We start from the raw sequence: 111197 nt of genomic DNA on the forward strand, positions 1-111197 counted from the left end.
GCGGGGCGGGGACTGTCCTTTGGACAAAGCGTCATAGGGGTCGTGTTGCATTAGCAACATGTCCACCACCTGTCGTAACAGGGCGCGTCGCCCCCGGGCAGAGTAGAAGCCGCCGGGCACCTGGCTTGTTTCCAGCAGGAAATGCCGAAACAGGCGATAGGCGCGACTGTCGGGGCGTGCGGGGTTGGCAAAGAACTCGATCAGGCTCTGATCCGAGACGAATTCCGGCTTGGAATAGATCGCCTGTCCAAGCGCCTTGAGCGGCAGGCCACGCCACAACACCTGCTGCGCGGCGGTCGAATTCACGGTCACGGCGCTGCGCGCCTGGTTCAAGAGCCGCGCCAGTTTGCCGCCACGCACGAAATGCACCCGGCCCTGCAGACCGTGCAGGCGGGCGAGGCGGCGGATCTCGGCGGCGACGGGCGCGCGGCCATCTTCAAGCGGATGGGCCTTGAAGACCAGATGGTGATGGCCGGGCGCGCCCTTGGCGAAGGCATCGGTCACGCAATCGAGGAATTCGGTCATCGTGGCAAAAGGCGAATGCGCCTGAAAGCTGGAGTCGTGTTCCAGTTGCAAAAGCACCAGATGGTATGGAAACCCGCCGCGGGCAATGCGGTGGCTGGCAATCATCCGGTCGATCGCGTGGAAGGGAAGGGTCGCAAGGCGGCGCAGATAAAGCCGGAACTCTTGCCGGACGGTCAATGCGCGATGCGGGCGGAAGTTCGGATAGCGCCAGCCGCCTGTCAGCACCAGCCAGTGATAGAGCGCGCCATAGAAGATATGCTGCCGCGTGTCACCCCAGCGTGCGGGCGCATCGGGCAGATCGGTGTCGGACCGCTCCAGCGCACGTGCCATTTCGTCAACGCCCAGATCCATCAGGCGGGAATGGCCGTTCGAGCCGCCGCGCTCATATGTAATCCAGTGGGGACGCAGGTAGCCCTCTTCAAAGACGTGCACCGTCAGGCCGCGCTCGCGCGCAATCTGCACCGCCGCTGCATGCACCGGGCGCGTGTCTCCGTAGATCACAAGGTCAGTGATCTGCTTTTCGTCGATGATATGCGACAGCGTCGCGGGCCAGGCCTCGGGCTGCGCGCGAAACGGGATGTAGGTTGCCCGGTCCCGCCAGAACGCCTCATCCCCTGCATTGAAGCCCACGCGCCAGACCTGACAACTTGCCCGGCGCAGCATCTGCGCCAGTTGGAAAAACCATGGGCCGTGCGGGCCTTGAAGGAACAGAAAGCGCCTTTCGGTGCCTCGGGGCAGCATTCTTCTTATCCGTCTCATGACGCGAGCTTGTGTGTATCTAGCATCTTCTGGTCGACGAAGTGGACGAAAACGTGATCAAACGGGGGTAAGGCTGGCGGATTTTCCACGATGTGTGCCATTTTTTTCAGTCACAAGTCAGATGTGCGCCCACGGCTTTGGCGCACCGGGCTTGCAGGCGCGTCAGGGTCGGCTTAGGTCTTGGCGAAATGGCCGGAGGAAACAGGATGTTCACGGGGATCGTCACCGACATCGGTGAAGTGCTGGAACTTGAACAGCGGGGCGACCTGCGCGCCCGCATCGGCACTGCCTATGACGTTGCAGGCATAGACCTTGGCGCCTCGATCGCCTGCGACGGCGTCTGCCTGACGGTGGTGGCGCTTGGCCAGGCGCCACGCAACTGGTTTGACGTCGAGATCAGCGCCGAAAGCGTCAGCAAGACGAATATCGGTGGCTGGTCGGTCGGCAAGCGGCTGAACCTCGAACGCGCGCTGAAGGTCGGCGACGAACTGGGCGGGCATATCGTCTCGGGCCATGTCGATGGCGTGGCCGAGGTCGTGGGCCTGCGGCCCGAGGGGGACAGCCTGCGGGTGACCTTTCGCGCGCCCGAGCCGCTGGCACGGTTCATCGCGCCCAAGGGATCGGTCGCGCTGAACGGCACCTCGTTGACGGTGAACGAGGTTGACGGGCGTGACTTTGGCATCAACTTCATTCCGCATACCCAGCATGTCACCACCTGGGGCGACGTGGCGCTTGGCCAGCTGGTCAACCTCGAGGTTGATACCATGGCACGCTATGTGGCGCGCCTGAGGGAATGGGGATGACGGCCGGCATCGGCCATAACGGCGGGCCCGAGTTGCAGGGGACTGGCTGGCGCCGCCACTGCTGGCAGGCAGCGCGCGAGGCGTTGTTGCCGACCCTTCCTATCGAAGTGCTGCGCAACCGCGTCAGGCGGGCGCAGGAGTTGGGTCTTGACTACAAGACCTATGCCAGTGTGCGTGCGGCGTCGGGCCATGATGTCGTGGCATTCCTGTTTTCATCCAATGCCTTGCGGGCGACACCTAAGGTAGCCGAACTTCCCGCTGATCGCCTTGACCGCCTGCGCGCGATGGCGAATTGCGGTCGTCTGGCCATTGCTGTCGCCCCGCTTGCCCCATCGGATCTGCTGCAGGCGGGGGGCGGGCTGATCGATGCAGCCCATCCCGCGCCGCGCCCGTTCGGGTCTTTCTCCGAAGCGCGCGAGGCGATGGGTACCGCGCGCGGCGACTACCACCGGGATGGCGTGGTCCTTGTCGGTGCCGCACCATTCGAGGCCGAATGGTGTGCTGCGGGCAGGCTGGCCTATTACCTTCCGGCAGAGCGGCTGTTCACCGCCTGATCTTGCTGCGAGGGCCGCAACGGGCCATATCCAACGGGCGAACAGGAAGGTGCGTTGATGGATTGGCGCTTTGACAACAGCTATGCACGGGACCTGGCGGGCAGCTATGTGCCGCAGACCCCGGCCAAGGCGCCGGCGCCCCGTATGTTGAAGCTGAACGAAGGGCTTGCGACAGAACTGGGGCTTGATCCCGAAGGTCTGCGTCCCCTCGCGCCGGCGATCTTTTCCGGCAATCTGGTGCCCGACGGGGCGGAGCCCATCGCGCAGGCCTATGCGGGCCATCAGTTTGGCGGGTTCTCGCCGCAACTGGGTGACGGTCGGGCGCTGCTTCTGGGTGAGGTGATCGACAGGAACGGCCATCGCCGCGATATCGCGCTGAAAGGATCGGGTCGAACGCCATTCTCGCGTCAGGGGGACGGGCTCGCCGCAGTCGGCCCCGTGCTGCGCGAATATCTGATCGGCGAGGCGATGCATGCGCTTGGTGTGCCCACCAGCCGGGCCTTGGCGGCCGTCACCACGGGCGCGCAGGTTCTGCGCGAACGGGTTCTGCCCGGCGCGGTGCTGACGCGTGTCGCAGCAAGCCACCTGCGGATCGGCACGTTCGAGTTCTTTTCGGCGCGCGGGCAGGCCGACATGGTCAGGCGGCTGGCCGACTACGCCATCGCGCGCCATCACCCACAGGCAGCGGGTGCGCCGAATCCCTATCTCGGCCTTTTTGATGCGGTGATCGCCGCGCAGGCCCGGCTGATCGCAAAATGGATGGGGCTCGGCTTCATCCATGGCGTCATGAATACCGACAACATGACGATCTCGGGCGAAACCATCGACTACGGCCCTTGCGCCTTTATGGAGGCGTATAGCCCCGGCACCGTCTTTTCCTCGATCGACCATCAGGGGCGCTATGCCTATGGAAATCAGCCGCTGATCCTTGGCTGGAACCTTGCGCGGTTTGCCGAGACGCTGGTTGCCTTCTTCGACAAGGATGAGGCGCGGGCGGTCGAGATTGCCAATGAACGGCTGGGTGGCATTGCTGCCGTCTACAAGGCTGAATGGTTGGCCGTGATGCGCGCCAAGCTGGGCCTGCAAGGCGAAGATCCGGGTGACGCCGCGCTGGCCGAGGAGTTTCTGGCGGCACTTGTCGGCACCGACTGGACGCTGGCCTTCCGTCGGCTGGCCGACGCGGTCGATGATGCCGGAACGCTGCGACCTCTTTTCGAGGAGACCTCCCGCCTTGACGCCTGGCTGCCTCGCTGGCGGGCGCGTCTTGCCCCTGACGCGGCGGCGCGGATGCGGGCCGTGAATCCGATTTACGTTCCGCGCAACCTGAAGGTCGAAGAGGCGCTGGCGGCGGCCGAGGCCGGGGACATGTCACTGTTCGAGGCGCTGCTCGCGGTGATTTCCGACCCGTTCACCGAACGGCCGGGGCTTGACGCCTATGCCTTGCCGGCGCCGCAGGAATTTGTTGGGCAGTTCCGCACCTTCTGCGGCACCTGATTGACCGGGGCGTGGCAGAAGGCAATGATGCGCCATGAACATCCGATCCGACATCCATGACCGTCTGGCCAGCAGCCTGCGCGAAGCCCGCCGCGCAAGGGGGCTGAGCCTTGATGCGGTGGCCAAGCTATCGGGTGTGAGCCGGTCAATGGTCAGCCAGATCGAGCGGGGCGAAAGCTCGCCTACCGTGGCCACGCTGTGGAACCTGACGCAGGCGCTGCAGGTCGATTTCGCAGGTCTTCTGGAGGGGAAGCCCAAGGGTGGGATCGAGGTGATCCGCGCCGAAGCCGCCCCTGTGATCGCTGGGCGCGGAACGGGCGTCACGATCCGCATCCTCTCTGCCCCTGAGGCTGTCGGAGAGCATGAGGTTTATGAGCTGATGTTTGCTCCCGGCGGCGCGCTGCTGTCAGACCCCCACCGGCCCGGATGCCGCGAGCATCTGGCGGTGATCGAGGGCAGGCTGCGCGTCGAAAGCGGGGATGAGGCCGAGGATCTGGCCGCAGGGGATACGGCGCGCTACGCCGCCGACCGGACCCACGCCATCCGGGCGGATGCGGCGGCGCGCGCCATTCTGATCGTGCAGGACAGTTGAGACGGCCGGGGGCGCTTCGCCTCCCGGTCCCCCCGAAGGTATTTGTGCCAGAATGACGAGAATCCGTTTTGACGGATTGCAATCCGTTATCTTGACTTCGGCTGAATCTTGCGGCAAAAGTTCCGCTATAACGGATGGAGGGGTGGTATGGCGGAAAGTGGGCGGTCGGCGTTCCTGACGCATTTGGGAACCGTGCTTGAGGGGATCGAGGCCGAAGGGCTGATGAAGCGAGAGCGGCTGATCCACGGGCCGCAGGGCGCGCATGTCGAGGTGGCGGGGCGAAAGCTTCTGAACCTCTGCGCCAACAACTATCTGGGTCTGGCCGATGATCCCCGTCTGATTGCTGCCGCGCAATCGGCGATGCAGGCCGATGGGTACGGCATGGCCTCGGTCCGGTTCATTTGCGGGACGCAAGACATCCATCGCGCGCTTGAGGCGCGGCTCGCCCGGTTTCTTGGGCATGACGACTCGATCCTGTTTGCGGCCTGCTTTGACGCGAATGGCGGGCTGTTCGAGCCCTTGTTGGGCCCTGAGGACGCGGTCATCTCTGACAGCCTCAATCACGCCAGCATCATCGACGGCATCCGGCTCTGCAAGGCGCGGCGCTATCGCTATGCCAATTCCGACATGGCAGACCTTGAAGCGCAGCTGAAACAGGCCCGCGCCGATGGGGCACGGTTCATCCTCATTGCGACGGATGGCGTCTTCTCGATGGACGGCTATCTGGCGAAGCTGGCCGAGATCAGGGTGCTGGCCGATCGCCACGGGGCGATGGTCATGGTCGATGACTGCCATGCGACAGGCTTCATGGGGCCGCAGGGCAGGGGCACGCCGGCCCATGCCGGGGTTGAGGTCGATATCCTGACCGGAACGCTGGGCAAGGCGCTTGGCGGGGCGCTTGGCGGCTATATCGCTGGTCCGCAGGCGGTGATTGACCTGCTGCGCCAGCGCGCGCGGCCCTACCTCTTTTCCAATGCCCTGCCCCCCGCCGTGGTGGGGGCGGCTCTGGTGGCGCTGGATATCGTCGAGGCGGCGGATGACCTGCGCGCCCAGCTTTTCGAGAATGCGCGCTACTGGCGGGCCGGGCTTGAAGCCGCCGGGTTCCGCCTGCTGCCGGGCGAGCACCCCATCGTGCCGGTCATGCTGGGGGATGCGGTTCTCGCGCAGCGCATGGCGGCCGAGCTTTACGACCGTGGCGTCTATGTTGCCGGTTTCTTCTTCCCGGTGGTGCCCAAGGGGCAGGCGCGCATCCGCACGCAGATGAATGCACGGCTGACGAGGGAAGATCTGGATTTTGCGCTTGATGCGTTCCGCGCGGCAGGCAAGGCGGTGGGGGCGATCTGATGACGAACGAAATGAAGGCCTTGGTGAAATCGAAGCCCGAGGTGGGGCTGTGGCAAGAAGCCCGACCGGTGCCCGAGATCGGACCGGACGACGTCTTGATCCGGATCCGCAAGACCGGGATCTGCGGCACGGATATCCATATCTGGAACTGGGACGAATGGGCCGCGCGCACGGTTCCGCTTGGCCTGATTACCGGGCATGAGTTCGCGGGCGAGATTGTGGAGCTTGGGCGCAATGTGACCGACCTGAAGATCGGGCAGCGCTGTTCGGGCGAGGGGCACCTGATCGGGCGTCATTCCCGCCAGTCGCGGGCCGGCAAATTCCACCTCGACCCCGAAACCCGTGGCATCGGCGTGAACGAGAACGGCGCCTTTGCGACCTATCTGAAACTGCCCGCCTTTAACGTCGTGCCGCTGCCCGATGCGATTGACGACGAAATCGGCGCCATTCTCGATCCCTTGGGCAATGCCGTCCACACGGCGCTGTCCTTCGATCTGGTGGGCGAGGATGTGCTGATCACCGGCGCCGGGCCGATTGGCATTATGGCGGCGGCTGTCGCCCGTCATGTCGGCGCCCGCCACGTGGTGATCACCGATGTGAACCCCGCGCGGCTGGAACTGGCGGCGCAGGTCGCTGATGTGGTGCCGGTAAATGTGGCCAGCGAAGACCTCAAGGACGTTCAGGCGCGCCTGAAGATGTCTCAGGGCTTTGACGTGGGCATGGAGATGAGCGGCAACCAGCGCGCGCTGGATCAGATGGTCGAGGCGCTCGTCATGGGGGGACGCATTGCCATGCTGGGCATCCCGCCGGGCAAAAGCCCTGTCGACTGGAGCCGGATCGTCTTCAAGGCCATCACGATCAAGGGCGTCTACGGTCGCGAGATCTTTGAGACCTGGTACAAGATGATCGCGATGCTCGAGAACGGGCTCGACGTCCGCCGCGTCATCACCCATCGCTTCAAGGTGGATGATTTCGAGCAGGGGTTCGAGACGATGCGGTCGGGCCTGTCCGGCAAGGTCGTGCTGGACTGGGGCTGATTGCCGCCCCAGACAGGGCGCCCCTGACACGGCGTTGCCCGCCGTCTTTGCGCGCAGCGTCACTGCACAGGACCTGCGCGCACAGGCACTGGCCTTCGACGGCGGGGAAGGGTAATGCAGTGTAAATGCCCATTCGAGAGACCAGCCAGATGTCGAGCGACTATTCGGACGCGATTTCCTCGGTCGAGGAGATCATTGAGGATGCCCGCAACGGGAAGATGTTCATTCTTGTCGATCACGAGGATCGCGAGAATGAGGGCGATCTGGTGATCCCGGCCGAGAAATGCGATGCGGCGGCCATCAACTTCATGGCGACGCATGGCCGGGGACTGATCTGCCTCACGCTGACCGGCGAGCGGATCGACCAGTTGGGCCTGCCCCTGATGGCCTCGAAGAACTCGTCGCGGCACGAGACCGCCTTCACCGTTTCGATCGAGGCGCGCGAAGGGGTCGAGACCGGCATTTCCGCCCGCGACCGCGCGCTGACCGTGGCCGTTGCGATTGACGAGACAAAAGGCGCCGCAGATCTGGCGACGCCGGGCCACATCTTTCCGCTGCGGACCCGCGACGGGGGCGTTCTGGTGCGCGCAGGCCATACCGAGGCCGCGACCGATGTGGCGCGGCTGGCGGGGCTCAAGCCTGCGGGCGTCATCTGCGAGGTTATGAACGATGACGGCACGATGGCGCGTCTGCCCGATCTGGTGCAGTTCGCGCAGCGCCATGGCCTGAAGATCGGTACGATCTCGGACCTGATCGCCTACCGCCGTCGCCACGACAATCTGGTCAAGGAGCAAGCGGTCAAGCGTGTCACCTCGGTCCATGGCGGCGAGTGGATCATGCGGATCTTCTCGGACGTGGCCCAGGGATCAGAACATGTCGTGCTGACCAAGGGGGACATCGGCGCGGGTGGGCCGGTGCTGGTGCGGATGCATGCGCTTGACCCGCTGGCCGATGTGCTGGGCGTGGGCGATGCCAATGCGGTGGGGGAACTCGCCGGGGCCATGCGCGTGATTGCTGCCGCCGGGCGCGGCGTTGTCGTCCTGCTGCGCGACACCTCCATGAAGATTGCGCAAACCGACGAGGTCTCGCCTCAAACGCTTCGGCAATATGGGCTCGGCGCACAGATTCTTGCCGCCCTCGGCCTGCATGAGATCACGCTGGTGACGAACCACAAGGCGCCGAAGGTCGTGGGGCTTGATGCCTATGGCCTGTCGATCGTCGGCACCCATCCGATTGCGGAGTGAATGATGGCTGCGAATGAACAGCACTACGTCCTGCCGCTGCCGGTGTTTCACAAACCGGTCAAGCTCCTGATTGTCGTGGCCCCTTATTACAAGGACATCACCGACAATCTGGTGGCGGGTGCGCGTGCGGTGGCTGCATCCTGCGGCGCCGAGGTCGATCTGGTCGAGGTGCCCGGTGCGCTGGAAGTGCCGACCGCGATCGCGCTGGCCGAACGCATGTCGAACTATGACGGCTATGTCGCACTGGGCTGCGTGATCCGGGGCGAGACGACGCATTACGACACGGTCTGCAACGATTCCAGCCGGGCGATCTCGCTTCTGGGGCTGCAGGGCGCCTGCATCGGAAACGGCATCCTGACGGTTGAAAACCGCGAGCAGGCGGTGGTGCGTGCAGAGCCAGAAGGGCAGAACAAGGGCGGCGGCGCGGCTGCCGCGGCGCTTCACCTGATCGCGCTGGCCCGCCAATGGTCGGGCGCCCGTACCGGTATCGGCTTTCGTGCCGAAGGGGGGCATCAGGCATGAGCGTGAAGCCCGACAAGAAGCAGATGCGCTCGGCCGCGCGGCTCTTTGCCGTGCAGGCGCTGTTCCAGATGGAATCCTCGGGGCAAACGGTTGAACGCGTTGTGCGCGAGTTCGAGAGCCATCGCTTTGGCGAGGTGTTCGAGGACGGCACCGAGATGGCCGAAGGTGACGTCGTGCATTTCCGCGCCCTGGTGGATGCGGCGGTGAACTGGCAGGCAAAGATCGACCAGATGACAGACCGGGCGCTGGTCGCGGCATGGCCGATTGACCGGATCGACCCGGTGCTGCGCGCGCTCTTCCGCACGGCCGGGGGCGAGCTGGTGGGCATGGACACGCCCCCCAAGGTCGTCATCACGGAATTCGTCGATGTGGCCAAGGCCTTCTTCCCCGATGGGAAAGAGCCGAAGTTCGTCAATGCCGTGCTCGACCACATGGCGCGCGAGGCGCGGCCCGAGGCCTTCAAGGCCTGATCCGGATGGTGCAGGCGGCCCCAAGGGGCCGCCTTGCTTTTGCAAGGAAGGGTATTGGCATGAAACGGATACTGATCGCCGGGATGTTTCTTGCGGCCTGTCAGGGGGATGCGCCGGGGATCTCGGCCGAAACCATCGGGCGTGACTGGGCACTGGTGCGCATGAATGGCGCCGACGCCCCGGCCAATGTGACGATGGATCTCTCAGAGGCCGGCCGCGCCGCAGGTCAGGCGCCCTGCAATCGCTGGTTCAGCGGCGTAGAGGGCACCTTGCCCGAATTTCGTCTGACAGGAGTCGGCGCGACCAAAATGGCCTGTCCGGACATGCAGGCCGAGTCCGACTTCTTTGCCGCGTTGGAAGGCGTTCGCGAGGCAAGGATGGAGGGCGACCGGCTGATTCTTGCCGGTGAGGGCAGCGTTCAGCTGGAATTTGCCCCGGCAAAGCCCTGATCGCGGGGAATTGTATCGGGGATGCGACGCATTGGCACTGGCGTCTGCCGACGCGGGTGCTAGCATCACATTCAAACAGGAGGACCCCGATGCCCAAGCTCATCCGCCTTTACATTGTCAACGTGGCCATCGGTTATGGTCTGTCTGCGGTGTTTCTTGCCATGATGGTCTGGTTCAACGTGGCCAACCTCGGGCATCTGATCCTCGAAACCGAAAACGGCTGGATCGGTGGGTTGATGATGTTCGTCAGCAACGGGGTGATCTTCGCAGGCGCCCAGTTCGCGATCGCAGTAATGCGTCAGGCCAGCGACGACGATGAGCCGCGCGGTGGTACCCGCGCGCCGACGCTGGTCCCGGTTCCGGTGCGGGTTGAGGCGCGCAACCAGTCTGCGATGCGCACCCGCCGCTGACAGCCCCCAGTGGTTTGACGCGAAGGTCCGGCAATGCCGGGCCTTTTGCGTTTCGGGGATGAAGTGGCGGGCCCGCAGCAACCGTGGGTGACGGTGTTTTCCCGAGAGCCAGAGGTCTCAGGTGGGCGCCGGGTAGCAGGACCAGGATCCTGCCAGAGCCAGCCCCCGTTCGCTTGCTTATCGGCCACTGGAAAAGTGTCCCACACGCGAGGAGCAGCACCCGCCGTCTTCACAGATAGGCCCGGATGCGCTGCACGGCAAGGGCTGCGTCAGCCCAGAAGCCGGTTCACCTGCCAGGCCAGCCGAAAAGCAATCGGCCCGACTCCCAGCGACAGCACAAAGGCGATCGGCCAGGCGACGATGAAGCTGTGGCCCCAAAGGGAGAGAAATTCTGGCGTCAGGCCGGATTTCAGCGCGCCGAAGATACCGGTCATCAGGCCGGCCATCATGCATGAAATAAAGACCTGTGCGATCAACACGGTGCGGGTGGTTTGGGTCATCTGTTCTGCCTTTGAACGCAAGCGCGGACAAGATCGCCTTGCCCTTGCAGGATGTGGGGGGTCAATTTTCGCCGCGGGATCACACATCCAGGTGCGTCAACGCCTGCGATGGGCGCAGGGGCCGGGATAACCAACCGGCCAGACATTTTCCGGCGCAGCAGACATATGCAGCCACTCATTACCTGTCAATCTGCGGGCAGTGGCTTGACCGATGTTCCCATTTCGTTCAGTTTTGCCTTATGTCCGCAGATGTGCCGCAAATAACCGAACCCGTCCTTCTTGCCCCCGGTCAGCGCCTTGCCCGCGGGGTGTGCCGCCATCTTTTGGGCCATGGCTTTGCGACGGTCGAGGAACTGGTGCCCGCGCCGGGGTTGCGCGTTGATGTGATGGCGCTCGGCCCCAAGGGCGAGGTCTGGGTGATCGAGTGCAAGTCGAGCCGCACCGACTTTGCTTCCGACCGGAAGTGGCAGAACTATCTGCAATGGTGCGACCGCTACTTCTGGGCAGTGGATACGGCGTTCCCGGCGGAAATACTGCCGCCCGAAACCGGGTTGATCGTCGCAGATGACTATGACGCCGCGATCCTGCGCATGGGGCCATTAACCCCGCTGGCCGGGGCGCGGCGCAAGGTGATGGTGCAGAAATTCGCCCGCCACGCGGCGCTGCGCCTTCAGGCGCTGCGCGATCCGGTGGCGGTGGGCGCGATCAGCGCTTTTTCCCCTTAGGCCCGTCGCTCATCGCGCGGGCGGCCTCGGCGGCGGCGCGCAACTCCTCGGCGATCTCTTCGGCCTCATCGGGGTCGAAATCCAGCGGCAGTTCGATCCCGCCTTCTGCCTCGACGTAGATTCGCACCATGCCCGCGTCGGTCGGGCCGATCTGCAGATTGGCGGCGATCTCGCTTTGCTTGTTGATGCTCATGTCAGTCTCCGCTTTTTCATTCGGGGTAGCGCCGAAAAACCGTGTTGGCAAGCGCGTGAGGGGGCTTGCAATCGCCGACGTGCAGGGCTACATCGCCCGCAAGTGCCGACTTAGCTCAGTTGGTTAGAGCACCAGATTGTGGATCTGGGGGTCCCCCGTTCGAGCCGGGGAGTCGGTACCATCCTTCAAAAGGCCCCGCGTTTCGCGGGGCCTTTTGCATTTCCGGGGCTTTTGCAGGGGCGCCACGGCGCTTGCGTTCCGGTGGCGGGGCACTATGGTCGCGCTCCCACCTTCTGACGGAGCCGCCATGATTCAGGACGCCACCCGCCGCATTCCCCTTGTCATTGCACGCGAGATCAACGCCCAGCCCACACAGGTTGGCGCGGCGATAGAGCTGCTGGATGGCGGTGCCACGGTGCCTTTCATCGCGCGCTACCGCAAGGAAGTGACGGGCGGCCTTGACGATTCGCAGCTGCGCATGCTGGCCGACCGGCTGACCTACCTGCGCGAGATGGAGGCACGCCGCGCTGCGATCTTCGGCTCCATCACCGAACAGGGCAAGATGACCGACGATCTGGCGGCCTCGATTGCCAAGGCCGATACCAAGGCCGAGCTTGAGGACATCTATCTGCCCTACAAGCCCAAGCGTCGCACCCGCGCGATGATTGCGCGCGAGAATGGTCTGGGTCCGCTGGCCGAGGCGATTCTCGCCGACCGCAAGGCCGACCCGTCCGCGCTGGCCGCCGGGTACATCACCGAGGCCGTGCCGGATGCCAAGGCCGCGCTGGAAGGTGCGCGCGACATCATCGCCGAAGGGCTGTCGGAAAACGCCGATCTGCTGGGCCGGTTGCGCGGGCATATGAAGGGCGCATCCGAACTGGTCGCAACCGTGATTGCGGGCAAAGAGGTCGAAGGCGCCAAGTTTTCGGATTACTTTGCCCATCGCGAAAAATGGGAAACCGCACCCTCGCACCGTGTGCTCGCCATGTTGCGCGGGCGGAACGAGGGAGTCCTCAACCTCGATCTTGAGGTGGATGCCGATGCCCCGCGTGGCCAGTCGCCTGCCGAGCGGATGTGCGGCGCGGCGCTTGAGGCCGGTGGCACGGGCGCTGGCGATCAATGGCTGCGCGAGGCTGCAAGCTGGGCATGGCGGGTCAAGCTGAAAACCTCGCTGACGCTGGATCTGATGTCCGAACTGCGCGAACGGTCCGAAGAAGAGGCGATCCGCGTCTTTGCCCGCAACCTCAAGGACCTGTTGCTGGCGGCACCTGCGGGCGGCAAGTCCACCATGGGGCTTGATCCGGGCATCCGCACCGGGGTCAAGGTCGCGGTCGTCGATGCGACGGGCAAGGTGCTCGCCACCTCGACCGTCTATCCGTTCCAGCCGAAGAATGATCTGCGCGGGGCACAGGCAGAGCTTGCCTCGCTGATCCTGAAGCACAAGGTTGAGCTGATCGCCATCGGCAACGGCACAGCCAGCCGTGAGACAGAGCGGATGGTGGCCGATCTTCTGGCGCATCTGCCGGGGCAGGGGCCAAAGCCCGTCAAGGTCGTGGTCAGCGAGGCCGGCGCCTCGGTCTATTCGGCCTCGGAACTGGCAGCGAAAGAGTTTCCGCAACTGGACGTCAGCCTGCGCGGGGCAGTGTCTATCGCCCGCCGCCTGCAAGACCCGTTGGCCGAACTGGTGAAGATCGAGCCAAAGTCGATCGGCGTGGGGCAGTATCAGCATGACGTTGACCAGCACCGGCTGGCGCGGCAGCTGGATGCCGTTGTGGAAGATGCGGTGAACGCGGTCGGGGTGGATCTGAACACCGCCTCTGGTCCGCTTCTGGCGCGCGTCTCGGGGCTTGGCCCCAGCTTGGCCGAAAGCATCGTGGCGCACCGCGACGCCAATGGCCCCTTTGCCACCCGCAAGGATCTGCTGAAGGTCGCCCGTCTTGGCCCCAAGGCGTTCGAGCAGGCGGCGGGCTTCCTGCGCATCACGGATGGCAAAGAGCCGCTCGATGCCTCAAGCGTGCACCCCGAGGCCTATGATCTGGCCCGCAAGATCGTGGCCGCCTGTGGTCGCGACATCCGCGCGCTGATGGGTGACAGTGCTGCGCTGCAACGGCTTGATCCGCGCAGCTTCATCGACGCGCGCTTTGGTCTGCCCACCGTCAAGGACATTCTGGCAGAGCTGGAAAAGCCCGGTCGCGACCCGCGCCCCAGCTTCAAGACCGCGTCCTTTGCCGACGGGGTCGAGGACATCAAGGACCTGAAGGTTGGCATGATGCTGGAAGGGACCGTGACCAACGTCGCGGCCTTTGGGGCCTTCGTCGATATCGGCGTGCATCAGGATGGGCTGGTGCATGTCAGCCAGCTTGCCGACCGGTTCGTAAAGGACCCGCATGAGGTGGTGAAGGCAGGTGATGTGGTGAAGGTGCGGGTGGTCGAGGTTGATGTGCCCCGCAAGCGCATCGGTCTGACCATGCGCAAGGACAGTGCCGATGCGCGCGATGCAGCCCGCGACCGCGCCGCCGAGCGTGGTCCGCAGCCGCCGCGCGGGGGCGGCAAGCCCGGTCCGCGCAGCGCCAGCCCGCAGCAGCCATCGGGCAGCGGTAACGCCTTTGCGGACGCGCTAAAAGGCAAGTTCGGGCGATAAGCTTTGCACAGGGGCGGCTTGCACCCGGTTGGCAGGCCCCCTAACACGCAAAGGTCAGCATCGGCAGGGGACGGCAGGCGTGGGCGATATCGCACGGATTGCGTTGGCAATCGCGGTGGGTGCGGCAGGGGGCACGCTGTTCTATGCGTTGTCCTTGCCGCTGCCCTGGATGCTCGGCGCCTTGACCGCGACGATGATGGCAAGCCTCGCCGGTCTGCGGATGCAGGGACCGGTGCGTATCCGCGCCGCTGTCGTCGCGGTCATCGGTGTGCTTCTGGGCGCGAACTTCACCCCTGATCTGATATCTCAGGCGCTGGACTGGGCGGTCTCGCTGGTGTTGCTTGCCGTCTATCTGCTGGCCTCGATCCTGCTGGTGATGCCCTGGTATCAGCGCATTGGCGGGTTCGATGCGGTGACGGCCTATTTCGCCGGCATGCCGGGTGGGCTGTCCGAGATGATCGAACTGGGCGAGGCCGCTGGTGCCGACGTGCCCCGCATCATCCTTGCGCAAAGCCTGCGGATCGTCACGACAATTGCCCTGATCGCGATCTGGTTTCGCTGGGTTCAGGGGTATGACGTCGGGCGCAACGCGGTTCAGGGTGGATTTGCAGACATCAGCTGGACTGACCTTGGCCTTCTGGCACTTGCAGCGTTGCTGGGCAGTTGGCTGGGACTGCGCCTGCGCCTGCCCGCACCGACGCTGCTTGGGCCGATGATCGTTTCCGCAGCACTCCACCTGACTGACCTGACACGCAGCGCCCCGCCGGTTGAAATCGTCATTGCGGCGCAGATCATCCTTGGAACCGTCCTTGGCTGCCGGTTTCAGGGGCTGCGTGCCCGCGCACTCGTGCCGGCGGTTGGCCTGAGCCTTGGGGCTACGGTCATCATGCTGGCACTGGCCCTTTGTTTTGCCCTGGTGATCGAGGCGGCTACTGGGCAGAGCGCCGAGCAGGTTCTGCTGGCCTACGCGCCGGGTGGCCTGACGGAGATGAGCCTTATTGCCATTGCGCTGCACGCCGAGGTTGCTTTCGTCGCGCTGCACCATGTGGTGCGGATCCTGCTGGTGATCCTTGCGGCCCCCCTGGCTTTCCGGCGCTGGAAGGGCTGAGGAGGGCGGCGGGGGGCTGTCTGCCCCCCAATGTCCCGTGCCGGGACATTCGTCGCTGAAAACCATCCCCCGGATGGTTTTCCGGGCGCGCCTCATCCCCGAGGATACTTTTGAAAAGAAGAACAGGGGCCGGCCTCAGGCAGCCGAACCGCCGATGGTCAGCCCCCCGATCAGCAGCGTGGGCTGCCCCACGCCGACCGGCACCCATTGGCCCGACTTGCCACAATTGCCGATGCCGGGGTCGAGCTTCATGTCATTGCCGATTGCGCGGATGTTCCGTAGCGCAGTCGCGCCATCGCCGATCAGCGTAGCGCCCTTGACCGGGGCCACGATCATGCCGTTTTGCACGCGGTAAGCCTCGGTGCAGGAAAACACGAATTTGCCGTTGGTGATATCAACCTGCCCGCCGCCGAAGCCCACGGCCCAGATCCCGTCCTTGAGATCGGCCAGAATCGCAGACGGGTCGTCTTTGCCGCCCAGCATGTAGGTGTTGGTCATGCGTGGCATCGGAATATGGGCAAAGCTTTCGCGGCGTCCGTTACCGGTACTGGCGGTTCCCATCAGGCGGGCGTTCTGGCGATCCTGCATGTAGCCCACCAGAACGCCGTCCTCGATCAGCACGGTGCGGTTGGATGGCGTTCCTTCATCGTCGAACGAGATCGAGCCTCGGCGGTCGGGGAGGGTGCCATCGTCGAGCACGGTCACCCCGGGTGCGGCGATGCGCTGACCCATCAACCCGGCAAAGGCCGAGGTGCCCTTGCGGTTGAAATCACCTTCAAGCCCGTGGCCGATCGCCTCATGCAGCAGGATGCCCGGCCAGCCGGGGCCAAGAACGATATCCATGACGCCGGCAGGGGCGGGGACTGCGTCCAGGTTCACCAGCGCGATGCGCAGTGCCTCACGTGCGACAGGTTGCCAGTGGCCGGGGTCGAGCAGGGCGGCAAGGCCGAAGCGACCGCCGCCGCCCATGCCGCCACTTTCGCGCCGGCCCGCCTGCTCGACGATGACCGAGATGTTGAGCCGCGCCATCGGGCGCACGTCGCTGAGGCGCAACCCTTCGGGGCGCAGGATCTCTACCTCCTGCAGGCCCGCGCTGATGGTGGCCGAAACCTGAACGACGCGGGGATCGAGGCCACGGGTGAAGGCGTCGATCTCTTTCAGCACGTCGATCTTGCCTGCGAAACTTGCATCAAGCATCGGATCGGCGTCGGTATAGAGCCGCCGGTTGGTGCCTTGCGGCGCGTCTGCCAGCGTGCCGCCCCCATCACCCACCGCCAGTCGCGCGGTCTCTACGGCGCGGGTCAGGGCCTTTTCCGAAATCTCGGTTGAATGGGCATAGCCCGCAACTTCGCCACGCACGGCGCGCAGTCCGAAACCCTCGGACGCATCATAAGAGGCGGTCTTGATCCGGCCGTCATCAAGAACCAGGGCTTCGGACCGGCGACGTTCGAGGAACAATTCCCCATCATCCGCCCCTGCGACAGCCTGTCGCAGGTTGGCCAGTGCCCGGCCCTCGTCCAGTGCGGTCTCGAACGGGCGGAAGGCGTTATCGGTCATGTCGGTGTCCTTGATCTCGATCAAATGGCGGCGGATTGTCGCACGGTTTTGCTTGTCGCGGCCCGCCTAATATGGTTTCAAAGCAAGCAGAAACAACGGGATTCTGCCCGCCTTTCGGGCATGGCCCGGCAAGCGGACATAAAGCCGCGGATGACAAGCGGTCGCAAGCCGCACACGAACGGGATGAGACATATGCGATTCATCAAACCCCTTGCCGGGCTCTCGCTCGGTTTCGCCGCCGCTCCGGCCATGGCGCAGGAGCTGGAGGTGATCGGCCGTCCGGTTGACCGCCTGATGGGATTCCAGCCCGCCGCAACAGAGCTTGCGCGCGATATCCACTGGCTGGACAACATGCTGCTCTACATCATCACGGTGATCGTGCTGTTCGTGACGGCGCTGATGGTCTACAGCTTTGTCCGCTTCAATCGCCGCGCCAATCCGACGCCCGCGAAATTCACCCACAATACCCCGATCGAGATCCTTTGGACGCTGGTCCCGATCCTGATCCTGGTGGTCATCGGCGCCTACTCGCTGCCGGTTCTGTTCAAGCAGCAGACGATCCCCGAGGCCGATATCACCGTGAAAGTCACCGGCTACCAGTGGTACTGGGGGTATGAATATGTGCAGGACGGCGTCACCCCTGCCGGCGAAGAGGCGACGCCCGTTGCCTTTGAAAGCTTCAAACTGGAGCGCGAGCAGCTGGCTGAGTTCGGTTATGACGAAGGCGACTACCTGCTGGCTACGGACACGGCCGTTGTCCTGCCCATCGGCAAGACTGTCGTGATGCAGATCACCGCCGCCGACGTGATCCATTCCTGGACCATCCCGGCCTTTGGTGTGAAGCAGGATGCCGTGCCGGGCCGTATCGCCCAGCTGTGGTTCAAGCCCGAGGTTGAGGGCATTTTCTTCGGTCAGTGCTCGGAGCTGTGCGGCAAGGATCACGCCTATATGCCGATCACTGTGAAGGTCGTGTCCGAGGCCAAATATGCCGAATGGCTGGCCAAGGCCAAGACTGGCGATGTGCAGCTTTCGTCGATCGCGGCGCCGGCGCCGGTTCAGGTCGCTGCAAACAACTGATCGGTTGAGAATTCAGCGGCTTATCCGCTGACAAGGCAGGCAAGGGCGGCGCGTCTGGAAAGACGGGCCGCCCGGTCCGACCAAGGGAACGGGAATGAGCGATATCAACGCAAATGGCGAGGTGAACGGCACCCTGACGGGTGAGGCGGGCTTTGGCGACTATGTCTCGCTGCTGAAGCCGCGCGTCATGTCTTTGGTCGTCTTTACCGCGCTGGTGGGCCTTCTGGTCGCGCCAGTCCCCGTTCATCCGTTTGTCGCATTTACCTGTGTGCTGTTCATTGCCCTTGGCGGCGGCGCATCCGGCGCGCTGAACATGTGGTGGGATGCCGACATTGACCGCGTGATGCGCCGTACCCGCAACCGACCGATCCCGTCGGGCCGCGTGCAACCGGGTGAGGCGCTTGGCCTTGGCATCGCGCTTTCCGGCCTGTCGGTGATGATGCTGTCGCTGGCCGCGAACGTGCTGGCGGGGGCGCTTCTGGCCTTTACCATCTTCTTCTACGTCGTCATCTACTCGATGTGGCTGAAACGCTCGACGCCGCAGAACATCGTCATCGGTGGTGCGGCGGGGGCCTTCCCTCCGATGATCGGCTGGGTCTGCGCGACCGGCAGCATCTCGGTCGAGGCGGTGCTGATGTTCATGCTGATCTTCATGTGGACGCCGCCGCACTTTTGGGCGCTCGCGCTGTTCATGAACAGCGACTATGAAAAGGCGGGCGTTCCGATGCTGACCGTGACCCATGGCAAGCGCGTCACCCGCAACCATGTGCTGGTCTATACGATCCTTCTGGTGCCCTTTGCGCTGGCCGCGGGCTTCACGTCGATCGGTGGGCCGACCTATCTGGCTATCTCGCTTGCGTTGAACGCGGGCTTCCTGTGGGGCGCCTGGCGCATCTGGCAGCGGGATGAGGCGACCGCTGAGGCCGATGGTTTTGCGACCGAGAAGGCTGTTTTCAAGTTCTCGCTGCTCTATCTTTTCCTGCACTTCAGCGCCTTCCTGCTTGAGGCCGCATTGAAGGGCTTTGGACTGGGAGGCTGGTAAGCGATGGCATTGCGTACCGAACATGAACTGCACCAACGTCGCCGCGGCCGAAATGTCGGCCTTGGCTTGGTGCTTGCGGCCTTTGTGGTGCTGGTTTTCGGGCTGAGCGTGGTCAAGGTCACGCGCGGCGATCCGATGCAGGGGTTCGACCATGTAGTCCGCCCCGAGATGGCCCCGGCCGATCCTGCGACAGGGGGCAACGGATGAGCGCCCCTGCACATGGCCGCACTGCGCTGAAACTGGTGGGCGTCGCCGTCACGATGGGCGCGCTCAGCTTTGCCGCTGTGCCGTTCTATGACTGGTTCTGCCGCACGACGGGTTTTGCAGGCACCGTAGGCGTTGCCGAAAAGGCGCCCGACGTGGTGCTGGAAGATACCGTGCTGGTGCGGTTTGACGCATCCAAAGCCGCCGGCATGCCGTGGAGCTTCAAGCCGCAGCAATACTCGATGCGGGTCAAGCTCGGCGAAACGGCGCTCGCCTTCTACGAGGCGCATAACCCAGCCGATCGTCCGGTCGCCGGCACCGCCAGCTTCAACGTGCAGCCCGATGCCGCCGGTGGCTATTTCACCAAGATCGAATGCTTCTGCTTTACCGAGCAGGTGCTCGCCCCCGGAGAGACGGCCATCATGCCCGTCACGTTCTTCGTCGATCCCGAATTGTTGAAGGATCCCGAGGGGCAGTTCGTGAAAGAGATCACGCTCTCTTACACATTCCATGAAACTCCGCTTCCTGAAACCGCGAGCAACGCGGATCAGGCGGCGCTGGCTGTCCCGGCTTCCGGGGCGGTCAACTGACAAGTCAACGAGGGATACTATAATGGCCCACGCCAAGAACCACGACTACCACGTCCTTCCTCCGTCGATCTGGCCCTTCCTGGGCTCGGTCGGCGCTTTCATCATGCTGTTCGGCGCGGTGCTGTGGATGCATGGCTCGGGCCCCTGGATGGGGCTGATCGGCTTTGCAGCCGTGCTTTATGTCATGTTCGGCTGGTGGGCTGACGTGATCGCCGAGGCACAGGTTGGCGACCATACGCCGGTCGTGCGGATCGGCCTGCGCTACGGCTTTATCCTGTTCATCATGTCGGAAGTGATGTTCTTCTCGGCCTGGTTCTGGTCGTTCTTCAAGCACGCGCTTTATCCGATGGGGCCGATGTCGCCGCTGGTTGATGGCGTCTTCCCGCCGGAAGGCATCCAGACCTTTGACCCCTGGCACCTGCCGCTGATCAACACGCTGATCCTGCTGTGCTCGGGCTGTGCTGCGACCTGGGCGCACCACGCGCTGGTGCATGAGAACAACCGCAAGGATCTGATCAACGGTCTGGCACTGGCGATCATCCTCGGCGTGTTCTTCACCATCCTGCAAGCCTATGAATACAGCCACGCGGCCTTTGGCTTTGCCGGAAACATCTATGGCGCGAACTTCTTCATGGCGACGGGCTTCCACGGCTTCCACGTGGTTGTCGGTACGATCTTCCTGTTTGTCTGCATGATCCGCGCGATCAAGGGCCACTTCACGCCTGAGCAGCACATCGGGCTTGAGGCTGCCGCATGGTACTGGCACTTCGTTGACGTGGTCTGGCTGTTCCTGTTTGCGGCCATCTACGTCTGGGGTCAGGGCTGATCGATCCGTCGGGGCGACACGCTCGCCCCGTCCTTCGCTGGAGCCGTCTTCCCTCGGAAGCGCGAGCCTTGTAGAAGGCGCGCGCTTTTCCTTTTTCAGCCGGAGCCCCAATGTCGCGCCGCATAATCCTTCCCCTTTTGTTCGGGCTGGTCGGGGCCGCCATCCTGATCGGACTTGGCACATGGCAGGTGCAGCGCCTGCAATGGAAAGAGGGCCTGATTGCCACCGCCGAGGCAAAGATTGCCATGCCCGCGGTCGCGCTGCCGGCCCAACCGGACCCGGTTGCCGACCGATATCTGTCCGTCACGGTGCAGGGGCGCTTTCTCGGGCCCGAGGCGCATGTCCTGACTTCCATTCAGGGGCAGGGGCCGGGCTTTCTGGTGATCGCCGCCTATCAGACCGATGACGGGCGCCGCATTCTGGTGGATCGGGGCTTCGTGCCGGAAACCGCCAAAACCGCGCCGCGCCCGCCCCGTGAGGTGGCGGTGACCGGTAACCTGAACTGGCCCGACGATGTGAACAGCGCAACCCCGCCACCCGATAAAGGGCGTGGCATCTGGTTTGGCCGCGACGTGGCCGCCATGGCCAGCGCACTGGGCACCGAACCCCTTATGCTGATCGCGCGCAGTGACACCGGTGACGGCGTGCAGGCGCAACCAGTCTCGGCCACCTTTCGCAACGATCATCTGGGCTATGCGATCACCTGGTTTTCGCTGGCGGTTGTCTGGTTGGGGATGACAGTTTCGTATCTCTGGCGTATCAGACGGCGGAACGTATGAGGGCAGCAATGCAATACATCTCGACCCGCGGGCAGGCGCCCGTCCTTTCCTTTGGCGAAGCGATGATGACCGGGCTCGCGCGTGATGGCGGGCTTTATGTTCCGGCCAGCGTTCCGACCTTCACCAAGGAAGAGATCGCGGCTCTCGCCGGTCTGCCCTACGAAGAGATCGCCTATCGCGTGATGTCGCCCTTCATGGGCGACACCTTTGCCGAGCCCGAGTTCCGCGCCCTGATCGCACGTGCCTATGCCGGTTTCGGCCACGCCGCGCGCGCGCCGCTGGTCCAGCTTGGCCCGAACCATTTCCTGCTGGAGCTGTTCCACGGGCCGACGCTGGCTTTCAAGGACTTTGCCATGCAGCTTATCGGCCAGATGATGCAGGCCGCACTCGCCAAGACTGGGGAGCGGATCACCATCGTCGGCGCAACCAGCGGCGATACCGGATCGGCTGCGATCGAGGCGTTCAAGGGGCTGGCAAATGTGGATGTGTTCATCCTCTTCCCGCATGGCCGCGTGTCCGAGGTGCAGCGCCGTCAAATGACGACCCCGCCCGACAGCAATGTTCATGCGCTGGCCATGGATGGCGACTTTGACGACTGTCAGGCCCGCGTGAAGGACATGTTCAACGATTTCGCCTTCCGCGACGGGGTGCGTCTGGCCGGGGTGAACAGCATCAACTGGGCGCGCGTGCTGGCGCAGGTGGTCTATTACTTCTCCTCGGCAGTCAGCCTCGGCGCGCCGCATCGCGCCGTCAGTTTCACCGTGCCAACCGGCAACTTCGGCGATATCTTCGCGGGCTACATTGCCCGCGAGATGGGCCTGCCGATCGACAAGCTGGTGATTGCGACCAACCAGAACGACATTCTGGATCGCGCGATGAAGTCCGGCTCTTATGTGACGGATGGGGTCAAGCCTTCGATCAGCCCGTCGATGGACATCCAGGTCTCGTCGAACTTTGAGCGCGCACTCTTCGACGCCTATGGCCGCGACGGGGCGGCCGTCGCCGCGCTCATGGCCGAGCTGAAGGCAGGCGGCTTTGCCATCAGCCAGGGCGCGCTGGAAATGTTGCGCGCCACCTTCGCCTCGGGGCGCTGCTCCGAGGATGAGACGCGCGCCACGATCAAGACGACGCTTGCCGCCACGGGTGAGCTTCTTTGCCCGCATTCGGCGGTGGGCGTGAAGGTCGCCGAAGAGAACATCGGCACCGCACCGATGATCACGCTTGCGACCGCCCATCCCGCCAAATTCCCGGATGCGGTGGAAGCTGCCAGCGGTATCCGTCCCGGATTGCCCCCCCGCATGGCCGACCTCTTTGACCGCGCCGAACGCGTAACCCGCGTGCCCAATGACCTGGCCGCCCTGCAAGCCCTTGTCCGCGAAAGGATCGCGCGTTGACCCTGCGTATTGCCACCCTGCCCAATGGTTTCCGCATCGTGACCGAGGATATGCCGGGGCTGAAATCGGCTTCGGTGGGGATCTGGGTCACTGCGGGCGGGCGGCACGAACGGGCCGAGCAGAACGGGATTGCGCATTTCCTCGAGCACATGGCCTTCAAGGGCACGGCGCGGCGCACATCGCTGCAGATCGCCGAAGAGATCGAGGATGTGGGCGGCTATATCAACGCCTATACCTCGAAAGAGATGACGGCCTACTATGCCCGTGTCCTGTCGGGCGATGTTGCGCTGGCGCTGGATGTGATTTCGGACATCGTGCTGAACCCGGTCTTTGACCCCAAGGAGATCGAGGTCGAGCGCCACGTGATCCTACAAGAGATCGGGCAGGCGCTGGATACGCCCGACGACATCATCTTCGACTGGCTGCAAGAGGTAAGTTATCCGGATCAGGCTTTTGGCCGCACGATCCTGGGCCCGACCGAGCTGGTCTCAAGTTTCACACGCGATGATCTGGTCCGCTTTGTGCACGAACATTACGGGCCTGACCAGATGATCCTGGCTGCGGCCGGCGGCATCGACCACGATGCCATCGTGGCTCAGGCGACCGAGATTTTTGGCGGGCTGACACCCGTAGGTAACTCCACACTGGAAGGCGCGCGTTTCGGCGGTGGCGAGCGGCGTGAGGTCAAGGGGCTGGAGCAGGTGCATTTCGCACTGGCGTTCGAGGCCCCCGGCTATCGCCACCCAGATGTCTATACCGCGCAGGTCTATTCGACGGCGATGGGCGGTGGCATGTCCAGCCGTCTGTTCCAGAAGATCCGCGAGGAGCGGGGGCTGTGCTATTCGATCTTCGCGCAATCGGGCGCTTATGAGGATACGGGCAGCATCACCATCTATGCCGGCACATCCGAGGACGAGATCGCCGATCTGACCACGCTGACGCTGGACGAATTGAAGCGCGCCGCCGATGACATGACCGAGGCCGAGGTTGCCCGTGCGCGGGCGCAACTGAAAGCCGGGCTGCTGATGGGGCTCGAAAGCCCGTCATCACGAGCTGAACGCAATGCGCGGCTCTTGTCGATCTGGGGGCGGGTGCCCGATGTGGACGAGGCCGTGGCCAAGATCGACGCTGTCACCACCGCAGATGTCCGGCGCGTGGCGGGCGAGCTTGCGGCCTCCCGCGCGGCGCTTGCGCTCTATGGTCCCGTCGCTGATGCGCCGGGGCTGGAGGCAATCCGGAAACGGCTGGCGGCCTGATGCTCGGCCTGCGCAGACGCGTGCGGATCGAAACAGAGCGGATGACGCTTCGTCTGCCGCAGCACGGCGATTTCCGCGACTGGTCGGCCCTGCGCGACGACAGCGCCGATTTTCTTGCGCCGTGGGAGCCGGTCTGGTCTCATGATCACCTCAGCCGCAAGGCCTTTACCAACCGCATCTATTGGGCGCAGCGCGCACAGGCGCAGGGCACCGCGCTTCCGCTTCTGATGGTCCGGCGCGAGGATCAGTGCCTTCTGGGGGCGATCACGCTCGACAACATCCGGCGCGGGCCGGTGCAGGCGGGTACGCTGGGCTACTGGATCGGTCAGCCCTTTGCCCGGCAGGGCTATATGCGCGAGGCTATCCTTGCCGTGGTGCATCACGCCTTCACGATGATGGACCTGTCGCGGATCGAGGCCGCCTGCCTGCCGGAGAATGCGCCTTCGCGTGGGGTGCTGGAAAAGACCGGGTTCAAGTACGAAGGCGTCGCGCAGGCCTATCTGCAAATCGCGGGCCGCTGGCGCAACCATGTGCTCTACGCAAACCTGCGCGCGGATCGTCGTGGGCGGACCGACGCCGGCTGACGCAAAGGTGAGCTTCCCTTGCAGTCGATTCGTGCTAATGGCAAGATATCGACAGAGCCCCGCAAAGAGGGCCAGGAGCAGTTGAAATGTATTTTGATCTTCTTTCCGCCGTTCTGGGCGGCCTTGCTGCATTGGGCACACAGTTCCTGTTTGACCCCGGTCCTGCCGCGCCCGATGACGATGCCGCGATCGAGCAGTCGCTGTTTGACGACATGCCGCAGGACGCCCGCCGCGATTGAGCTTTGCCTTAGTTTGGCCCGCAGGCTATTTGACCTGCAGAGGTAAACGCCATGCTCAATTCCGCCGATGCCGCCTTTCTGGATAGCCTGCCGCCGCACCTGCTGCGACCCGTCGCGCCCGCTGATGTCGAAGAGCCACGCGGGCGCTGGACGGGGCAGGGCGCGGCGGTTGCCATGCCGCGCACCCCGGAGGACGTTGCCCAGATCCTGCGCGCCTGTGCCTCTGCCCGCGTCGGCGTGGTGCCGCGTGCGGGGGGCACCGGGCTCGTTGGCGGGCAGTTGATGCCGGAGGGACCTGCGCCCCTGCTGTTGTCGATGGAGCGCATGGCGCGCATCCGCGCGGTTCATGCCGATGAGGCCGTGATCGAGGCCGAGGCCGGGGTCATCCTCTCTGATGTCCATGCGGCGGCCGAGGCCGTCGGGCGCATCTTCCCCCTGACGCTGGCCTCGCAGGGCTCTGCCCGGATCGGTGGGCTTCTCGGCACGAATGCCGGCGGGGTGAATGTGCTGCGCTATGGCAATACCCGCGATCTGGTGCTGGGTGTCGAGGCGGTCCTGGCGGATGGTTCGATCCTTCACGGGCTCAAACGGCTGCGCAAGGACAATACGGGCTATGACCTGCGACACCTGCTGATCGGATCTGAGGGGACACTGGGCATCATAACCGCAGCAAGCCTGCGCCTGTTCCCGCGACCAGCAACCGAAGGGGCGGCGCTCCTTGCGGTCGAGGGGCCCGAGGCTGCCCTGAGCCTGCTGGCACTGGCCGAGGCGCGGTTGCCCGGCATGATCTCGGCCTTTGAGCTGATCCATCGCCAGGGGCTGGATTTCCTGCGCGAAACGCTGCCGCAGGTGCGCCAGCCCTTCGATGTGCCGCCCGAATGGAGTGTGCTGATTGATCTGGGCCTGCCGCATGGGATCGATCCGCAAGAAGCACTGGTGGACTTGGTCGAGGCTGCCGGGGCGCTGGTGCAGGACGGGGTCATCGCCCAGTCGGGCAATCAGCGCGCGGAGCTTTGGGCGCTGCGCGAGTCGATCCCGCTTGCCAACCGGCGCATCGGCGCCGTCTCCTCGCATGACATCGCACTGCCGCCCTCGCTGTTTCCGGCCTTCATTGCCGAGGCGAACGCCGCGCTGGCACGGATCGACCGGTTCCGCATCAACTGTTTCGGCCACCTTGGCGACGGGAACCTGCATTACAATGTGTTCCCTTGCCCGGGGAGCAGTCGTGCCGATCACGACCATCAGCGCGAAGCCGTCAAGACCTGCGTCCACGATATCGTGCACCGCATGGGCGGGTCCGTCAGCGCAGAACACGGGATCGGCCGGTTGAAGGTCAAGGATCTGGAGCGCTATGCCGAACCCGCAAAACTTGCGGCGATGCGGGCAATCAAGACGGCACTCGACCCTTCGGGCATCCTCAACCCCGGCGCCGTGCTGCGGTAACCGGCAGAAAGGTGGGTATTTGGGCCAAGAGGAAGCAGGGCGCGTCTCCTTCCTCTTGGTACAAATACCCAAATCTGTCCTGATCAACGAGAAACCCCGCCGGGGTATTGATGCCCGACGGGGTGGGTGGGGTGTGTAGGACACGTTTGCAAGCAGCGCCCACCGGGCTGGGTCGGCCCGGTACCCAAGGTCTAGCGACTCGGGGTTAACGGACGGTTACCGGCTGTACGATCAAGCCTTCAGAGGCCCTCGAACGCGCAAAGCGCATGGACTTCCATTCCCATGGCTTCCAGCTTCTTGCGGCCGCCGAGGTCGGGCAGATCCACGACAAAGGCGCAGCCCACGATCTCGCCTCCAAGACGCTCGATGAGCTTGATCCCGGCCTCGGCGGTGCCACCCGTTGCCAGCAGGTCATCGACAAGCAGAACCTTTTCGCCGGGCTGAATAGCATCGTCATGCACCTCGACCACCGCCTCACCGTATTCCAGCGTGTAGGCTTGCGAGATGGTCTGGCCGGGCAGCTTGCCCTTTTTGCGGATCGGTACGAAACCACAGGACAGCTGATGCGCCACCGCGCCGCCAAGGATGAAACCGCGTGCCTCGAGCCCCACGACCTTGTCGATACGTGTGCCGGCATAGGGGTGCAGAAGCTGGTCGATCGCCATCCGAAATCCGCGCGGATCGGCAAAGAGCGTCGTCACGTCGCGAAAGAGGATCCCCTCATGCGGGAAGTCCACGATGGTGCGGATATAGTCCCTGACCGTCTTGCCCCGTGCGGGGGCGGCCTTGCCCGGTTGTGTCATCTGCATCTCTTCGTTTGATCGGTTTCGAATCGTCAGCCCAGCACCCGCCCGGCAACGGCGTCGAGCCGCGCAAGGGTCGCGCGATCACGCCGGTCAGGGGCCGTCATCACGGCATGATCAAGCGCGCGGTCGCAGCCACAGGGGCAGGGCGCTCGGGTAGCGCCCAGAAGGTCCGGAAGCCCCGCGATCATCGCCTTGGCGGTGCCGGCGTTCCGTGTGAGCACTGCGATCACCTGCGCCACATCCACCGCGCCATGCCCTTCGTGCCAGCAGTCGTAATCGGTGACCATCGCGACCGAGGCGTAGCAAAGCTCAGCCTCGCGCGCGAGGCGTGCCTCGGGCATCGCGGTCATGCCGATCACGTCACAGCCCCAGGAACGGTAAAGGTTCGATTCGGCGCGCGTCGAAAACTGTGGTCCCTCGATAGCCAGATAGGTGCCGCCCCTGTGGACCGTGGCCCCGGTCGGTTGCAGGGCGCGGGCGCAGGCCTCCGACAGCGCGGCGCAGACCGGATCGGCAAGGCTGACATGGGCCACGCATCCTTCCCCGAAAAAGCTCGCAGGCCGCGCGCAGGTGCGGTCGATGAACTGATCCAGCACCACCATGTCGCCGGGCGCAAAATCCTCACGCAGGGAACCCACCGCCGATACGGCGATCAGGTCGGTGCATCCCAATCGTTTCAACGCGTCGATATTGGCCCGGAAAGGCACTTCGGTCGGCAGATGCACATGGCCCCGGCCGTGACGCGGCAGAAAGCACATGGGGACGCCGCCCAGCGTGCCTGTCAGGATCTCGTCCGAAGGCGCCCCCCATGGGGTTTCGACCACCGTCCACGCGGCATCCTGCAGTCCCTCGATCTGATAGACCCCCGATCCGCCGATCACCCCGATCTTGCGCTGCATCCGCACCTCCTGAATTTTGCGCCAGACTAAGGGCGCACGCGGGTTTCGCCAAGGTGCCGCAGTCACGGGACTATGGTCTTTTCCCTGTCGCCTTCGCGTGTTACGCGCGGTCTTGTCCGGGTCGAGCATGGACCCGACAGTGGCCGCAAAGGTCAGGGAGGGGTAATGTATCAGCTGGAAGAGGAAACCGACGCCGACTGGTGGGAAGTAGAGGCGCTTTATGATCTCTGCTTTGCACCCGGGCGCACGGCGCTGTCTTCCTATCGCCTGCGTGACGGCGTGGACAAGGTTGCCCCCCTTTGTCTCGTGCTGCGGGACGAGACCGAGACGCTGGCAGCAGTCATCCGCTATTGGCCGGTTCAGGTGGGGGGCAAGGCGGTCTTGCTGCTCGGTCCCGTTGCCGTGCACCCGACCCGTCAGGGAGAAGGGCTTGGAGGCCTTCTGATCAACGAAAGTCTGGCCGAGGCCAAGCGGCTTGGCTGGGAGCGCGTCATGCTGGTGGGCGACGCGCCCTATTACCAGCGCTTCGGCTTTCGCAAGCTTCAGGGCGTGATCATGCCCCCGCCCACGAACCCCGATCGGGTACTGGGGCTTGATCTGGTGCGCGACGCCTGGGCAGGCGTGACAGGGCAAGTCGAAAAATACACGGGTTCTGCGTGAGCTTGGGCAGTTGCGCGCACGCCCGGCGATGCCTACCTTTGCTGGTATGAGCGACGACGCCACGCCCCAGTCCCCGGCCCAACTTCCGGCGCATCCTTCGGCGCCCTTTCCCGAATTTGAGATCGCAGAGCTTGCGAAGCGCGCCCGCAAGGCGGGTGGGCCGTTGGTCACGCTGCTGCAAAAGTTGGGCAACCGGATCGAGGGGCAACTGCGCCTGCTGCCGGAACCGGCGCGGCGGCAGATCGACGCGATCACCATTGCCAGCCTCGAACGCGCGCTTGGGGTCGCGTCCCTTGGTCGACATGCCCCCGACCTTGGCCCCTCGGCTGCACCGATTGCCGCCGCGATCAGCGGGGCAGCGGGCGGGGCGGGGGGGATTGCGACCTCCATCGCGGAACTGCCACTCACCATCACCCTGATCCTTGGCACCATCCGCGCCGCGGCCGAGGCCGAAGGCTTCGATCCCGACGATCCTGCGATCAAGGCCGAGATCCTGCGTTGCTTTGCCACCGGCACGCCGCTTGGGGGGGATGACGGGGTGAATACCGCCTTTATCGGTGCGCGACTGACCGTGACAGGCCCTGCGCTCAACCGTTTGATCGCAACGCTTGCCCCGCGCATTGCCGCGACGCTTGGTCAAAAGCTTGCCGCGCAGGCCGTTCCTGTTCTGGGGGCGATTTCGGGCGCGGCGGTGAACGCGGCCTTTCTTAGCCACTACCGCGAACTTGCGCGCATCCGCTTTCGCCTGCTGCGACTGGCGCGCGATCACGGCGCCGAAAGGGTGATCGCCCGGTTCTCCGAGGCGGCCAGCGTCAAGCCGCTGCTCGGCTCGGCCTGACGGTGCCCCCTATTCCCCCTGCGCGGCCAGCCAGTCCATGACAATCGGACGCACCGTTTCAACCCCTTGTGCCAGAGCGTCGTCGATCACGCCGCGCGCAGCCTTCAGATCGACCTGCCGCAGAAGCGATTTCACCGGCCCGATTGACGCGGGGCGCATCGACAGCGTGCCATAGCCAAGCGCCGCAAAGACCATGGCCTCGACAGGCCGTCCCGCGTCCTCGCCGCAGAAGGACAGCGTCGTTCCGTTTTCCGCGCAGCGATCCGAGATCAGCCGCAGGAAGCGCAGGAACGAGCTGTTCAACGTGTCATAGCGGCGGCGCACACGTTCGTTTTCGCGGTCGGCGGCAAAGAAGAACTGCTTGAGGTCATTGCCCCCGACCGAGATGAAGTCGGTCAACCGGAAGAACTCATCCGGCGCATAGGCGAGGCTCGGCGTTTCCAGCATGGCGCCGATACGCAACTCGGATGGCACCTGACGACCGAGGGCCGCTTCGCGGTCGCGCTGGTGCAGCACGGCACTGCGCGCTGCGTTGAACTCGGAAAGCTCGGTGATGAAGGGGAACATCACCGTCAGCGGTCGCCCGGCTGCTGCCCGGATCAGCGCCTGCGCCTGCATGTGCAGGACGCCCGGCTTGTCGAGGCCCACCCGGATCGCGCGCCAACCCATCGCCGGGTTCGGCTCGTCCTGCGGCTTCATATAGGGCAGCACCTTGTCCGAGCCGATGTCGAGCGTGCGGAAGGCCACCGGCCTGCCTCTGGCCGCATCCATCACGCGCGCGTAGAGCTTGGCCAGCTCATCCCGCTTTGGCATCTGATTGCGGATCAGGAATTGCAGTTCGGTCCGGAAGAGGCCAACCCCCTCGGCCCCCGAACCGACGATCGAGGGCAGGTCGGCCATCAGCCCCGCGTTCATGTAAAGCCGGGTCACCGTGCCGCATTTCGATTGCGCGGGCAGGTTGCGCAGCGAGGCATAACGCTCTTGCGCCTTGGCCTGCATCGCCATCTTGTCGCGGAAGCTGCGCACGACCATGTCGTCGGGGCGCAGATGGACAATGCCCTGATCGCCATCGACCAGAATGTGGTCGCCGTTCAGCGCCTCGGCGATGATGCGGTCTGCATGGATCACCAGTGGAATGGCCAGCGCGCGGGCGACAATCGCGGCATGGCTGCCGACCGAACCTTCCTCAAGCACCACCCCGCGCAGCTTCTTGCCATAGTCCAGAAGCTCGGCCGGGCCGATGTTGCGGGCGACAAGGATCGGGTCCTCGGGCATCTGCGCGCCAGTGTCCTGTCCCTGACCGGTCAGGATGCGCAGCAGCCGGTTCGACAGATCGTCGAGATCGTTCAGCCGGTCGCGCAGATAGGCATCCTCGACCTGCTCCATTCGGGCACGGGCGGCGGACTGTTCCTTCTCCACCGCCGCCTCAGCCGAAAGGCCGCGCGCGATGTCTTCTTCCATCCGTTTCAGCCACCCGCGCGAGTTGGCGAACATCCGGTAGGCCTCAAGCACCTGACGCTGTTCCTTGTCCAGCGCCTCGGCGTGCAGCAGATCCTCGATCGAGACGCGCAGTTGGCCTACCGCCTCGCGGATGCGCTCTATCTCGGTCAGTGGATCGTCGGCAACGGGGTTCGTCACCACCACGCGGGGTTCGTGCAGCCAGACATGGCCTTCGGCCGCACCTTCCTGCGCCATGCCGCCACGAAAGAGGCGCGGCTGTTTGTGCAGGGCCTTCATGCCGCCTTCATCGCCAAGGAAGGCGCCAAGCTCGGTCATCTCGGCCAGCACCATGGCGACGACTTCCAGTGCGTAGACATCGTCGTCAGAGAACTGCCGGGCGGTGCGCGACTGTACGACCAGCACGCCGAGCCGCTCGCCGACACGTTGGATCGGCACGCCAAGGAAGCTCGAGTAAATCTCTTCGCCTGTCTCGGGCATGTAGCGGAAGCCGCGTTCCGACGGGGCGTCGGCGGTGTTCACGGGGGTTGCGGTGCGCGCCACGCGGCCCACCAGACCTTCACCCACCTTCATCCGCGTCTTGTGGACGGCCTCTTTCTTCAACCCTTCGGTCGCGCAGAGCTCCAGCGTGTCCTCATCGCGGAACAGATAGATCGAGCAGACCTCGGTGTGCATCGAATCGGCAATGAGATGGGTAATGCGGTCGAGCCGGTCCTGCCCCTTGCCGGGGAGCGCCAGACTGTCACGCAGACGCCGAAGCAGTTTGCGGCTGTCACTCTCACTGCGTTCCGGCATGATCCTCCCCACGATCCGATCGTCGCCCCATCCTTAGAACACGGCCCCGGAAAAAGAAACGCCCGTGCGCGGCTGTCTGGCGGGTTTGCCCGGTTGATGCCCAAGAAAGCGGCGCGGCGACCGGTACTTGGACGGGCTGCGTCCGATTGCCGCGTGGGTAATGGCGAAATAGATGAAGAAGGCCCCGCAAACAGTGCGGGGCCTTGAAAGATCTCGTCGGATGGGTGGGCGCTTTGGCTTATGCCTTGTCCAGCCCAAAGGCGTCGTGAAGGGCCTGGACCGCGAGTTCCATGTACTTGCGATCGATCAGGACCGAGATCTTGATCTCGGACGTCGAGATGACCTTGATGTTCACGCCCTCATTGGCCAGCGCCTTGAACATGGTGGCGGCGACGCCCGCATGGCTGCGCATGCCGATGCCCACGACCGAGACCTTGGCCACATCGGTGTCGATGATCAGCTCGTCATACTTGATCAGGCCCGCGTCGCGCGCGTCTTCCATCGCCTTCTTGGCGCGCTCGACCTGGTTGATCGGGCACGAGAAGGTCATGTCGGTGACGGCGCCCGGATGGCTGTCGTCATAGTCCTTTTCGCTGATGTTCTGCACGATCATGTCGACGTTCACGCCGGCATCGGCCAGCGGGCCGAAGATCGCCTGCGCGACGCCGGGCCGATCCTCGATGGTGAACAGCGTGATCTTCGCTTCATCGCGCGAGAAGGCGACGCCCGAGACGACTTTCGATTCCATGATTTCCTCCTCGTCGCAGACCAGGGTTCCAGAGTTCTCATCCGTGTCCTCGAACGAGGACAGCACACGCAGCCGCACCTTGTAGCGCATGGCCAGCTCGACCGACCGGGTCTGCAGCACCTTGGCGCCCAGCGACGCCAGTTCCAGCATTTCCTCGAAGGCGATCTTGTCCAGCTTGCGCGCCTTCGAGCTTACCCGCGGGTCGGTCGTATAGACGCCGTCCACATCGGTGTAGATGTCGCAGCGTTCGGCACCAAAGGCCGCCGCAAAGGCGACCGCGGTTGTGTCCGAGCCGCCGCGGCCCAGCGTTGTGATGCGGCCTTCGGGGCTGATGCCCTGAAATCCTGCGACCACCGCAACCTTGAAGCCTTCCTTGAACTTGGCGTCGATATTGTCACGCGGGATCGACACAAAGCGCGCGGCCGAATGGGCAGCGGTGGTGTTGATCGGCACCTGCCAGCCCTGCCAGCTGCGGGCAGGGATTCCCATTTCCTGAAGGCGCAGCGCCATCAGGCCTGCGGTGACGTTCTCGCCGCTGGCGACGACGGCGTCATATTCGCGGGCGTCATACAGCTTAGAAGTGCCCTCGACCCAGCCAACCAGCTCGTTGGTCTTGCCAGACATGGCCGAGACGATGACGATCACGTCATAGCCGCGCTCGACCTCTTTCTGTACCTTCAGCGCGGCGTTCTCGATCCGCGCAAGATCAGCGACAGAGGTGCCGCCGAATTTCATTACCAGAAGCGGCATGGGCGCCCCCCCGTCAGCCAGTCAAACCGCGTGCTTCCTAGCAGAAGACGGGGGGGATGCAAGCGCCGCTTTTGGCGATAACAGTTGCGCAGGTGGGCTTAACGGAAACTTTCGAAAAACCGCAGGATCTCGGCATTGGCGGAAATGTCGCGCGTGCCGCCGCGCCGACCGGCCCTTGGGCCGCCGGGCCAGTGGTGCCCGCCACCCTCGACGGTCAGCAGACGCAGGGCCGGGCGACCGTTCTTCAACCAGGTTTCCTCAACCACGCGCATTCCGTCATCGGCCGGATCGATGATGCGCTCTGACCGGACAAGGCCCCGGCCAAAGGGCGCGTGAAATGTGGAGATGAGGTCAGCCACGGCGGCGAAATCGGTGTTCGTCAGGCCCGAGGGGCCGACCCCGCCGGTGTAGGGCACATGATCATCCGCCGTGCCGTGGATGTGCAGCAGAGGCACTGCGAAGCGGGGATGCAGATGAGCGACATCGGGGGTGCCCGCCACGCCCGCGACGGCCGTCACCCGGTCTGCGCGCAGGGCGGCATAGGTTTCGGCCAGCATCGATCCGTTCGACATGCCGGTCAGAAACAGCCGATTATCCGACAGGCCGAAGCGGGCACGCGCATCCGCGATCACCGCGTCGAGAAAGGCCAGATCGTCGACCGCGGCCTGTGCGGCGGCTGCGCAGCAGTAACCGGCGTTCCATGTCAGCAGCCGTCCGCGCCCCGATCCCGCAGGCAGGATCACCGCATAGCCGGCCGCCTGCGCCGCCTCGGCCAGACCCGAGGCGCGGGCGAACTGGTCCGGGTTGCCGCCACCGCCATGCAGCGCAACGAGGATCGGCGCGCCCGCAACGGTCGTGGGCAGGTCAATGCGATAGAATCGCCCGCCCAGATCAACCCGCTCGGCCGCAGCCGAAGTGGCATTCAGGATCGCAAGGATCAGCAGGAACGTCAGACGCATCGGCACCTCCATCGAGGGGACGAACGCCGGGCGCGACTGCTTCCGTCGCGTCAGAGCGCGCGCCAGCCGATGTCGGAGCGGCAGAAGCCCTCGGGCCAGCGCAGGTGGTCGACCATCGCATAGGCGCGGTTGCGCGCCTCGGCCAGCGTCTCGCCCCGTGCCGTCACGTTCAGCACGCGCCCGCCGGTGGCAATGATCTGGCCATCCTTCTCGGCGGTGCCTGCGTGAAAGGTCATGTGCCGGCTGTCTTCGGGCAGGCGGGCAAGACCGTGGATCACGCTGCCTTTCTGATAGGCGCCGGGATAGCCCCTGGAGGCCATCACCACCGTCAGGGCATGGTCGTCGGCCCAGTTTACCTGCATCTGGTCAAGCCGTCCCTCGGCGCAGGCTTGCAGCAGATCAAGGGCCTGTGCGCCAAGCCTCATCATCAGCACCTGACATTCCGGGTCGCCAAAGCGGCAGTTGTATTCGACGAGCCGTGCCTTGCCGTCCTTGATCATCAGACCGGCATAGAGAACCCCCTGGTAGGGGGTGCCCCGGCGCGCCATTTCGCGGATGGTGGGCAGGACGATCTCGGCAAGTGCGGCCTCGGCGATGGCGTCGGTCAGCACCGGGGCCGGAGAGTAGGCCCCCATGCCGCCGGTGTTCGGGCCGGTGTCGCCATCGCCCACGCGCTTGTGGTCTTGGGCGGTGCCGATGGGCAGGGCGTTTTCGCCGTCGGTCAGAATGAAGAAGCTGGCCTCCTCACCCTCCATGAACTCTTCGATCACAACCTCGGCCCCGGCCTCGCCAAAGGCGCCGCCGAAGATTTCGTCGATGCCAGCCAGTGCCTCGGCCTCGGTCATGCCCATGATGACGCCCTTGCCTGCGGCGAGGCCATCGGCCTTGACCACCAGCGGGGCGCCGGTGCGACGGATATAGTCCTTGGCGGCGGCGGCATCGGTGAAGCGCGCATAGCCTGCTGTCGGGGCGGCGCAGGCGTCGCAAATCTCTTTGGTAAAGGCTTTCGAGGCTTCAAGCCGCGCGGCCTCGGCACTGGGACCAAAGGTCAGGATGCCTGCCGCGCGCGTCGCATCGGCCACGCCTGCGGCCAGTGGCGCCTCGGGGCCGACGATCACGAAATCAATGGCGTTCTCCTCGCAGAACTGCACGACCTGCGCGCCGGACAGAATGTCGAGGCTCGCGCATTCCGCGATCTGCGCGATTCCGGCATTGCCCGGTGCCACGATCAGCCGGTCGCATTTCGGGTTCTGCTTCACCGCCCAGGCCAGCGCATGTTCGCGCCCGCCGCTGCCGAGGATGAGGATGTTCATGCGCCACTCCGTCCGATGGGGGTCCGATCTGGGATTGCGCGCGTCATAGGGTGGCGGGCGCTGTTTCGCAAGCGTGATGCCGGGCGTTGCACATGCAGGCAGGCTTTGGCACAACGGGGCATGGACCTGTTTGAAGACCCCGCCCCGCAGCCCTCGAACCAGCCCGAATACACCGTGTCGGAACTCTCTGGCGCGGTAAAGCGGGTGATTGAGGGTGAGTTCGGCCTTGTCCGTGTGCGCGGCGAGGTGGGGCGCGTCAGCCGCCCGGCATCGGGGCACCTCTACTTTGACCTCAAGGATGATCGCAGCGTGATCGCCGCGATCAGCTGGAAGGGGCAGGTGGCAAAGATGCAGGTCCGCCCCGAAGAGGGGATGGAGGTCGTGGCCACGGGGCGCATGACCACCTTTCCGGGCCAGTCGAAGTATCAGCTGATCGTGGATGATGTGGCCCCCGCCGGGGCAGGCGCCCTGATGGCGATGCTGGAAAAGCGCCGCGCGGCACTGCAGGCCGAAGGGCTGTTCGATCCGGCGCGCAAGAAGCCCATCCCCTATCTGCCACAGGTGATCGGGGTTGTGACCTCGCCCTCGGGCGCGGTGATCCGCGACATCCTGCACCGGCTGCGCGACCGCTTTCCCCGCCATGTGCTGATCTGGCCGGTGGCGGTGCAGGGGCAGGACTGCGCGGCGCAGGTGGCTGCGGCGATCCGCGGCTTCAACGCGATAGAGCCCGGCGGGCCGATCCCGCGGCCCGATCTGCTGATTGTTGCGCGGGGCGGTGGCAGCCTTGAGGATCTGTGGGGTTTCAACGAAGAGATTGTGGCGCGCGCGGCAGCGGCCAGCCGCATCCCCCTGATCTCGGCCGTCGGGCATGAGACCGATACCACGCTGATCGACCATGCCGCCGACCGGCGGGCACCCACACCCACTGCCGCCGCCGAAATGGCGGTGCCGGTGCGGCTGGAGCTTCTGGCCGCCGTTGATGGCAATGGCGCGCGGCTGTCGCGCGCCATTGCGCAAGGGGCTGACCGGCGCGGGCAACGGCTGCGCGATCTTGCGCGCGCGCTGCCCCGGCTCGATACCCTGCTTGGCGGTCCGCAACAGCGCTTTGATGCCGCGGTGCAACGCCTTGGCGGTGCGCTTGGCCTTGCGGTTGCGAAAAAGCGCAGCGCGTTCGAGATGCGTGCGGCGCGTCTGACGCCTGCCTCTTTGCTGGGGCTGGTCACGCGTCGGCGCGACGCTGTCGAGATGCGCATGTCCGATCTTGAGGCGCGCTTTCTGCGCCGGTCAGACGCGCGCCATGCGGCCTTCGACAAATGGGCGAGCCGCCTGACCCCTGCGCTTCACCGTCTGATCGCGCAGGCCGACCGCCAGCGGTTTGAAGGAACCGCGAAGCTTGTGCAACTCTCGGCCCGGCTGGATGCGGCGTCTGCTGCCCGTCTGGCAGAGATGCAGCGCCGGCTCGATGCGCTGGATCGCACGCGGCAGACGCTCGGCTATACCGAAACCCTGCGGCGCGGCTATGCCGTTGTCCGCGCCGGTGCCGACGTAGTGACCGAGGCTGCCATAGCCGCCAATGCGCCCGCGCTGGAGATCGAGTTCCACGATGGCCGCGTGTCGGTTGTGCCCGAAGCGGGCGGCGCCACCCCGCCGCGCGGCGGGGCAAAGGCGCGTCCGCGCCCAACCCCGGAAGAGGCGCCTGAATCCGGCCCCACGCAAGGGTCGTTGTTCTAACGCTTGGGTTCTAATACTTGGGGCGCGTCAGACGCCTACATCGGGTCCTGCGCAAATCAGCGGCTCATCGCTGTTTTGCACCTCGGTCAGCTCGCGGCCTTCAGGGTCGCCGGCAAAGCGCGCGCGCAGGCCGTTGGTGCCTTGCCAGAACGTCCAGCACTGTGGCGTGGGGTCGTGTTCGTAGACAAAGCAGATCTGGCCATTCTCTTCGTACCAGGTGCCGTACTGGCAGATATCCCCGGTAAAGGCCCAGCGGACACGACGACCGGGAAGATACTCTTCGGTCCCGAAGATCTGGCCGCCCTCGGCATAGGTCAGGGTCTTGCCGGTGACATAGGCATCAAACTCGGCCGCCCCGATCGTTGGCTCGGCCCCGAGCGGCAGCGCCTGCGCAAGGGTCAGCGCAAGGGCAAGATGCACAAGGTGATGTCGCATGCGGAACCTCCGGCCTTCCGTCCCAGATTGGCAGAGGGCGGCGGGCTATTCCAGCCCTGACGACGTGGAGGCGGCTGTCCAGCGCAGCAGGCGATGCCGCATACGTCGACGCCAGAGTGCGGGAAACAGCGCCACGGCCGAGGCGACCGGCAACGACCATGGCAACCAGGGGGCCGCGTCCGCCTCGGGCAGGCGCAGCGCGGGGTAGGGGCGCGTTGGGTGGGCGTGGTGGTCGGAATGGCGCGGCGCATTCAGCATGACACCGGATGTAAACCAGTGCGGCGCATTCCAGCTGTGCCGCGCCGAGACGGGCTCATACCGCCCGTCAGCCAACTGGCGCCGGGCCAGACCATAGTGCTGCACATAGTCTGACAGCATCAATTGCGCCGTGGCATGGGCGGCAAGGGCAAGCCAGACAAAGAGGCCCTCCCATCCCGCAATCAAGAAACCAAGGCCGAGGCTGCCAGCCTGTGCCAACAGATAGGCCGGATAGGGGTGCATTCCCCCTGCGCCACCGCTGCGCCGCGCAGTTTCCGCCTGCCATCCGGCGCGGAAGCTGCCCAGATAGGCGCGCGGCAGAAAGCGATAGAAGCCCATCCCCTCGGGTGCCGAGTTCGGGTCCATCGGCGTTGCCACATGCCGGTGATGCACCAGCCGGTGTGCCGATGCGTGATGCGCGTTCAGCATCGTCGCATAGACCGCGACGCCAAGCCGATAGAGCCAACGGTTGCCCCGATGAATCAGCTCATGCGCGGCGGGGTTTGAGACCTGCCCGAACACAAGCCCGAACCCGGCAAAAAGCCCGATCCGCGCAAGCGGCGACAGACCGCTTTCACCCGCAATTGCCCAGACGGCAACCGGAAATCCGATCAGATGCGCCACCCCGATCGCGATCAGCAGCGCATCGGCTGCAGGAAACTCGGCACCTTCGGGGGCGTCCGGCGCCGTCCAGCGGATCAGGCGGTCAAGCGCGATGGTCAGCACCGCCATGTAGAGAAGCCCCGGCAGAACCCATGCCCCCCCAAGCCAAACGCCCGCGCCCAGCAGGGCAAGCGGCGTCAGCGTGGCCATCGCAAACAGGGTCATCGGCGGAAGAGGCAGGAAACGGCGGAACATGGCGCCACCATAGCACGGGGGGCGCGGCCTTCCAGCGCCCCGCGACGCGACGTCATGCATGACCTTTGCGGCGCGCGCGGCCACGGTGGGCGCGGGGAGAGAGAACCATGACACGCGCGATCATTCTTGCTTCAGCTGCGGCTGCGCTGGCCTACCAACTGCTCTATGTCGGCACGGGTCAGATCCCGATCTCGGGAAGCCTGATCAAGACATTGCCGGTGGCGCTGCTGGCGCTGGCGGCCATGCTGGGCGGGGCGCCGCGCGCGATCACGCTGGGGCTTGCGCTCGGGGCCCTTGGCGACTTTCTCCTCTCGCGCCCGGGCGAGGCCGCCTTCCTTGCCGGAATGGGGGCCTTTGCTGCCGGGCATCTGGCCTATGTCGGCGGCTTTGGTCTGCGGCGCCCGCCGATGTTTGTGGCATTGGCCTTGCTCGCGCTGGCGGCATCGACCGAGATCTGGCTTGCGCCCCAAGCGGGGGCGCTGGTCTGGCCAGTGCGGGGCTATGTGGTCGTCATCTGCCTGATGGCCGCCATGGCCGCCGCCCGGCCCGACCCGCTGCTCTGGGCAGGGGCTGCATCCTTTGTGCTGTCGGACCTGCTGCTTTCGATCGCCCTCTTCCGCGCGCAGGGCACTGCCTATGCCGTGCCGCTTGCCCATATGCTCTGGCCGGCCTACTGGCTTGGGCAATGCCTGATCCTGCTGGCATTCCTGCGCCCGGTGGCAAGCCAGCCCTTCCATCCGGACGCCGAAACGACTAGGTGATGGGGAACGCCCCCAGCCGGTTGCACCCATGTCCTTCTTCAAGAAACTGAAAGACCGGATGTTCCGGTCCTCCGACAAGATCGCCGGATCGCTGGATGCGCTGGTTGAGGATGCCACGCCCGAAACCGAGGCGCCCCCGCAGGCTGACACTGCAAAGCCCGGTCTGATCGGCCGCATCCTTGGGCGTGAGGCGGAAGAGCCGCGCCGCGTCATGGACGACGCGATGCTGGAAAGCCTTGAGGAATTGCTGATCGAGGCCGACATGGGCGTCGATACCGCGACGCGGGTTGCCGCCAACATCGCCGAGGGGCGCATGGGGCGCCGGATCGGGGCGACCGAGTTGAAGCAGGCCTTGGCCGCCGAGGTTTCCCGCATCATGGAGCCTGTGGCGCGCCCGCTTCCCATCTATCCCAAGCGGCCGCAGGTGGTGCTGGTGGTCGGGGTGAACGGATCAGGCAAGACGACCACGATTGGAAAGCTTGCCTCGCAGTTCAAGGCCGCGGGGAAATCGGTGGTGATTGCCGCAGGCGACACCTTCCGTGCCGCAGCGGTCGAGCAGTTGCAGATCTGGGGCCAGCGCGCCGGCGTTCCGGTGCTGACCGCGCCCGAAGGATCGGACCCGGCAAGCCTTGCCTTCGATGCCCTGACCCGCGCGCAGGAAACCGGCGCGGACCTCTTGCTGATCGACACCGCAGGGCGGTTGCAGAACCGCGCCGACCTGATGGAAGAGCTGGCCAAAATCGTCCGCGTGATCCGCAAGAAGGACGAGACCGCCCCGCATAATACGCTCCTGGTGCTGGATGCCACCACCGGGCAGAACGCCGTCGCGCAGGTCGAGATCTTCCGCAAGATCGCCGATGTGTCGGGCCTGGTGATGACCAAGCTGGACGGCACCGCCAAGGGCGGCGTTCTGGTCAGCCTCGCCGACCGGTTCGGTCTGCCGATCCACGCGATCGGCGTGGGTGAACAGATCGACGACCTCGCCCCCTTTGACCCTGATGACTTCGCCCGCGCCCTTGTGGGCCCTGCGGATCAATGACGCCGGAGCCGTCCATGGCAGAAAAGAAGATCAATCCCTTTGTTAAACTAGGGCTGGAGCTTGGCCCGGTCATCCTCTTCTTCGTGATGTTCGGCCGGCTGAAGGACCAGACCTTCACCATCGCAGGCACCGCCTATTCCGGCTTCATCGTCACGACGGCGGCCTTCATCCTGCTGATCATCGTGACCTCGGGTATCCTCTGGAAACTGACCGGACATCTGTCGCGAATGCAGGCCCTGACGCTGGTTCTGGTCATCCTGATGGGCGGGCTGTCGGTCTGGCTGAACGATGAGCGCTTCATAAAGATGAAGCCCACGCTGCTCTATGCAGCCTTCGCCGCCGTCCTGTTTCTGGGTATCGCCCAGGGCAAAAGCTATCTCTCGATGCTGATGGACGAAGCGCTGCCGATGCAGCATGAGGGCTGGATGATCCTCACCCGACGTCTGGCCCTGTTCTTTGCGGGGCTTGCGGTTGCAAACGAATTGGTCTGGCGGCTTCTGTCGACCGAGGCTTGGGTCAACTTCAAGACCTTTGGCCTGACGATCGCGCTGTTTGCTTTCTTCATGACGCAGGGCAAGCTGATGGAACGCTATGCCCTGCCACCGCGGGAAAAGGAATAGGGCCTGCATTGCGCGGCCTTGGCGTTGACCTTTCTGCCCCGCGGGCGTAATCGGGGCGCGTGGCGCTTTGTGACCGGATTGCGGGCCACGTTAAACAAACCGCTAAAAGGTGAAGGGCCGCAGCCCCGAAGCCTCCGGTCTTCGGGGTATTTTTGTTTGCCGGAGGCAGGACATGAGCAAGGATTGGAAGACCCGCACCACGCTGGTGCATGAAGGCAGCCGCCGCAGCCAATATGGCGAAATGGCCGAGGCGATCTTCCTGACGCAGGGCTTCGTCTATCCCACGGCAGAGTCCGCCGAGGCGCGCTTTCTCAAGACCGAGGGCGACGAGTTCATTTACGCGCGCTACGGAAACCCGACAACGCGCATGTTCGAAGAACGCATCGCCGCGCTGGAAGGAACCGAGGATGCCTTTGCCACCGCAAGTGGCATGGCGGCGGTGAATGGCGCGCTGGTTTCGATGCTGCGGGCGGGTGACCATGTGGTGTCGGCCCGCGCGCTGTTCGGGTCATGCCTGTACATCCTTGAAGAAATCCTTGGCCGCTTCGGCGTCGAGGTGACCTTTGTCGATGGCGCCGACCTTGACCAGTGGCGCGCGGCAGTGCGCCCCGGCAAGACCAAGGCCGTGTTCTTTGAGAGCATGTCCAACCCGACGCTGGAGCTGGTGGACATCAAGGGCGTCTCCGACATTGCCCATGCTGCTGGCGCGCTGGTGATCGTGGACAACGTGTTCTCCACGCCGATCTTCTCGCGTGCGGTTGATCTGGGCGCCGACGTCATCGTCTACTCGACCACCAAGCACATCGACGGACAGGGGCGGGCCCTTGGCGGGGTGATCTGCGGTACGACCGAATTCATCCGCAAGACGGTTGAGCCCTACATGAAGCATACTGGCGGCTCGATGAGCCCCTTCACCAGCTGGATCATGCTGAACGGCATGGCGACGCTCGACCTGCGCTGCCGCGCGATGGCCGACAGCGCGTTGAAGGTTGCACAGGCGCTTGAGGGCGACGACCGGCTGAGCCGCGTGATTTATCCGGGGTTGTCCAGCCATCCGCAGCACGACCTGGCCATAGCGCAGATGGGCTCGGGCGGCACGATGATTGCGTTCGAGGTGAAGGGCGGCAAGGACGCGGCCTTCCGGGCGATCAACGCGCTGGAGATCATCAAGATCTCGAACAACCTGGGCGACGCCAAGTCGATTGCCACGCATCCGGCGACCACGACGCACCAGCGCCTGCCCGATGACCAGAAGGCAAGCCTTGGCATCACACCCGGCCTCATCCGCCTGTCGGTCGGGCTTGAGGATGCAGATGACCTGATCGTTGATCTGAAGCGCGGTCTTGGTTGCATCTGAAGCGTCATGGGGGGCTGTCTGCCCCCCACACCCCCCGAGGATATTTCTAAAGGAAAGAGCCAGGGAAGGCGTGGCAGGCTTGACTTCGCGTGCCCGCTGCCCATCTCTGAAGCTGTCGCTTTTGGCTGCAAGAACGGCCTGAGAGTGATCCGCCTCGCCATATGATGCGTATACCTGTTGACATTGAAGGTCGGGGCCTCTGCGTCCTGCCGGAACCGGAGGGATCATCCATGAATGTCCATGTGCCAGAGCTTGAGGGGCAACCCTCTGACACCGAAGTGCGGGCGGCGCTGCGTTTGCTGCAGATATGGGCCAAGGCTGCGACCGATGCCGAACGTGCGGCCATGGGGGTCGATGCGCTGTCGGGCTACCCGACTCTGTCCTCGGACTATCCGCATGATTTTCAAGCTGACGACGCCTATCGCGCCACCTTGCCCGATCTGCAGAACGGCCCGGCCAGCCTGATCCGGGGCGCGCGGACGCAGATTCAGCATGTGGGGATCTCGAACTTCCGCCTGCCCATCCGCTACAAGCGCCGCGAGGGCGGGGATGCGGTGCTTGAGACCTCGGTCACCGGAACGGTGAGCCTTGAGGCCGAGAAGAAGGGCATCAACATGAGCCGCATCATGCGGTCTTTCTATGCCCATGCGGACCGCGATTTCAGCTTTGATGTGATCGAGCACGCGCTGGACGACTATCGCCGCGATCTGGAGAGCTTTGATGCCCGTATCCAGATGCGTTTCAGCTTTCCGATGCGCACGCACTCTCTCCGCTCGGGCCTTTCGGGCTGGCAGTACTACGACATCGCGCTCGAGGTGATCGACCGCGCGGGTGAGCGGCTGCGGGTTGTTCACCTCGACTACGTTTATTCAAGCACGTGCCCCTGCTCATTGGAATTGTCCGAACATGCGCGGCGCACCCGTGGGCAGCTTGCGACGCCCCACTCGCAGCGGTCAGTGGCGCGCCTGTCGGTGGTTGTGAAGCCCGGCGCCTGCCTGTGGTTCGAAGACCTGATCGAGATGTGCCGTCGTGCCGTGCCGACAGAGACGCAGGTCATGGTCAAGCGTGAGGACGAGCAGGCCTTTGCCGAACTGAACGCCGCCAACCCGATCTTCGTCGAGGATGCGGCGCGCCTGTTCTGTGCGCAGCTACAGGACGATCCCCGGATTGGCGATTTCCGTGTGGTGGCAAGCCATCAGGAGAGCCTGCACAGCCATGATGCGGTCAGCCTGCTGACCGAGGGGCCGACCTTTGCGCAGACGAGCCTGGATCCGCGCCTTTTTGCAACCCTGCATCACGCGGGCTGATTGCCTTAGGCCATGACTTGACAGGCGGGCGGGCGGCGGCCAAGGCTCGGGCCATGATCGACCTTACGCCCGTTGTCAGCATCCTTGGCCGTCTGATCTTCACGCTGGGGGCGCTGATGTTCCTGCCGGCGGGGCTTGATCTTGCCATCGGCAACGGGAACGCTGCGGGCTTTGCGACCGCCGCCATTACCACGACGGCGATGGGTGCTGCGATTTCGCTCGCAACACGCGGGGCGATCAGGCAGGCGTTCGACCTGCGCTCGGCGTTCTTGCTGACCTTCGGCATCTGGATCCTGACGCCACTTGTGGGGGCGCTACCGCTGATGACGGGGGCGCCCTCGCTGGGCTTTACGGATGCCTATTTCGAGGCGGTGTCGGGCATCACCACCACAGGATCGACAGTGATCTTTGGCCTGTCGGATCTTCCCGAGGGGATGAACCTATGGCGGGGAATGCTGAACTGGCTGGGTGGGCTTGGGATCGCCTTCATCGCGATGATCTTTCTGCCGGTCATGCGCGTGGGTGGCATGCAGTTCTTCAAGACCGAGGGGTTCGACACGATGGGCAAGATCCTGCCCCGTGCCTCGGATATCGCCATCTCGCTTCTGTGGATTTACGCCGGGCTGACGGCGCTGTGCATGCTGGTCTACCGGATGATCGGGATGGCACCGCTCGATGCCGTGGTTCATGCCCTTGCCACGATCGCGACGGGGGGATTTTCGCCGCAGGATGCCTCGTTCAACGTATACGCAGGCAGCGGCGAATATGCGGGCGCCTTTTTCATGATCGTCGCGGCGGTGCCCTATGTGCGCTATGTGCAACTCGCCTCGGGGCGGGGTGGGGCATTGTGGCATGACCCGCAGGTCCGCTTCTATCTTGCAACCATGGCCACGGGCGTCATGGTGCTGACGGTCTGGCGCTGGTTGACTTCGGCTGACCCCGTTGAGCCCGTGTTCCGCGAAACGCTGTTCAATGTTGCCTCGGTCATGACAGGCACCGGGTTCTTCAGCGGCAGCTACACCTCCTGGGGGGGGTTCCTTCTGGTCGTCACCTTTCTTCTGGGCCTGCTGGGCGGCTGCTCGGGGTCAAGCTCGGGCGCGCTGACCATCTTCCGCGTACAGGTGGCGATCAGCGCGGTGCGGGCTGAAATGCGCAAGATTGTTATGCCCCACCGGGTAGAGCCCGTGCGCTATGCCGGAAGAACGGTCGAGGATGAGGCGCTGAACGGCGTCATGATGTTCGTCACGACCTATGTGTTGCTGATTGGGATGCTCAGTGTCGCACTGGCGCTGACCGGCATCGACATGCAGACCTCGATTTTTGCGATATGGTCGTCGATGGGCAATATCGGCTACGGCATCGGCCCTGCCATTGCCGAAACCGGAACCTATAGGGATTTCCCCACCGCTGCGAAGTGGGTGATGATCCTTGCGATGATCCTTGGCCGGTTGTCGCTTCTGGCGGTGTTCGTTGTGATCCTGCCGCGCTTCTGGCGCGCCTGATCGGGCGCGCGAGAAGCGTCGGGGATCACCAGCAGGAGACGAGAACCGTCATTCCCTCGGCCCGGCGGTTCAGGTCTTCGGGCGCCAGTGCGCCGGTGGTCGTGGCAGCACGGGGCGCGATCCCGGCCTCGGCCAGACGAGGGGCAAGGGTTGCTGCCTGCAGGGCATGTTCGACGGTGTCCGGCAGCTTGCGCGCCGCATTCGCCTCCCGCGGGAGCAACATGCCCATGACAGCCCCTGATGCGTCGAGCACCGGCCCGCCTGCATCACCGGGCAGCGCCTCGATGCCAAGGCGCATGAGAGAGGCCTCGCCATTCAGGCCCTTCATCTCTTCCAGCTTGCCGAAGGCCAGCGTCGGGGCAGGCAGCTTGTCCTCATAACTGTAGCCAGAGATTGCGACGTCCTGCCCCTCGCGCGCCGGGCCCTGCAACAGGTCTGCCACCACCGGGGGCGACAGCGGCTTCTGCGGGGCGACCAGCGCAAGGCCAGTCGCGGTGTCGGTCGACACGAGCCGCGCCTCATGCCGCAGGTCAAGCGTGATGCGGTTGCAGCCCTCGACCACCTCGGACACGGTGGCAACGGTGCCCGTCGCATCGACGTAGAAGCCGCTGCGCGAGATCACGGGGCGACGCACCTCAAGCCCGGACAGCAGGCCCTGCCGGCTCTCTGCGCTCATCGGCACAAGGCCCGGGTCCAGCGCCGTATCGCTGACTGACCGGAAGCTTGACTGCATGGCCGCCTGCACGCGGGCGATGCGCTCATCGTCGCGTGGGTTCCAGACAAGGACATAGCCCTTGACCAGCCCTTTGGAGAGTTCCGCATAGGCGTGGCTTGCTACAGTGGTCGAGCGGCCATCAATGGTGAAACTGCGTTCCGACCGGCTGCGCTCACCCTGCAGCGGCACGATCTCGAGTGTCTGCAGCAGGTCGTAGAGACCATAGAGTGTGGACTGGTCGCCGGGCTGCGAGATCAGCACAACCCGCACGTCCGAGCCGTCCTTGGCGCGGTAATGCACGAAGGGCGGCTCGTAGTGGTCGAATTCGACCAAGGCAGTAGGCAGGGTGATCTCGATCCCGGCCTTTTCCTCGACCACTTTGGCAAGGCCCAGTTCGGCCTGCGCCGCCCTGTAGCCATCGACCAGCATCTGCCGCTGGCGTGTCGTCAGGATGCCTGTTGGTTCAAGCCCGTTCGCCGTCTGCCAGGCGGCCATGGACCCGCGCGTTCCGGGGCCAATGGCGCCGTCCAGCGCGGCGGTGTAATGGCCGAACCATTGCAGCGCAGCCTGCAACTCCACCCGCTGTTCAGCCGACAGGGTGGCTTCCGATGCGCGCGCCTGCTGGGGCGTTTCTTCAACGATGACGGGCTCCGGTGCAGGGGCGGGAGCCTCGGCCATTGGCGCCGGGGTGGCAGGAGCAGGCGTGGCGGGGACAGGGGGAGGCGGATCAATCGGGGACGCCGCCGAGGCGGCCGGACGATCAGCCTGACCTGCGGGCCAGAAGTTGGAGGAGTAGGTCTTGCCGGTCGAGATGAAGCTGTCTTGCGGCACCATCGCTTCCGACTTCAGCGTGGTCAGTCGCGCAATCGCCTCGTCCCGCGTGGCAAAGGGGCCAAGCGCGATCGCATACCAGCCCCGGCTGTTGAACCCCGCCACATTGTCAAAGATCGCCGAGTAGGCGCGGGCGCGGTCTTCGGCCTCGGCCTGATTGGGAAGCGCCTCGATCTGCACCCAGACACCGGCCTCGACCACCTGTTCGGTCTGGGCATGGGCGATGGGGGGCAGCAGCGGGGCGCCGATCAGGGCAAGCAGGCAAATGACGTGTTTCTTCAATGTCGCGGTCCTGTCACGGGATATCGACGCAGGGTTACACCTTGCCGCGCATGCATGCAAACCCAAGCAGTCGCAGAAATCTGACAGTTCCGCGAGGCCGCCCGCATTGACGCCTTCCCGCCCAATGCCTATGGAAGCACCAGCCCCTAGACAGCGCCCACGAGGGAAGAATGACCGTCGCCGCAGTGACCACGCCCCGCAGCTTTCAGGAAATCATCCTGCGCCTGATGACCTATTGGGGCAACAAGGGCTGCGCTGTACTGCAACCCTATGACATGGAAGTGGGGGCAGGGACCTTCCACCCGGCGACCACGCTGCGCAGCCTCGGCAACAAGCCCTGGGCCGCGGCCTACGTCCAGCCCTCGCGTCGGCCGACCGACGGGCGCTATGGGGAAAACCCCAACCGCCTGCAGCACTATTACCAGTATCAGGTGCTGATCAAACCCTCGCCGCCCGACCTGCAGGATCTGTATCTGGGTAGCCTGAACGCCATCGGCATCGATACCGCGCTGCATGATATCCGCTTTGTCGAGGACGACTGGGAAAGCCCCACCCTGGGCGCTTGGGGTCTTGGCTGGGAGGTCTGGTGCGACGGCATGGAAGTCAGCCAGTTCACCTACTTCCAGCAGGTCGGCGGGCATGATTGTCGCCCCGTCTCGGGTGAGCTGACCTATGGGCTGGAGCGTCTGGCGATGTATGTGCTGGGCATCGATCATGTCATGGACATGCCCTTCAACGACCCCGACAGCCCCATTCCGCTGAAATACGGCGACATCTTCCGCCAGACCGAGGAAGAATACAGCCGCCACAACTTTGACGGCGCCGATACGGAAAAGCTGTTCCGCAACTTTGCCGAGGCCGAGGCCGAGTGCGAGCGTTTGCTGGCGTTTGACCCGCTCGACCCGAACAGCGGCAAGCGCATCATCATGGCCCATCCCGCCTATGACCAGTGCATCAAGGCCAGCCACCTCTTCAACCTGCTGGATGCGCGGGGCGTGATCTCGGTCACCGAACGGCAGGCCTATATCGGGCGCGTGCGCGCGCTGGCCAAGAAATGCGCCGATGCCTTCGTGCAGACGGAAGCTGGCGCTTCCTTGGGCGTGCAGACCGAAGCCGGCACATCGGCGGAGAGCGCCGCGTGAGCGCGGGCAAACTGATCGGAGGAGGCATCATCATGTTGTCCCTGCTGGCCGGTGTGGCCCTGTACTGGACACAGGTCTACGCCTTTTACCACGAGGCGCGGTTCGAACCCGGCGCCGAGATCGCGCTGACCCCGATCTTCGGGGCCACGCCCGAGGTGATCGTGGCCGAGAACATCAAGGGCATCGATGCCGAAAGCTCTCCGCTGCGGTTCCGCGCCTGCTTTCACACGCCGCTCAGCCAGGCGATGCTGACGGAAACCTATCAGGTCTATGATACGGCCGAGCCTCTGGTCGCCCCGTCCTGGTTCGACTGTTTTGACGCGCAACGGATTGGCAGCGCGCTGCAATCCGGCGAGGCGATCGCCTTCCTTTCGGTGCAGGACATCGTGCCCGGTATTGATCGCGTCGTCGCGGTCTTTCCGAATGGCGATGCCTTTGCCTGGCACCAGCTCAACGACAAGCTGAAAGATAATCCCAATGCCCGATTTGCTGATTGAACTCTTTTCCGAGGAAATCCCGGCGCGGATGCAAGGGGCAGCGCGTGAGGCGCTGAAGAAGCTTGTCACCGACGGTCTGGTCGAGGCGGGACTGACCTATGAAGGGGCGGGTGCCTTTTCGACGCCGCGCCGCTTGGCGCTGACGGTGCATGGCCTGACGACCGAAAGCAAACCCGTGCGCGAGGAACGCAAAGGCCCCCGCACCGACGCCCCGGCGGCGGCACTGGAAGGCTTCCTGCGCTCGACCGGCCTCACGCTCGACCAGCTTGAAAAGCGGGCCGACAAGAAGGCCGAGGTCTATTTCGCGGTTGTCGAAAAGCCCGGCCGCAAGGCTGCCGATGTTGTGGCCGAGGTGCTGGAGCGCACGATCCGCAACTTCCCCTGGCCCAAGTCGATGCGGTGGGGCAACGGGTCCCTGCGTTGGGTGCGTCCGCTTCACTCGATCCTCTGCATCCTGGGCGATGAGGGCGGCACCGAGGTTGTGCCCCTGACGGTCGAAGGGATCACGGCGGGCAACACCACCGGGGGCCATCGCTTCATGTCGCCGGGTCGGTTCGCGGTCTCGTCCTTTGACGACTATGCCGCCAAACTGCGCCGTGCCCATGTCATGCTCGACAGCGCCGAGCGCGAGGCCCATATCTGGAATGATGCGCAAAATCAGGCCTTTGCGCGCGGGTTTGAAGTCGTGCCGGATGCAGGGCTGCTGACCGAGGTTGCGGGTCTGGTCGAATGGCCCGTGGTTCTGATGGGCGCCATCGGTGAGGAATTCCTGCATCTGCCGCCCGAGGTTCTGCAAACCTCGATGCGCGAGCATCAGAAGTTCTTTTCGGTCAAGAACCCCAAGACCGGCCGGATCGAGGGCTTTGTCACCGTCGCCAACCGCGAAACCGCCGACCACGGCGCCACGATCCTGAAGGGCAACCAGAAGGTGCTGTCGGCCCGCCTGTCGGACGCGCGGTTCTTCTGGGAAAACGACCTGCGCGTGGCGAAGTCGGGCATGACCGAATGGGCCGAGGGCCTGAAGGCCGTGACCTTCCACAACAAGCTGGGCTCACAGGCCGACCGGATCGGAAGGATGGACAGCCTGATCAACGATCTGGCGCCCTTCATGCCCTCACTCAATGTGGAAGCAGCGAAGGAAGCGGCGCGCATCGCCAAGCTCGACCTGCGGTCAGCCATGGTCGGTGAGTTCCCTGAGCTTCAGGGCTTGATGGGCATGTACTATGCCACATCTGCTGGCCAACCGGATGATGTGGCCAATGCCGCGAAGGAGCATTATCAGCCCCTCGGCCCATCAGATGCGGTTCCAAACGCCCCTGTATCGGTCGCTGTAGCCCTTGCGGACAAACTCGATGTGCTGACTGGTTTCTGGGTAATCGGCGAGAAGCCGACGGGGTCGAAAGATCCGTTTGCACTGCGGCGCGCAGCGTTGGGTGTCACGCGCCTCGCAACAGAGAATGCCCTGCGCCTGCCGATGTTGAAGCTATTTGCCGCTGCCGCCCAACTGCATGTCAATCAAGGGTCGACTTCAAATTCGGAAGACGTTCCAACCGATCTCCTCGCCTTCTTCCATGATCGCCTCAAAGTATTCCTCCGTGACCAAGGCATCCGGCACGACGTCATCGACGCCTGCCTCGCCATGCCGGGGAATGATGACCTCACGCTGCTGGTGAAGCGGGCCGAGGCGCTGCAGGCCTTCCTTTCGACCGAAGATGGCACGAACCTTCTGCAGGGCTTCAAGCGGGCGAACAACATTCTGACGCAGGCAGAGCAGAAGGACGGGGTGGAATACTCGTTCGGCGCTGACCCGAAGTTCGCCGAAACCGACGAAGAGCGCGCGCTCTTTGCCGCGCTCGACGCGGGCGAGGCGGCGATCAAGCCTGCAATGGCGGCCGAAGATTTCGCCGCCGCCATGGCCGCGATGGCACGGCTTCGCGCGCCGATCGACGCCTTCTTCACGGCTGTGCAGATCAATACCGAAAACCAGATCCTGCGCCGCAACCGGCTGAACCTGCTGCACCGCATCCGCGCGCTGGTCGCGCAGGTGGCCGATCTGACAAAGGTCGAAGGCTGAACAGGAAAGGGGGGCCAGCGCCCCCCTATTTCTCGCAGCGTCCCATTCTCTCTCAGCGTCCGCGGATGCGCGGGTCCAGCGCGTCACGCAGCCCGTCGCCGATGTAGTTCACGCACAGCACCGTCAGCGAGATCGCGATGCCCGGCCAGACCACCCGCTCAGGGTAGGTGCGGATCGCATCGACCCCGTCATAAAGCAGCCGCCCCCAGGTGGGAAAATCTGGCGGAAACCCAAGGCCCAGAAAGCTCAACACGCTTTCGGTGATGATCGCCGCCGCGATGCCAAGCGTTGCGGCCACCAGAACCGGCGACAGCACGTTGGGCAGGATGTGGCGCAGAATGATGCGCCGCGCGGGCGTGCCGATAGAGCGCGCGGCCAGCACATATTCGCGTTCCTTCAGCGCCAGCACCTCACCCCGGACGATCCGGGCGGAATGCATCCAGCTTGTGACGCCGATGGCCAGCACGATCAGAAGGAACGTGCCCATGCTGGGGCCAAGCACCTTTGCCGCCGCATCGCGAAAGAGGAACATCATCACCAAAAGCAGCGGCAGCAGCGGCAGGGCAAGGAACATATCTGTCAGCCGCATCAGGAGGCCGTCGATGCGCCGGAAGTAGCCCGCCAGCACCCCCACAGTGGTTCCGATGAAGATCGCGACCAGCATCGCAACCGTGGCCACCGCGAGCGAGATGCGCCCGCCAAACATCATCCGCGCAAGGATGTCGCGCCCGATCTGGTCGGTGCCCATCGGGTGGTCCCAACTGGGACCCTTGTTGCGCAGGCGGATCATCTTGACCGGGTCGGGGTCGATGAAGTTCGGGTCGATCCGCCAGATCAAGGGGCCGATCAGCACAAAGGCCGCCATGACGCACAGCAGCACCAGCGCGACCATGGCGCCCTTGTGCTGGCGGAACTGCACCCAGACGTCGCGCCACTGGCTGCGCGGCTTTTCAAGCTTGATGGGGGCGGCTGAGGTATCAGTCATAGCGGATCCGGGGATCAAGGATGCCGTAAAGGATATCGGCGATCAGGTTGAAGGCCACGATCAGCACGGCAAAGATGAAGGTGATGGTCTGCACCGTCGGCAGGTCGCTGACATGGATCGCCCCGATCAGCGCGGCACCGATGCCGTTGATCTTGAAAATCTGCTCGGTGACGATGGCGCCGCCAAAGACAGTGGGCAGGCCAAGCGCGATCACGGTGACCACCGGGATCAGCGAATTGCGCAGCACATGTTTCAGCAGCACCACCCGTTCGGGCATGCCCTTGGCGCGGGCCGTGCGAACATAGTCCTGCCCGAGGTTTTCCAGCACCGAGGCGCGGGTATAGCGGCTGATCTCGGCTGCGTTGAACAGGGCCAGAACCGTGACGGGCAGGGCCATCTGTTTCAGCATCTTGACGAGGCTCTCCCAGTCGGTGATCCGCAGGTTGGTATCATAGATCGTCGGGAACCAGCCCAGCTTGACGGCAAAGATCAGGATCAGGATGTTGCCGGTAAAGAAGGTGGGCACCGAAAAGCCGACGGTCGAAAAGAACGTGCCGCCGATATCGAACCACGAATACTGGCGATAGGCGGAATAGATGCCGATGGGTAGCGCGATCAGGATGCCGATCAGATAGGCCGTACCCACAACGGTCAGGGTCTGGGGCAGGCGCTCACCGATGATCTGGAACACCGGCACCTTGGACTGCCACGAGATGATCCGTTGCGCCCCTTGGGCGAAGTCGGTGCCGAAAAGGGCGTCGATCGCGTATTGCGGCTCGACGATGAAGAACTGCCGCAGCCACAGCACATAGCGCACCATCACCGGCTTGTCGGCGCCCATGGCGGCCATCATCTTCTGGCGCACCTCGGGTGGTACGGTCAGCGGAATCTCGGACATCGGGCTGCCGGGCGCGAAATCCACCAGCAGGAAGATCACGAGCGAGATCAGCAGCAGCGTGGGAATGGCCAGCATGAGCCGCCGAAGGATGAATGTCAGCATGGCGCGCAGGGCTTTCGGGATCGGGACAGCAGGAAGACGTGGCGCGAGGGTCTCGCGCCACGTCCGTTCAGGTCACTTCACGCGGGACCAGTCGGCCACGTTCCAGAGTTCGCTGTCCCACGAGTTCATGATGAAGCCATCGATGCTGTTCGACTGCGCCGAGAAGCGTCCGCGATCCACCAGCGGGATGATCACGTGCGAGTCTTTGGTCAGCATGTCGTTCATCTTCTTGACCAACGCCCCACGAGCCTCGATGCCTACGGTCGAGGACAACTCCTTGACCAGCGCATCATAGGCCGGATCGCAGAAGCGGTTGACGTTTTCGCCCTGCCACTGGTTGTCGGGGCCGGGGATCTTGTCGCACAGGTATTGCGACATGTAGGGTTCTGCGTCGGTGCCATCAAAGTTGTTGGCGTACATTTCGACGTCGGCATAGAACTTCTGGAAGGTGTCGGGCGAGGCCGCGTCACCGCCGAAGTAGACGCCCGGATCGATCGACTTCAACTCGACCTCGACGCCGATTTCGTTCCACCAGCCCTTGACCAGCGCCTGGAAGTCCTGCCGCACCGCGTTGACCGAGGTCTGATAAAGGATCGACAGTTTCTTGCCGTCCTTGTCGCGGATGCCGTCGCCATCGCTGTCAACCCAGCCGGCTTCCTCCAGCAGTTTCTTGGCGCCTTCGATGTCCTGCGTCAGGCAGTCGGTGTTGTCAGAGGCCTGATAGGCCGGGGCGGGGACAAGGTTGCAGGTGGGCCGGCCAGCCGCGCCATAGCCCACTTCGACCAGCACATTGCGGTCGATGGCTTTCGACAGCGCCTGACGCACGCGCGCATCCGAGAAGATCGGGTGGGGGTGCTTCGGTGTCGACCGCTCGCCTTCGGGCAGATCGCTCGAAGGATCGGTCATGTTGATCTCGATCCGTTCAACCAGCGTGCCAAAGGCGTTGACGAACTTGCCCTTGCCGCCAGCTTCCATCTGGGCCTGCTGTTCAGGGTTGATCTGGGTGTTCCAGGCGTAGTCGAACTCGCCGGTTTCCATGACGGCCGAGGCTGCGGCCAGCGCGTCGCCGCCGCCCTTGACGGTCACCTTTGCGAAGGCGGGCTTGGCCGCGTCACGGTAGTTCGGGTTGGCTTCCAGCGTGATCACGTCATTGACCTTGAAGTCGGTGACGACGAAAGGACCGGTGCCGATCGGCTTGGAGTTCTGTTCGGTGCAGGACGAGGCCGCGGCACCTACGCAGGCGCCGAACTGGGCCTTTTGCAGGATCGGGGCGGTTGCGCCGGTGAAGGGCTGATAGGGATAGGGCTTGGGCGCCTCAAACACGACCTTGACGGTCAGCGGATCGGGGGTTTCAACCGTTTTTACGCCTTCATATTTGGCGCCCTGCGCGCAGCCACCCTCGGGATGGGTGCAGTATTCCCAGGTAAACTTGACGTCTTCCGAGGTCAGCGGTGTGCCGTCCGACCAGGTGATGCCTTCCTTCAGCTTCCAGGTGATCGAGGTCAGGTCAGCCGCGACGCCGCCATTTTCCACTGTCGGGATCTCGACGGCCAGACGCGGCACCATATTGCCGTCCTGATCGAACGAGGCGAGCGGATCCAGCACCAGCGATCCTGCCTCGACATCCTTGGTGCCCGAGGACAGATAGGGGTTCAGCGTCGAAACCGCTTGATAATACAGGATCTTCAACTCGCCATCCGCGCCGCGTTCGGCTTGGGCGGCAGGGGCCAGCACAAAGGCTGCAGCAGCGCCCATCAGCAGGGTCTTGATTTTCATATTCGTGGCTCTCCTTGTTGGTAGTGCTCGGGACTATGCCCTGCCTCGGTTCTTTGTGGCTCCGGTTCAGCCGGTGCTCGGTATCGGGTTTATCAGATGGCAGGCCACCATGCGGCCCGGCGCGGCTTCGGCAAGCTTCGGCTCAATCTCGCGGCAAACCGGCATCACCTTTGGGCAGCGCGTGCAGAAGTTGCATCCCTTGGGCGGATTGGCAGGCGAGGGCACGTCGCCCTTGAGGATGATCCGCTGCCGTGCGGCGCCGTTGGGATCAGGCTCTGGAACAGCGGAAAGAAGCGCCTCTGCATAGGGGTGAAGCGGATTGGCATAGAGGTCGTCGCGCGGGCTGATCTCGGCAATCTGGCCCAGATACATGACTGCCACGCGGTCAGCGATGTGGCGCACCATCGACAGATCGTGGCTGATGAAGAGATAGGTCAGGCCCAGCCGGTCCTGCAGATCCTCCAGCAGGTTGACGACCTGCGCCTGGATAGACACGTCCAGCGCTGCGATAGGTTCGTCACAGACGATGAAACGGGGATTAAGCGCCAATGCACGCGCAATGCCGATGCGCTGGCGCTGCCCGCCCGAGAAGGCAAAGGGATAGCGGTTGGCGAAGGCACGGTTCAGCCCGACCTGATCCATCAACTCGTAGATCCGTGCGAGCTTTTCCTGACCCGTCAGGTTCGTGTGCTCGTCCAAAGGCTCACCGATGATATCGGCGACCGTCATACGAGGGTTCAGGCTGGCTTGCGGGTCCTGAAACACCATCTGCATCACGGGACGCTTCTTGCGCAGCGCCTCGGGCGCAAGCGCGGGGATATCGTCGCCGTCAATCACAACGCGCCCGGCAGTCGGTTCGTAGAGCCGAAGGATCGCACGCCCCACGGTCGACTTGCCGCAGCCGGATTCGCCGACAAGGCCCAGCGTCTCGCCCGCGCGGATGGTGAAGCTGACATCGTCCACCGCCTTGACGTCGCCGGTGTGGCGCCGCAGCAGTCCGGTGTAGATCGGGAAGTACATCTTCAGGTTACTGACCTGAACCAGCGGTGCCGCGGCAGTGCCTTGGGCATCAAGCATGGGCAACCTCTTGCATGGCCGGGGCAGTCCAGTGGCAGGCGACGTCATGGCCCTGACCGATCGCGCGCCCGTCGATGGCGCGCCGGGCCGGGTTTTCGGCGGCGCAACGGTCAAACGCATGTGGGCAGCGCGGGCGGAACGGGCAGGATGTTGGTGGGGCCGAAAGGATCGGCGGCTGGCCAGAGATCGCTTCAAGCCGGGCATCGCGTGGCCCGTGCAGCTTCGGGATCGTGCGCAGCAGCGCCCGCGTATAGGGGTGCTGCGGCGCGCTGAACACCGCGCGCACCGGACCTTGCTCAACGACCTGCCCGCCGTACATGACCATCACCCGGTCTGCGATACCCGCAATCACGCCCAGATCATGGGTGATCCAGATGATCGCCATGCCAAGCTTCTGCCGGAGCTCTTTCACCAGTTCGAGGATTTGCGCCTGAATGGTTACATCGAGCGCTGTCGTCGGCTCGTCCGCAATCAGAACATCCGGGTCACAGGCAAGCGCGATGGCAATCATAACCCGCTGGCGCATCCCGCCGGAAAACTGGTGCGGATAGCTTTTCAGGCGGCGGCGCGCATCGGGGATGCCCACAAGCTCCAGCAGTTCCACAGCTCGCACTTCGGCTTGGGCCTTGGTCATGCCCATATGCTCGCGCAGGGGCTCCATGATCTGCGAGCCGACGTTGAACACGGGGTTGAGCGAGGTCATCGGATCCTGGAACACGAACCCGATCCGCGCGCCACGGATTTGGCGCAGCTCTTCCGGGGGCGCGGTCAGCAGATCCGTATCGCCCAGCATCACCGTGCCGCCGCAGACATCCGCGGGGGGAGAGGGCAAGAGCCCGATCAGCGACATCATCGTCACCGACTTGCCTGATCCGCTTTCGCCGACCACGCCCAGAAGCTCGCCTTTTTGCAGGCTGAAGCTGACATCATTGACGGCGTGCACATCGCCACCGCGTGTCCGGAACACGGTTTTCAGCCCCCGGACATCGAGTACCGGTCTTGCCCCATCGGGCATCGGCTATACCCCCAAGTCTGTTGTTTTTATTGGCTTATTTCATGCTCTTCGCGGCATGGTTGTTTGCCATTTGGTCAAGTGTTAGCAATTTTTTGGCACCTAGCAAGCGCGTTTCGACAAAATGACAGGCTGATCGGGCAGGATGCCCCATGCGCGCGATGGCGGGTCTTGCCAATCCCGCAGCCCAAGTTCACGCTGCACCAAGAAAATATGATCAGATCCGGTAAATCATGCCAGAACTCCTTACGTCGCGTCAGATCCTCGAACGACTGGTCGCATTCCCCACGGTTAGCCGGGACAGCAATCTTGCGCTGGTCGACTGGGTCGAATCCTGGCTTGCGGGGTGGGGCGTCACGGCCCATCGGGTGTGGAACGAGGATCGCACCAAGGCTGCGCTCTTTGCCAATGTCGGGCCCTGGGTTCCCGGTGGGGTCGTCCTGTCAGGTCACAGCGACGTGGTGCCGGTTGATGGGCAGGCCTGGACTTCTGACCCCTGGATGGTGACCGAACGTGATGGCCGGCTGATCGGCCGTGGCGTCTGTGATATGAAGGGCTTTGTCGCGTTGGCGCTGGCGGCGGTGCCGCTGGCCTTGCAGCGCGGGGTCAAGCGCCCCCTGCAGATCGCGCTCTCGTTTGACGAGGAACTGGGCTGTACTGGCGCGCCTGCGATGATCGCCGCCATGGCCCGCACCCTGCCGCGCGCCGGGGCCGTGGTCGTGGGTGAGCCGTCGATGATGCGCGTGGTGAACGGCCATAAAGGCGGGCACGGCATGCGCGTCGATGTGACGGGGTTTGAGGTTCACAGCTCGATCATGCACGGCGGCGTCAATGCGATCATGGAAGGTGCGCGGCTGATCGACTGGGCCAACCGGATGAACGCCGAAAACCGCGCAAAGGACGTGACCGCGATCGCAGGCCTCTTTGACCCACCGTTCACGACGCTGCACGTGGGCACCATTCGCGGCGGCACGGCCGAGAACATCACGGCCAAGGATTGCGCCTTCGGTCTGGGCTTTCGCTGTGTGCCGGGTGAAGATCCGCTGGACTGGGTGGCCCGCCTGCGGGCCGAGGCTGCGCGGATCGAGGCCGGGATGCAAGCTGTGCGTCCCGAGGCTGCGATCCAGCTAACCGAGGTTTTCTACGTTCCGCCGCTGGTTCCTGAAACAGACGGCGCGGCCGAAGCGTTGGTCCGTCGCCTAACCGGTGACAATGCTGCGGGTGTCGTCAGCTATGGCACCGAAGCCGGGCAGTTTCAGGCAGAAGGCTACTCGGCGGTTGTCTGCGGCCCTGGCGATATCGCCCAGGCCCATCAGCCCGACGAATGGCTTGCGCTGGACCAGTTCGAGGCCGGCTGGCGCTTCATGCAGGCCCTGGTCGAGGAGCTTGCCCAATGATGCCCTTTCCGATTTCCGAGACGACTCCGATCCGCTTTCCGGGGCCGCCGCCGGCCGCTTGCGACGTGGTGGTGATCGGGGGCGGGGTCATCGGCGTGATGACGGCATGGTATCTGGCCGAACGCGGGCAAAGGGTGGTGCTTTGCGAAAAGGGCCGCATTGCAGGTGAACAGTCCAGCCGCAACTGGGGCTGGGTACGCCAGCAGGGCCGCGACTTTGCCGAACTGCCGATCATGATCGAAAGCCTGCGCATCTGGCAGTCGCTTGCGCAGGAATTCGGCGACGATCTGGGGTTCCGCCGCGAGGGCGTGCTCTACCTTGCGCGCAGCCAGGCCGAGATGGAGGGCTTCGAGGCGTGGCTGGCAGAGGCAAAGGGCCATGGCGTTGATACAAGGATGCTGACCCGTCAGGCCGTGGGCGGTCTGGTGCAGGGCAGCACCGCCCCTTGGCTTGGGGGCATGTTCACACCTTCGGACGCGCGGGCCGAGCCTTGGGTGGCGGTGCCGCATCTCGCACAGGGGGCCGCACGACGTGGAGCCGTGCTTGTCGAGAATTGCGCTGTACGGACGCTCGACATCACTGCAGGACAGATCACGGGTGTGGTGACCGAGGCGGGCCGGATTGCCTGCGCGCAGGTCGTTCTGGCGGGGGGCGCGTGGTCCAGTCTGTTTGCGCGTGCGCATGGGGTCAGCTTCCCGCAGCTGTCGGTCCGGGCGACCGTCGCTGCAACCATGCCGCTGCCGCAGGTCTTTGCGGGCAACGCGACGGATGACCGGATCGCCTTTCGCCGCCGGCAGGATGGTGGCTACAGCCTGGCGCCGGGCAGCGGGCATGACTTCTTCATCGGACCCGACGCCTTTCGCAGCTTTGCCGCGTATCTGCCTGTTCTGAAGAAGGATTTCCGGTCCACGAAGTTTTACCCTGCCGCACCGCGCGACTACCCGGATAGCTGGGGCACGCCCCGGCACTGGTCGGCCGACGGTGTGTCCCCTTTCGAACGCAACCGGGTTCTGAACCCGGCGCCATCGCGCCGGCTTCTGGCTGGCATTCAGCGCGAATTCGCGGCCGCCTTCCCCGAGATTGGCGCCCCGCCTCTGCGCGCCGCCTGGGCCGGGATGATCGACAGCATGCCCGATGTGGTGCCGGTGGTGGACCGGGCGGCCTCAATCCCTGGCCTCGTCATCGCGACGGGGATGAGCGGGCACGGCTTCGGGATCGGCCCCGGAATGGGGCGCGTGATTGCCGATCTGGTTATGGGCAATTCAACCGGGCATGACATTCGCCGTTTCCGGTTGAACCGTTTTGCCGACGGATCCGAAATCGCCCCCGGCCCGTCGCTTTGAGAGGCGACAGACCCGCGCGCGCCCTGCACACTGGCATGGATCAACAACGTCAGAGGACCCCATGGCCCCGCGAAACCGATTTGCCGAACTGCTGCCCGAAATCGCCGCCTGGCGGCAGGATTTCCACGCCAACCCCGAGCTTCAGTTCGAAGTGCACCGGACGGCGGCGCGCGTGGCTGACTTGCTGCGCAGCTTTGGCTGCGATGAGGTTGTGGAGGGGATTGGCCGCACCGGTGTCGTTGGTGTGATCAAGGGTCGGCAAACGGAATCGGGGCGGGTGATTGGGCTGCGTGCCGACATGGATGCGCTGCCGATCACGGAAAACACCGGCGTTGCCTATGCCTCGCAGGTGCCGGGGCGGATGCATGCCTGCGGGCATGACGGGCATACCGCGATGTTGCTGGGTGCGGCAAAGTATCTGACCGAGACGCGGAACTTCGACGGAACCGCCGTGGTCATCTTCCAGCCTGCCGAAGAGGGCGGCGGCGGCGGCAAGGAGATGGTCAACGACGGGATGATGGATCGTTGGGGCATTCAGGAAGTCTATGGCATGCACAACATGCCCGGAATTCCCGTTGGCCAGTTCGCCATCCGTCCGGGCGCCATCATGGCGGCGGCGGATCAGTTCGAGATCGTCGTGACTGGCCGGGGCGGCCATGCCGCGAAGCCACATGAATGCATCGACACCACCGTGATCGCCGCCCATATCGTTGTGGCCGCGCAGACGATCGCCAGCCGCACGGTTGATCCGCTGAAGCAGGTGGTTGTCTCGATCTGCACCGTACAGACCGACTCGACTGCCCATAACGTGATCCCGCAGGTCGTGAAGATGAAGGGCACCGTGCGCACCATGGACCCCGCCGTTCAGGATCAGGTCGAGCAGCGCCTGAAAGAGATTGTCGAGGGGACGGCGATCGCACTTGGCGGGCAGGCTGTGCTGAACTACCAGCGCGGCTACCCGGTGACCATCAACGCCGAAGATAACACCGACTACGCGGTCGAGGTCGCGCGCGAGGTATCGGGGCAGGTCGATCCAGACACCCCGCCGCTGATGGGGGCCGAGGATTTCAGCTATATGCTGAACGAACGTCCCGGCGCCTATATCTTCTTGGGGAATGGCGATACCGCCATGGTTCACCACCCCGCCTATAACTTTGACGACAACGCGATCCCGTTCGGATCAAGCTGGTATGTCGGCATGGTTGAAAAGCGGATGCCTGCGGCCGCCTGACCCGCAAACGAAAAGCGGCCCGGGTGGGGATACCCGGGCCGCGGATACGTAGTTTCAGTGTCCCTGCGGCGGATGCACCGCAGGGCTTGATGCCGCCGAAGCTTGCCCTGTCAGGTCAGAGCGAACAGAAGAAAGGCGACCAAACAGGCGCCCTCCATTCTTGGGATGGCCGCGAGGAGGCTGCCGGTCTCCTTGATGGCCAGTGCGAGATAATGATTTGCGCTAAAAACTGCAGTCCGTTCCATTCTCTTGCTCACTCTTTACATCACGTTATCGGCGGTTTCAGGCGCAGGGACCCACGAGAACCTTCCTGAAACTTGCTACAATCAACACCACGTCGGGGAACCGTTTACACAACCGCAACAACTACCATCCCCTGCGCCCCCTCAACTAATCGGAGTGTGCCAGATTCGGATAGCTGTCTTTTTAGACAGTCTTGATCAAAATCCGGGGCGGTTTGCACAGGCCTAGCGGGCCTCGGCGTTGGCAACCCTGCCGGGTGTTGCAAGAAAAAGAATCAATGCACCCAACATGATGGCCGCCGACAGAAGGAACGGCGCCCCCGGCCAGAAGACAGGTGTCTGCGGCCCGGTGAAATAGCCAAAGATCGCTGTCATGACGACGGGCGTCAGAATCATCGCCAATGCGTTCAGCGAGGCGAAGATGCCTTGCAGCTCGCCCTGCTGATTTTCTGGCGTTGCGCGCGACATCATGGCTTGCAGCGCGGGACCAGTCACCCCGCCAAGCGCGCTGACGGCCGTGAACGCCAGCGCCCAGAAGCCCGAAGTGACAAAGGCGTAGAAACCATAGGTCGCAACCTCGGCCACCATGCCGAATGTGGCAGTGCGCCGCTCACCCAGACGAGAGATCATCGGCTGCATCAGGAAAGCCTGGGCCAATGCGACGAAGATGCCGAATACCGCCAGCGAGAGCCCGATCGCGCGGGCGTCCCAGTTGAAGGCAGCCTTGCCGTAATAGCTCCAGATCGCCGGCCAGACGTTGAAGGTCAGCGCGTAGAGGAACGAGATCAGCAGCAGCAGCTTCAGGCCCGGCAGGCGCCGGATGGCCGCGAATGAGGCAAGAGGGTTGGCCCGGCGCAGGCTGAAGGGGCGGCGCAGGTCTGCAGAAAGGCTCTCGGGCAGGGCGAAAAGACCAAAGGTGAAATTGGCCAGTGCCAGTGCAGCTGCCGCCCAGAATGGCGCGCGGCTGTCGACGACGGCAAGCAGCCCGCCCATCATCGGTCCGGCGACGAAGCCCAGCCCGAAGGCCGCACCGATCAGCGCAAAGCGACGGGCCCGATCATCGGGGGCCGAAATATCGGCGACATAGGCGCTGGCCGTGCCATGCGTGGCCGAGGCAAGCCCCGCCACCACGCGCCCGATCAGAAGCAGCCACACCGTATGCGCCAGCGCCATGACCACATAATCCACCGCCATGATGGCAAGCGAGGCAAGCAGAACCGGCCTGCGGCCATAGCGGTCAGACAGGTTGCCAACCACCGGGCCGAACAGAAACTGCATGACCGCAAAGGCGGTTGCCAGAACGCCGCCCCACAGCGCCGCGCCAGCAAGCGAGTCTCCGGTCACTTCGGTCATCAGGTCGGGCATCACCGGATAGATCAGCCCGATGCCCATGGCGTCGATCAGCACGGTCAGCAGGATGAAGCCAAGGGCGAAGCGGTCACGCATGGGGTGGATCACAGATCGAAAATGGGCAGCACGAAGCTCACCCCTCTATATGACCGATGCGATAAAGGAAATCTGTCAGATGTCGGGCAAAGGCCTCGGGTGCATCGATTGCGGGCAGGTGTCCCGATCCGCGCATCAGGGTGAACTCGGAGCCCCGGATCAACTCTGCCGTCTCGCGCACCAGATCGGGCGGGGTTGATCCGTCATCGGATCCGGCGATCGCCAGCGTGGGCAAAGTCAGGCTCGCGGTGGGCGTGTAGAAATCGGTGCCCCCAATGGCCGCGCAGGCACCGCGATACCCGTCGGGTGATGTGGCGAGCAATCGCGCGCGCCAAGGCAGGTGCCGCCCCTCGGCCCGGAAGCGGCGGGGGAACCAGCGCTCCATGGTGGCATCTGCCAGCGCCTCGATGCCGCCTGTCGCGACCGTATCCGATCGCGCCTGCCAAAGCGCGTCGTTGCCGATACGCGCGGCGGTGTTCGACAGGACCAACCCCCGCACCAGATCGAGCCGCTTGATGGCCAGCCCCTGCGCGACCAGCCCCCCCATCGACAGGCCGACGAAGACGCAGTCCCGCACGCCAAGGTGGTCAAGCAGCCGTTCCGCATCGCGCACCAGCGCACCCATTGCATAGGGCGGTGCTGGAACGTCTGACCCGCCATGGCCCCGATGGTCATAGCGCACAAGGCGCAAGCCTTCGGGCAGATGCGGCAGCACCGCGTCCCACATGGTCAGATCGAGGCCCAGGGCATGGGAAAAGACCACGGGCGCACCCGTTCCTTCGTCCCGGTAGTTCAGCCGCAGGTCGGGCAGAAAGGCCAGCGGCACGGATCAGTCTCCAAAGCGGATCAAGGCGGCCTGAAACTGGCCCGTGTCGATATTTCCACCGGTCGCGACGGCGATCACGTCATCGCCCTCGATCACGTTGGGTCGAAAGAGGGCTGCGGCCAATGCAACCGCGCCGCCCGGTTCCAGAACAATTTTCAGCCGGTTATAGGCCAGCGCCACGGTTTTCAGCGCCTCGGTATCGGTGACGACCAGACCCGGACCGCAAAGGCGGTTGTTGATCGGAAAGGTCAGCTCACCCGGCGTGGGCGTCACGATGGCGTCGCAGATGGAGCCGGAGCTGCGCTCATTCTGCTGGCGCGCGCCGCTTGCGAGGCTTCGAGCGGTATCGTCAAAGCCGAACGGCTCGCACGGACGGACGCGCAGGCCGGGCGAGCGGCTTTCCAGCGCAAGCGCAATGCCTGCCGTCAGCCCGCCGCCACCGCAGCAGACCAGAACGTCAGCCTGACGGATGCCATGCTCGGTCGCCTGTTCTGCAATCTCAAGCCCGCATGTGCCCTGGCCCGCGATCACTTCGGGGTCATCATAGGGCCGGATCAGGGTCAGCCCACGCTCGGCCGCGATGGCCGCGCCGATCGCCTCGCGGTTCTCCCTGTCGCGGTCATAGAGGATGACTTCGGCCCCCAAGGCGCGGGTGTTGTCGATCTTCACGCGCGGCGCATCCGAAGGCATGATGATGACGGCAGGCACCCCGTGCCGTTGTGCGGCCAAGGCGACGCCTTGTGCGTGATTGCCAGAGGAAAAGGCGAGCACCCCTGCCGCCCGAACCGCAGGGTCAATCGCGGAAACAGCAGACCAGCCGCCGCGGAACTTGAATGACCCTGTCAATTGCAGGCATTCCGCCTTGACCCAGACCCGCCGCCCCGCGATGTCATCAAGGAAGGGCGAATTCAGCAGCGGCGTGCGCAGGGCATGCCCCGCCAGTCGAAAACTGGCGGCCTCGATACGGGCAATGTCGGTCATGGCAGGGCCTCCAGCCAACGATTCAGGGCCGCAAGCGACCCGGGCTCGTCCAGAAAAGGAATATGGGCGCGGTCGGGAACATCGGCAAAGATCATGTCCGGGCGACGGGATTGCATTTCTTGCGCAGTTGCCTTCGACAAAAGATCAGAGTTGGCCCCCCGGATCAGTGCGACCGGCGCGCCCTGCAGCGCGTCAAAGAGGGGCCATGCATCAAAAGCCGGGCCGCTGAAGGCCGCGATGAAGGCCTCGCGCAGCGTGGGGTCATAGGTGATGCGCAGGCCCCGTTCGGTCTGCACATAGTGCTTGCGGGCCTCGGCCAGCCAGCGCTCGGCGGGCACATTGGCAAAGCCCGGCATGACGCGGGGCAGGGCTTCGGCCAGGGCTTCGTGCGTCTTGGGGGTGGGGTTGCGCCCCAGATAGTCGAAGATCCGCTCCAGCCCCTTGCGCTCGATCACAGGGCCCACGTCGTTGAAGGCGACGCCAGTCAGACGATCACGCGCGGCCACCGCCAATGCCAGCGCAATGAGCCCGCCCCGAGAGGTGCCAAGCACCGCCGTGCGCGACACCCCGAGATGGTCAAGCAACTCCAGCGCGTCGCGTGCCTCTATCGGCACGGTATAGCTGTCGGCCCCTGTCCACTGGCTTTGACCCCGGCCGCGATAGTCCATGCGGATAACGCGCAGACCCGAGGGCAGGTGGGGCAGCAGATAGTCGAAATCGGCCATGGTCCGGGTCAGCCCCGAAAGGCAGAGCACGGGTGTTCCGGTCCCCGTGTCCGAAAAGGCAAGAAGCGCACCGTCAGATGCGGTGAAGAATTCGGTCATGTCGGCTCCTCATCCAACTGGGCGAAGGTTGCACAGCCCGGCGCCGGATTGAACCCCCGACACATCGCCACCGGCAATCTTCGGCATGTCTTGGCATATTCGGGCCGTGCCGACCCTGTTGAGGGACGCGTCCCTTCGTCGCGCTTGCCCTGCGGCGTCTGCCCGCCTAAACCCGTTCGGCGAAACAGGAGAGCACTTATGGCCCGTGGTTCCCAAACCCTGCCCGACAGGGCGCCTTCGAAACGCGTGAAGGCGCTGGCGGGTCTGCGGCCGTTTCTTGCGCCCTATCGCGGGCTGGTTCTGGGGGCATTGGCGGCGCTGACGCTGACGGCAGGGGTCAGCCTGATCCTGCCCTTGGCCGTGCGGCGTGTGGTCGACGGGTTCAATGCCAATTCCGCGGTTCTGCTTGATCAGTATTTCGCGGGTGCCTTGTTGATCGCGGCCGTGCTCGCGCTTGGCACCGGGCTGCGCTACGCGCTGGTGACCCGTCTGGGCGAGCGCGTGGTGGCCGATATCCGCCGCGCGCTGTTTGACCGCGTGATCGGCCAGTCGCCCGCATTCTTCGAGCGGACGCTGACGGGGGAGGTGCTTTCGCGGCTGACCACCGATACCACGCTGATCCTTTCGGTCATCGGGTCCTCCGTCTCGGTTGCGCTGCGCAATGTGCTGCTGCTTCTGGGTGGGCTGGTCTTCCTGTTCCTGACCTCTGCCAAACTGACCGGGCTCGTGCTTCTGATCGTGCCTGCAGTTGTGGTGCCCATCGTTGTTCTGGGGCGGCGGCTGCGGGCGCTGTCGCGTGACAATCAGGACTGGATCGCTGCATCCTCGGGTGCCGCATCCGAGGCGCTGCAATCCGTGCAGACGGTGCAGGCCTATACGCATGAAGGGCTGACGCGAGCCGAATTCGCGCGCGTCACCGAAAAGTCCTTTGCCTCGGCCCGCGCGCGGATCACGGCCCGCGCGGTGATGACCGTAATCGTGATCTTTCTGGTCTTTGCTGGCATCGTGGGCGTGCTGTGGATCGGCGCGCGGGATGTGCGCGAAGGCAGCATGTCGCCGGGAGAGCTGGTTCAGTTCGTGATCTATGCCGTCATGGTCGCCGGATCGGTTGGTGCACTCTCCGAGATCTGGGGAGAGCTGCAGCGCGCTTCTGGGGCGACCGAACGACTGGTCGAGTTGCTGGAGACGCAGGACAGCGTGCAGGACCCCGCCCGCCCGACACCGCTGGCGCACCCGGTGCGTGGCGAAATCGGCTTTGAAGGCGTGCGCTTCAACTATCCCGCGCGGCCCGAAGTATCGGCCCTGAACGGCGTTGATCTTGAGGTCGCACCGGGCGAGACCGTCGCCTTGGTCGGGCCCTCCGGTGCAGGCAAGACCACCATCCTGCAACTGCTTTTGCGTTTTTACGATCCGCAGCAGGGGCGTGTGACCCTCGACGGGATCGACCTGCGCGACATGGCGCGCGCCGACTTCCGCAAGGCGATTGCACTTGTGCCGCAGGACCCGGTGATCTTTGCAGCCTCAGCCCGCGAGAACATCCGCTTTGGCCGTCCCGACGCCAGCGATGCCGAGGTTGAGGCCGCTGCCGAGGCTGCCGCTGCACATGACTTCATCGCCGCTTTGCCGCAGGGCTACGGCACCTTCCTGGGTGAGCGTGGCGTCATGCTCTCGGGCGGGCAGAAGCAGCGCATCGCCATCGCGCGCGCGATCTTGCGCGACGCACCGGTCTTGCTGCTGGATGAGGCAACCTCGGCGTTGGATGCCGAAAGCGAGCGGGCGGTTCAGGCGGCGGTCGAACGTCTGGCCGAGGGGCGCAGCGTGCTGGTCGTGGCGCACCGCCTGGCGACCGTCAAGCGTGCCGACCGCATTGTGGTGTTCGACCACGGCCACATCGTTGCACAGGGCACGCATGACGAACTGGTGGCCGAGGGTGGGCTTTACGCGCGCCTTGCCCGGCTACAGTTCACGGACGGTCAGGCCTGATCGCCCCTCGACGATTTGCCGCGCAATCTTCACTGGACCGCCCCTTGTGGCCGGGTGCATGCTGGCCATGCATCACAGCCCGTGGTGCGGTTTTGACAGGAGATTTGCATGGGACTTTGGTCATTCGTGAAGGATGCCGGATCGTCGTTGTTCGGCTCTAAAGCCGAGGCGGCCGAGGCGCCGGAGGCTGCCGCCGCAAAGGAAGAGGCGCTTAAGAAAGAGGTCGAAAAGCTGGGGCTTGATGCAAAGGATGTGTCGATCAAGGTTGATGGCGACACGGTCAAGCTTTCGGGCACAGCCGCCACGCCGGAAGAGCAGGAGAAGGTCATCCTTGCAGTGGGCAACGTCGAGGGCGTGGCCAAGGTCGAGGCGGAAATGCCCGCCGCCGCACCCGAGCCGGTTTTCCATACGGTGAAAAAGGGCGACACGCTGTCAGCCATTGCAAAGGCGACGCTGGGCAACGCCAATCGCTACCCCGAGATTTTCGAGGCCAACAAGCCCATGCTGAAACACCCCGACAAGATCTATCCCGGTCAGGTCCTGCGTATTCCGCAGAAGTAGTCCGGCAAGGGGGCCACAAGCCCCTTTGCCCATCCTTGGGTTTTTGACGTAGCGTCGGGGCTGTCGGAACGTCACGGCACAGGATCAGGCTTTTCTTGCGGCCCTGTCGACTTGCGGCCATTTTGGCAGCAGGGGAAGCCCGGACAGAACCGGGACAGGGAGGAATACGGATGGGAAGTTTCTCGAATCTGGCCGATATCAAGGCCATCGAGGCCGAGATGCCATGGGCAGATCGCGGCGCAGCACGCAGCATGCATGAATTCCTTGGCCGGGCCGCCAAGGCACATGGCGGTCGCAGTGCGGTGTCTTTCCAGCTGACATCTGATCCCACCGACAAGGGAGAGACCCTGACCTGGGCGCAGCTCTTTGCCCGTGTGACGCAATCGGCCAATCTGTTCCGCAGCCTCGGCGTTGGTGAAAAGGACGTGGTGGCCTATGTCCTGCCCAACTCGTCCGAGACTGTGCATGTGCTTCTGGGCGGGATGGTTGCGGGCATCGTGAACCCGATCAACCCTCTGCTCGACCCCGAACAGATCGGCGCCATCCTGCGCGAGACCAAGGCCAAGGTCGTGGTGACCCTTCGCGCCTTTCCCAAGACTGATCTTTCAGCCCGCGTGGCCGAGGCGCTGACCCATGCGCCCAATGTAAAGACGGTGCTTGAGATTGATCTTCTGCGCTATCTGCATCCGCCCAAGAAATGGATCGCCCATTTCCTGCGGCCCAAGGGTGCGATCACCCATTCGGCCCGCGTTCTGAACTTCCGTGCAGAGGTTGAAAAGCAGCCCGCTGACCGGCTGACCTTTGCGGATACGACGGATGACCGGGTTGCCGCCTATTTCCACACCGGTGGCACGACCGGCATGCCCAAGGTCGCGCAGCACAAGGTCTCGGGCATGGTCTACAACGGTTGGCTGGGCCATCGGCTGCTGTTCCGCGAAACCGATGTGGTGATCTGCCCGCTGCCTTTGTTCCACGTATTTGCGGTGTATCCGATCCTGATGTCGATGATCGCATCCGGCGCGCATGTGGTGTTTCCGACGCCCGCTGGCTATCGTGGCGAAGGGGTGTTCGACAATTTCTGGAAGCTGGTCGAGCGCTGGCGGGTGACCTACATGGTCACGGTACCCACGGCACTTGCCGCGCTGATGCAGCGCCCGGTCAATGCCGATGTCAGCTCGTTGCGCGGCGCCTTCTCGGGCTCGGCCCCGTTGCCGATCGAGCTGTTCAACCGCTTTGAAAAGGCGACTGGCGTGCAGATCGTCGAAGGCTACGGCCTGACCGAATGTACCTGCCTTGTGTCGGTCAACCCGCCAGACGGGGCCAAGAAGATCGGCTCTGTCGGCATTCCGTTCCCCTATACCCATGTCCGCATCCTGCACACAAACGGCAATGGCGGCTTCCGGGAGTGTGCGGTGGACGAGATCGGCGAGATTTGCGTGGCCAATCCCGGCGTGTTCGAGGGATCGACTTATACCGAGGTCGACAAGAACCATAAGCTCTTTGCCGAGGATCGCTACCTGCGGACCGGAGATCTGGGGCGTATCGACGCCGACGGTTATCTCTACATCACCGGGCGGGCCAAGGATCTGATCATCCGGGGCGGCCACAACATCGACCCGGCGATGATCGAAGAGGCGCTGATGGGCCATCCGGCGGTGGGTTTTGTGGGCGCCATTGGCCAGCCCGATGCCCATGCGGGAGAGTTGCCCTGCGCCTATGTCGAGCTGGTCAAGGGGGCGACCGTATCCGTCGCCGAACTGGTGGAGTATGCGCGCGAGCATATCCCCGAGCGCGCGGCGGTTCCCAAGCATATCGAGATCTTGTCGGAACTGCCGAAGACGGCGGTGGGCAAAGTGTTCAAACCCGACCTGCGCCGCAGCGCAATCTCCCGCGTGCTGAACGCCGAACTGGCCGAGGCGGGCCTTTCCGCCCGCGTGGTCGAGGTGGCCGAAGACAAGAAGCGCGGCCTTGTCGCACGCCTGGCGCCCAAGCAGGACGAGGCCAGCGTGCAGGCGCTGATGGGCAAGTTCACCACACAGTGGGACTGGAAGGCCTGAGGGACTGGAAGGCCTGAGGGAGTGGAAGGCCTGACGGGCCTTCCCGACCCGCTTCAGCCGGCGGTGTCCATCCAGATGGTCACCGGCCCTTGGTTGACAAGTTCCACATCCATATCGGCGCCAAAGATGCCGTTCGCGGTCGCCAAGCCTTCGGCTGCGATCCGCGCGGTGAAGTATTCATAGAGCCGCTTGCCTTCATCCGGGGCGGCGGCAGTCGAAAAGCCGGGGCGGTTGCCGCGCAGGTCGGCGGCGAGGGTGAACTGGCTGACGATCAGGCAAGCACCACCGATATCCTTGACGGACCGGTTCATCTTGCCAGCCTCGTCCTTGAAGATACGCAACTTTGCGATCTTGGCGGCCAACTGATCGGCCTGAGCCTCGGTGTCGCCCTGCATGGCGCAGACGAGGATCATCAGACCCTCGCCAATCTCGCCGGTGATCTTCCCGTCAACCGTGACCTTTGCGCGTGAAACGCGCTGGACAACGGCCTTCAAAGCTCGTGCCTCCACGGCGGGTTCGCGCCTGCGCGGCTGACGGTCACGGCGGCGGCCCGCGAGCCAAGCGACAGCGCGGTGTCCAGAACCGCATCGGGCAGCGCGGCAAGCGCGGCCTTGGTCAGCGCCCCGGCCTCGTGCAACGCGGCCAGAACGCCTGCGTTGAACGTATCGCCCGCGCCAACCGTATCGGCCACAGTCACCTTGGTTGCCGCGACAAACCGATCTTGCGTCGCCGTCACGGCGCGCGCACCAGCCGCGCCCTCGGTGATGAACACGACCTTCGGCCCCTTGGCCACAATGGACCGCGCCAGCGCCGAGATGTCGCCAGCCCCCATCAGCCAGTGCAGATCCTCATCCGACAGTTTCACGATATCGGCGGCGGCGATCATCCGTTCGATCCGCGTCCGGTATTCGGCCTCTTTGCCCGCGATAAAGCCGGGGCGGATGTTGGGGTCGATCATGGTGACGCGGGCAGGGGCCTCGCGCGCCTGCAACGCCTCATAGGTGCTGGCGGCGGGGTCGTTCACAAGGCTGATGCCACCGAAGAACAGGGTATCCACATCGGCGGGAAGGTTGGGAAGTTGCTCGGTCGAAAGCATCCGGCCTGCGGTATTCTCGTCATAGAAGGCATAGGTGGCCTGACCGTTCACCAGCTTGACGAAGGCAACCGTGGTCGGCCTGTCCGAGCGCGCCAGATACTGCGTGTCGACCTTGGAGGCGGTCAGCGTATCGGCCAGAATCTCGCCCAGCATGTCGGTCGAGACGCCCGAGAAGAAGGCCGACGGCGCGCCGAGCCTGCCAAGGGCGATCGCGGTATTAAACACCGCGCCGCCGGCATAGGGCGCAAAGCAGGCCTCTCCGGCCGTGCTTTCGCGCGGCAACATGTCGATCAGGGCCTCGCCACAGCTGAGAATCATCGCAGTCCTCCCGAAGTTTCCGTGCTTATACCGAGATTTCGCTTGTTAGCGCAAACATGCACTTCGAGGCGCAGAATCCCCGTTCATTGTCTGCCGGATGCACCTGCCGGCGCAATGACCTGTATCACGGCGGAGATCCGTCGAATCGCTATCTTTCCAGCCGTCGCAACTCAGGAAAGAGGAGGCTTCCGATGGTTGAGAAAACTGCGCTGACGAACTTCTGGCCCTCGTTCTTTGATCCGCTGCGCCAGGCCGGATCGCGGCTTACGGACTGGCTCGCGCCGGCAGCGGAGGCATCACAGGATGATGGCTCGTATCGTATCGCGATGGAATTGCCCGGCGTCGCCGAGGAAGACATCCACCTTAGCGTCGATGATGGTGTGGTGACGGTACGGGGCGAAAAGAAAACCAACCGCGAAGAGAAGGGCGAGACCTGGTATTTCAGTGAACGCCAGTTCGGCAGCTTCAGCCGCAGCTTCCGCCTGCCAGCCGATGCAGACGAGGCGGCGGTGAAGGCAGACATGAAAGACGGCGTGCTTACGGTCATCGTACCAAAGAAGGCGATGGCCGAGCCGAAAAGCACGCGCATCCCCATCAACAAGGCCTGACGGGTCGGGCGGGGGGTCTCCCCGCCCACCTTCAGGCGGTGAAGTAGGGGGCGAGGTTGGCGCGCACGCGATCGAGCGGGGTTGCCCCGGACAGATCCGGCGTGAAGTTTTGGCCGGTGATCGCCTCAAACGCCTGGATATAGACCTTCGAGGTGGCCTCGATCATTTCGGCCGGGATCTCGGGGATCGGGTCCTTGTAGGGATCACAGCGGGCGGCGACCCAAGCGCGGATCACATCCTTGTCGAAGGACGGCGGGCGGGTGCCGCCCTTCAGTGCTGTCTCATAGCCATCGGCCAGCCAGTAGCGGCTGCTGTCGGGGGTGTGAATCTCATCGGCGATCAGGATATTGCCCGAAAGATCGGTGCCGAACTCGTACTTGGTGTCCACAAGGATCAGCCCGCGCTCTGCCGCCATCTTCTGCCCGCGCGCAAAGAGGGCCAGCGCCTTGGCCGAGACTTCATCCCATTGCGCTTGGGTCAGCAGGCCTTGCTCGACAATCTCGGTCGCGGTCAGCGGCTCGTCATGGCCACCATCGAACGCCTTGGAGGTGGGCGTGATAATCGGCTGCGGCAGCGCCTGATTGTCGCGCAATCCGTCGGGGAGGGTGTGACCATACATTGTGCGGTGCCCCTGCTTGTAGAGCGGCAGGATCGATGTCCCCGTGGTACCCGCCAGATAGCCGCGCACCACCACCTCGACCGGCAGAATGGTCAGGCGCTTGCCGATGACCACGTTCGGGTCGGGATAGCTCAGCACATGGTTGGCGCAGATATCTGCGGTCTGGTCGAACCAGAAGCGCGCGGTCTGTGTCAGCACCTGCCCCTTGAACGGGATCGCCGCAAGGATGCGATCGAAGGCCGAAATCCGGTCAGACGAGATCAGGATGCGCCGGCCCTCGGGCACCTCCGCGGTGGGCGGCAGGTCGTAGCAATCGCGCACCTTGCCGAAATAGGGGTTCGGCAGTTCCGGGATATGGGCTTCGGACAGAACGCGCATGGGGCCTCTCGGTTCTAGGGATGCTGGCCTATCGCGCGCGACGGGCGCTGTGTCAATGTGGTTGGCCGGGTCGGGGGGCTGTCTGCCCCGCGTTGCCTGCGGCAACGCCCCCCGAGGATATTTGGAAAAGGAAAGCGGCAGCGGTCAGCGCATCAGGCCCTTCTCGTTGGCATAGGCGAAGGCCGCAGCAAGGGCGAGCGCGCAGAGGATGGCGAAGGCGATCTTCCAGACGCTGTAGGGCCGCTCCCCCTGCACCCGACCGGTTTGTCCATTGACGACAAAGCGGTAGGTACGACCGTTGTACTTGTAGGCGGCCATCCAGATCGGCAGCAGGACATGCTTGAACGTCTCGGCTGAATATTCGGTGTCGATCCGCTGGATGCGCTGCACATCGCCACCGATGGCGCGGCGCACATCATAGGCGATCACGCCCGACATCTCTTGCTGGGCGCGGGCCCAGCCCTCCTCAAGCCCGACAGTATAGCCCTCGGCCGTGAAGCCCGAGAGATAGTCGGCGCGATAGGGCTTCAGCGCCGCCAGATCCCAGGGGGCAAGGGCATCGGTGTACTGGCGTGGCAGCGACTGCGAGGCCAGCACCAGCACGTCGTCAAAGGCCCGCTTCACCCAACCGCGCGCGGCTGACCAGCGGGTTTTTTGCACCTGCTGCTGGCGCCGTTTGCCATCGATGACAACCGTTTCGGTGACATAGTAGTGGTCGCCCCGCTCACCCACATAGGACGACCGGGTGGCCGCGTCGAAGGTCCAGTAGGGGACGTAGAGACCATTCATCGCGCGCCCCTTGCGGGCAAACTCCACCAGCCCGTTTGGCGCAAACCACAGGCTGCCCAGCCAGTTGGTCATCGCGCGCCGGGCCGTGCGCTCGTCCAGCGCAAAGGGCAACACCGCCTGCGGCTTGATCTGCCGGTTGGTGCCGGTGCCTGCGACGACCGGCGTTGCGCAAAAGGGACATTCGGTGGCGTGGGTCGCATCGGCGAACTCGACCAGTGCGCCGCAACTGGGGCAACGCGTGGTGCGCACCTCTTCCATCGCCCCGGGGGGGAGTGCGTCGCGCAGCGCGCGGTGCAGGTCCTGCTCGCCCAGAACAAGGCTACGGGCCTCGGGCGCTGCGGGGATGTCTTGCTCGTGCCCGCAGTGGTCGCAGACCATGTGGGTCTGGCCCGGGGCGTAGCGAAGATCAGCCCCGCAAGACGCGCAGGGGAAGTGGCGTTCGGCAAGTGCCAAGATCAGGCCCCCGGTGGCGGCGGCGGCACCTGGGCGAAAAGCCGAGCAAGCTCTGTCTCGGCGGCGGGCTTCCACCCTTCCATGCCGGCGGTCCAGACAAGGCTGCCACGCGTCAGGGCGCCGGATTGTGCCAATGCCTGCAGGTCAGACTCGGCATATGGCCCCTTGGTCGCGCCGCCCTCGGCCAGATGCCACTGGCGCGATGCGGGCGGAGGCGGTGGGGGGGTTGCTGGCGACGCCCCCCAGGGGCCAGAAGGCTGCATCTGCTGGGCCATGCCCATACCGATCCCCGCGCCAAGCCCTGCGCCCACGGCGCCGCCCACGGCTGATCCGGGCACGGTCATACCTTCGGCTGCGTTGAACTGCATGTATTTGTTCAGATCGCCCACGATGCCCATCGAGGTTCGCTTGTCGAGCACCTTCTCCACCTCTTCGGGAAGCGAGACGTTCTCGATATAGAACTCGGGCAGCACCAGCCCGTATTCCGCGATCTTGGGTGCGATGGCCGTGGAGATCAACTTTGCCAGATCGGCGGTATTGGCTGCCATATCCAGCACCGGGATGCCGGACGAGGCAAGAACGCGGCTCATTTCCTGCACGATCACGTTGCGGATCTGAAAGCTGACCTCATCGGCGGTGAATTCGCCATCCGTTCCGACGATTTCGCGCAGGAAGACACCGGGATCGGAGACGCGCATCGAATAGGTGCCAAAGGCGCGCAGACGTACCGGACCGAATTCCGGGTCGCGGCACATGATCGGGTTCTTGGTGCCCCATTTCAGGTCGTTGAACCGCGTCGTGTTTACGAAATAGATCTCGGACTTGAATGGAGAATTGAAGCCGTGGTCCCAGTGCTGCAACGTTGTCAGTACCGGCATGTTGTTGGTTTCCAGCATGTAAAGGCCGGGGGCAAAGACGTCGGCCAGTTGTCCTTCGTGGACAAAAACTGCGGCCTGGCCTTCACGCACCGTCAGCTTGGCGCCGTATTTGATCGCCTGGCCGCGACGTTCAAACCGCCAGACCATCGTGTCGCGCGTGTCATCAAGCCAACTGATGACATCAATGAATTCGCCCTTGAGGAAATCGAAAACCATGGCAAGGCCTTTCAATCGCGAGGCGCCAGAGTGGCGCTGGAAAAGGCGGAACCACCCGCCCGAATGAGGTTACCATACCCGAGGTGACACGGGTTTGAAGCGGGTTTTCTGCGCCCCGGTTCACGCATGATCAGCTCTCGCCCCCGATCAGATCGGTGGCCAGCTGATGTGCGACCGGGCGGGCCTCGGTCGCGGTCATTCCGGCCTTCAATGCGGGGTCATAGAGCATGCGGAGCATAAGTTCGTCCTGCCGGGTCAGCAGGGCAAATTCCTCGTCGTCGTTAAAGATCGACGGGCGTGCAAGCGGGCTGTCATTTGCAAGACCAAGCCCTTGCGCAAGCTCTTCATGCAGGCAGGAGAGGCGCAGAAGATCAGGATGTTCGGCGCGGATCACCGCGATCGCGCGCGAGTAGCTGTAGGAGCCCGCGTTCGACAGTGCATAGACGACGCAATAGGTGGAGCGAGGCAGGTTGACGAGGCCCGCCACCTCGGCCGGTGACAGCGAAGGCATCCGGGCAGAGATGACCGGTCCCATGGCGCGGCGCTCGTCCTCGGATACGACCTCGATCCAGAAGTTCGGGTCGCTGTCGACCACGCTGATCGGATGCCGTGTCGCGGCTGCAAGTCGCGCAAGGTAAGACTTGATCCGCGCCCGATCGGTCTCGCGCGTGTCCGGTGGAACCGACGGCCCAAAGGTGACCTGCACCCGAACAGGCTGTTCCCATCGCCGCAGATGGCTTTGGGTCTGTTGTGCGACCAGCCCTGTGGGGCTGCGCTTGTATTCATCGAAGAGTGCGACCCGGATGAAGTTCTCGGCCAGCATCGTGTCGGTGAAGGGCGCGTCGCGCCCGCCGCCATCCGTGCGGAGCAAGCCCTGGGACAGAAGGTCGGCCTGCACCTTTGCATAGTAGTCTGCAAGGGCCTGACTTTCCGCCGAACGCGGGGACGGCGCCGGCGGTTGGGCCGCAGGCTCTGGCAGATCGACCTTTGGAGGCGGTGGCGGCGTGGCAACGCAGCCGCCGACCAGAATGGCCAGCGCCAACGCCGAGAAACGGGCCATTCCGGTCAGGTGCATTGCGTACCGTCAGCCTGCCGCCGTACCGGCCACGGTGCCCACGCCATCCTTGCGTGCCTTGGCCGAGGCCAGCGTGTCGCGCAGCTCATGCTCCATCTTCTCGAGATCCGCCTCGGCGGCGGCGCGCTTGGCCTTGCCCTCATCGGCAATGGCAAGGCTTTCGTTGATGGTGGCGATCAGCGTCGCGTTGGCCTGCTTCACCGCCTCGATGTCAAAAACGCCGCGCTCCATTTCGGTTCGGATCACGCGGTTCGTCTCTTGCAGATTCTTGGCGTTGGCGGTCAGAAGCTCGTTCGTCAGGTCGTTGGCTTCCTTGATCGAGGTCGCCGCCTCGCGCGAGCGCTGGATGGTGACAGCCTGTGCAAGCTGGGTTTCCCACAGCGGCACGGTGTTCACCAGCGTCGAGTTGATCTTGGTGACCAGGGACTTGTCGTTCTCCTGAACCAGCCGGATCGAGGGCAGCGACTGCATCGTGACCTGACGCGTCAGTTTCAGGTCATGCACCCGGCGTTCCAGATCGTCGCGTGCCGACCGCAGGTCGCGCAGGGCCTGCGCGCGCAGAACCTGATCGGCCTCGGGTGCTGCGGCAACCTCGGCTTCCAGCGCGGGGATGTCCTTGGCATCAAGCTCGGCCAGCTTGGCCTCGCCCGCGGCAATATAGACCGCAAGTTCATTGTAGAAATCGAGGGTCTTCAGATAGAGCTGGTCCAGCGCCTTGATGTCGATCAGCAGCTTGTGCTGGTGCTTGTCGAGATCCGCCGTCACCCGGTCAATCTGGCCCTGCACCTCTTCGTATTTGGCGACAAATGAGGCAAAGGGCGCGGCGCGGCCCAGAAGTCGCTCCCACCAGCTACGCTCGCGCCGCACGTCAAGCTCTGACACCGTGAAGCCACGCAGGGTAGAGACGATGCCGCGCAGTGCATCGCCTGCGGGGCCTACATCCTTGTTTTTGACATCGGCGAGCATCTGCTGCGAGATGACCTGAAGCTCGGCCTGTGCGCTCGACCCGAAAGAGATGATTGACTGGGTATTGCCCATGTCGATCTCAGCCATACGCTTGCGGATCGCGTCCGCTTCGGGGGCAGGGGCGGCGGTCAGAGGGACCACCTCAGAGGCCGGGGGCGGCAGGATCACCGCGTTCAGCTGTTCCACCTCGGCGAGTGCGGCGGCGGCTTCCTTGCGGACGGCTTCGGACATGGGCAACAACTCCGTCAAATGGCCTTGCGGCGGGATGGGCTCCGGTCAGACCGGACGACAATGGCGACCCCGATGGGTCAGGTCAGATTTCCGGGGTTTCGTATTTGAGCCGCTCGCGCAGCACCTGAATTTCGATGTCGAGCGCGCCCGCGTCATTGCTGAGCAATTGCTGGCTGCGGGCGGCGAAGCGTGTCTGCAGATCGTCAAGCAGCGCCTCGTAATCGGCGCGTGCCTTGGGGTCGCGGTTCTGGGCGTAAAGGTCGGCAAAGCGGACCGTAGCGTCGCGTGCGCCCTCCAGATAGATGCCCAGATACTTGCGGGCGGCCGAAAGGTCGCCCGGATCTTCCTCGATCCGACGGAATAGCTGGCGGGCGGATACGGCGAACCGTTCAACCCGCGCCTCAAGCCCGCGGTCGCGGGCGCGCAGTATCGCGTCCTTCATGCCTGCAAGGTGCGCCTCGGCATCATCGACGGCGCGGGCGACCCGGTCGGCCTGAAAACCGTCGATCCCCGTTGCGCCCTTGTCGCGCAATGGATCGAGCCCAAAGGCCCCCATGTGCAGGAAGGCGCCCAGCAGGCCGAAAAGGACCGCATACAACGGGGTGCCGGTCGACATCATGCCGGCCATGCCAAGCCCGCATCCTGCGGCGACCGAGCCAAAGATCTTGCGGGGGATCGCGGGGCGCTTGGAAACCTTGCGCAGGTCATAGGCCGCCTCGGCCTTCAGCCCTTCACGCGTCAGCAGGCCAGACCCCAGAAGAAGCGCCGCCCCACCCATGCCCCAGGCAAGGCCGACCGGGTCGGACATGAAACCTGCCACCGCCGGGAAAACAGCGGCGAGGAACAGCATGTTCGACCGGGCCCCTGCCTTGGCCGGACGTTTGCCATCAAAGAGGTTCGGAGGCTGGCCGGCGGACGGTGGGGCGGGCGGATGGTCGCGGCCAACCTCACCCGTCGGGGAATACTTGCCGCCAAAGCGTTGCGCCATGGTCAGAGCCCCCCGCCGAACGAGGCATAGATCACCAGCGCGAAAAAGGCCGCGAAGCTCAGGGATTGCAGGGCAGATGCGGGCATCGGTCCTCCGGTTGCTGCGGCCAACTGGCCTTGCGCGATGAACTATAGGTGAGGCGATCCCGCCCCGCCAGAGGGAGAAATGCTGAAAAATGCAGCGAAATCTGTTGCAAGCCAGTTTTCGGCACAAAGCGGGCAGGGGGCGCTCGCGCCCCCTCTGGGCCATGCGGCCCATTCACCCCCTGAGGATATTTGGGAAAGGAAAGAATCGTGGGCGGGTCAGCGTTTTGGGCGGGTGGGCTTGGGGCCGGAAGGACGCGGGCCAGCAGGCTTGGCGCCCGTGGGTTTAGGGCCTGTGGGCTTTGGGCCGGCCGACCGGCGCGGAGCGGTGGGGCCGCGATCCGCCTCTGTGCGCGTTTTGAAGGTCGACTTTTTCGGTCCATCCATGAACCGTTCGGCCGAGTCCAGCAGCCGGGCGCCAGCAGTTCCGGCGGCGGGCCGGGCCGGGCGCTTTGCGGTGGCCGCCGACTTGGGCGCAACGCCGGCCTTGGGCGCGGTTGCGGGTTTGCGCCCCGGCTTTGCGGCTGAGCTGCGTTTGGCGGGTTCCGGGGCCTCATCCCCGTTCGGGTCAAAGCCCAGCTGGTCTTTCAGCGTGCGGGGGCGCACTTCCTCGACCTGACCCGGTTGCAGGTCGTTCAGGCGGAAGGGGCCGTAAGACACGCGGATCAGCCGGTTCACCGTCAGCCCGATTTCCGTCATCGCGCGGCGGATTTCGCGGTTCTTGCCCTCGCGCAGGCCAACCGTCAGCCAGGCATTGGCACCCTGCACGCGGTCAAGCACCACCTGCATGGGCTGGAACCGCTCGCCATCGACCACGATGCCCTGACGCAGCGGATCAAGGTCGGGATCGGTCGGGTTGCCGTGTACCCGCACGCGATACTTGCGCAGCCAACCGGTGGAGGGCAGCTCAAGCCGCCGCTTCAGCCCACCATCGTTGGTCAGTAGCAGCAGCCCTTCGGAGTTCAGGTCAAGCCGGCCGATCGACATGACGCGCGGCATCTCTTCGGGCAACGTGTCAAAGACCGTCTCGCGTCCCTTTTCATCGGAAGCCGAGGTCACCAGCCCTTCGGGCTTGTAGTAGAGCCAGAGCCGGACCGGCTCTTTCTCTGCCAAAGGCTCGCCGCGCACGGTGATGCGGTCTTTGGCGGTCACGTTCAGCGCGGGCGATGTGATGACACGGCCGTTCACCTTGACCTCGCCAAGCTCGATCATCCGCTCGGCCTCGCGGCGCGATGCGACCCCGGCACGGGACAGGACCTTTGCGATCCGTTCACCCTCGACCGGTTTCGGCGTCTTGGGCTTCTCTTGTTCTGGCATGGGTTTCCCGGCATGAAAGGGTGAATCGCCTGAAAGCGAAACCGGCGGCCAACTGCCCCCGGATCGCCAAGGATATTGGCGCCAGCCTGAAAGAGCAATCGTGTGAGCGGCTTTCGATCATTCATGGACGTGGCACTGGACGAGGCGCGCGCCGCCGCCGCGCGTGGCGAGGTCCCGGTCGGCGCGGTGGTCGTGGCGCCAGATGGCGAGATCGTTGCCCGTGCCGGCAACCGCACGCGCGAGCTTGCCGACCCGACCGCGCATGCCGAGATGCTGGCCATCCGCGCGGCCTGTGCCCGGCTGGGGCAGGAGCGTCTGGTGGGGCATGACCTGTACGTGACGCTGGAGCCTTGCCCGATGTGCGCGGCCGCGATCTCGGCGGCCCGGATCGCGCGACTTTACTATGGCGCGTCCGATCCCAAGTCGGGCGGCGTGGCCTTTGGCGCACGCGTCTTCAGTCACCCGCAATGCCACCATGTACCCGAGGTCTATGACGGGCTGTCCGAGGCCGAGGCCTCGGCCCTGCTCTTGGGATTTTTTGCCGCACGGCGCTGAGACTTGACGCAACTCTGCAAAAGGCGCTTGGCTGGTGTCAGGTGTAATCGGCTGGTGGGAGGGATCCATGCGTATTCGTCTTTCGCGTATTCTGGTGCTGCTGGCCGTCGCCGGCTGCGGAACACCCGAGTTCCGGGCAGAGAGGTCGCTCTGCGAGGCCGAGTGGTTGCAGAAGATCCCGCCGGTCTATGAGCAGCGGGTCGTCGAACATGAGCGGTGGGTCCGCGTGCCAACCGGAGTCACGGATTGTGAAACGACGAACCGGGGTCGGCGCTGCACCGTAGAGACCGAGTTGGTGGAGCAATCCTACGCGACGGTCGAGCGCGTCGATATCCACAAGCCCGAGCGCGACGCCCGCATCCGTGTCTGCGCCCAGACGGCCTGCGTCAAGAAATTCGGCAACCCCGAATGCAAAGCGCCGACTGCGTCCGCCGCCACATCATCGGCACCCACGCCCTAGGGCCGGTGCCCGGCCATCGCCTCAGATCTCGATGGGCTCCAGCACCTCGGGTTCGATCACACGCACGTTTGGCGGCAGACCTGCGCGCAGCTCTGTGGCATCCTGCGCGAGGATCGGGAAGGTCCGGTAGTGGCAGGGGATGACTGTGCTGAAGTTGAAGTACTTGCGGGCAGCAAAGGCCGCGCGGGCCATGTCCATCGTATAGTGCCCGCCCGCCGAAAGGATGCCGATATCAGGTTGGTGGTATTCGGCCATCCAGCCCATGTCGGCCATGATGTCGGTATCGCCTGAAAGGTAGATGGTGTGACCCTCGCCCGCGATCATGAAACCGGCCTCGCCGCCGGCGTAGATCGGGCCTTGCGCGCCCTGAATGGACGATGAATGGGTCGCGTTCACCATCGTGACCTTTGCCCCGCCCAGATGGACGGTGCCGCCCTTGTTGAAGCCGATCCCGGTGATGCCTGCATCGGCCTCCCAGAACGAGATCATGTCGAAGCTGCCGACGAGAGGGATGTTCTTCTGGCGGGAAATCGCCAGCGCGCTGCCCGAATGGTCGCCATGACCATGCGTCAGCAGCACATGGGTTGCGCCATCAAGGGCTTCGGCGCGGCGGTCTGCGGGGAACATCGGGTTGCCATCGAGCCATGGGTCGACCAGCAGGACGGCCTCTTCGATCTCGATCCGGAAACCGGAGTGCCCAAGCCAGATGATCTTCATTTTTTGTCCTTTCGTTCGCGCTTGCGCCTTTGGGTCAGGCCAATTCAGGGCGAACCGGCACGACGATGCGGCCGCGCACCTTGCCCTGCAGAAACTCGGGCGCCGTGGCGATCACCTGTCCCAGGGGAATTTCGGTGGTGATTGCGTCAAGCTTGTGAAGGTCCAGCTCATCCGCAAGGGCCTGCCATGCCGCGACGCGTTCGGAAAGCGGACACATCACGCTGTCGATCCCCGCCAGAGTGACCCCGCGCAGGATGAAAGGGGCGACGCTTGTGGGCAGGTCCATCCCCGCCGCCAAGCCACAGGCCGCGACCACGCCACGATACCTCATGGCCGAGATGACATTGGCAAGGACGGTGCTGCCCGCCACATCCACCGCGCCCGCCCAGCGTTCTCGTCCAAGCGGGCGCGGTGTTCCGGTGAGTTCGGCCCGGTCGACGATGGAGGCGGCGCCCAATGATCGGAGGTAGGCCTCTTCGCTTGGGCGGCCCGTGACGGCTGCAACGGTGTAACCCCGCGCGGCAAGCAAGGTCAGTGCGATGCTGCCGACGCCGCCTGCCGCGCCAGTCACCACGATCTCACCCGAGGTAGGGGTGATGCCATGCCGCTGCAGCGCCAGAACGCAGAGCATGGCCGTGTAGCCTGCGGTTCCAATGGCCATGGATTGCGTCAGGCTGATTCCATCGGGCAGTTTTACCAGCCAGTCGCCCCGGACCCGGGCCTGCCCGGCAAGCCCGCCCCAATGTGTCTCTCCGACTCCCCAGCCGTTCAGGACCACCGGGTCACCGGGGCGCAGGTCAGGATGGCTGCTTTCTGCGACGATGCCCGCAAAGTCGATCCCCGGCACCATCGGAAAGCGGCGAACCACCGGCGCGGCGCCGGTGAGAGCGAGCGCGTCCTTGTAGTTAAGCGTTGAAAAGGCCACGTCGACCAGCACGTCGCCCTCGGGCAGGGCAGAGGTCTCAAGCGAGGTCAGCACGACGCGCTGGCCCTCTTCGGTCTTGTCGATCAGGATGGCATCAAACATGACTGGCTCCGTTCCGGTCTGGGACGGATCCATTGTTCGTGCAGGATGCGCCGCTTTCCAAGCGCCTTCGTGTCGCGGCGCCTAAAGGTCCTTGTCCGACGCGTCAGCCTCGCCCGCCACCCAATAGCCTGCCGCCTTCATCCAGGCCGGGGCATGACCGCGCGCAAGCGCGGCATCCCTGACTGCGCGGGCAACGCCGGCCTCGGCCGCGATCCAGACAAAGCTGCTTTCGGTCAATGCGATGCGGTCAAGCTGGGCCAGCAGGCCCGTTGCATCAGTGGGATCGTCGCGATGTACCCAAAGCGCCCGATGTGCGGCGGCGGTTGCGATCTGCTGTTCATCGGTCGCACCGGGCACGGCGACAAGGCTGATGACCGGCATGCCGGCCGGCAACTCTTCGATCCGTCGCGCGATCGAGGGCAGGGCGGTCTCATCCCCGATCAGCACCCATTGCTGGATCGGGCCGCTGATCACCTGCGAACCGCGTGGGCCACCGATCTGCGCCACATCGCCAACCTTGGCCTGCATGGCCCAAAGCGTTGCGGGGCCTGCGTCATGAAGTGCAAAGTCGATGTCGAGCGTGCCATTGGCCGCGTCATACCGCCGGGGGGTATAGTCGCGCATCGCCGTGCCGCCCGCGCCGTCGGGGACGAAGATCTTGATGTGATCGCCCGGCGACATCGAGACAAAGCCGTCAAGCTCGGGCCCCGCAAGCGTCAGGCGCAGCATGTTTGGGGTGATCCGGCTAATCGCGCTGATGGTCAGGCTGCGGCGGCGCAGTTCGTGCCGGTGGCGTTCAATCGTGGGGGCGATAAGAAGTGTGTCTGCCATGTCAGCCCTGTTCGCTCCGCAGGCCAGACGTGCTGCGCCGCGGGGAAGTTGAAATTACCCGACCAAATTAGTTGGAATTTATGGCGATGCAAGTGCAAAACAGGCGTGCTTCAGGCGAGTGCCGCGCGCATCGACTGGCGCAGGGCCTCTACATCAGGGACGTCGCGGAACAGGGCGCGCATGCTGGCGTCAGCAAAACCCTCGGCAATGACATGGTCGACAAGATGAATGAGGGGCGTCCAGTAACCATCTGTATTCAGAGTGAAAATCGGCTTCTTGTGCAGGCCGATCTGCGCCCATGTCAGAACCTCGAAGAACTCATCCAGCGTTCCGGCGCCCCCCGGCAGGACGACGATCGCGTCCGAATTCATGAACATCACTTTCTTGCGTTCATGCATGTTCTCGGTGATCACGAAATGGGTAAGGTCGCGCTTGCCCACCTCTTTACCCAGAAGATGCGTCGGGATAATGCCCATCGCCTCGCCCCCTGCGGCCATGGCGGCGCGGGCCACCTCTCCCATCAGGCCGATGTCCCCGGCGCCATAGACCAGCCGCCAGCCCTCTTGGGCGAGCATCGTGCCGGTTGCGCGCGCGGCCTCGACATAGGACGGGCGGGCGCCGTTGCGTGAGCCGCAGAAGACACAGACGGAATGGCGCATCGACATGGGACCCTCGGAAAGCTGTTGCGTTCAAAGCTGTAACCGGGTTCCTGTGTCAAGGAAAGCGGTGCCATAAAAGAGCACCGGAAGGGGGAAGACATGGCAGATGCAAAGCCATTCGGGGGCGCGACTGGCGCCGCAATTCTGGGCGCCGGAGCGGTCGCCGTGGCCGGTCTGGTCTGGTACATGCAGCAGGCGCCCGCGCCCGTTGAGCCCGCCACGGACTCGCAGGCCGCAGACACCAGCCCTGCCGTTCAGCCGACGGCGCCTGCTGCGGCCAAGGCACCATCAGCCCAGCCTCCGGCCGCAGCGGAAACCTCGGCACCGACGTTTGATACGGTACGCGTGTCGCCGGATGGTGATGCGGTCGTGGCCGGGCGTGCAGATCCGGGGGCCGAGGTCTCTTTGCGGGTCGACGGCAAGGAAATCGCGCGCGCCACGGCCGATGCGGCGGGCAATTTCGTATCGATGTTCGATCTGCCCACATCGGATGCCGCGCGGGCGCTTGATCTGATGACACTCGGGCCAGAGCCCGTGGCATCGAATGACACGGTTGTGCTTTCCCCCACCGTCGCGCCGGAACCCGTCGCACCTGAGGGGGGCGAGACGGCGACGGCCAGCGTGGCGGATGCGCCCGCGCCAGCGCCGCCGACCGCGATCCTGTTGTCAGATCAGGGCGCGACCGTCCTGCAGGGGGCGGCGCAGGCCGCGCCCGGTGCTGTCACGATTGCCGCCATAGCCTATACGCCCGACGGGGCCGTGCAGCTTTCGGGTGTGGGCGCACCTACCGCGACAGTGCGGCTTTACCTGAACAATACCGGCGTGGCCGACGCCCTTGTGGCGGGCAATGGCACTTGGGTCAGCGTGCTGCGCGACGTGGCGCCGGGAGTCTATCAGCTGCGCGCCGACCAGATCGATGCTGAGGGTAAAGTTACCTCGCGGTTTGAAACCCCGTTCCAGCGCGAAACGCCCGAGGCGCTTGCCGCCGCGATGAAGCCTGCGGCCGCAGCAGGTGTGCCGGTGCCGCGCAGCCCAACCGAGCCGGCGGCAGCGCCCGCTCCGGCCCCTGTAGCGCCGGTTAGCGTCACCGTGCAGCCGGGCTTCACCCTGTGGCAGATCGCGCGTGAAAAGCTTGGGGATGGCGTGATGTATGTGAAAGTGTTCGAGGCGAACAAGGAACAGATCGGCGACCCCGACCTGATCTATCCGGGGCAGGTCTTCACGATTCCGGATCAGTGATCCGCGGCACTTCTTCGCCCTCGGCCACAAGGTGCAGCGCACGGTGGGCCGAGGCGCCACAGCAGGCCAGCACCTCGGGGTGGTCCATGCAGCAATCGGCAAGCAGGTAGGATATCGCGCCACCGATGCCGGCCAGATCGACCGAATAGATCACGTTGCGCGACACCTTGCGAGACCGGATAAGTCCGGCCTGCTCAAGTGCCGCCAGATGGAACGACAGGCGGGAGGCCGACAGGCCCAGTGCGCGGGCAATTTCGCCCGCGGGCAATCCTTCCTTGCCCCGGGGCACCAGCAGGCGCACCAGATCAAGCCGGGATTCATGGGCCAGCGCCGACAGCGCCGAGAGGACTTTACTTCGCTCCATGTTTCAACTACTCGTGAAACGTTGAATTAACCCCTGATACCCCAGCCTTGACCCCGGATCAACAGGGCAAGGCAAGGATGCCGAAATGAGCCGCCCCTCCGATTCTGCCAGTTCTGACGTGCCCTCGACCACCGGCCGCGAGACCATCCGCCGTGTGCTGCCCTATCTCTGGCCCAAAGGTGAGGGCTGGGTGAAGCGCCGCGTCGTCGCGGCTTTGGCCATGCTGACGCTGGCCAAGATCGTCTCGGTCTCGACGCCGTTCTTCTACAAGGCGGCCGTCGACAAGCTGGCGGGCGATGCGCCATCGGATGCGATGCTGATGGGGTTGACCGCCGTGGCGCTGACCGTGGCCTATGGGATGGCCCGGCTTGGCGCGGTGATCTTTGGCGAGTTGCGCGATGCGATTTTCGTGCGCGTGGGCCAGCGCGCCCTGCGCAAACTGGCGCTTGAGACGTTCACGCATATCCATCGCCTGTCGCTGCGCTATCACATCACGCGCAAAACCGGGGGATTGAGCCGGATCATCGAGCGCGGGGTGAAGGGCGTCGACTTCCTTCTACGCTTCATGCTCTTCTCGATCGGGCCGCTGTTTCTTGAACTGGCCATGGTGTCGGTGATCTTCGCGGTGCTTTTCGGCTGGCAATACATGGCCGTGGTGGTGCTGACGATTGCTGTCTATGTGACCTTTACATTCAAGGTCACCGAATGGCGCGTGGCGATCCGGCGCAAGATGAATGATCAGGACAATGATGCCAACCAGAAGGCGATCGATTCGCTTCTGAACTTTGAAACCGTGCGCTATTTTGGCGCCGCGAAACGGGAAGCGGCCCGCTATGACCGCGCGATGGAGGGGTATGAGGCCGCAGCCGTGAAGACGGGGCTTTCGCTCTCGTTCCTGAACGCGGGGCAGTCCTTCATCATCACCTCGGGTCTGGTGGCGGTCATGGTCATGGCGGCGCTTGGCGTGCAGGCAAAACTGCTGACGGTTGGCGATTTCGTCATGGTCAACGCCTACATGATCCAGATCACCATGCCGCTGAACTTCCTGGGCACTGTCTATCGTGAAATCCGTCAGGCGCTGGTCGACATGGGCCAGATGTTCGGCCTGCTCGCCCAACCGGCCGAGATCGTGGACAAGCCTGGTGCATCTGCACTGCGCGTGACCGGCGGTCATGTCCGCTTAGAGGACGTGCGCTTTTCCTATGATGCTGAACGCCCGATCCTGAAGGGGATCACGCTCGACGTGCCCTCGGGGCAGACGGTTGCGCTGGTCGGCCATTCGGGGTCGGGCAAGTCCACCATCGGGCGGTTGCTGTTCCGCTTTTATGACGTGACCGGTGGTCGGGTCACGATCGATGGGCAGGATATCCGTGATATCACGCAAGACAGTCTGCATGGTGCCATCGGTGTGGTGCCGCAGGATACCGTGCTTTTCAACGATACGATCTATTACAACATCGCCTATGGCCGCCCCGAGGCGAGCCGCGAAGAGGTTGAGGGCGCCGCGCGCGCCGCGAAGATCCATGACTTCATCCTGTCACTGCCCGACGGCTATCAGACGACCGTGGGCGAGCGTGGCCTGAAGCTTTCGGGCGGAGAAAAGCAGCGTGTCGGCATCGCGCGGACGCTTTTGAAAAACCCGCCGATCCTGCTTCTGGACGAGGCGACCTCGGCGCTCGATACCCAGACGGAAAGCGACATCCAGCAGGCGCTGCGCGAGATGGGGCAGGGGCGAACCGTCATTACCATCGCGCACCGCCTGTCGACGATCGCAGACAGCGACCGCATCGTGGTTCTGGATGCAGGCCGCGTGATCGAAGAGGGCACGCATGACGACCTGCTGGCCCGTGGCGGACGGTACGCAGCAATGTGGGCGCTGCAGGTCGCGGAAGAGGACGAAGCCGAAGCGGCCTGACCCCTTCTGGTCAGCCGCGCCTCAGGCTCGGGGCTTGGCAAGGGCTTTGCCTTGCGTGTAAGACGGGGCAAACGATGGGAGAGAGCCCTTGAGCAACCCCGAAAGCTTCATTGACGAGGTCACTGAAGAGGTGCGCCGCGACAAGCTGTATGCGGCATTCCGCAAATACGGCTGGATCGGCGTGTTGATCGTGCTGGGCGTCGTGGGCGGTACGGCCTGGACCGAATGGCGCAAATCCAGCGCCGAAACGGCTGCGAAGGCCTTTGGCGATGCCGTCATGGCTGCGACCGAGCTGCAGACCCCGGCCGAGCGTCGGGCCGCGCTGGACCAGATTCAGGCAACCGGCGACCACGCCATGATTCTTGACATGATGAAGGCGACCGACCCGGCCGAGGACCGCGAGGCGACGCTTGCGGCGCTGGCGCGCGTTGAGGCCGATGCCAAGGCGCCGCAGGCATGGCGTGATCTGGCGACCTTGCGCCGGGTCCTGGTGCAGGGCAAGGACCTCGCCCTTGCCGACCGTCGGGCCGCCTTGGAATCGCTCGCCCGCCCGGGCGGCACGTTCCGTACCCTGGCCGCCGAACAGCTTGCCTATCTTCTGGTCGAAGAGGGCAAGACCGCCGATGCCATCAAGGGTCTTGAGGCGCTGTTGCAGGATCAGGAGGCGACGCAGTCGCTTCGTGCCCGCGCCCGCCAGATGATTATTGCCCTCGGCGGCGAGATTGCTGCCGGTTGATGCCGGCAGACTGCTGATCGGCCCTGGATGGAGTTGTTGAACGTGCTTTCCTCGAAATCCGCGATCTCGCTTCTGGCGCTGGTGGCGCTGCTTGCCGCCTGCGAAAAAGAAGAAATCCTGCCGGGCGAGCGCTTCAGCACGCGTGCGCCGCTGGACGACAGCATTCCGACGGCTGCAAATCCGAATCCGTCAGATCCCCTGGCGGTGCGGGTCAATCAGTCGGTTCCGATCACGTTGCCGGCCGCAGGGGCCAATGCCGACTGGCCGCAGCGTGGCGGCAATGCCCGTCACCTGCCGCCGCATGGCAGTCTGAGCGCCGCGCCGCAGCGCGTGTGGAGCGCCGACATCGGCTCTGCTTCGTCACGCCGCAACCGCATCACGGCGGCACCGGTCGTCGCGGGCGGGCGGGTATTCACGCTTGATGCAAACATGGGGCTGCATGCCACCTCGACTTCGGGTGCGCCCCTCTGGGCGTCCGACCTGACCCCGGTGGGCGACCGTGCGTCCGAGGTTTCGGGCGGCGGCATCGCCTATGGCGCGGGCCGCGTTTTCGTGGCGACGGGCTATGGCGAGCTGATTGCGGTTGACCCGGCCTCGGGCGGGGTGCTGTGGCGGCAGCAGCTTGGTGCTTCGGTCGCCGGTGCACCAGCCGTCGACGGGGATCTCGTCTATGTGGTCGGGCGCGACAGTGCCGGATGGGCCGTCGATGCGCGGGATGGCAAGGTGCGCTGGCAGTTGTCCGGCACGACCGGCGGAACGGGTATGGTGGGATCTTCCGCACCTGCCGTCACGGATCGCCTTGTGCTGTTGCCGAACGTCTCGGGTGAGTTGCGTGCCGTGCTCAAGACCGGCGGCATCGAAAGCTGGAAGGCGCAGATCGTCGGCAACCGTCTGGGCCGGGCCTATGCGGTGATCACCGATGTAACGGCAGATCCTGTCGTTGCAGGCGATGTGATCTACGCGGGCAACGCTGCCGGCAAGACCTATGCGCTGTCGCAATCGGGTGAAACGCTCTGGACCGCAGACGAGGGTGCGCTGGCGCCGGTGCTGCCGGTTGGCGGATCGCTTTTCCTTGTGAACGATCAGGCAGAGCTTGTGCGGCTTGACGCCTCGACCGGGGCCGTGATTTGGCGCGCCGACCTGCCGTATTTCGAGAAGGAAAAGCCCAAGAAGCGCCTGGCGATCACGGCGCATTATGGACCGCTTCTTGCAGGCGGGCGGATCGTCGTCGCCTCTGGCGACGGGCTCGTGCGGTTCTTCTCGCCCCAAAGCGGGGCGCTGGTCGGAACGGCGGAAATTCCGGGCGGCGCGGCTGCACAGCCGGCGCTGGCGGGTGGCCTCTTGTTCATCGTGGGCGGCAACGGTCAACTTCACGCTTTCCGTTGACGCCATTCCGGTGTATCCGCACCGGCTTGACCCGTTGATGCGCCCCCGGAGGGCAGGATGACCTTTACACTCGCCATTGTCGGCCGCCCGAACGTCGGCAAATCGACCCTGTTCAACCGTCTGGTCGGCAAGAAGCTGGCGCTGGTCGATGACCAGCCCGGCGTTACGCGCGACCTGCGCGAGGGCGATGCAAAGCTCTTCGACATGCGTTTCACCGTGATCGACACCGCCGGCCTTGAAGAGGTGACCGACGATAGTCTGCAGGGCCGGATGCGACGACTGACGGAGCGCGCGGTGGAAATGGCAGATATCTGCCTGTTTCTGATCGATGGCCGGGTTGGCGTCACCCCGTCGGACGAGGTGTTCGCCGATATTCTGCGCCGCAAGAACGCCCATGTGATCCTTGGCGTGAACAAGGCCGAGGGCAAGGCAGGCGACGCCGGTGCCATCGAGGCTTGGAGCCTTGGACTTGGTGAGCCTGTCCGCCTTTCTGCCGAACATGGCGAGGGGATGGATGACCTGTACCACATCCTCAAGCCCATCGGTGAAGGGTTCGAGGAGCGTGCGGCCCAGGACGCCCCCATCGTCGATGTGGACGTGTCCGAGGAAGAGGCAGAGCTTGAAGCGGATGAAAACGCCCACAAGCCCACCGAGCGGCACCCGCTGCAAATCGCGGTCATCGGGCGCCCGAACGCCGGAAAATCGACGCTGATCAACAAGATCATCGGTGAGGACCGGCTGCTGACCGGCCCCGAGGCGGGCATCACCCGTGACGCGATCTCGGTTCGCAGCACGTGGTTCGGCACACCTACACGGATTTTCGACACCGCCGGGATGCGCAAGAAGGCGCGGATCAGCGACAAGCTTGAAAAGCTGTCGGTCGCCGACGGTCTGCGCGCCGTGCGCTTTGCCGAGGTTGTTGTCGTGCTGCTGGACGTGGAGATCCCGTTCGAACAGCAGGACCTGCGCATTGCCGACTTCGCCGAGACCGAGGGCCGCGCTGTCGTCGTTGCGGTGAACAAATGGGATCTGGAAGGCGACAAGCAGGAAAAGCTTGCGGAACTCAAAGAGATGTTCGAGCGCCTTCTGCCGCAGCTTCGCGGGGCGCCTCTGGTGACCGTTTCGGCCAAGACCGGTCGCGGGCTGGATCGTCTGCATGCCGCAATCCTCAAGGCACATGACGTCTGGAACCGCCGCATCACTACGGCGCGCCTGAACAGCTGGCTTGGCGCCATGACCGAAGCGCACCCGCCGCCCGCACCCGGTGGCAAGCGGATCAAGCTGCGCTACATGACGCAGGTCAAGACGCGCCCGCCGGGGTTTGTGGTGATGTGCAGCCATCCCGATCTGATGCCCGAAAGCTATCGGCGCTATCTGGTCAATGGCCTGCGCGATCATTTCGACATGCCGGGCACCCCAATTCGGATCACTTTCCGTGGGCAAGGGGAGAAAAACCCCTTCAAGAACGCGAACAAGTTCCGTACCCCCTCGCGCCTGCGCAAGCATATCGAGGGGCGCAAGGACTGAACGTCACAGATTTGGCGCGATCACGCGCCAGATTTGGGCCATGACGACCACGCCCGCGATTCGGCCAGCCACGATTCCGCCCTACGAGCGCAGCGCACGCACCGACCTGCGGCACTGGATGATGTTTGCCGTAGGGGTGGCCTTTCTTTCAGCCGGGCTGACGGTCGATCCCGCGGCCAACTGCTCGTCCGATGGCGAATGTGCGCCTTGGCTGGTGCCGGTCGCAAAATGGGTGGGGTTCTTTGTCACGCTGATGGGGGCGGGGCAGATTCTGACGAACACGCGCCGGGGCAGCCGGATTGATCCCGAGACCGGCGAGCTGACGTGGTGGCAGAACCGCACGGCCCGGTCCTCACGGCAGGAAGGGCGCATCCATCCGACCCGGATCAGCCGGATCCGCATCAAGCGGAACGGCGACGGCGATGACCATATCAGCCTGTTCGACCTTGAGGGCAACCGGCAGTTCTGGTTCGACGCCGAGGTGATCCCATGGCCGCAGGACCGCTGGATTGCGCAATTTGCGGCCGCGTGGCCCCATATCGTGGTCGAGGAAGCCTGATTACTTCGTCCGTCGGAACGCCGTTGGCGACTTTCCCACCTGATGCTGGAAGGCGCGGGTGAAGTAGGCGGGCGAGGTGAAGCCGAGGCTGTCGGCGATGATGTTCACCGGCAGGTCGGTTTCCGAAAGCAGTCGGCGCGCCTCAAAAATCAGGCGATCATGAAGCAGGGCCGACGCCGGGCGTCCGCAGGCCTGATTGCAGCAGCGCGTCAGATGGGTGGGCGTCACGCCAAGGCGGGCTGCGAACTCGGCCACGCCCATTCCCGAACGGAACTCTTTCTCCAGAAGCGCAGTATAACGTGCGACCAGCCGCTTTGAGGCATCCGGGCGCTGCGCGTCCGGTCCTGCCTTGGCGATCTGCCGCTCCAGCCACACACCCAGAAGCCCGAGATGGGCCTGAGCGGCGCGATCATTGGCGGGGCTTTCCGACACCAGCTCGCGGCCAATGGCATCAAGTGTCACGTTCAGCTCTTGCGCAACAAAGGTTTCGCGGATGCGCAGATGGTGCGGCTCTTTCGGCAGGGTCACCGCGCAGTCACGACCAAAGAAAACCGCAGTACCGAAGACCTGCGGCCCGACCTCGAACCCGTGCATGACGCCCGCGGGAATGAAGATCGCGTTATGGGCCGTATAGCCGCGCGTCAGCCCGGCCACGGTGATGCGGCCCTGACCCTTGGTGAACCACAGCAGGCATGCCTCGGAATAAGCGCGCATCGCCTCAACCCGCCAGCGACCGCCAGCCGCCAGACGCGGGATCGCCACAAGACGCATTTGCGAGGTTTGGCTCTGGTCGTCCATCGATTGATTCCGGCGGTCCATCCTGAAAGCCCCCGGTTGATCCGAGGGTGCCTCGACACAGATAAACCCGAGACGCGGGTTGACCCAAGCGAAAACTTGGGAACATGGCGCGAATGTGGTTGCAAGAGAGTGCGGCCGAATGATTTCTCAACTGCGGCGTGCAAGTCACGGTTTTGCAAACGCTTCCCGGGATTGTCACGCGCCGGGGTCAACGGCTGTCCAATCGCCCATCCGGGCACGGAACCATGTGCGTTGCCGCTTGGCATATTGCCGAGAGGCAAGCTTCGCGGCCTCGACCGCACGATCCAGAGGGATGTCACCCCGAAGATGGGCGATCAACTCTGGCGCGCCAATTGCACGGGATGAGGGCAGCGTCGGGTCCCAGTCGGGCAGGGCTGCACGGGCCTCCTCGAGCGCGCCCGCGGCCATCATCAGATCAAACCGCCGGTCGATACGGGCGCTCAGCCAGTCGACCGCCGGGCGAAAGACAAAGGCCGCGCATGCCATGCGCGGCAGAAGCGGGGCGGGCGTTTCGCGCTGCCAATCGGCAAGGCCCCGGCCGGTTGCCTGCAGCACCTCCCATGCCCGCTGGACCCGCGCGAGGTTCTTCAGGTCGGTGCGCGCCGCCGTTTCCGGATCAAGCGCGGCTACCAGTGCCGAAGGGTCTGATGTGCGCAGTGTATCGCCCATGGCGCGCACCTGCGCAGGAATGGGCGGGATCTCGGCCAGCCCTTCGGTCAGGGCCATGAAGTAGAGCCCGGTCCCCCCCACGATTACCGGCCGCTGGCCTTGTTTCAGAACGCCGGTCACGTCGCGCAGCCAGTGGCCTACCGAATAGGTCTGATGCGCGCCGACGTGGCCGTAGAGCCTGTGGGGAAGTGCTGCCTCTTCTTCGGCCGAAGGACGGGCGGTCAACACGCGCCAGCAGTCATAGACCTGCAGCGCGTCGGCATTCACGATCACACCGCCCTGATGGGCCACGATTTCGGACGCCAGCGCCGACTTGCCCGAGGCCGTCGGCCCAGCAATCAGCACCGGCGACTCGGCCGAAAGCCCTTTGAGCAGCTCTTTCACGCAGTCCTCTTCCGCCTCAGGGGGCCGCGCCACCAAGGGACACGACCGACAGCGACATCTTGCCCGACCCTTGGGTCAATTCGCTGGCATGCCCCAGATAGACGAGGGCATTGTTCTTCGCATCAAGGATCCGCGTGACCTTGAGCGATTTCAGGATCAGCGACCGGCCTTCGCTGAAAACCTCTTCGCCGCTGTCGCCTGTGTCGATATCGCCAAGGGTGATCGGGCCGGTCTGGCTGCAGTCCACGGCCGAATAGCTCGGATCCTCGAACCAGTTGCCCTGGCTTAGCCGGTCAACGACAGAGCGGTCGAAATAGGCCAGATGGCAGGTCACGCCCTTGACCTTGGGGTCCTCGAAGGCCTCGATGATGATATCGTTGCCGACCCAGTCGACGCCGACCTCACCAACCTGTTCAGCAGCGGCGGCATGCGACAGCGCTGCCAATGCCACCGCGAGCCAGATGATGCGCATTCTCGTCCCTCCTGCTTTGACGATTTCAAGCTGGGGGATCGGGCGGGTGCCTGCAAGGGGCTTGACGCGACTCAGCTGATGACGCTTAAATGAACAAGTGTTCAAATCCTTGGGGAGGGGCCATGTTCACATCACCCATGCGGTTCGATCTGGGCGAGGATATCGCGGCCATGCGCGACATGGTTCACGCCTGGGCGCAGGACCGGCTGAAGCCGATCGCGGCCGAGGTGGACCGGACCAACCAGTTTCCCGCTGCCCTCTGGGCAGAGATGGGCGAACTTGGGCTATTGGGCGTGACCGTCCCCGAAGAATACGGTGGCGCCGGAATGGGCTATCTGGCGCATGTCGTCGCCATTGAGGAGATCGCGCGCGCCTCGGCCTCGGTCGCGCTGTCCTACGGCGCGCATTCCAACCTGTGCGTGAACCAGCTGAAGCTGAACGGCAACGCGGCCCAGAAGGCGCGCTATCTGCCCGGCCTTGTGGCGGGCACGCATGTCGGCGCCCTTGCCATGAGCGAGCCGGGCGCGGGCTCGGATGTAGTGGGCATGAAGCTGCGGGCAGAGCGGCGCAATGACCACTACCTGCTGAATGGCAGCAAGTACTGGATCACCAATGGCCCTGATGCCGATACGCTGATCGTATATGCCAAGACCGATCCCGAGGCCGGCGCACGCGGCATCACCGCCTTTATCATCGAATGGGGGTTCAAGGGGTTCTCGACCAGCCCGCATTTCGACAAGCTGGGCATGCGCGGGTCGAACACGGGCGAGCTGATCTTCGACGACTGCGAGGTCCCCTTCGAAAACGTCCTGGGGGAAGAGGGGCGTGGCGTGAAGGTGCTGATGTCTGGCCTTGATTTTGAGCGGGTCGTGCTGTCGGGCATCGGCACCGGCATCATTGCGGCCTGCCTTGATGAGGTGCTGCCCTATGCACGCGAGCGCCAGCAGTTTGGCCAGCCGATCGGGAACTTCCAGCTGATGCAGGCCAAGATCGCCGATATGTATGTCGCGCTGAACTCGGCCCGCGCCTATGTCTATGAGGCCGCGCGCGCCTGCGACCGCGGCGAGGTCACGCGCGCTGATGCGGCGGGCTGTGTGCTCTATGCCAGCGAACAGGCGATGGTGCAGGCGCATCAGGCCGTGCAGGCGCTTGGCGGGGCGGGGTTCCTGAACGATTCGACCGTAAGCCGCCTGTTCCGCGATGCAAAGCTGATGGAGATCGGCGCCGGCACCAGCGAGATCCGCCGAATGCTGATCGGGCGCGAGCTGGTGGGGATGGGCTAGGCCATGCCGGGCAATCTGGCGCGCACCATGAAAAAGGGGGGCAGGCATGGCCCACCCCCCTTCGCACCCTTCTGCCCGTCCGGGGAAAACGCGATGGACGGATCAGAACTTCCAGACGTAAGAGATGCTGGCGACCAGCGGATCAACCTCGACCTCGCCAACCTTGACGCCGTCGAGTTTGACGTCGCTGTCAATGTCGATGTAGCGCAGGTCAAAGCGCACGGCGCCTTTCTCGCTGACGGCGTAGTCAAGGCCCAGGGTCGCTGCAAGCCCGAAGCTGTCGTCAATTTCCAGATCGCCAAGGGGCGAGCGGTCCTCGAAGAAGGTCGTGTAGTTCAGGCCAACGCCGACAAACGGGGTCAGCGGGCCACCGGTCGGGATGTGCCAGTTGATCGACACGGTCGGGGGCAGGTGCTTGGTAGTGCCGATCTTGGTTCCGCCAAGGTTGATGTCATGTTTGAACGGCAAGGCGCCCAGAACCTCGACACCGACATTGTCGCGGAAGAAGTATTCAAAGGTGATGATCGGACGGGCGTTGCTGTCGATATCGACCTCGGCGCCAGCGACCGTGCCGTTGCCATCCTTCGGGGACACGTAACCGACGCCGAACCCCAGGGTCATATCCCCGGCGGATTGAGCGAGCGAGGGCGCGGCCAAGGAGGCGGTTGCGAGACAGGCAAGAAGAAGCGTTCTCATGAGTATTCTCATTGTTTTGACCGCTGCGAACCTGCGTCCGAGGCGGACGTCAAAACCTTGATCTGCATCAATTCCAGCGTGAATGCAGGTGCGGCATTCTGGCGCGCAAGTCTATGAAAGGAATAGATGTTTCATGAATGGATCTTTGCGTCTGGCGTTGGTTTCGGTCGTGATCGGACTTTTGTGGCCTGCGTCGATCATGAATGCTGAAAATGTGGCGCCGGGACTTGCCGTGGACTGTCTCGCCACCGCTGATGCGCGCCATGAGGTTGGCGTGGCTCAGGGTGACGGGGTCGCGATCACTGGCCTTTCTGCCGAACAGGATCGCTGTCTGGGCCTTCCTCCGGCGCTCTGCCGCGAAACCGAGTCACCGGAAACCTGCCTGCGCGAGGCCTCTGCCGCGGTCATGGCGAAAGCGCATGAGCTGCGCGCCGCGCTGCCTGAAACGATCGGCGGCGAACCTGCGGCCAAGGCGACCTACGGGCGCGAACTGGCGGGATTTGATGCGGCGGGGGCCTTGGATACGGGGTGCCCACCGGACGGCCTCGACGCGGCGGACTGCCAGTATTTCAACGCCGCGATGCACCTGTCGACGCTGCGCGCCATGGCGCAACTTGCCCGCCAGAATCCGAAGGGAGACTAGCATGAAACTCGCCTCTGGGGTCCTGACCGGATCGGACAGCTTCCGCGCCAACAGGGCGGCGCATCTTGCGATGCTGGCGACGGTGGAGCAAGCCGCCACACATGCCGCGGCGGGGGGCGGGCCGCAGGCCATGGCGCGGCATGTCTCGCGCGGCAAGATGGCCCCACGCGACCGGGTGGCGAACCTGCTCGATCCCGGATCACCCTTCCTCGAGATCGGGGCCATGGCGGCGCATGGGATGTATCACGGCGCGGCGCCGGGGGCGGGACTGATCGCCGGTATCGGCCGGGTGCATGGGCAAGAGGTGATGGTGCTGGCCAATGATGCCACGGTGAAGGGTGGCACCTACTATCCGATGACAGTGAAAAAGCACCTGCGGGCACAGGAAATCGCGCAGGAATGTCATCTGCCTTGTGTTTATCTGGTCGACAGCGGCGGTGCCAACCTGCCCAATCAGGACGAGGTCTTTCCCGACCGAGACCATTTTGGCCGCATCTTCTATAATCAGGCGCGCATGTCGGCGGCGGGTATCCCGCAGATTGCGGTGGTGATGGGGTCCTGCACTGCAGGCGGGGCCTATGTTCCCGCGATGTCGGATGTGACGATCATCGTGAAAGAGCAGGGGACGATCTTTCTGGCGGGTCCGCCCCTGGTTCGCGCCGCGACGGGCGAGGTGGTCAGCGCCGAGGATCTGGGCGGCGGTGATGTGCACACCCGACTTTCCGGCGTCGCGGACTATCTGGCCGAGGATGATGCCCATGCGCTTGCCCTTGCGCGACGCGCGGTAAGCCACCTGAACCGGGCGCGGCCCGCGTCGGTGCAGTGGCAGGCGGCCGAAGACCCGGCCTATGACCCCGACGAAATCCTGGGCCTTGTCCCCGCCGATCTGCGCACCCCCTATGACATCCGCGAGGTCATCGCCCGCGTCGTCGACGCCAGCCGCTTTGACGAGTTCAAGCCGCGCTTTGGCGAAACTCTGGTCACGGGCTTTGCGCATGTAGTGGGATGCCCGGTCGGCATCGTTGCCAACAATGGCGTGCTGTTTTCTGAGGCTGCCATCAAGGGCGCGCATTTCATCGAACTGTGCAGTCAGCGTAATATCCCCTTGGCTTTCCTGCAGAACATCACAGGCTTCATGGTTGGCCGGAAGTATGAAAACGAAGGCATCGCGCGCCATGGGGCCAAGATGGTGACGGCGGTCGCCTCGACCAATGTGCCCAAGATCACCATGCTTGTGGGGGGCAGCTTCGGCGCGGGGAACTATGGCATGGCGGGGCGGGCCTATCAGCCGCGGTTCCTCTGGACCTGGCCCAACAGCCGCATCAGCGTCATGGGGGGCGAACAGGCAGCGGGCGTTCTTGCCACGGTCAAGCGCGAGGGGATCGAGCGCAGCGGCGGCACATGGAGCGCCGAGGACGAGGCCGAATTCAAGCGCCCCACGATCGAGATGTTCGAGCGGCAGAGCCACCCACTTTATGCAACCGCGCGGCTTTGGGATGACGGCATCATCGATCCGCGCAAGACACGGGCTGTTCTCGCGCTCAGCCTCTCGGCCGCGTTGAATGCACCGATTGAACCGACGCGCTTTGGCGTGTTCCGCATGTGATGGGGCGCCGGATGTCAGCCGATCTGTTCACATATCTCGTGCTGCTGGTCATGGCGCTTTGGGCCGTGGCGCAGACTTTTGCACCCTACGAGGGGTTGTCTGATGCGGGCTGTCGTCTGGGGCATGTCTACGATGGCGACACGGTCGAGTTGATCTGCGGAGGTCGGCGGGAACGCGCGCGGATCGTGGGCCTCGACACCCCGGAAACCCGCGATGCGGTCTGTGCTGAGGAGGCGGCGCTTGGGGCGCGGGCGACCGATCGGTTGCGCAAGCTTGTTCAGGGCGCGCAACCCGGCATCACCGATCTTGGACATGACAAGTACCAACGGCGCCTGATCCGCCTGCGGCTGAACGGCACGGATGTGGCCGAGACGTTGATCGCCGAGGGGCTGGCCGTGGCCTATGACGGCGGTCGCAGGATCGACTGGTGCGAAAGGTTGCGGACATGAGCATGCGCGCCGAACCCCGAACCCCGCTGACAGAGGTGACCTGATGTTCCGCAAGATCCTGATCGCCAACCGGGGCGAGATTGCCTGCCGCATCATCGCCACGGCCCGCCGGATGGGCGTGGCAACCGTCGCGGTTTATTCCGAGGCCGATGCGCGGGCTGCGCATGTCGCCGCTGCCGATGAGGCTCTGGCCATCGGTGGCCCTGCACCGCGCGACAGCTATCTGCGCGGTGATGCGATCATCGCAGCCGCGCTGGCAAGCGGGGCCGAGGCGATCCATCCCGGCTACGGCTTTCTGTCCGAGAACCCCGACTTTGTCGACGCGGTCGAGGCTGCGGGGCTTCGGTTCATCGGCCCATCGGCATCGGCCATCCGCGCCATGGGGCTGAAAGACGCCGCGAAACGGCTGATGGCCGATGCAGGCGTGCCGGTCGTGCCGGGCTATCATGGCGACAATCAGGACCCCGATCATCTGGCCGGTGCTGCGGATGCGATCGGCTATCCTGTGCTGATCAAGGCGGTGGCAGGCGGCGGCGGCAAGGGGATGCGCAAGGTCATGCACCCCTCTGACTTTGCGTCCGCGCTGGAAAGTGCGCGTGGTGAGGCCGCGACTGCATTCGGCAATGACGCCGTGCTGATCGAGAAGTTCGTGGAAAAACCGCGCCACATCGAGGTTCAGGTCTTTGGTGACGGGACCGACGCCGTTCATCTGTACGAGCGGGACTGCTCGCTGCAACGCCGCCACCAGAAGGTCATTGAAGAGGCCCCCGCACCGGGCATGCCGCCCGCCATGCGCGCCGCGATGGGCGAGGCTGCTGTGCGCGCGGCCCGCGCCATCGGATATAGCGGTGCGGGCACCATCGAGTTCATTGTCGATGCATCGGACGGGCTGCGTGCCGATCGTTTCTGGTTCATGGAGATGAACACTCGCCTTCAGGTCGAGCATCCTGTGACCGAGGCGATCACCGGGGTCGATCTGGTTGAATGGCAGTTGCGTGTCGCGGCGGGCGAGCCGCTGCCGCTGCGACAGGATCAGCTTGCGATCAACGGCCATGCCTTTGAAGCACGGCTCTATGCTGAAGACGTGCCTGCGGGCTTCTTGCCGGCAACCGGGCGCATTGCCCATCTGGCCTTTCCGCCGGGGGCCCGCGCCGATAGTGGCGTCAGGGCGGGGGATGTGATCAGCCCATGGTATGACCCGATGATCGCCAAGATCATCGTGCACGGGCCCACCCGCGCGGTGGCGCTGCAGCAGCTTTCACGTGCCCTCGCTGGTACGCAAGTGGCGGGCACCACCACGAACCTTGCCTTTCTGGGCGCCTTGGCCCGGCATCCACGTTTTGCCGCCGGTGATGTCGACACCGGGCTGATCGAGGCGGACCTGCCTGCACTTGCGCAGGTCCCGGCCGCATCGGCGGGGGTTCAGGCGACAGCGCTCCTCGCCGCGGCCGATCTTTCCGGGGCGCCACTGCAGGGCTTTGCCTTGTGGTCGCCGCTGCGGCGCGAGATCAGGCTGGACCGGGGCGAAGAAACGCTGGTTGGCACATTGCTGCTGACCCCAAGTGGCCCCCGGATCGAGATCGACGGACACGAATGCACCCCGCCCGACCTGCCGGTGGTCAAGGCAGGCGGCCAGATCCACGTCTTTGATGCGGGCCAGTGCTTCAGCTTTGCACCGCATGATCCGCTTGCGCGCGGCGCGGTGACAGGGGCTGCCGGGAACGCCACAGTTTCGCCGATGCCGGGCCTTGTGAAGGCGGTCTTCGTCGGGCCGGGGCAGGCCGTGCAGGCCGGTGACCGGCTGGCCGTGCTGGAGGCGATGAAGATGGAGCACACGCTGACCGCCGCCCGTGACGGCGTTGTGGCCGAGGTGCTGGTGGATGCCGGCGCGCAGGTCGAGGCGGGCGCTGTGCTGATCCTGCTGGCCGAGGATGCGCCATGACCGCTTCTGGCGACCGGGTCGAGATTGTCGAGGTCGGCCCCCGTGACGGGCTGCAGAACGAGGCGCGGCTGATCCCGACTGCGGACAAGATCGCGCTTGTCGATCTTCTTAGCCGTGCGGGCTTCCAGCGGATCGAGGTCACGAGCTTTGTCTCGGCGAAATGGGTGCCGCAAATGGCCGATGCGGCCGAGGTGATGGCCGGTATCACCCGCACGCCCGGTGTCCACTACGCGGCGCTGACGCCCAACCTGAAGGGCTATCAGGCGGCGCGCGCCGCGCGGGCAGATGAGGTGTCGATCTTTGCCGCAGCATCAGAAGGCTTCAGCCGGGCGAACCTGAACTGCTCGATCGCAGAAAGCCTTGATCGCTTCGCGCCGCTGGCCGAGGCTGCGCGTGCCGATGGCATCCCTCTGCGCGGCTATGTCTCGGTCGTCACGGATTGCCCCTTTGACGGGCCGACGCCGCCCGCACAGGTGGCTCGGGTCGTGGCGCAAATGCGCGATCTGGGCTGCCATGAGATCAGCCTTGGCGAGACCATCGGCCATGGCACGCCAGACGCGATCCGCGCCATGCTGGAGGCAGTGTTGGCAGAGTTGCCGGCGGATCGCCTCGCTGGTCATTATCACGACACGCGGGGCAGGGCGCTTGAGAATATCGAGGCCTCGCTGGATCTTGGCCTGCGCACCTTTGATGCGGCGGTCGGCGGTCTTGGTGGTTGTCCCTATGCTCCCGGTGCTGCGGGAAATGTGGCGACCGAGTCGGTAGCGCTACGCCTTGCCGAATTGGGTTTCGAGAGCGGACTTGATGCATCTATCCTGACCGAAGCCGCCGCCTTTGCCCGCAGACTGCGAACCCCGCGAGGACAAGATGTTTGAGACCCTGACCCTTTCCCAGGATGCCCGCGGCATCGCCCGACTGACCCTGAACCGCCCCGCGCGGCACAATGCCATGTCAGCGCAGATGATCGCTGAGTTGACCGAGGCGGCTGCCCTACTGGCCGCTGCGCGCGAGGTCCGTGTCGTGGTTCTTGCCGCCGAGGGCGAAAGTTTCTGCGCGGGCGGCGACCTTGCATGGATGAAGGATCAGATCGAGGGTGGCCCGGACGCCCGCCGAACTGGCGCCAAGGCGCTGGCAGGGATGCTGAACGCGCTGAATACCCTGCCAAAGCCGCTGATCGGAAGGGTGCAGGGGCCGGCCTATGGCGGGGGGCTGGGCCTCATGTCCGTCTGCGACGCCTGTATCGGTGCCGATCATGCGCGCTTTGGCCTGACTGAGACCAAGCTTGGACTGATCCCCGCAACCATCTCGCCTTACGTCATCGCCCGGATTGGTGGCGCCGCGGCGCGGCGGCACTTCCTGTCCGCCCGGCTGTTTGATGCCAACGAGGCCGCCCGCATTGGTCTTTTGGCCGAGTCCGTACCACAGGATGATCTCGATGCGACGCTTGAGGCCCATGTGAGGCCTTTTCTTGCCTGTGCCCCTGGCGCGGTCGCGGCGTCGAAGTCGCTGGTTGCGCGCCTGTCTCCGGCCATTGATGCGGCCATGCTGGAGGAAACCGTCGCCCTTCTGATTGCCCGCTGGGAGGACCCCGAAGCGGCCGAGGGCATCGCCGCGTTTCTTGAAAAGCGCAGTCCGGGCTGGGCTGTCTGAGGCGGCGTTGCAAACATTGCCACGGCGAGCAATTCCGACAGAATCCATTGGGAGTTCTGCGCTGCGGCATTCCGGGCGGTGCAACTGCGACAAATTCTGCATACCATAGCATACAGTGGCGGAAATCCCGGCAACGACGAGGGTTTTTCCAGCGGCCTTCGGTTGACCCGGCCAAAGGGCGGGAGTAAACGGAACCCAGCAACGATCCGCCGAGCGTGGCAAACCTGCCCGCCGTCAGCCGAAGGAGCCACTCGTGGACGAACTTCTCCGAGAGTATCTTCCCATCCTTATCTTTCTCGCGCTTGCCGTCGGCCTGGGACTCGTGCTGATCCTTGCCGCCGTCGTACTGGCGGTGCGCAACCCGGATCCCGAAAAAGTTTCGGCCTACGAATGTGGCTTCAACGCCTTTGACGACGCCCGGATGAAGTTCGACGTGCGCTTCTACCTTGTGTCGATCCTGTTCATCATCTTCGACCTTGAAGTGGCCTTCCTGTTCCCTTGGGCGGTGGCCTTTGGCGAGATCTCGATGGTGGCCTTCTGGTCGATGATCGTGTTCCTCGGCGTGCTGACCGTGGGCTTTGCCTATGAATGGAAGAAAGGGGCGCTGGAATGGGCGTGAGCACTGCTGCCAACCATGCGGCCAATGATCTTGATGCCGGCATGGCCGCGATGAATCGCGACCTGCAGGACAAGGGCTTTCTGCTGACCTCGACCGAAGACATCATCAACTGGGCCCGCACGGGCAGCCTGCACTGGATGACCTTTGGTCTGGCCTGCTGCGCGGTCGAGATGATGCACACCGCTATGCCGCGCTACGATGTTGAGCGTTATGGCTTTGCTCCGCGCGCCAGCCCGCGCCAGTCCGACGTGATGATCGTCGCGGGCACGCTGACCAACAAGATGGCCCCTGCGCTGCGCAAGGTCTATGACCAGATGCCAGAGCCGCGGTATGTTATCTCGATGGGCAGCTGCGCCAATGGCGGCGGCTACTATCACTACAGCTATTCGGTGGTGCGCGGATGCGACCGCGTGGTTCCGGTGGATATCTACGTCCCCGGCTGCCCGCCCACGGCCGAGGCGCTGATGTACGGCATCCTGGCCCTGCAGCGGAAGATCCGCCGTACCGGCACTCTGGTCCGCTGAGGGAGGGGAAGATGTCCGAAGCCCTGCAACAACTGGCAGATCACGTCCAGCTGAAGCTGCCGCAGGCCGTGCTCGCGACCCAGATCGCCTTTGGCGAGCTGACGGTCGAGGTGCAGCCCGCGCAGATCGTCGCCGTGATTGACCTGCTGCGCACCGATGCCGCCTGCAAGTTCTCGACGCTCGTTGATATCACGGCCGTCGATCTGCCTGAGCGGGCAGAGCGGTTCGACGTGGTCTACCACCTGCTGTCGATGTACACCAACCAGCGCATCCGCCTGAAAATCGCCGTGCGCGAGGATGAGATGGTGCCCTCGATCACCTCGGTTCATCCCAGTGCCAACTGGTTTGAGCGTGAGGTGTTCGACATGTTCGGCATTCTCTTCTCGGGCCATCCCGACCTGCGCCGGATCCTCACCGACTATGGCTTCCGCGGCTATCCGCTGCGCAAGGATTTCCCGACGACCGGCTACACCGAGGTCCGCTATGACGAGGCGCTGAAGCGCGTCGTCTATGAGCCGGTGAAACTGGTCCAGGAATACCGCCAGTTCGACTTCCTCTCTCCGTGGGAAGGCGCGCAATACGTGCTGCCCGGCGACGAGAAGGGGCCGGCCAAGTGAAAGACGGGCTGAAGATCGGGGCGCGGGCAGAGCACCGCTTCACGGTGGCAGAGCGGCACACGGTGCGCGCCCTGTTCTCCGAGGAAGCGGCGTTTCCGGCCATGCCCGCGGTCTTCGCCACCGCCTATATGACCGGGCTGATGGAATGGGGCTGTGTCGAGGTGATCCGTCCCTACTACGAGGACGGCGAGGACAGCCTCGGTATCCACGTCGATTTCAGCCATGTGGCGCCCACCCTGCCGGGGCAGGTGGTCACGGTGACGGCGGAACTGACCGAGATTGACGGGCGCCGCTTCGGCTTTCGTGTCTCGGCGCATGACGGGATTGATCTGATCGGCGAGGGGCGCCACCAGCGCGCGCTGATCGACACGGAAAAATTTGCAAACCGGCTGGCGGCCAAACGCGCCGCCGCGGGGCTGGAGGGCTGAGATGGACGGCGACATCCGCGTGAACACCTATGATGACGGCAGCCGCGACGCGGCGACCGGCGAACAGCAGATCCGCAATTTCAACATCAACTTCGGCCCGCAGCACCCCGCAGCGCACGGCGTGTTGCGCCTTGTGCTGGAGCTTGACGGCGAGATCGTCGAACGCTGCGACCCGCATATCGGCCTGCTGCATCGCGGGACCGAGAAGCTGATGGAGAGCCGGACGTACCTGCAGAACCTGCCTTATCTTGACCGGTTGGACTATGTGGCGCCAATGAACCAGGAACATGCCTGGTGTCTGGCGATCGAAAAGCTGACCGGCACCGTCGTTCCGCGTCGCGCGAGCCTGATCCGCGTCCTTTATTCGGAAATCGGTCGCATTCTGAACCACCTGCTGAACGTCACGACGCAGGCGATGGACGTGGGCGCGCTGACCCCGCCGCTGTGGGGTTTTGAAGAGCGCGAAAAGCTGATGGTCTTCTATGAGCGGGCCTGCGGCGCGCGGCTTCACGCGGCCTATTTCCGTCCGGGCGGTGTCCATCAGGACCTGCCGCCAGCGCTGATCGATGATATCGAGGAATGGGCGCATGCCTTCCCCAAGGTGCTTGACGATATCGATGGTCTGCTGACCGAAAACCGTATCTTCAAGCAGCGCAACGCCGATATTGGCGTCGTGACCGAGGATGACATCCAGAAATGGGGCTATTCGGGCGTGATGGTGCGCGGATCGGGTCTGGCCTGGGACCTGCGGCGCGCACAACCCTATGAATGCTATGATGAATTCGACTTCCTGATCCCTGTCGGAAAGAATGGCGACTGCTATGATCGCTACCTGTGCCGCATGCAGGAAATGCGCGAAAGCGTGAAGATCATCCACCAGGCGATCGCCAAGCTGCGCGCGCCCGAGGGCAAGGGCGACGTTCTGGCCCGTGGCAAGCTGACCCCGCCCAAGCGCGCCGACATGAAGACCTCGATGGAAGCGCTGATCCATCACTTCAAGCTTTATACCGAAGGCTTCCACGTTCCGGCCGGCGAAGTTTACGCCGCTGTCGAGGCGCCCAAGGGGGAGTTCGGCGTCTACATGGTCGCCGATGGCACCAACAAGCCCTACCGCGCCAAGCTGCGCGCGCCGGGGTTCCTGCACCTGCAATCCATGGACTACATCGCCAAGGGCCACCAGCTGGCCGATGTGGCCGCCATCATCGGCACGATGGACGTCGTGTTCGGGGAGATCGACCGCTAATGCTGCGCCGCCTTCACAAGGAACAACCCGCCTCTTTCGCCTTCACGCCTGCGAACCTCGCCTGGGCCGAAGGGCAGATCTCCAAATATCCCGAAGGTCGTCAGGCCAGCGCGATCATCCCGCTTCTGTTTCGCGCACAAGAACAGGAAGGCTGGCTGACCCGCCCCGCCATCGAGCATGTGGCCGATATGCTGGGCATGGCGCATATCCGCGCGCTGGAGGTGGCGACCTTCTACTTCATGTTCCAGCTGCAACCGGTTGGTACTGTTGCGCATATCCAGATCTGCGGCACCACGAGCTGCATGATCTGCGGCGCCGAGGATCTGATCGCCGTCTGCAAGGAGTTGATCGCGCCCGCGCCGCATACCCTGTCGGCCGATGGCAAGTTCAGCTGGGAGGAAGTCGAATGCCTTGGGGCCTGCGCCAACGCGCCGATGGCCCAGATCGGCAAGGATTACTACGAGGACCTGAGCCCCGAGCGTCTGCGCGAGATGATCGCAAAGTTTTCGGCAGGTGAGGTGCCGGTTCCGGGCTCGCAGATCGGGCGCTATTCGTCCGAGCCGCTGAATGGGTTGACCTCGCTCAAGGACTTTGAATCGGGCCGGACGCAATACAATGCCTCGGTGCAGCGCGCGGTGGATATCCGCGACACCGTCAAGCGCATCGATGGAACCGAGGTTCCGCTGATCACGCCCTGGCGCGGCAATACCGCAGGGGCAAAGCTTGCCGACAGCGTGCCCGAGGCAAAGGCTGCCGCGCCCAAAAAGGCCGAGCCCAAGCCAGCCGCCGTTGCCGATCTGCCGGCCGAGGGCAAGAAGCCCGCAGCCCTTGGTGCTGCCCGCGACGGCAAGGCGGATGACCTGAAGAAGATCGAAGGCATCGGCCCCGCACTGGAAAAACTGTGCCATGAGCTTGGCATCTTCCATTACGACCAGATCGCTGGCTGGGGCGCTGACGAGATCGCCTGGATGGATGGCAACCTCAAGGGCTTCAAGGGCCGCGTGACCCGTGACAAATGGGTCGCTCAGGCGAAAATCATCGTCGAACAGGGCCTCGAGATCTTCCTCGAACGCGCCAAGACCAACGATTACTGAGGGCAGGGCATGACCGCTTCCAACCCCGATGTGGAACGCAACAGGCGCGATGCGCGCCTGATCGCGTTCATCATCGCGGGAACCATGCTGGCATGGATGGGGGCGCAATGGCTGGGCGGAAGGCTTGGGTGGGAACCCCGCTATGCCTTTTTGCTGGACCTCGCCGCACTGGCCGCGTTCTTCTGGGCGCTGGTCGTCACATATCAGATCTGGCGGCGGCACAAGGCCGCGCACCGGGGGAATTGAGGGCAGAAGATGCTGCAGGATCAGGACCGGATCTTTACCAACCTCTACGGGATGCATGACCGTTCGCTCAAGGGCGCGATGAAGCGCGGCCACTGGGACAAGACGGCCGATCTTCTGGCGCTTGGCCGCGACGGGATCATCCAGATCATGAAGGACTCCGGGCTGCGGGGCCGCGGCGGCGCGGGCTTCCCGACCGGCATGAAATGGTCGTTCATGCCCAAGCAGTCGGATGGTCGCCCCTCGTATCTGGTGGTGAACGCCGACGAATCCGAACCTGCCACCTGCAAGGACCGCGAGATCATGCGGCACGACCCGCATACCCTGATCGAGGGGTGTCTGGTTGCCGGTTTCGCGATGAATGCGGTTGCGGCCTATATCTACATCCGTGGCGAATATGTCCGCGAGAAAGAAGCCCTGCAGGCCGCCATTGATGAGGCCTATGATGCAGGCCTGATCGGCAAGAACGCCTGCAAGTCGGGCTATGACTTCGACGTCTACCTGCACCACGGGGCCGGCGCCTATATCTGCGGCGAGGAAACCGCGCTGCTGGAAAGCCTTGAAGGCAAGAAGGGCATGCCCCGGATGAAGCCGCCGTTCCCGGCGGGCTCGGGCCTCTACGGCTGCCCCACCACGGTGAACAACGTGGAATCTATCGCTGTGGCCCCCACCATCCTGCGCCGTGGCGCCGCGTGGTTTGCTGGCTTCGGCCGCCCGAACAACGCGGGCGTCAAGCTGTTTGCCATGTCGGGCCATGTGAACACGCCCTGCGTGATCGAAGAGTCGATGTCGATCCCGATGAAAGAGCTGATCGAGAAGCACGGCGGTGGTGTGCGTGGCGGCTGGAAGAACCTCAAGGCCGTCATCCCCGGCGGGGCAAGCTGCCCAGTAATCCCGGCGGACAAGTGCGAAGACGCGATCATGGACTATGACGGGATGCGCGCGCTGCAATCCTCGTTCGGGACCGCCTGCATGATCGTGATGGATCAGAACACCGATATCATCAAGGCGATCTGGCGGCTGTCGAAGTTCTTCAAGCATGAAAGCTGCGGCCAGTGCACGCCCTGCCGCGAGGGCACCGGCTGGATGATGCGTGTGATGGACCGTCTGGTGCGGGGCGAGGCCGAGGTCGAAGAGATCGACCTGCTGCTGAGCGTGACCAAACAGGTCGAAGGCCACACGATCTGCGCCCTTGGCGACGCGGCTGCATGGCCGATCCAGGGCCTGATCCGGCACTATCGTGAAGAGATCGAGGACCGCATCAAGGCCAAGCGCACCGGGCGCATGGGCGCGATGGCGGCTGAATAAGATGAAGCTGGACGCGCTCTTCCTTGCGGGTGTAGCGACGGGCCTTTCGGCCTGTGCCGCAGCGCCTGCGCGTGCGCCGGAAGTGGCGGCAGAGACCGCGGCCTTTCCGGTCACGGTGGAGGGCGTGAGCTATCAGGCGATCGTTACCCCCGGCGCTTTCGGTCAGGCTTTGACAGGGGCCGGTGCGCAAACGGTGGCAGGACGCACCATCCGGGTTGCGCCCCTGGCCTATGATCAGGGCAAGCGCGCCAAGGATGTGGCGCAACGTGCCTGCGATCAGGCGCGCGGCCGGTTCCAGCCGCAGGCCCTGGGCCGGTTTGCCGGGAATGAGTGGATTTTCGAGGGGGGCTGTGCATGACCCCTTTCCAACAGATGACGGCGCGGGATCTCACCCGCAGTTCGGCGGAGTAAGCTGATGAGCAACCTCAAGAAAATCATCATCGACGGCATCGAGGTCGAAGTCGACGGCGCGATGACGATCATCCAGGCAGCCGAAGTCGCCGGGATCGAGATCCCGCGGTTCTGCTATCATGAGCGTCTGTCGATCGCGGGCAACTGCCGGATGTGTCTTGTCGAGGTTGTGGGCGGCCCGCCCAAGCCCGCCGCAAGCTGCGCCATGCAGGTGCGCGACCTGCGCCCCGGCCCGGAGGGACAACCGCCGGTCGTCAAGACCAACTCGCCGATGGTCAAGAAGGCGCGTGAGGGGGTGATGGAGTTCCTGCTCATCAACCACCCGCTCGACTGCCCGATCTGTGACCAGGGCGGCGAATGTGACCTGCAGGATCAGGCGATGGCCTATGGCGTGGATTTCAGCCGCTACCGCGAGCCGAAGCGCGCCTCCGAGAACCTGAACCTCGGCCCGCTGGTCAAGACCGAGATGACCCGCTGCATCAGCTGCACCCGCTGCGTGCGTTTCACGACCGAGGTCGCGGGCATCACCCAGATGGGCCAGACCGGGCGCGGTGAGGATAGCGAGATCACCTCGTATCTGAACATGACGCTGGACTCGAACCTTCAGGGCAACATCATCGACCTGTGCCCGGTTGGGGCGCTGACGTCCAAACCTTATGCCTTTACCGCCCGTCCGTGGGAGCTGACCAAGACCGAAAGCATCGACGTGATGGACGCGCTCGGCTCGAACATCCGTGTCGACACCAAGGGGCGCGAGGTCATGCGGATCGTGCCGCGCAACCATGATGGCGTGAACGAGGAATGGCTGAGCGACAAGTCGCGCTTCATCTGGGACGGCCTGCGCCGCCAGCGCCTTGACACGCCCTATATCCGCGAGAATGGCCGGCTGCGCAAAGCCAGCTGGGCCGAGGCGCTGTCGGCGGCTGCCGCCGCGATGAAGGGCAAGAAGGTAACTGGTCTTGTCGGCGATCTGGTGCCGGTCGAGGCGGCCTACAGCCTCAAGACGCTGGTTGAGTCGCTGGGCGGCACTGTCGAGTGCCGTGTGGATGGCGCGAAGCTGCCTGCGGGCAACCGTGCGGCCTATGTCGGAACGGCCACCATCGAGGACATCGACACCGCCAAGACCATCCTGCTGATCGGCACCAACCCGCGCACCGAGGCGCCGGTGCTGAATGCCCGTCTGCGCAAGGCATGGAGCCGCGGCGCGACCATCGGCCTGATCGGCGAACAGGTCGATCTGACCTATGACTATAAACACATGGGCAGCGACCGTGCCGCGCTGGTCAATCTGGTCGACCGCGTCACTGAGAAGCCCGACACTCTGGTCATCGTGGGGCAGGGTGCCCTGCTCGGTGCCGATGGTGAGGCGGTGCTGTCGCAGGCAATGGCCTATGCAACGGGCGCTGGCGCCAAGCTGCTGGTTCTGCACACCGCTGCGGGCCGTGTGGGGGCGATGGACGTCGGCTGCACCACGCAAGGTGGCCTCAAGGCCGCGACCGAAGGGGCAGAGGTCATCTATAACCTCGGTGCCGACGAGGTCGACATCGATGCAGGTGCCTTCGTGATCTACCAGGGCAGCCATGGCGACCGTGGGGCGCATCGCGCCGACATCATTCTGCCGGGTGCTGCCTACACCGAGGAGAACGGCCTGTTCGTGAACACCGAGGGCCGTCCGCAGCTTGCACTGCGCGCGGGCTTTGCACCGGGCGAGGCGAAAGAGAACTGGGCTGTCCTGCGCGCGCTGTCGGCTGAACTGGGCTCCACACTGGCCTGGGATAGCCTGGCCGAACTGCGCCGCTCGATCATCACCGTGCATCCGCACCTGGGGCGCATCGATCAGGTGGCCGCGAATGAGGGTGCGGCGCTGCCGCGCGCCAACCTCGGCAACGCGCCTTTCGGCCTTGCGATCAAGGACTTCTACCTGACCAACCCGATTGCACGGGCCTCGGCCCTGATGGGCGAGTTGCAGGCCATGGCGGTCGCGCGCGCGTCGACCCCGATGGCGGCGGAGTAAACCATGACGTCAGCCACCCTCCTTGCAGCGCTCTCCATCACCGCTTCGGCGGTGCTGGTGGGCTTTGCAGGCGGTGTGGCGGCCCAGACAACTGAGGCGACGGCAGAGCCGGAAGAGACCGTGCCGGTGGTCAAAAGCTATGACGGGATCCAGACCATTCTTCTGGACGACGATCTGGTCAGCTTTCGCCTTGGAATTACCGGTGGCCGTGTCGAGGATCTGGAGGCCTATGCGCGCTGCGCCGTGGCCCAGTATGCGCAGATCCGCGGCTATGGCTACGCACGACACATCCGCACCAATGTGGTGCGCAACATGAACAGGTGGAACGGCGACGCGGTCTTCATGATCTCGGCCGA

General features: G+C 64.4%; 110 protein-coding genes, 1 tRNA gene and 1 riboswitch (2 of these 112 cut by a window edge). Of the genes, 71 read left to right on the forward strand and 40 right to left on the reverse strand.

Features of this window, described 5'->3' with window-relative positions; translation table 11 throughout:
* Window positions 1-1266: the 5' portion of a capsule biosynthesis protein gene (locus FQU74_RS04745; RefSeq protein ID WP_146285273.1), read on the reverse strand. 24 nt of this gene lie to the left of the window's left edge; the window shows 1266 of its 1290 coding nt (coding positions 1-1266); the start codon lies at window positions 1264-1266; the stop codon falls past the left edge of the window.
* Between the two features lie 224 nt (window positions 1267-1490).
* Here FQU74_RS04745 and FQU74_RS04750 point away from each other — a divergent pair, with 224 nt between their 5' ends.
* The 11 genes from FQU74_RS04750 (at window position 1491) to FQU74_RS04800 (ending at window position 10203) form a co-directional block, all read left to right on the forward strand.
* Entirely contained in the window at window positions 1491-2087 is a 597-nt protein-coding gene (locus FQU74_RS04750) for a riboflavin synthase (protein ID WP_146285274.1), read from the forward strand.
* A complete protein-coding gene (locus FQU74_RS04755) occupies window positions 2084-2641 on the forward strand; it encodes a hypothetical protein (protein WP_146285275.1) in 558 nt (185 codons plus the stop codon). Before FQU74_RS04750 ends, FQU74_RS04755 begins: the two co-directional genes overlap by 4 nt.
* A gap of 57 nt (window positions 2642-2698) precedes the next feature.
* Window positions 2699-4135, forward strand: a complete 1437-nt coding sequence (locus FQU74_RS04760; RefSeq protein ID WP_146285276.1) for a protein adenylyltransferase SelO — start codon at window positions 2699-2701, stop codon at window positions 4133-4135.
* Between the two features lie 34 nt (window positions 4136-4169).
* The gene (locus FQU74_RS04765) at window positions 4170-4727 is read left to right on the forward strand and encodes a helix-turn-helix domain-containing protein (RefSeq protein WP_146285277.1); all 558 of its coding nucleotides are present in this window, start codon (window positions 4170-4172) and stop codon (window positions 4725-4727) included.
* A gap of 147 nt (window positions 4728-4874) precedes the next feature.
* Window positions 4875-6071: a glycine C-acetyltransferase gene (locus tag FQU74_RS04770; protein WP_146285278.1), complete on the forward strand. Its 1197-nt coding sequence runs from the start codon at window positions 4875-4877 to the stop codon at window positions 6069-6071.
* Between the two features lie 11 nt (window positions 6072-6082).
* Window positions 6083-7108, forward strand: a complete 1026-nt coding sequence (gene tdh / locus FQU74_RS04775; RefSeq protein WP_146286207.1) for an L-threonine 3-dehydrogenase — start codon at window positions 6083-6085, stop codon at window positions 7106-7108.
* Between the two features lie 125 nt (window positions 7109-7233).
* Window positions 7234-8352, forward strand: coding sequence for a 3,4-dihydroxy-2-butanone-4-phosphate synthase (gene ribB, locus FQU74_RS04780; protein ID WP_170246195.1), 1119 nt, complete (start codon window positions 7234-7236; stop codon window positions 8350-8352).
* Window positions 8353-8355: 3 nt separating this feature from the next.
* On the forward strand, window positions 8356-8874 hold the full coding sequence (locus FQU74_RS04785; RefSeq protein ID WP_146285280.1) for a 6,7-dimethyl-8-ribityllumazine synthase: 519 nt from the start codon (window positions 8356-8358) through the stop codon (window positions 8872-8874).
* The gene (nusB, locus tag FQU74_RS04790) at window positions 8871-9344 is read left to right on the forward strand and encodes a transcription antitermination factor NusB (protein ID WP_146285281.1); all 474 of its coding nucleotides are present in this window, start codon (window positions 8871-8873) and stop codon (window positions 9342-9344) included. Before FQU74_RS04785 ends, nusB begins: the two co-directional genes overlap by 4 nt.
* Before the next feature lie 59 nt (window positions 9345-9403).
* A complete protein-coding gene (locus FQU74_RS04795; RefSeq protein ID WP_158635530.1) occupies window positions 9404-9793 on the forward strand; it encodes an META domain-containing protein in 390 nt (129 codons plus the stop codon).
* An 89-nt stretch (window positions 9794-9882) separates the two neighbouring features.
* Window positions 9883-10203: a hypothetical protein gene (locus tag FQU74_RS04800; RefSeq protein ID WP_146285283.1), complete on the forward strand. Its 321-nt coding sequence runs from the start codon at window positions 9883-9885 to the stop codon at window positions 10201-10203.
* A gap of 269 nt (window positions 10204-10472) precedes the next feature.
* Here the strand turns inward: FQU74_RS04800 and FQU74_RS04805 are convergent, their stop codons facing one another.
* Entirely contained in the window at window positions 10473-10703 is a 231-nt protein-coding gene (locus FQU74_RS04805; protein WP_146285284.1) for a DUF2798 domain-containing protein, read from the reverse strand.
* Between the two features lie 239 nt (window positions 10704-10942).
* On the opposite strand from FQU74_RS04805, the gene FQU74_RS04810 reads away from it, so the two are divergent.
* Entirely contained in the window at window positions 10943-11428 is a 486-nt protein-coding gene (locus FQU74_RS04810; RefSeq protein ID WP_146285285.1) for an MmcB family DNA repair protein, read from the forward strand.
* On the opposite strand, the gene FQU74_RS04815 is transcribed toward FQU74_RS04810, so the two are convergent.
* Complete coding sequence (locus tag FQU74_RS04815) at window positions 11409-11621, reverse strand: DUF6324 family protein (RefSeq protein ID WP_146285286.1); 213 nt, start codon at window positions 11619-11621, stop codon at window positions 11409-11411. The two genes, FQU74_RS04810 and FQU74_RS04815, sit on opposite strands and share 20 nt — an antisense overlap.
* 104 nt (window positions 11622-11725) lie before the next feature.
* On the opposite strand from FQU74_RS04815, the gene FQU74_RS04820 reads away from it, so the two are divergent.
* The 3 genes from FQU74_RS04820 to FQU74_RS04830 all read left to right on the forward strand — a co-directional run bounded on the left by FQU74_RS04820 (window position 11726) and on the right by FQU74_RS04830 (window position 15370).
* A tRNA-His gene (locus FQU74_RS04820) sits at window positions 11726-11802 on the forward strand.
* Window positions 11803-11928: 126 nt separating this feature from the next.
* Window positions 11929-14262 carry a Tex family protein gene (locus FQU74_RS04825; RefSeq protein WP_146285287.1) on the forward strand — a complete coding sequence of 778 codons (2334 nt, stop codon included), beginning with the start codon at window positions 11929-11931 and terminating at the stop codon, window positions 14260-14262.
* Between the two features lie 79 nt (window positions 14263-14341).
* Entirely contained in the window at window positions 14342-15370 is a 1029-nt protein-coding gene (locus FQU74_RS04830) for an AbrB family transcriptional regulator (RefSeq protein WP_229704321.1), read from the forward strand.
* Window positions 15371-15505: 135 nt separating this feature from the next.
* On the opposite strand, the gene tldD is transcribed toward FQU74_RS04830, so the two are convergent.
* Window positions 15506-16927: a metalloprotease TldD gene (gene tldD, locus FQU74_RS04835; RefSeq protein WP_146285288.1), complete on the reverse strand. Its 1422-nt coding sequence runs from the start codon at window positions 16925-16927 to the stop codon at window positions 15506-15508.
* 192 nt (window positions 16928-17119) lie between these two features.
* Between tldD and coxB the strand changes: the two genes are divergently transcribed.
* The 11 genes from coxB (at window position 17120) to FQU74_RS04885 (ending at window position 26361) form a co-directional block, all read left to right on the forward strand.
* Window positions 17120-18004 (forward strand): cytochrome c oxidase subunit II, encoded by an 885-nt coding sequence (gene coxB, locus FQU74_RS04840; RefSeq protein WP_146285289.1) that lies wholly within the window; start codon window positions 17120-17122, stop codon window positions 18002-18004.
* 94 nt (window positions 18005-18098) lie between these two features.
* On the forward strand, window positions 18099-19046 hold the full coding sequence (gene cyoE, locus FQU74_RS04845; protein ID WP_146285290.1) for a heme o synthase: 948 nt from the start codon (window positions 18099-18101) through the stop codon (window positions 19044-19046).
* 3 nt (window positions 19047-19049) lie between these two features.
* Window positions 19050-19253 carry a hypothetical protein gene (locus tag FQU74_RS04850; RefSeq protein WP_146285291.1) on the forward strand — a complete coding sequence of 68 codons (204 nt, stop codon included), beginning with the start codon at window positions 19050-19052 and terminating at the stop codon, window positions 19251-19253.
* Window positions 19250-19840, forward strand: a complete 591-nt coding sequence (locus FQU74_RS04855; RefSeq protein ID WP_146285292.1) for a cytochrome c oxidase assembly protein — start codon at window positions 19250-19252, stop codon at window positions 19838-19840. Before FQU74_RS04850 ends, FQU74_RS04855 begins: the two co-directional genes overlap by 4 nt.
* Before the next feature lie 22 nt (window positions 19841-19862).
* Window positions 19863-20666: a cytochrome c oxidase subunit 3 gene (locus tag FQU74_RS04860; protein WP_146285293.1), complete on the forward strand. Its 804-nt coding sequence runs from the start codon at window positions 19863-19865 to the stop codon at window positions 20664-20666.
* A 110-nt stretch (window positions 20667-20776) separates the two neighbouring features.
* On the forward strand, window positions 20777-21445 hold the full coding sequence (locus tag FQU74_RS04865; RefSeq protein ID WP_146285294.1) for an SURF1 family protein: 669 nt from the start codon (window positions 20777-20779) through the stop codon (window positions 21443-21445).
* 8 nt (window positions 21446-21453) lie between these two features.
* Window positions 21454-22839, forward strand: coding sequence for a threonine synthase (gene thrC, locus FQU74_RS04870; protein WP_146285295.1), 1386 nt, complete (start codon window positions 21454-21456; stop codon window positions 22837-22839).
* The gene (locus tag FQU74_RS04875) at window positions 22836-24095 is read left to right on the forward strand and encodes a M16 family metallopeptidase (protein ID WP_146285296.1); all 1260 of its coding nucleotides are present in this window, start codon (window positions 22836-22838) and stop codon (window positions 24093-24095) included. The genes thrC and FQU74_RS04875 overlap by 4 nt, the downstream gene beginning before the upstream one ends.
* Complete coding sequence (locus tag FQU74_RS04880; RefSeq protein ID WP_146285297.1) at window positions 24095-24679, forward strand: GNAT family N-acetyltransferase; 585 nt, start codon at window positions 24095-24097, stop codon at window positions 24677-24679. Before FQU74_RS04875 ends, FQU74_RS04880 begins: the two co-directional genes overlap by 1 nt.
* A gap of 86 nt (window positions 24680-24765) precedes the next feature.
* Window positions 24766-24918, forward strand: a complete 153-nt coding sequence (locus FQU74_RS19235; RefSeq protein ID WP_158635531.1) for a hypothetical protein — start codon at window positions 24766-24768, stop codon at window positions 24916-24918.
* Between the two features lie 51 nt (window positions 24919-24969).
* Window positions 24970-26361: an FAD-binding oxidoreductase gene (locus FQU74_RS04885; RefSeq protein WP_146285298.1), complete on the forward strand. Its 1392-nt coding sequence runs from the start codon at window positions 24970-24972 to the stop codon at window positions 26359-26361.
* A gap of 239 nt (window positions 26362-26600) precedes the next feature.
* Here FQU74_RS04885 and FQU74_RS04890 read toward each other — a convergent pair whose 3' ends face one another.
* On the reverse strand, window positions 26601-27164 hold the full coding sequence (locus FQU74_RS04890; RefSeq protein WP_146285299.1) for an adenine phosphoribosyltransferase: 564 nt from the start codon (window positions 27162-27164) through the stop codon (window positions 26601-26603).
* A gap of 32 nt (window positions 27165-27196) precedes the next feature.
* Window positions 27197-28066 (reverse strand): S-methyl-5'-thioadenosine phosphorylase, encoded by an 870-nt coding sequence (locus FQU74_RS04895; RefSeq protein WP_146285300.1) that lies wholly within the window; start codon window positions 28064-28066, stop codon window positions 27197-27199.
* A gap of 165 nt (window positions 28067-28231) precedes the next feature.
* Here FQU74_RS04895 and FQU74_RS04900 point away from each other — a divergent pair, with 165 nt between their 5' ends.
* Together FQU74_RS04900 and FQU74_RS04905 are read left to right on the forward strand one after the other, a co-directional pair.
* Window positions 28232-28726, forward strand: a complete 495-nt coding sequence (locus tag FQU74_RS04900; protein ID WP_146285301.1) for a GNAT family N-acetyltransferase — start codon at window positions 28232-28234, stop codon at window positions 28724-28726.
* A 46-nt stretch (window positions 28727-28772) separates the two neighbouring features.
* Window positions 28773-29564, forward strand: a complete 792-nt coding sequence (locus FQU74_RS04905; RefSeq protein WP_146286209.1) for an EcsC family protein — start codon at window positions 28773-28775, stop codon at window positions 29562-29564.
* Window positions 29565-29573: 9 nt separating this feature from the next.
* Here FQU74_RS04905 and ptsP read toward each other — a convergent pair whose 3' ends face one another.
* The 4 genes from ptsP to purD all read right to left on the reverse strand — a co-directional run bounded on the left by ptsP (window position 29574) and on the right by purD (window position 35587).
* Entirely contained in the window at window positions 29574-31817 is a 2244-nt protein-coding gene (gene ptsP / locus FQU74_RS04910; RefSeq protein WP_146285302.1) for a phosphoenolpyruvate--protein phosphotransferase, read from the reverse strand.
* 238 nt (window positions 31818-32055) lie between these two features.
* Window positions 32056-33315 (reverse strand): aspartate kinase, encoded by a 1260-nt coding sequence (locus FQU74_RS04915; RefSeq protein ID WP_146285303.1) that lies wholly within the window; start codon window positions 33313-33315, stop codon window positions 32056-32058.
* A gap of 98 nt (window positions 33316-33413) precedes the next feature.
* Window positions 33414-34274, reverse strand: coding sequence for a CE1 family esterase (locus tag FQU74_RS04920; RefSeq protein ID WP_158635532.1), 861 nt, complete (start codon window positions 34272-34274; stop codon window positions 33414-33416).
* Between the two features lie 50 nt (window positions 34275-34324).
* Window positions 34325-35587: a phosphoribosylamine--glycine ligase gene (purD, locus tag FQU74_RS04925; protein ID WP_146285305.1), complete on the reverse strand. Its 1263-nt coding sequence runs from the start codon at window positions 35585-35587 to the stop codon at window positions 34325-34327.
* A gap of 120 nt (window positions 35588-35707) precedes the next feature.
* Here purD and xseA point away from each other — a divergent pair, with 120 nt between their 5' ends.
* Window positions 35708-37318: an exodeoxyribonuclease VII large subunit gene (gene xseA / locus FQU74_RS04930; protein ID WP_146285306.1), complete on the forward strand. Its 1611-nt coding sequence runs from the start codon at window positions 35708-35710 to the stop codon at window positions 37316-37318.
* Between the two features lie 27 nt (window positions 37319-37345).
* Here xseA and FQU74_RS04935 read toward each other — a convergent pair whose 3' ends face one another.
* Window positions 37346-37753, reverse strand: coding sequence for a hypothetical protein (locus FQU74_RS04935; protein WP_146285307.1), 408 nt, complete (start codon window positions 37751-37753; stop codon window positions 37346-37348).
* A gap of 45 nt (window positions 37754-37798) precedes the next feature.
* On the reverse strand, window positions 37799-38839 hold the full coding sequence (locus FQU74_RS04940) for an alkane 1-monooxygenase (protein ID WP_146286210.1): 1041 nt from the start codon (window positions 38837-38839) through the stop codon (window positions 37799-37801).
* Between the two features lie 137 nt (window positions 38840-38976).
* Here FQU74_RS04940 and FQU74_RS04945 point away from each other — a divergent pair, with 137 nt between their 5' ends.
* The 6 genes from FQU74_RS04945 (at window position 38977) to FQU74_RS04970 (ending at window position 45455) form a co-directional block, all read left to right on the forward strand.
* On the forward strand, window positions 38977-39630 hold the full coding sequence (locus FQU74_RS04945) for a lysoplasmalogenase family protein (RefSeq protein ID WP_146285308.1): 654 nt from the start codon (window positions 38977-38979) through the stop codon (window positions 39628-39630).
* 28 nt (window positions 39631-39658) lie between these two features.
* Complete coding sequence (ftsY, locus tag FQU74_RS04950) at window positions 39659-40669, forward strand: signal recognition particle-docking protein FtsY (RefSeq protein ID WP_146285309.1); 1011 nt, start codon at window positions 39659-39661, stop codon at window positions 40667-40669.
* Window positions 40670-40683: 14 nt separating this feature from the next.
* Window positions 40684-41289: an inner membrane-spanning protein YciB gene (locus tag FQU74_RS04955; protein WP_146285310.1), complete on the forward strand. Its 606-nt coding sequence runs from the start codon at window positions 40684-40686 to the stop codon at window positions 41287-41289.
* A gap of 49 nt (window positions 41290-41338) precedes the next feature.
* Window positions 41339-41415: riboswitch (SAM riboswitch) on the forward strand.
* Between the two features lie 46 nt (window positions 41416-41461).
* A complete protein-coding gene (gene metZ / locus FQU74_RS04960) occupies window positions 41462-42646 on the forward strand; it encodes an O-succinylhomoserine sulfhydrylase (RefSeq protein WP_146285311.1) in 1185 nt (394 codons plus the stop codon).
* A 230-nt stretch (window positions 42647-42876) separates the two neighbouring features.
* Window positions 42877-43953 (forward strand): GTP cyclohydrolase FolE2, encoded by a 1077-nt coding sequence (folE2, locus tag FQU74_RS04965; protein ID WP_146285312.1) that lies wholly within the window; start codon window positions 42877-42879, stop codon window positions 43951-43953.
* A gap of 53 nt (window positions 43954-44006) precedes the next feature.
* Window positions 44007-45455, forward strand: coding sequence for a TrkH family potassium uptake protein (locus FQU74_RS04970; RefSeq protein WP_146285313.1), 1449 nt, complete (start codon window positions 44007-44009; stop codon window positions 45453-45455).
* A 25-nt stretch (window positions 45456-45480) separates the two neighbouring features.
* Here the strand turns inward: FQU74_RS04970 and FQU74_RS04975 are convergent, their stop codons facing one another.
* Window positions 45481-47283, reverse strand: a complete 1803-nt coding sequence (locus FQU74_RS04975; protein WP_229704320.1) for a trypsin-like peptidase domain-containing protein — start codon at window positions 47281-47283, stop codon at window positions 45481-45483.
* A gap of 170 nt (window positions 47284-47453) precedes the next feature.
* On the opposite strand from FQU74_RS04975, the gene FQU74_RS04980 reads away from it, so the two are divergent.
* The 3 genes from FQU74_RS04980 to glyS are packed head-to-tail and all read left to right on the forward strand — an operon-like array spanning window position 47454 to window position 50996.
* Window positions 47454-48425 (forward strand): glycine--tRNA ligase subunit alpha, encoded by a 972-nt coding sequence (locus FQU74_RS04980; RefSeq protein ID WP_146285314.1) that lies wholly within the window; start codon window positions 47454-47456, stop codon window positions 48423-48425.
* 32 nt (window positions 48426-48457) lie between these two features.
* Window positions 48458-48922, forward strand: a complete 465-nt coding sequence (locus FQU74_RS04985) for a DUF6446 family protein (protein ID WP_146285315.1) — start codon at window positions 48458-48460, stop codon at window positions 48920-48922.
* Entirely contained in the window at window positions 48903-50996 is a 2094-nt protein-coding gene (gene glyS, locus FQU74_RS04990) for a glycine--tRNA ligase subunit beta (RefSeq protein WP_146285316.1), read from the forward strand. Before FQU74_RS04985 ends, glyS begins: the two co-directional genes overlap by 20 nt.
* Window positions 50997-51048: 52 nt before the next feature.
* Here the strand turns inward: glyS and FQU74_RS04995 are convergent, their stop codons facing one another.
* From FQU74_RS04995 to FQU74_RS05015, 5 genes are all read right to left on the reverse strand, one after another.
* Entirely contained in the window at window positions 51049-51981 is a 933-nt protein-coding gene (locus tag FQU74_RS04995; RefSeq protein ID WP_146285317.1) for an ABC transporter permease, read from the reverse strand.
* On the reverse strand, window positions 51974-52981 hold the full coding sequence (locus FQU74_RS05000) for an ABC transporter permease (RefSeq protein WP_146285318.1): 1008 nt from the start codon (window positions 52979-52981) through the stop codon (window positions 51974-51976). Before FQU74_RS05000 ends, FQU74_RS04995 begins: the two co-directional genes overlap by 8 nt.
* Window positions 52982-53053: 72 nt before the next feature.
* Entirely contained in the window at window positions 53054-54757 is a 1704-nt protein-coding gene (locus FQU74_RS05005; protein ID WP_146285319.1) for a peptide ABC transporter substrate-binding protein, read from the reverse strand.
* Window positions 54758-54823: 66 nt separating this feature from the next.
* The gene (locus FQU74_RS05010) at window positions 54824-55834 is read right to left on the reverse strand and encodes an ABC transporter ATP-binding protein (protein ID WP_146285320.1); all 1011 of its coding nucleotides are present in this window, start codon (window positions 55832-55834) and stop codon (window positions 54824-54826) included.
* Window positions 55827-56849 (reverse strand): ABC transporter ATP-binding protein, encoded by a 1023-nt coding sequence (locus FQU74_RS05015; RefSeq protein ID WP_146285321.1) that lies wholly within the window; start codon window positions 56847-56849, stop codon window positions 55827-55829. The genes FQU74_RS05010 and FQU74_RS05015 overlap by 8 nt, the downstream gene beginning before the upstream one ends.
* 230 nt (window positions 56850-57079) lie before the next feature.
* Between FQU74_RS05015 and argE the strand changes: the two genes are divergently transcribed.
* From argE to FQU74_RS05030, 3 genes are all read left to right on the forward strand, one after another.
* Window positions 57080-58243 (forward strand): acetylornithine deacetylase, encoded by a 1164-nt coding sequence (gene argE, locus FQU74_RS05020; protein ID WP_146285322.1) that lies wholly within the window; start codon window positions 57080-57082, stop codon window positions 58241-58243.
* The gene (locus tag FQU74_RS05025) at window positions 58243-59586 is read left to right on the forward strand and encodes an NAD(P)/FAD-dependent oxidoreductase (RefSeq protein ID WP_188781577.1); all 1344 of its coding nucleotides are present in this window, start codon (window positions 58243-58245) and stop codon (window positions 59584-59586) included. The genes argE and FQU74_RS05025 overlap by 1 nt, the downstream gene beginning before the upstream one ends.
* A gap of 61 nt (window positions 59587-59647) precedes the next feature.
* Window positions 59648-60817, forward strand: a complete 1170-nt coding sequence (locus FQU74_RS05030; RefSeq protein WP_146285324.1) for a M20 aminoacylase family protein — start codon at window positions 59648-59650, stop codon at window positions 60815-60817.
* Window positions 60818-61284: 467 nt separating this feature from the next.
* On the opposite strand, the gene FQU74_RS05035 is transcribed toward FQU74_RS05030, so the two are convergent.
* From FQU74_RS05035 to FQU74_RS05050, 4 genes are read right to left on the reverse strand one after another with little or no spacing between them, the layout of a single operon-like run.
* Window positions 61285-62505 carry a TCR/Tet family MFS transporter gene (locus FQU74_RS05035; RefSeq protein ID WP_146285325.1) on the reverse strand — a complete coding sequence of 407 codons (1221 nt, stop codon included), beginning with the start codon at window positions 62503-62505 and terminating at the stop codon, window positions 61285-61287.
* Window positions 62506-62542: 37 nt separating this feature from the next.
* Entirely contained in the window at window positions 62543-63331 is a 789-nt protein-coding gene (gene pcaD / locus FQU74_RS05040; protein ID WP_146285326.1) for a 3-oxoadipate enol-lactonase, read from the reverse strand.
* A 3-nt stretch (window positions 63332-63334) separates the two neighbouring features.
* Window positions 63335-64312 (reverse strand): threonine ammonia-lyase, encoded by a 978-nt coding sequence (locus tag FQU74_RS05045; protein ID WP_146285327.1) that lies wholly within the window; start codon window positions 64310-64312, stop codon window positions 63335-63337.
* Window positions 64309-65136, reverse strand: a complete 828-nt coding sequence (locus tag FQU74_RS05050) for an alpha/beta fold hydrolase (protein WP_146285328.1) — start codon at window positions 65134-65136, stop codon at window positions 64309-64311. Before FQU74_RS05050 ends, FQU74_RS05045 begins: the two co-directional genes overlap by 4 nt.
* A 198-nt stretch (window positions 65137-65334) precedes the next feature.
* On the opposite strand from FQU74_RS05050, the gene FQU74_RS05055 reads away from it, so the two are divergent.
* The 3 genes from FQU74_RS05055 (at window position 65335) to FQU74_RS05065 (ending at window position 69737) form a co-directional block, all read left to right on the forward strand.
* Complete coding sequence (locus FQU74_RS05055; RefSeq protein WP_170246196.1) at window positions 65335-67119, forward strand: ABC transporter transmembrane domain-containing protein; 1785 nt, start codon at window positions 65335-65337, stop codon at window positions 67117-67119.
* A gap of 108 nt (window positions 67120-67227) precedes the next feature.
* Window positions 67228-67680 carry a peptidoglycan-binding protein LysM gene (gene lysM, locus FQU74_RS05060; RefSeq protein WP_146285329.1) on the forward strand — a complete coding sequence of 151 codons (453 nt, stop codon included), beginning with the start codon at window positions 67228-67230 and terminating at the stop codon, window positions 67678-67680.
* A gap of 170 nt (window positions 67681-67850) precedes the next feature.
* Window positions 67851-69737 (forward strand): acyl-CoA synthetase, encoded by a 1887-nt coding sequence (locus tag FQU74_RS05065; RefSeq protein ID WP_146285330.1) that lies wholly within the window; start codon window positions 67851-67853, stop codon window positions 69735-69737.
* Between the two features lie 53 nt (window positions 69738-69790).
* On the opposite strand, the gene dtd is transcribed toward FQU74_RS05065, so the two are convergent.
* Window positions 69791-70231: a D-aminoacyl-tRNA deacylase gene (gene dtd / locus FQU74_RS05070; RefSeq protein WP_146285331.1), complete on the reverse strand. Its 441-nt coding sequence runs from the start codon at window positions 70229-70231 to the stop codon at window positions 69791-69793.
* On the reverse strand, window positions 70228-71151 hold the full coding sequence (locus FQU74_RS05075; RefSeq protein WP_146285332.1) for a carbohydrate kinase family protein: 924 nt from the start codon (window positions 71149-71151) through the stop codon (window positions 70228-70230). The genes dtd and FQU74_RS05075 overlap by 4 nt, the downstream gene beginning before the upstream one ends.
* A gap of 191 nt (window positions 71152-71342) precedes the next feature.
* Here FQU74_RS05075 and FQU74_RS05080 point away from each other — a divergent pair, with 191 nt between their 5' ends.
* Entirely contained in the window at window positions 71343-71759 is a 417-nt protein-coding gene (locus tag FQU74_RS05080) for an Hsp20/alpha crystallin family protein (protein ID WP_146285333.1), read from the forward strand.
* A 31-nt stretch (window positions 71760-71790) separates the two neighbouring features.
* Here FQU74_RS05080 and FQU74_RS05085 read toward each other — a convergent pair whose 3' ends face one another.
* From FQU74_RS05085 to FQU74_RS05115, 7 genes are all read right to left on the reverse strand, one after another.
* A complete protein-coding gene (locus tag FQU74_RS05085) occupies window positions 71791-72756 on the reverse strand; it encodes a phosphoribosylaminoimidazolesuccinocarboxamide synthase (protein ID WP_146285334.1) in 966 nt (321 codons plus the stop codon).
* Between the two features lie 144 nt (window positions 72757-72900).
* The gene (locus FQU74_RS05090; protein WP_146285335.1) at window positions 72901-73998 is read right to left on the reverse strand and encodes a TFIIB-type zinc ribbon-containing protein; all 1098 of its coding nucleotides are present in this window, start codon (window positions 73996-73998) and stop codon (window positions 72901-72903) included.
* Between the two features lie 2 nt (window positions 73999-74000).
* A complete protein-coding gene (locus tag FQU74_RS05095) occupies window positions 74001-75092 on the reverse strand; it encodes an SPFH domain-containing protein (protein ID WP_146285336.1) in 1092 nt (363 codons plus the stop codon).
* A 130-nt stretch (window positions 75093-75222) separates the two neighbouring features.
* A complete protein-coding gene (locus tag FQU74_RS05100; protein WP_229704319.1) occupies window positions 75223-76152 on the reverse strand; it encodes a DUF2927 domain-containing protein in 930 nt (309 codons plus the stop codon).
* A 24-nt stretch (window positions 76153-76176) separates the two neighbouring features.
* A complete protein-coding gene (locus FQU74_RS05105) occupies window positions 76177-77364 on the reverse strand; it encodes a toxic anion resistance protein (RefSeq protein ID WP_146285338.1) in 1188 nt (395 codons plus the stop codon).
* 82 nt (window positions 77365-77446) lie between these two features.
* Window positions 77447-78352 (reverse strand): 5-bromo-4-chloroindolyl phosphate hydrolysis family protein, encoded by a 906-nt coding sequence (locus FQU74_RS05110; protein WP_146285339.1) that lies wholly within the window; start codon window positions 78350-78352, stop codon window positions 77447-77449.
* A 302-nt stretch (window positions 78353-78654) separates the two neighbouring features.
* Entirely contained in the window at window positions 78655-79752 is a 1098-nt protein-coding gene (locus FQU74_RS05115; RefSeq protein WP_146285340.1) for a pseudouridine synthase, read from the reverse strand.
* 123 nt (window positions 79753-79875) lie between these two features.
* Here FQU74_RS05115 and FQU74_RS05120 point away from each other — a divergent pair, with 123 nt between their 5' ends.
* Together FQU74_RS05120 and FQU74_RS05125 are read left to right on the forward strand one after the other, a co-directional pair.
* Window positions 79876-80307: a nucleoside deaminase gene (locus tag FQU74_RS05120; RefSeq protein ID WP_146286213.1), complete on the forward strand. Its 432-nt coding sequence runs from the start codon at window positions 79876-79878 to the stop codon at window positions 80305-80307.
* Between the two features lie 67 nt (window positions 80308-80374).
* Complete coding sequence (locus tag FQU74_RS05125; protein ID WP_146285341.1) at window positions 80375-80767, forward strand: hypothetical protein; 393 nt, start codon at window positions 80375-80377, stop codon at window positions 80765-80767.
* A 21-nt stretch (window positions 80768-80788) separates the two neighbouring features.
* On the opposite strand, the gene FQU74_RS05130 is transcribed toward FQU74_RS05125, so the two are convergent.
* The 4 genes from FQU74_RS05130 to FQU74_RS05145 all read right to left on the reverse strand — a co-directional run bounded on the left by FQU74_RS05130 (window position 80789) and on the right by FQU74_RS05145 (window position 84007).
* Window positions 80789-81484 carry a metal-dependent hydrolase gene (locus tag FQU74_RS05130; RefSeq protein WP_146285342.1) on the reverse strand — a complete coding sequence of 232 codons (696 nt, stop codon included), beginning with the start codon at window positions 81482-81484 and terminating at the stop codon, window positions 80789-80791.
* Window positions 81485-81518: 34 nt separating this feature from the next.
* Window positions 81519-82511, reverse strand: a complete 993-nt coding sequence (gene acuI, locus FQU74_RS05135) for an acrylyl-CoA reductase (NADPH) (RefSeq protein WP_146285343.1) — start codon at window positions 82509-82511, stop codon at window positions 81519-81521.
* Window positions 82512-82592: 81 nt separating this feature from the next.
* The gene (locus FQU74_RS05140; RefSeq protein ID WP_146285344.1) at window positions 82593-83342 is read right to left on the reverse strand and encodes a siderophore-interacting protein; all 750 of its coding nucleotides are present in this window, start codon (window positions 83340-83342) and stop codon (window positions 82593-82595) included.
* Window positions 83343-83452: 110 nt separating this feature from the next.
* Complete coding sequence (locus FQU74_RS05145) at window positions 83453-84007, reverse strand: LOG family protein (RefSeq protein WP_146285345.1); 555 nt, start codon at window positions 84005-84007, stop codon at window positions 83453-83455.
* 93 nt (window positions 84008-84100) lie between these two features.
* Here FQU74_RS05145 and FQU74_RS05150 point away from each other — a divergent pair, with 93 nt between their 5' ends.
* A complete protein-coding gene (locus tag FQU74_RS05150; protein WP_146285346.1) occupies window positions 84101-85240 on the forward strand; it encodes a LysM peptidoglycan-binding domain-containing protein in 1140 nt (379 codons plus the stop codon).
* Here the strand turns inward: FQU74_RS05150 and FQU74_RS05155 are convergent.
* On the reverse strand, window positions 85221-85604 hold the full coding sequence (locus FQU74_RS05155) for an ArsR/SmtB family transcription factor (RefSeq protein ID WP_146285347.1): 384 nt from the start codon (window positions 85602-85604) through the stop codon (window positions 85221-85223). The genes FQU74_RS05150 and FQU74_RS05155 overlap by 20 nt on opposite strands.
* 85 nt (window positions 85605-85689) lie before the next feature.
* On the opposite strand from FQU74_RS05155, the gene FQU74_RS05160 reads away from it, so the two are divergent.
* From FQU74_RS05160 to FQU74_RS05180, 5 genes are all read left to right on the forward strand, one after another.
* A complete protein-coding gene (locus tag FQU74_RS05160; RefSeq protein WP_146285348.1) occupies window positions 85690-87519 on the forward strand; it encodes an ABCB family ABC transporter ATP-binding protein/permease in 1830 nt (609 codons plus the stop codon).
* Window positions 87520-87607: 88 nt separating this feature from the next.
* Complete coding sequence (locus tag FQU74_RS05165) at window positions 87608-88255, forward strand: tetratricopeptide repeat protein (protein ID WP_146285349.1); 648 nt, start codon at window positions 87608-87610, stop codon at window positions 88253-88255.
* A 27-nt stretch (window positions 88256-88282) separates the two neighbouring features.
* The gene (locus tag FQU74_RS05170; protein ID WP_146285350.1) at window positions 88283-89641 is read left to right on the forward strand and encodes an outer membrane protein assembly factor BamB family protein; all 1359 of its coding nucleotides are present in this window, start codon (window positions 88283-88285) and stop codon (window positions 89639-89641) included.
* A 57-nt stretch (window positions 89642-89698) separates the two neighbouring features.
* Window positions 89699-91168 (forward strand): ribosome biogenesis GTPase Der, encoded by a 1470-nt coding sequence (der, locus tag FQU74_RS05175; protein ID WP_146285351.1) that lies wholly within the window; start codon window positions 89699-89701, stop codon window positions 91166-91168.
* Between the two features lie 40 nt (window positions 91169-91208).
* On the forward strand, window positions 91209-91727 hold the full coding sequence (locus FQU74_RS05180; protein ID WP_146285352.1) for a hypothetical protein: 519 nt from the start codon (window positions 91209-91211) through the stop codon (window positions 91725-91727).
* Here FQU74_RS05180 and FQU74_RS05185 read toward each other — a convergent pair whose 3' ends face one another.
* The 3 genes from FQU74_RS05185 to FQU74_RS05195 all read right to left on the reverse strand — a co-directional run bounded on the left by FQU74_RS05185 (window position 91728) and on the right by FQU74_RS05195 (window position 94071).
* Window positions 91728-92525, reverse strand: a complete 798-nt coding sequence (locus FQU74_RS05185) for a helix-turn-helix domain-containing protein (protein WP_146285353.1) — start codon at window positions 92523-92525, stop codon at window positions 91728-91730.
* 195 nt (window positions 92526-92720) lie between these two features.
* Window positions 92721-93599 (reverse strand): tRNA (adenosine(37)-N6)-dimethylallyltransferase MiaA, encoded by an 879-nt coding sequence (gene miaA, locus FQU74_RS05190; RefSeq protein ID WP_146285354.1) that lies wholly within the window; start codon window positions 93597-93599, stop codon window positions 92721-92723.
* A gap of 16 nt (window positions 93600-93615) precedes the next feature.
* Window positions 93616-94071 carry a CreA family protein gene (locus FQU74_RS05195; protein ID WP_146285355.1) on the reverse strand — a complete coding sequence of 152 codons (456 nt, stop codon included), beginning with the start codon at window positions 94069-94071 and terminating at the stop codon, window positions 93616-93618.
* A gap of 122 nt (window positions 94072-94193) precedes the next feature.
* Between FQU74_RS05195 and FQU74_RS05200 the strand changes: the two genes are divergently transcribed.
* Window positions 94194-95354 (forward strand): isovaleryl-CoA dehydrogenase, encoded by a 1161-nt coding sequence (locus FQU74_RS05200; RefSeq protein WP_146285356.1) that lies wholly within the window; start codon window positions 94194-94196, stop codon window positions 95352-95354.
* A gap of 102 nt (window positions 95355-95456) precedes the next feature.
* On the opposite strand, the gene FQU74_RS05205 is transcribed toward FQU74_RS05200, so the two are convergent.
* The gene (locus FQU74_RS05205) at window positions 95457-96050 is read right to left on the reverse strand and encodes an OmpW/AlkL family protein (RefSeq protein WP_373288989.1); all 594 of its coding nucleotides are present in this window, start codon (window positions 96048-96050) and stop codon (window positions 95457-95459) included.
* 133 nt (window positions 96051-96183) lie between these two features.
* Between FQU74_RS05205 and FQU74_RS05210 the strand changes: the two genes are divergently transcribed.
* From FQU74_RS05210 to FQU74_RS05290, 17 genes are all read left to right on the forward strand, one after another.
* Window positions 96184-96693 carry a hypothetical protein gene (locus tag FQU74_RS05210; RefSeq protein WP_146285358.1) on the forward strand — a complete coding sequence of 170 codons (510 nt, stop codon included), beginning with the start codon at window positions 96184-96186 and terminating at the stop codon, window positions 96691-96693.
* Window position 96694: 1 nt separating this feature from the next.
* The gene (locus tag FQU74_RS05215) at window positions 96695-98299 is read left to right on the forward strand and encodes a carboxyl transferase domain-containing protein (RefSeq protein ID WP_146285359.1); all 1605 of its coding nucleotides are present in this window, start codon (window positions 96695-96697) and stop codon (window positions 98297-98299) included.
* Window positions 98300-98310: 11 nt separating this feature from the next.
* Window positions 98311-98748, forward strand: a complete 438-nt coding sequence (locus tag FQU74_RS05220; protein WP_206664997.1) for a thermonuclease family protein — start codon at window positions 98311-98313, stop codon at window positions 98746-98748.
* 43 nt (window positions 98749-98791) lie between these two features.
* Complete coding sequence (locus tag FQU74_RS05225) at window positions 98792-100690, forward strand: acetyl/propionyl/methylcrotonyl-CoA carboxylase subunit alpha (protein WP_146285360.1); 1899 nt, start codon at window positions 98792-98794, stop codon at window positions 100688-100690.
* Window positions 100687-101565, forward strand: coding sequence for a hydroxymethylglutaryl-CoA lyase (locus FQU74_RS05230; protein ID WP_146285361.1), 879 nt, complete (start codon window positions 100687-100689; stop codon window positions 101563-101565). Before FQU74_RS05225 ends, FQU74_RS05230 begins: the two co-directional genes overlap by 4 nt.
* Window positions 101558-102340 (forward strand): crotonase/enoyl-CoA hydratase family protein, encoded by a 783-nt coding sequence (locus tag FQU74_RS05235; protein ID WP_146285362.1) that lies wholly within the window; start codon window positions 101558-101560, stop codon window positions 102338-102340. Before FQU74_RS05230 ends, FQU74_RS05235 begins: the two co-directional genes overlap by 8 nt.
* Window positions 102341-102593: 253 nt before the next feature.
* A complete protein-coding gene (locus tag FQU74_RS05240; protein ID WP_146285363.1) occupies window positions 102594-102959 on the forward strand; it encodes an NADH-quinone oxidoreductase subunit A in 366 nt (121 codons plus the stop codon).
* Entirely contained in the window at window positions 102950-103483 is a 534-nt protein-coding gene (locus tag FQU74_RS05245) for a NuoB/complex I 20 kDa subunit family protein (RefSeq protein WP_146285364.1), read from the forward strand. Before FQU74_RS05240 ends, FQU74_RS05245 begins: the two co-directional genes overlap by 10 nt.
* An 11-nt stretch (window positions 103484-103494) precedes the next feature.
* The gene (locus tag FQU74_RS05250; protein WP_146285365.1) at window positions 103495-104100 is read left to right on the forward strand and encodes an NADH-quinone oxidoreductase subunit C; all 606 of its coding nucleotides are present in this window, start codon (window positions 103495-103497) and stop codon (window positions 104098-104100) included.
* Window positions 104097-104528, forward strand: a complete 432-nt coding sequence (locus FQU74_RS05255) for a thioesterase family protein (protein ID WP_146285366.1) — start codon at window positions 104097-104099, stop codon at window positions 104526-104528. The genes FQU74_RS05250 and FQU74_RS05255 overlap by 4 nt, the downstream gene beginning before the upstream one ends.
* 1 nt (window position 104529) lies before the next feature.
* Window positions 104530-105771: an NADH-quinone oxidoreductase subunit D gene (locus FQU74_RS05260; protein ID WP_146285367.1), complete on the forward strand. Its 1242-nt coding sequence runs from the start codon at window positions 104530-104532 to the stop codon at window positions 105769-105771.
* On the forward strand, window positions 105771-106865 hold the full coding sequence (gene nuoE, locus FQU74_RS05265; protein WP_146285368.1) for an NADH-quinone oxidoreductase subunit NuoE: 1095 nt from the start codon (window positions 105771-105773) through the stop codon (window positions 106863-106865). The genes FQU74_RS05260 and nuoE overlap by 1 nt, the downstream gene beginning before the upstream one ends.
* Window positions 106866-106874: 9 nt before the next feature.
* Entirely contained in the window at window positions 106875-107111 is a 237-nt protein-coding gene (locus FQU74_RS05270; protein WP_146285369.1) for a DUF5337 family protein, read from the forward strand.
* Window positions 107112-107120: 9 nt separating this feature from the next.
* The gene (nuoF, locus tag FQU74_RS05275; RefSeq protein ID WP_146285370.1) at window positions 107121-108416 is read left to right on the forward strand and encodes an NADH-quinone oxidoreductase subunit NuoF; all 1296 of its coding nucleotides are present in this window, start codon (window positions 107121-107123) and stop codon (window positions 108414-108416) included.
* A gap of 1 nt (window position 108417) precedes the next feature.
* Window positions 108418-108774, forward strand: coding sequence for a hypothetical protein (locus FQU74_RS05280; RefSeq protein ID WP_146285371.1), 357 nt, complete (start codon window positions 108418-108420; stop codon window positions 108772-108774).
* A 57-nt stretch (window positions 108775-108831) separates the two neighbouring features.
* Complete coding sequence (gene nuoG, locus FQU74_RS05285) at window positions 108832-110841, forward strand: NADH-quinone oxidoreductase subunit NuoG (RefSeq protein WP_146285372.1); 2010 nt, start codon at window positions 108832-108834, stop codon at window positions 110839-110841.
* 3 nt (window positions 110842-110844) lie between these two features.
* Window positions 110845-111197: the 5' portion of a hypothetical protein gene (locus FQU74_RS05290; RefSeq protein WP_146285373.1), read on the forward strand. The gene runs 79 nt beyond the window's last position; 353 of the gene's 432 nt are visible here — the first part of the coding sequence; the start codon lies at window positions 110845-110847; the stop codon falls past the right edge of the window.

The organism is Gemmobacter aquaticus (assembly GCF_007859075.1).
In the GTDB taxonomy this organism is placed as follows: Bacteria; Pseudomonadota; Alphaproteobacteria; order Rhodobacterales; family Rhodobacteraceae; genus Gemmobacter; species Gemmobacter aquaticus.

Bases quoted from the DNA above. Each gene is read 5' to 3' on its own strand.
- FQU74_RS04865 (WP_146285294.1), top strand. From the start codon at position 20,777: ATGTCGCGCCGCATAATCCTTCCCCTTTTGTTCGGGCTGGTCGGGGCC.
- glyS (WP_146285316.1), top strand. From the start codon at position 48,903: ATGCCCGATTTGCTGATTGAACTCTTTTCCGAGGAAATCCCGGCGCGG.
- FQU74_RS04750 (WP_146285274.1), top strand. From the start codon at position 1,491: ATGTTCACGGGGATCGTCACCGACATCGGTGAAGTGCTGGAACTTGAA.
- FQU74_RS05220 (WP_206664997.1), top strand. From the start codon at position 98,311: ATGTCAGCCGATCTGTTCACATATCTCGTGCTGCTGGTCATGGCGCTT.
- FQU74_RS05200 (WP_146285356.1), top strand. From the start codon at position 94,194: ATGTTCACATCACCCATGCGGTTCGATCTGGGCGAGGATATCGCGGCC.
- FQU74_RS04890 (WP_146285299.1), bottom strand. From the start codon at position 27,164: ATGACACAACCGGGCAAGGCCGCCCCCGCACGGGGCAAGACGGTCAGG.
- FQU74_RS04895 (WP_146285300.1), bottom strand. From the start codon at position 28,066: ATGCAGCGCAAGATCGGGGTGATCGGCGGATCGGGGGTCTATCAGATC.
- argE (WP_146285322.1), top strand. From the start codon at position 57,080: ATGCCAGAACTCCTTACGTCGCGTCAGATCCTCGAACGACTGGTCGCA.
- xseA (WP_146285306.1), top strand. From the start codon at position 35,708: ATGGACCTGTTTGAAGACCCCGCCCCGCAGCCCTCGAACCAGCCCGAA.
- FQU74_RS04805 (WP_146285284.1), bottom strand. From the start codon at position 10,703: ATGACCCAAACCACCCGCACCGTGTTGATCGCACAGGTCTTTATTTCA.
- FQU74_RS04770 (WP_146285278.1), top strand. From the start codon at position 4,875: ATGGCGGAAAGTGGGCGGTCGGCGTTCCTGACGCATTTGGGAACCGTG.
- FQU74_RS05270 (WP_146285369.1), top strand. From the start codon at position 106,875: ATGACCGCTTCCAACCCCGATGTGGAACGCAACAGGCGCGATGCGCGC.
- cyoE (WP_146285290.1), top strand. From the start codon at position 18,099: ATGAGCGATATCAACGCAAATGGCGAGGTGAACGGCACCCTGACGGGT.
- FQU74_RS05225 (WP_146285360.1), top strand. From the start codon at position 98,792: ATGTTCCGCAAGATCCTGATCGCCAACCGGGGCGAGATTGCCTGCCGC.
- FQU74_RS05000 (WP_146285318.1), bottom strand. From the start codon at position 52,981: ATGCTGACATTCATCCTTCGGCGGCTCATGCTGGCCATTCCCACGCTG.
- FQU74_RS05010 (WP_146285320.1), bottom strand. From the start codon at position 55,834: ATGCTTGATGCCCAAGGCACTGCCGCGGCACCGCTGGTTCAGGTCAGT.
- ftsY (WP_146285309.1), top strand. From the start codon at position 39,659: ATGTCCTTCTTCAAGAAACTGAAAGACCGGATGTTCCGGTCCTCCGAC.
- nuoE (WP_146285368.1), top strand. From the start codon at position 105,771: ATGCTGCGCCGCCTTCACAAGGAACAACCCGCCTCTTTCGCCTTCACG.
- FQU74_RS05095 (WP_146285336.1), bottom strand. From the start codon at position 75,092: ATGGTTTTCGATTTCCTCAAGGGCGAATTCATTGATGTCATCAGTTGG.
- FQU74_RS05170 (WP_146285350.1), top strand. From the start codon at position 88,283: ATGGAGTTGTTGAACGTGCTTTCCTCGAAATCCGCGATCTCGCTTCTG.
- FQU74_RS04935 (WP_146285307.1), bottom strand. From the start codon at position 37,753: ATGCGACATCACCTTGTGCATCTTGCCCTTGCGCTGACCCTTGCGCAG.
- FQU74_RS05245 (WP_146285364.1), top strand. From the start codon at position 102,950: ATGGGCGTGAGCACTGCTGCCAACCATGCGGCCAATGATCTTGATGCC.
- FQU74_RS04945 (WP_146285308.1), top strand. From the start codon at position 38,977: ATGACACGCGCGATCATTCTTGCTTCAGCTGCGGCTGCGCTGGCCTAC.
- FQU74_RS05235 (WP_146285362.1), top strand. From the start codon at position 101,558: ATGTTTGAGACCCTGACCCTTTCCCAGGATGCCCGCGGCATCGCCCGA.
- nuoG (WP_146285372.1), top strand. From the start codon at position 108,832: ATGAGCAACCTCAAGAAAATCATCATCGACGGCATCGAGGTCGAAGTC.
- FQU74_RS04920 (WP_158635532.1), bottom strand. From the start codon at position 34,274: ATGCGTCTGACGTTCCTGCTGATCCTTGCGATCCTGAATGCCACTTCG.
- tldD (WP_146285288.1), bottom strand. From the start codon at position 16,927: ATGACCGATAACGCCTTCCGCCCGTTCGAGACCGCACTGGACGAGGGC.
- FQU74_RS04760 (WP_146285276.1), top strand. From the start codon at position 2,699: ATGGATTGGCGCTTTGACAACAGCTATGCACGGGACCTGGCGGGCAGC.
- FQU74_RS05260 (WP_146285367.1), top strand. From the start codon at position 104,530: ATGGACGGCGACATCCGCGTGAACACCTATGATGACGGCAGCCGCGAC.
- FQU74_RS04795 (WP_158635530.1), top strand. From the start codon at position 9,404: ATGAAACGGATACTGATCGCCGGGATGTTTCTTGCGGCCTGTCAGGGG.
- FQU74_RS05080 (WP_146285333.1), top strand. From the start codon at position 71,343: ATGGTTGAGAAAACTGCGCTGACGAACTTCTGGCCCTCGTTCTTTGAT.
- FQU74_RS05145 (WP_146285345.1), bottom strand. From the start codon at position 84,007: ATGTCGATGCGCCATTCCGTCTGTGTCTTCTGCGGCTCACGCAACGGC.
- acuI (WP_146285343.1), bottom strand. From the start codon at position 82,511: ATGTTTGATGCCATCCTGATCGACAAGACCGAAGAGGGCCAGCGCGTC.
- FQU74_RS05185 (WP_146285353.1), bottom strand. From the start codon at position 92,525: ATGGACGACCAGAGCCAAACCTCGCAAATGCGTCTTGTGGCGATCCCG.
- FQU74_RS05055 (WP_170246196.1), top strand. From the start codon at position 65,335: ATGGCCCGTGGTTCCCAAACCCTGCCCGACAGGGCGCCTTCGAAACGC.
- FQU74_RS05125 (WP_146285341.1), top strand. From the start codon at position 80,375: ATGCGTATTCGTCTTTCGCGTATTCTGGTGCTGCTGGCCGTCGCCGGC.
- FQU74_RS05215 (WP_146285359.1), top strand. From the start codon at position 96,695: ATGAAACTCGCCTCTGGGGTCCTGACCGGATCGGACAGCTTCCGCGCC.
- FQU74_RS04985 (WP_146285315.1), top strand. From the start codon at position 48,458: ATGTTGTCCCTGCTGGCCGGTGTGGCCCTGTACTGGACACAGGTCTAC.
- FQU74_RS19235 (WP_158635531.1), top strand. From the start codon at position 24,766: ATGTATTTTGATCTTCTTTCCGCCGTTCTGGGCGGCCTTGCTGCATTG.
- FQU74_RS05250 (WP_146285365.1), top strand. From the start codon at position 103,495: ATGTCCGAAGCCCTGCAACAACTGGCAGATCACGTCCAGCTGAAGCTG.
- FQU74_RS04885 (WP_146285298.1), top strand. From the start codon at position 24,970: ATGCTCAATTCCGCCGATGCCGCCTTTCTGGATAGCCTGCCGCCGCAC.
- ptsP (WP_146285302.1), bottom strand. From the start codon at position 31,817: ATGCCGGAACGCAGTGAGAGTGACAGCCGCAAACTGCTTCGGCGTCTG.
- folE2 (WP_146285312.1), top strand. From the start codon at position 42,877: ATGAATGTCCATGTGCCAGAGCTTGAGGGGCAACCCTCTGACACCGAA.
- thrC (WP_146285295.1), top strand. From the start codon at position 21,454: ATGCAATACATCTCGACCCGCGGGCAGGCGCCCGTCCTTTCCTTTGGC.
- FQU74_RS04810 (WP_146285285.1), top strand. From the start codon at position 10,943: ATGTCCGCAGATGTGCCGCAAATAACCGAACCCGTCCTTCTTGCCCCC.
- nuoF (WP_146285370.1), top strand. From the start codon at position 107,121: ATGCTGCAGGATCAGGACCGGATCTTTACCAACCTCTACGGGATGCAT.
- FQU74_RS04940 (WP_146286210.1), bottom strand. From the start codon at position 38,839: ATGACCCTGTTTGCGATGGCCACGCTGACGCCGCTTGCCCTGCTGGGC.
- der (WP_146285351.1), top strand. From the start codon at position 89,699: ATGACCTTTACACTCGCCATTGTCGGCCGCCCGAACGTCGGCAAATCG.
- FQU74_RS05230 (WP_146285361.1), top strand. From the start codon at position 100,687: ATGACCGCTTCTGGCGACCGGGTCGAGATTGTCGAGGTCGGCCCCCGT.
- ribB (WP_170246195.1), top strand. From the start codon at position 7,234: ATGCCCATTCGAGAGACCAGCCAGATGTCGAGCGACTATTCGGACGCG.
- nusB (WP_146285281.1), top strand. From the start codon at position 8,871: ATGAGCGTGAAGCCCGACAAGAAGCAGATGCGCTCGGCCGCGCGGCTC.
- purD (WP_146285305.1), bottom strand. From the start codon at position 35,587: ATGAACATCCTCATCCTCGGCAGCGGCGGGCGCGAACATGCGCTGGCC.
- FQU74_RS05105 (WP_146285338.1), bottom strand. From the start codon at position 77,364: ATGTCCGAAGCCGTCCGCAAGGAAGCCGCCGCCGCACTCGCCGAGGTG.
- FQU74_RS05100 (WP_229704319.1), bottom strand. From the start codon at position 76,152: ATGGCCCGTTTCTCGGCGTTGGCGCTGGCCATTCTGGTCGGCGGCTGC.
- FQU74_RS04785 (WP_146285280.1), top strand. From the start codon at position 8,356: ATGGCTGCGAATGAACAGCACTACGTCCTGCCGCTGCCGGTGTTTCAC.
- FQU74_RS05050 (WP_146285328.1), bottom strand. From the start codon at position 65,136: ATGACCGAATTCTTCACCGCATCTGACGGTGCGCTTCTTGCCTTTTCG.
- FQU74_RS05110 (WP_146285339.1), bottom strand. From the start codon at position 78,352: ATGGCGCAACGCTTTGGCGGCAAGTATTCCCCGACGGGTGAGGTTGGC.
- FQU74_RS05045 (WP_146285327.1), bottom strand. From the start codon at position 64,312: ATGACCGACATTGCCCGTATCGAGGCCGCCAGTTTTCGACTGGCGGGG.
- FQU74_RS05155 (WP_146285347.1), bottom strand. From the start codon at position 85,604: ATGGAGCGAAGTAAAGTCCTCTCGGCGCTGTCGGCGCTGGCCCATGAA.
- FQU74_RS04800 (WP_146285283.1), top strand. From the start codon at position 9,883: ATGCCCAAGCTCATCCGCCTTTACATTGTCAACGTGGCCATCGGTTAT.
- FQU74_RS04815 (WP_146285286.1), bottom strand. From the start codon at position 11,621: ATGAGCATCAACAAGCAAAGCGAGATCGCCGCCAATCTGCAGATCGGC.
- FQU74_RS05180 (WP_146285352.1), top strand. From the start codon at position 91,209: ATGACGACCACGCCCGCGATTCGGCCAGCCACGATTCCGCCCTACGAG.
- FQU74_RS05005 (WP_146285319.1), bottom strand. From the start codon at position 54,757: ATGAAAATCAAGACCCTGCTGATGGGCGCTGCTGCAGCCTTTGTGCTG.
- FQU74_RS05035 (WP_146285325.1), bottom strand. From the start codon at position 62,505: ATGCGTGACCGCTTCGCCCTTGGCTTCATCCTGCTGACCGTGCTGATC.
- FQU74_RS05115 (WP_146285340.1), bottom strand. From the start codon at position 79,752: ATGCCAGAACAAGAGAAGCCCAAGACGCCGAAACCGGTCGAGGGTGAA.
- metZ (WP_146285311.1), top strand. From the start codon at position 41,462: ATGAGCAAGGATTGGAAGACCCGCACCACGCTGGTGCATGAAGGCAGC.
- FQU74_RS04900 (WP_146285301.1), top strand. From the start codon at position 28,232: ATGTATCAGCTGGAAGAGGAAACCGACGCCGACTGGTGGGAAGTAGAG.
- FQU74_RS05015 (WP_146285321.1), bottom strand. From the start codon at position 56,849: ATGCCCGATGGGGCAAGACCGGTACTCGATGTCCGGGGGCTGAAAACC.
- FQU74_RS05280 (WP_146285371.1), top strand. From the start codon at position 108,418: ATGAAGCTGGACGCGCTCTTCCTTGCGGGTGTAGCGACGGGCCTTTCG.
- coxB (WP_146285289.1), top strand. From the start codon at position 17,120: ATGCGATTCATCAAACCCCTTGCCGGGCTCTCGCTCGGTTTCGCCGCC.
- FQU74_RS04905 (WP_146286209.1), top strand. From the start codon at position 28,773: ATGAGCGACGACGCCACGCCCCAGTCCCCGGCCCAACTTCCGGCGCAT.
- FQU74_RS04980 (WP_146285314.1), top strand. From the start codon at position 47,454: ATGACCGTCGCCGCAGTGACCACGCCCCGCAGCTTTCAGGAAATCATC.
- FQU74_RS04855 (WP_146285292.1), top strand. From the start codon at position 19,250: ATGAGCGCCCCTGCACATGGCCGCACTGCGCTGAAACTGGTGGGCGTC.
- FQU74_RS04850 (WP_146285291.1), top strand. From the start codon at position 19,050: ATGGCATTGCGTACCGAACATGAACTGCACCAACGTCGCCGCGGCCGA.
- FQU74_RS04995 (WP_146285317.1), bottom strand. From the start codon at position 51,981: ATGACTGATACCTCAGCCGCCCCCATCAAGCTTGAAAAGCCGCGCAGC.
- FQU74_RS04955 (WP_146285310.1), top strand. From the start codon at position 40,684: ATGGCAGAAAAGAAGATCAATCCCTTTGTTAAACTAGGGCTGGAGCTT.
- FQU74_RS05085 (WP_146285334.1), bottom strand. From the start codon at position 72,756: ATGCGCGTTCTGTCCGAAGCCCATATCCCGGAACTGCCGAACCCCTAT.
- FQU74_RS05065 (WP_146285330.1), top strand. From the start codon at position 67,851: ATGGGAAGTTTCTCGAATCTGGCCGATATCAAGGCCATCGAGGCCGAG.
- FQU74_RS05025 (WP_188781577.1), top strand. From the start codon at position 58,243: ATGCCCTTTCCGATTTCCGAGACGACTCCGATCCGCTTTCCGGGGCCG.
- FQU74_RS05195 (WP_146285355.1), bottom strand. From the start codon at position 94,071: ATGCGCATCATCTGGCTCGCGGTGGCATTGGCAGCGCTGTCGCATGCC.
- FQU74_RS05130 (WP_146285342.1), bottom strand. From the start codon at position 81,484: ATGAAGATCATCTGGCTTGGGCACTCCGGTTTCCGGATCGAGATCGAA.
- FQU74_RS05030 (WP_146285324.1), top strand. From the start codon at position 59,648: ATGGCCCCGCGAAACCGATTTGCCGAACTGCTGCCCGAAATCGCCGCC.
- FQU74_RS05210 (WP_146285358.1), top strand. From the start codon at position 96,184: ATGAATGGATCTTTGCGTCTGGCGTTGGTTTCGGTCGTGATCGGACTT.
- FQU74_RS05140 (WP_146285344.1), bottom strand. From the start codon at position 83,342: ATGGCAGACACACTTCTTATCGCCCCCACGATTGAACGCCACCGGCAC.
- FQU74_RS05150 (WP_146285346.1), top strand. From the start codon at position 84,101: ATGGCAGATGCAAAGCCATTCGGGGGCGCGACTGGCGCCGCAATTCTG.
- FQU74_RS04765 (WP_146285277.1), top strand. From the start codon at position 4,170: ATGAACATCCGATCCGACATCCATGACCGTCTGGCCAGCAGCCTGCGC.
- FQU74_RS04915 (WP_146285303.1), bottom strand. From the start codon at position 33,315: ATGCCGCTTCTGGTAATGAAATTCGGCGGCACCTCTGTCGCTGATCTT.
- FQU74_RS05160 (WP_146285348.1), top strand. From the start codon at position 85,690: ATGAGCCGCCCCTCCGATTCTGCCAGTTCTGACGTGCCCTCGACCACC.
- FQU74_RS05205 (WP_373288989.1), bottom strand. From the start codon at position 96,050: ATGAGAACGCTTCTTCTTGCCTGTCTCGCAACCGCCTCCTTGGCCGCG.
- tdh (WP_146286207.1), top strand. From the start codon at position 6,083: ATGAAGGCCTTGGTGAAATCGAAGCCCGAGGTGGGGCTGTGGCAAGAA.
- FQU74_RS05120 (WP_146286213.1), top strand. From the start codon at position 79,876: ATGGACGTGGCACTGGACGAGGCGCGCGCCGCCGCCGCGCGTGGCGAG.
- FQU74_RS04860 (WP_146285293.1), top strand. From the start codon at position 19,863: ATGGCCCACGCCAAGAACCACGACTACCACGTCCTTCCTCCGTCGATC.
- FQU74_RS04825 (WP_146285287.1), top strand. From the start codon at position 11,929: ATGATTCAGGACGCCACCCGCCGCATTCCCCTTGTCATTGCACGCGAG.
- FQU74_RS05075 (WP_146285332.1), bottom strand. From the start codon at position 71,151: ATGATTCTCAGCTGTGGCGAGGCCCTGATCGACATGTTGCCGCGCGAA.
- FQU74_RS04755 (WP_146285275.1), top strand. From the start codon at position 2,084: ATGACGGCCGGCATCGGCCATAACGGCGGGCCCGAGTTGCAGGGGACT.
- FQU74_RS04970 (WP_146285313.1), top strand. From the start codon at position 44,007: ATGATCGACCTTACGCCCGTTGTCAGCATCCTTGGCCGTCTGATCTTC.
- lysM (WP_146285329.1), top strand. From the start codon at position 67,228: ATGGGACTTTGGTCATTCGTGAAGGATGCCGGATCGTCGTTGTTCGGC.
- FQU74_RS04880 (WP_146285297.1), top strand. From the start codon at position 24,095: ATGCTCGGCCTGCGCAGACGCGTGCGGATCGAAACAGAGCGGATGACG.